Source organism: Leuconostoc pseudomesenteroides KCTC 3652 (assembly GCF_014634745.1).
GTDB classification, from domain to species: domain Bacteria; phylum Bacillota; class Bacilli; order Lactobacillales; family Lactobacillaceae; genus Leuconostoc; species Leuconostoc pseudomesenteroides.
This window is the reverse complement of the sequence record NZ_BMBP01000009.1, coordinates 1-93,726: the sequence shown is the minus strand read 5'-3', so window position 1 is coordinate 93,726 and position 93,726 is coordinate 1. Positions and strand designations below refer to the sequence as shown.

General features: G+C 40.0%; 108 protein-coding genes, 3 tRNA genes, 1 other RNA gene and 1 other annotated feature. Of the genes, 9 read left to right on the top strand and 103 right to left on the bottom strand.

Annotation, left to right across the window (positions count from 1 at the left end; translation table 11 throughout):
* The 31 genes from IEU65_RS08770 to xylA form a co-directional block, all read right to left on the bottom strand.
* A partial coding sequence (locus IEU65_RS08770) for an NAD-dependent epimerase/dehydratase family protein (protein ID WP_188352245.1) occupies nucleotides 1–520 on the bottom strand: 520 nt, incomplete at its 3' end.
* Between the two features lie 68 nt (nucleotides 521–588).
* Complete coding sequence (locus tag IEU65_RS08765) at nucleotides 589–1,320, bottom strand: acyl-[acyl-carrier-protein] thioesterase (protein ID WP_010292710.1); 732 nt, start codon at nucleotides 1,318–1,320, stop codon at nucleotides 589–591.
* 1 nt (nucleotide 1,321) lies between these two features.
* Nucleotides 1,322–2,191 (bottom strand): 16S rRNA (cytidine(1402)-2'-O)-methyltransferase, encoded by an 870-nt coding sequence (gene rsmI / locus IEU65_RS08760; protein WP_010292712.1) that lies wholly within the window; start codon nucleotides 2,189–2,191, stop codon nucleotides 1,322–1,324.
* 1 nt (nucleotide 2,192) lies between these two features.
* Nucleotides 2,193–3,095, bottom strand: a complete 903-nt coding sequence (locus IEU65_RS08755; protein WP_010292714.1) for a DNA polymerase III delta subunit-related protein — start codon at nucleotides 3,093–3,095, stop codon at nucleotides 2,193–2,195.
* Nucleotides 3,095–3,424, bottom strand: a complete 330-nt coding sequence (gene darA / locus IEU65_RS08750; protein ID WP_004912736.1) for a cyclic di-AMP receptor DarA — start codon at nucleotides 3,422–3,424, stop codon at nucleotides 3,095–3,097. The genes IEU65_RS08755 and darA overlap by 1 nt, the downstream gene beginning before the upstream one ends.
* Nucleotides 3,421–4,062 (bottom strand): dTMP kinase, encoded by a 642-nt coding sequence (gene tmk / locus IEU65_RS08745; RefSeq protein ID WP_010292717.1) that lies wholly within the window; start codon nucleotides 4,060–4,062, stop codon nucleotides 3,421–3,423. Before tmk ends, darA begins: the two co-directional genes overlap by 4 nt.
* Before the next feature lie 38 nt (nucleotides 4,063–4,100).
* Nucleotides 4,101–4,361, bottom strand: a complete 261-nt coding sequence (locus IEU65_RS08740) for a YaaL family protein (protein WP_004912743.1) — start codon at nucleotides 4,359–4,361, stop codon at nucleotides 4,101–4,103.
* On the bottom strand, nucleotides 4,358–4,963 hold the full coding sequence (recR, locus tag IEU65_RS08735) for a recombination mediator RecR (RefSeq protein ID WP_010292719.1): 606 nt from the start codon (nucleotides 4,961–4,963) through the stop codon (nucleotides 4,358–4,360). Before recR ends, IEU65_RS08740 begins: the two co-directional genes overlap by 4 nt.
* Before the next feature lie 53 nt (nucleotides 4,964–5,016).
* A complete protein-coding gene (dnaX, locus tag IEU65_RS08730) occupies nucleotides 5,017–6,825 on the bottom strand; it encodes a DNA polymerase III subunit gamma/tau (RefSeq protein ID WP_010292722.1) in 1,809 nt (602 codons plus the stop codon).
* Nucleotides 6,826–6,933: 108 nt separating this feature from the next.
* An RNA gene (gene ffs / locus IEU65_RS08725) (signal recognition particle sRNA small type) lies at nucleotides 6,934–7,032 on the bottom strand.
* Between the two features lie 18 nt (nucleotides 7,033–7,050).
* Nucleotides 7,051–7,569 (bottom strand): HD domain-containing protein, encoded by a 519-nt coding sequence (locus IEU65_RS08720; RefSeq protein WP_010292724.1) that lies wholly within the window; start codon nucleotides 7,567–7,569, stop codon nucleotides 7,051–7,053.
* Nucleotides 7,570–7,683: 114 nt separating this feature from the next.
* Nucleotides 7,684–8,175 (bottom strand): tRNA adenosine(34) deaminase TadA, encoded by a 492-nt coding sequence (gene tadA / locus IEU65_RS08715; RefSeq protein ID WP_010292727.1) that lies wholly within the window; start codon nucleotides 8,173–8,175, stop codon nucleotides 7,684–7,686.
* Nucleotides 8,153–8,785, bottom strand: a complete 633-nt coding sequence (locus IEU65_RS08710) for a class I SAM-dependent methyltransferase (RefSeq protein WP_010292728.1) — start codon at nucleotides 8,783–8,785, stop codon at nucleotides 8,153–8,155. The genes tadA and IEU65_RS08710 overlap by 23 nt, the downstream gene beginning before the upstream one ends.
* An 81-nt stretch (nucleotides 8,786–8,866) precedes the next feature.
* Complete coding sequence (rplL, locus tag IEU65_RS08705; protein ID WP_114667228.1) at nucleotides 8,867–9,232, bottom strand: 50S ribosomal protein L7/L12; 366 nt, start codon at nucleotides 9,230–9,232, stop codon at nucleotides 8,867–8,869.
* A 49-nt stretch (nucleotides 9,233–9,281) separates the two neighbouring features.
* Complete coding sequence (rplJ, locus tag IEU65_RS08700; RefSeq protein WP_147651055.1) at nucleotides 9,282–9,848, bottom strand: 50S ribosomal protein L10; 567 nt, start codon at nucleotides 9,846–9,848, stop codon at nucleotides 9,282–9,284.
* A gap of 27 nt (nucleotides 9,849–9,875) precedes the next feature.
* Nucleotides 9,876–9,992, bottom strand: a sequence feature (ribosomal protein L10 leader region).
* A gap of 37 nt (nucleotides 9,993–10,029) precedes the next feature.
* Nucleotides 10,030–10,722, bottom strand: coding sequence for a 50S ribosomal protein L1 (rplA, locus tag IEU65_RS08695; RefSeq protein WP_147651056.1), 693 nt, complete (start codon nucleotides 10,720–10,722; stop codon nucleotides 10,030–10,032).
* A complete protein-coding gene (rplK, locus tag IEU65_RS08690) occupies nucleotides 10,722–11,186 on the bottom strand; it encodes a 50S ribosomal protein L11 (protein ID WP_010279702.1) in 465 nt (154 codons plus the stop codon). The genes rplA and rplK overlap by 1 nt, the downstream gene beginning before the upstream one ends.
* Nucleotides 11,187–11,296: 110 nt before the next feature.
* Nucleotides 11,297–11,875, bottom strand: a complete 579-nt coding sequence (nusG, locus tag IEU65_RS08685) for a transcription termination/antitermination protein NusG (RefSeq protein ID WP_010279704.1) — start codon at nucleotides 11,873–11,875, stop codon at nucleotides 11,297–11,299.
* 74 nt (nucleotides 11,876–11,949) lie between these two features.
* Nucleotides 11,950–12,126, bottom strand: coding sequence for a preprotein translocase subunit SecE (gene secE / locus IEU65_RS08680; protein WP_004912775.1), 177 nt, complete (start codon nucleotides 12,124–12,126; stop codon nucleotides 11,950–11,952).
* 11 nt (nucleotides 12,127–12,137) lie between these two features.
* Nucleotides 12,138–12,287 (bottom strand): 50S ribosomal protein L33, encoded by a 150-nt coding sequence (rpmG, locus tag IEU65_RS08675; protein WP_010279708.1) that lies wholly within the window; start codon nucleotides 12,285–12,287, stop codon nucleotides 12,138–12,140.
* Nucleotides 12,288–12,324: 37 nt separating this feature from the next.
* A complete protein-coding gene (locus IEU65_RS08670) occupies nucleotides 12,325–12,912 on the bottom strand; it encodes a TetR/AcrR family transcriptional regulator (protein WP_031941036.1) in 588 nt (195 codons plus the stop codon).
* A 92-nt stretch (nucleotides 12,913–13,004) separates the two neighbouring features.
* Nucleotides 13,005–13,871 (bottom strand): helix-turn-helix domain-containing protein, encoded by an 867-nt coding sequence (locus IEU65_RS08665; RefSeq protein ID WP_010279715.1) that lies wholly within the window; start codon nucleotides 13,869–13,871, stop codon nucleotides 13,005–13,007.
* Nucleotides 13,871–15,004: a D-alanine--D-alanine ligase family protein gene (locus IEU65_RS08660; protein ID WP_147651057.1), complete on the bottom strand. Its 1,134-nt coding sequence runs from the start codon at nucleotides 15,002–15,004 to the stop codon at nucleotides 13,871–13,873. The genes IEU65_RS08665 and IEU65_RS08660 overlap by 1 nt, the downstream gene beginning before the upstream one ends.
* A gap of 80 nt (nucleotides 15,005–15,084) precedes the next feature.
* A complete protein-coding gene (locus tag IEU65_RS08655; RefSeq protein ID WP_010279723.1) occupies nucleotides 15,085–16,089 on the bottom strand; it encodes a DUF2785 domain-containing protein in 1,005 nt (334 codons plus the stop codon).
* Entirely contained in the window at nucleotides 16,089–17,303 is a 1,215-nt protein-coding gene (locus IEU65_RS08650; protein ID WP_010279725.1) for an FtsW/RodA/SpoVE family cell cycle protein, read from the bottom strand. Before IEU65_RS08650 ends, IEU65_RS08655 begins: the two co-directional genes overlap by 1 nt.
* A 142-nt stretch (nucleotides 17,304–17,445) precedes the next feature.
* Entirely contained in the window at nucleotides 17,446–17,655 is a 210-nt protein-coding gene (locus tag IEU65_RS08645; RefSeq protein WP_139967847.1) for a DUF2969 family protein, read from the bottom strand.
* The gene (locus tag IEU65_RS08640) at nucleotides 17,655–18,647 is read right to left on the bottom strand and encodes a rod shape-determining protein (protein WP_010279731.1); all 993 of its coding nucleotides are present in this window, start codon (nucleotides 18,645–18,647) and stop codon (nucleotides 17,655–17,657) included. The genes IEU65_RS08645 and IEU65_RS08640 overlap by 1 nt, the downstream gene beginning before the upstream one ends.
* 109 nt (nucleotides 18,648–18,756) lie before the next feature.
* Complete coding sequence (locus IEU65_RS08635) at nucleotides 18,757–18,975, bottom strand: DUF1146 domain-containing protein (RefSeq protein ID WP_010279735.1); 219 nt, start codon at nucleotides 18,973–18,975, stop codon at nucleotides 18,757–18,759.
* Nucleotides 18,959–19,585, bottom strand: coding sequence for a VanZ family protein (locus IEU65_RS08630; protein ID WP_242455659.1), 627 nt, complete (start codon nucleotides 19,583–19,585; stop codon nucleotides 18,959–18,961). The genes IEU65_RS08635 and IEU65_RS08630 overlap by 17 nt, the downstream gene beginning before the upstream one ends.
* A 99-nt stretch (nucleotides 19,586–19,684) precedes the next feature.
* Entirely contained in the window at nucleotides 19,685–21,196 is a 1,512-nt protein-coding gene (gene xylB, locus IEU65_RS08625) for a xylulokinase (RefSeq protein ID WP_010279744.1), read from the bottom strand.
* A 102-nt stretch (nucleotides 21,197–21,298) separates the two neighbouring features.
* Nucleotides 21,299–22,645: a xylose isomerase gene (gene xylA / locus IEU65_RS08620; RefSeq protein WP_010279747.1), complete on the bottom strand. Its 1,347-nt coding sequence runs from the start codon at nucleotides 22,643–22,645 to the stop codon at nucleotides 21,299–21,301.
* A 255-nt stretch (nucleotides 22,646–22,900) separates the two neighbouring features.
* Here xylA and IEU65_RS08615 point away from each other — a divergent pair, with 255 nt between their 5' ends.
* The gene (locus IEU65_RS08615; RefSeq protein WP_010279751.1) at nucleotides 22,901–23,896 is read left to right on the top strand and encodes a ketopantoate reductase family protein; all 996 of its coding nucleotides are present in this window, start codon (nucleotides 22,901–22,903) and stop codon (nucleotides 23,894–23,896) included.
* Nucleotides 23,897–23,974: 78 nt separating this feature from the next.
* On the opposite strand, the gene IEU65_RS08610 is transcribed toward IEU65_RS08615, so the two are convergent.
* On the bottom strand, nucleotides 23,975–25,513 hold the full coding sequence (locus tag IEU65_RS08610) for a bifunctional metallophosphatase/5'-nucleotidase (protein WP_010279755.1): 1,539 nt from the start codon (nucleotides 25,511–25,513) through the stop codon (nucleotides 23,975–23,977).
* A 55-nt stretch (nucleotides 25,514–25,568) separates the two neighbouring features.
* Here IEU65_RS08610 and IEU65_RS08605 point away from each other — a divergent pair, with 55 nt between their 5' ends.
* On the top strand, nucleotides 25,569–26,234 hold the full coding sequence (locus IEU65_RS08605; protein ID WP_010279758.1) for a phosphatase PAP2 family protein: 666 nt from the start codon (nucleotides 25,569–25,571) through the stop codon (nucleotides 26,232–26,234).
* A gap of 31 nt (nucleotides 26,235–26,265) precedes the next feature.
* Here IEU65_RS08605 and nrdF read toward each other — a convergent pair whose 3' ends face one another.
* The 4 genes from nrdF to nrdH form a co-directional block, all read right to left on the bottom strand.
* On the bottom strand, nucleotides 26,266–27,240 hold the full coding sequence (nrdF, locus tag IEU65_RS08600; RefSeq protein WP_010279337.1) for a class 1b ribonucleoside-diphosphate reductase subunit beta: 975 nt from the start codon (nucleotides 27,238–27,240) through the stop codon (nucleotides 26,266–26,268).
* Entirely contained in the window at nucleotides 27,240–27,683 is a 444-nt protein-coding gene (locus tag IEU65_RS08595; RefSeq protein WP_010279338.1) for a class Ib ribonucleoside-diphosphate reductase assembly flavoprotein NrdI, read from the bottom strand. The genes nrdF and IEU65_RS08595 overlap by 1 nt, the downstream gene beginning before the upstream one ends.
* A gap of 58 nt (nucleotides 27,684–27,741) precedes the next feature.
* Nucleotides 27,742–29,913 carry a class 1b ribonucleoside-diphosphate reductase subunit alpha gene (gene nrdE, locus IEU65_RS08590; protein WP_010279340.1) on the bottom strand — a complete coding sequence of 724 codons (2,172 nt, stop codon included), beginning with the start codon at nucleotides 29,911–29,913 and terminating at the stop codon, nucleotides 27,742–27,744.
* Nucleotides 29,914–30,023: 110 nt separating this feature from the next.
* Nucleotides 30,024–30,254 carry a glutaredoxin-like protein NrdH gene (gene nrdH, locus IEU65_RS08585; protein WP_010279343.1) on the bottom strand — a complete coding sequence of 77 codons (231 nt, stop codon included), beginning with the start codon at nucleotides 30,252–30,254 and terminating at the stop codon, nucleotides 30,024–30,026.
* A 464-nt stretch (nucleotides 30,255–30,718) separates the two neighbouring features.
* Between nrdH and IEU65_RS08580 the strand changes: the two genes are divergently transcribed.
* Together IEU65_RS08580 and IEU65_RS08575 are read left to right on the top strand one after the other, a co-directional pair.
* Nucleotides 30,719–32,119: a hemolysin family protein gene (locus tag IEU65_RS08580; protein WP_010279346.1), complete on the top strand. Its 1,401-nt coding sequence runs from the start codon at nucleotides 30,719–30,721 to the stop codon at nucleotides 32,117–32,119.
* Between the two features lie 120 nt (nucleotides 32,120–32,239).
* Entirely contained in the window at nucleotides 32,240–32,908 is a 669-nt protein-coding gene (locus tag IEU65_RS08575) for a histidine phosphatase family protein (protein WP_010279348.1), read from the top strand.
* A 55-nt stretch (nucleotides 32,909–32,963) separates the two neighbouring features.
* Here the strand turns inward: IEU65_RS08575 and IEU65_RS08570 are convergent, their stop codons facing one another.
* The 5 genes from IEU65_RS08570 to IEU65_RS08550 form a co-directional block, all read right to left on the bottom strand.
* Entirely contained in the window at nucleotides 32,964–34,505 is a 1,542-nt protein-coding gene (locus IEU65_RS08570) for an ABC transporter permease (RefSeq protein ID WP_010279351.1), read from the bottom strand.
* 96 nt (nucleotides 34,506–34,601) lie between these two features.
* Nucleotides 34,602–35,555, bottom strand: coding sequence for an aldo/keto reductase (locus tag IEU65_RS08565; protein WP_010279354.1), 954 nt, complete (start codon nucleotides 35,553–35,555; stop codon nucleotides 34,602–34,604).
* A gap of 120 nt (nucleotides 35,556–35,675) precedes the next feature.
* Nucleotides 35,676–36,221, bottom strand: coding sequence for a ribosome hibernation-promoting factor, HPF/YfiA family (gene hpf / locus IEU65_RS08560; protein WP_004912837.1), 546 nt, complete (start codon nucleotides 36,219–36,221; stop codon nucleotides 35,676–35,678).
* A gap of 136 nt (nucleotides 36,222–36,357) precedes the next feature.
* A complete protein-coding gene (locus IEU65_RS08555) occupies nucleotides 36,358–36,864 on the bottom strand; it encodes a ComF family protein (protein ID WP_010279357.1) in 507 nt (168 codons plus the stop codon).
* A 172-nt stretch (nucleotides 36,865–37,036) separates the two neighbouring features.
* Nucleotides 37,037–38,311 (bottom strand): ATP-dependent helicase ComFA, encoded by a 1,275-nt coding sequence (locus IEU65_RS08550; RefSeq protein WP_187241125.1) that lies wholly within the window; start codon nucleotides 38,309–38,311, stop codon nucleotides 37,037–37,039.
* Between the two features lie 17 nt (nucleotides 38,312–38,328).
* On the opposite strand from IEU65_RS08550, the gene IEU65_RS08545 reads away from it, so the two are divergent.
* Entirely contained in the window at nucleotides 38,329–38,964 is a 636-nt protein-coding gene (locus tag IEU65_RS08545) for a YigZ family protein (protein ID WP_010279364.1), read from the top strand.
* Between the two features lie 159 nt (nucleotides 38,965–39,123).
* On the opposite strand, the gene IEU65_RS08540 is transcribed toward IEU65_RS08545, so the two are convergent.
* The 7 genes from IEU65_RS08540 to IEU65_RS08510 all read right to left on the bottom strand — a co-directional run bounded on the left by IEU65_RS08540 (nucleotide 39,124) and on the right by IEU65_RS08510 (nucleotide 47,063).
* On the bottom strand, nucleotides 39,124–40,095 hold the full coding sequence (locus IEU65_RS08540; protein WP_010278909.1) for a Ppx/GppA family phosphatase: 972 nt from the start codon (nucleotides 40,093–40,095) through the stop codon (nucleotides 39,124–39,126).
* Nucleotides 40,092–42,224: an RNA degradosome polyphosphate kinase gene (locus IEU65_RS08535; protein WP_010278912.1), complete on the bottom strand. Its 2,133-nt coding sequence runs from the start codon at nucleotides 42,222–42,224 to the stop codon at nucleotides 40,092–40,094. Before IEU65_RS08535 ends, IEU65_RS08540 begins: the two co-directional genes overlap by 4 nt.
* A gap of 9 nt (nucleotides 42,225–42,233) precedes the next feature.
* Complete coding sequence (locus IEU65_RS08530) at nucleotides 42,234–43,712, bottom strand: Ppx/GppA phosphatase family protein (RefSeq protein WP_010278917.1); 1,479 nt, start codon at nucleotides 43,710–43,712, stop codon at nucleotides 42,234–42,236.
* Between the two features lie 89 nt (nucleotides 43,713–43,801).
* Entirely contained in the window at nucleotides 43,802–44,416 is a 615-nt protein-coding gene (locus IEU65_RS08525; protein ID WP_010278921.1) for a DNA-3-methyladenine glycosylase I, read from the bottom strand.
* Between the two features lie 72 nt (nucleotides 44,417–44,488).
* The gene (gene eno, locus IEU65_RS08520; protein WP_036067776.1) at nucleotides 44,489–45,814 is read right to left on the bottom strand and encodes a phosphopyruvate hydratase; all 1,326 of its coding nucleotides are present in this window, start codon (nucleotides 45,812–45,814) and stop codon (nucleotides 44,489–44,491) included.
* A 107-nt stretch (nucleotides 45,815–45,921) separates the two neighbouring features.
* Nucleotides 45,922–46,731, bottom strand: a complete 810-nt coding sequence (tpiA, locus tag IEU65_RS08515) for a triose-phosphate isomerase (protein WP_010280115.1) — start codon at nucleotides 46,729–46,731, stop codon at nucleotides 45,922–45,924.
* A complete protein-coding gene (locus IEU65_RS08510; RefSeq protein ID WP_010280114.1) occupies nucleotides 46,728–47,063 on the bottom strand; it encodes a bZIP transcription factor in 336 nt (111 codons plus the stop codon). Before IEU65_RS08510 ends, tpiA begins: the two co-directional genes overlap by 4 nt.
* A 112-nt stretch (nucleotides 47,064–47,175) precedes the next feature.
* Here IEU65_RS08510 and IEU65_RS08505 point away from each other — a divergent pair.
* Nucleotides 47,176–47,261: transfer RNA gene (locus tag IEU65_RS08505), tRNA-Leu, on the top strand.
* Nucleotides 47,262–47,423: 162 nt separating this feature from the next.
* Here the strand turns inward: IEU65_RS08505 and IEU65_RS08500 are convergent.
* The 12 genes from IEU65_RS08500 to IEU65_RS08445 form a co-directional block, all read right to left on the bottom strand.
* Nucleotides 47,424–47,506 (bottom strand) — tRNA-Tyr (locus IEU65_RS08500).
* A 55-nt stretch (nucleotides 47,507–47,561) separates the two neighbouring features.
* Entirely contained in the window at nucleotides 47,562–48,650 is a 1,089-nt protein-coding gene (locus IEU65_RS08495; RefSeq protein ID WP_010280112.1) for a DUF871 domain-containing protein, read from the bottom strand.
* A gap of 134 nt (nucleotides 48,651–48,784) precedes the next feature.
* A complete protein-coding gene (locus IEU65_RS08490; RefSeq protein WP_228934794.1) occupies nucleotides 48,785–49,408 on the bottom strand; it encodes a hypothetical protein in 624 nt (207 codons plus the stop codon).
* Between the two features lie 622 nt (nucleotides 49,409–50,030).
* Nucleotides 50,031–50,426, bottom strand: a complete 396-nt coding sequence (rpsI, locus tag IEU65_RS08485; protein WP_004912888.1) for a 30S ribosomal protein S9 — start codon at nucleotides 50,424–50,426, stop codon at nucleotides 50,031–50,033.
* An 18-nt stretch (nucleotides 50,427–50,444) separates the two neighbouring features.
* The gene (gene rplM, locus IEU65_RS08480) at nucleotides 50,445–50,888 is read right to left on the bottom strand and encodes a 50S ribosomal protein L13 (protein ID WP_004912891.1); all 444 of its coding nucleotides are present in this window, start codon (nucleotides 50,886–50,888) and stop codon (nucleotides 50,445–50,447) included.
* A gap of 137 nt (nucleotides 50,889–51,025) precedes the next feature.
* Complete coding sequence (locus tag IEU65_RS08475) at nucleotides 51,026–51,436, bottom strand: pyridoxamine 5'-phosphate oxidase family protein (RefSeq protein ID WP_010293112.1); 411 nt, start codon at nucleotides 51,434–51,436, stop codon at nucleotides 51,026–51,028.
* Entirely contained in the window at nucleotides 51,433–51,939 is a 507-nt protein-coding gene (locus IEU65_RS08470) for a DUF8821 family protein (RefSeq protein ID WP_010293115.1), read from the bottom strand. The genes IEU65_RS08475 and IEU65_RS08470 overlap by 4 nt, the downstream gene beginning before the upstream one ends.
* A 15-nt stretch (nucleotides 51,940–51,954) precedes the next feature.
* Entirely contained in the window at nucleotides 51,955–52,725 is a 771-nt protein-coding gene (gene truA, locus IEU65_RS08465) for a tRNA pseudouridine(38-40) synthase TruA (protein ID WP_010293117.1), read from the bottom strand.
* A 24-nt stretch (nucleotides 52,726–52,749) separates the two neighbouring features.
* Complete coding sequence (locus tag IEU65_RS08460) at nucleotides 52,750–53,865, bottom strand: GNAT family N-acetyltransferase (RefSeq protein WP_010293121.1); 1,116 nt, start codon at nucleotides 53,863–53,865, stop codon at nucleotides 52,750–52,752.
* Nucleotide 53,866: 1 nt separating this feature from the next.
* On the bottom strand, nucleotides 53,867–54,670 hold the full coding sequence (locus tag IEU65_RS08455) for an energy-coupling factor transporter transmembrane component T family protein (RefSeq protein WP_010293123.1): 804 nt from the start codon (nucleotides 54,668–54,670) through the stop codon (nucleotides 53,867–53,869).
* The gene (locus IEU65_RS08450) at nucleotides 54,663–55,520 is read right to left on the bottom strand and encodes an energy-coupling factor transporter ATPase (protein ID WP_010293125.1); all 858 of its coding nucleotides are present in this window, start codon (nucleotides 55,518–55,520) and stop codon (nucleotides 54,663–54,665) included. Before IEU65_RS08450 ends, IEU65_RS08455 begins: the two co-directional genes overlap by 8 nt.
* Nucleotides 55,496–56,314 (bottom strand): energy-coupling factor transporter ATPase, encoded by an 819-nt coding sequence (locus IEU65_RS08445; protein WP_010293126.1) that lies wholly within the window; start codon nucleotides 56,312–56,314, stop codon nucleotides 55,496–55,498. Before IEU65_RS08445 ends, IEU65_RS08450 begins: the two co-directional genes overlap by 25 nt.
* A 174-nt stretch (nucleotides 56,315–56,488) precedes the next feature.
* On the opposite strand from IEU65_RS08445, the gene IEU65_RS08440 reads away from it, so the two are divergent.
* Together IEU65_RS08440 and IEU65_RS08435 are read left to right on the top strand one after the other, a co-directional pair.
* Nucleotides 56,489–58,159: an NAD(P)/FAD-dependent oxidoreductase gene (locus IEU65_RS08440; protein WP_010293128.1), complete on the top strand. Its 1,671-nt coding sequence runs from the start codon at nucleotides 56,489–56,491 to the stop codon at nucleotides 58,157–58,159.
* Nucleotides 58,160–58,226: 67 nt separating this feature from the next.
* Nucleotides 58,227–59,225: a polyprenyl synthetase family protein gene (locus IEU65_RS08435; RefSeq protein WP_010293134.1), complete on the top strand. Its 999-nt coding sequence runs from the start codon at nucleotides 58,227–58,229 to the stop codon at nucleotides 59,223–59,225.
* Between the two features lie 56 nt (nucleotides 59,226–59,281).
* On the opposite strand, the gene rplQ is transcribed toward IEU65_RS08435, so the two are convergent.
* The 38 genes from rplQ to rpsL all read right to left on the bottom strand — a co-directional run bounded on the left by rplQ (nucleotide 59,282) and on the right by rpsL (nucleotide 84,673).
* Complete coding sequence (gene rplQ / locus IEU65_RS08430; RefSeq protein WP_004899394.1) at nucleotides 59,282–59,665, bottom strand: 50S ribosomal protein L17; 384 nt, start codon at nucleotides 59,663–59,665, stop codon at nucleotides 59,282–59,284.
* Nucleotides 59,666–59,702: 37 nt separating this feature from the next.
* On the bottom strand, nucleotides 59,703–60,647 hold the full coding sequence (locus IEU65_RS08425) for a DNA-directed RNA polymerase subunit alpha (protein ID WP_004911224.1): 945 nt from the start codon (nucleotides 60,645–60,647) through the stop codon (nucleotides 59,703–59,705).
* 47 nt (nucleotides 60,648–60,694) lie between these two features.
* A complete protein-coding gene (gene rpsK, locus IEU65_RS08420) occupies nucleotides 60,695–61,081 on the bottom strand; it encodes a 30S ribosomal protein S11 (protein WP_004899402.1) in 387 nt (128 codons plus the stop codon).
* A 127-nt stretch (nucleotides 61,082–61,208) separates the two neighbouring features.
* Nucleotides 61,209–61,580 carry a 30S ribosomal protein S13 gene (gene rpsM, locus IEU65_RS08415; protein WP_002816010.1) on the bottom strand — a complete coding sequence of 124 codons (372 nt, stop codon included), beginning with the start codon at nucleotides 61,578–61,580 and terminating at the stop codon, nucleotides 61,209–61,211.
* Nucleotides 61,581–61,653: 73 nt separating this feature from the next.
* A complete protein-coding gene (gene rpmJ, locus IEU65_RS08410; protein WP_002816013.1) occupies nucleotides 61,654–61,773 on the bottom strand; it encodes a 50S ribosomal protein L36 in 120 nt (39 codons plus the stop codon).
* Nucleotides 61,774–61,818: 45 nt separating this feature from the next.
* A complete protein-coding gene (infA, locus tag IEU65_RS08405; protein ID WP_002816015.1) occupies nucleotides 61,819–62,034 on the bottom strand; it encodes a translation initiation factor IF-1 in 216 nt (71 codons plus the stop codon).
* Between the two features lie 103 nt (nucleotides 62,035–62,137).
* Nucleotides 62,138–62,704: an adenylate kinase gene (locus IEU65_RS08400; protein ID WP_010296127.1), complete on the bottom strand. Its 567-nt coding sequence runs from the start codon at nucleotides 62,702–62,704 to the stop codon at nucleotides 62,138–62,140.
* Nucleotides 62,697–64,031, bottom strand: coding sequence for a preprotein translocase subunit SecY (gene secY / locus IEU65_RS08395; RefSeq protein WP_147651110.1), 1,335 nt, complete (start codon nucleotides 64,029–64,031; stop codon nucleotides 62,697–62,699). Before secY ends, IEU65_RS08400 begins: the two co-directional genes overlap by 8 nt.
* A complete protein-coding gene (gene rplO, locus IEU65_RS08390; protein WP_004911235.1) occupies nucleotides 64,031–64,465 on the bottom strand; it encodes a 50S ribosomal protein L15 in 435 nt (144 codons plus the stop codon). Before rplO ends, secY begins: the two co-directional genes overlap by 1 nt.
* Nucleotides 64,466–64,494: 29 nt before the next feature.
* A complete protein-coding gene (gene rpmD, locus IEU65_RS08385; protein ID WP_004911238.1) occupies nucleotides 64,495–64,677 on the bottom strand; it encodes a 50S ribosomal protein L30 in 183 nt (60 codons plus the stop codon).
* Between the two features lie 11 nt (nucleotides 64,678–64,688).
* Nucleotides 64,689–65,195: a 30S ribosomal protein S5 gene (rpsE, locus tag IEU65_RS08380; protein ID WP_004911239.1), complete on the bottom strand. Its 507-nt coding sequence runs from the start codon at nucleotides 65,193–65,195 to the stop codon at nucleotides 64,689–64,691.
* Between the two features lie 19 nt (nucleotides 65,196–65,214).
* Nucleotides 65,215–65,568: a 50S ribosomal protein L18 gene (gene rplR, locus IEU65_RS08375; protein ID WP_004911242.1), complete on the bottom strand. Its 354-nt coding sequence runs from the start codon at nucleotides 65,566–65,568 to the stop codon at nucleotides 65,215–65,217.
* A 79-nt stretch (nucleotides 65,569–65,647) separates the two neighbouring features.
* On the bottom strand, nucleotides 65,648–66,184 hold the full coding sequence (rplF, locus tag IEU65_RS08370) for a 50S ribosomal protein L6 (RefSeq protein WP_004911247.1): 537 nt from the start codon (nucleotides 66,182–66,184) through the stop codon (nucleotides 65,648–65,650).
* Between the two features lie 24 nt (nucleotides 66,185–66,208).
* Nucleotides 66,209–66,607: a 30S ribosomal protein S8 gene (rpsH, locus tag IEU65_RS08365; RefSeq protein WP_010280531.1), complete on the bottom strand. Its 399-nt coding sequence runs from the start codon at nucleotides 66,605–66,607 to the stop codon at nucleotides 66,209–66,211.
* 133 nt (nucleotides 66,608–66,740) lie between these two features.
* On the bottom strand, nucleotides 66,741–67,283 hold the full coding sequence (gene rplE / locus IEU65_RS08360; RefSeq protein WP_004911253.1) for a 50S ribosomal protein L5: 543 nt from the start codon (nucleotides 67,281–67,283) through the stop codon (nucleotides 66,741–66,743).
* 23 nt (nucleotides 67,284–67,306) lie between these two features.
* The gene (gene rplX / locus IEU65_RS08355; RefSeq protein WP_002816025.1) at nucleotides 67,307–67,615 is read right to left on the bottom strand and encodes a 50S ribosomal protein L24; all 309 of its coding nucleotides are present in this window, start codon (nucleotides 67,613–67,615) and stop codon (nucleotides 67,307–67,309) included.
* Between the two features lie 23 nt (nucleotides 67,616–67,638).
* Entirely contained in the window at nucleotides 67,639–68,007 is a 369-nt protein-coding gene (gene rplN / locus IEU65_RS08350) for a 50S ribosomal protein L14 (protein WP_004911257.1), read from the bottom strand.
* Between the two features lie 48 nt (nucleotides 68,008–68,055).
* Nucleotides 68,056–68,322: a 30S ribosomal protein S17 gene (rpsQ, locus tag IEU65_RS08345; RefSeq protein WP_004911259.1), complete on the bottom strand. Its 267-nt coding sequence runs from the start codon at nucleotides 68,320–68,322 to the stop codon at nucleotides 68,056–68,058.
* 22 nt (nucleotides 68,323–68,344) lie between these two features.
* Nucleotides 68,345–68,551, bottom strand: coding sequence for a 50S ribosomal protein L29 (gene rpmC, locus IEU65_RS08340; RefSeq protein WP_002816028.1), 207 nt, complete (start codon nucleotides 68,549–68,551; stop codon nucleotides 68,345–68,347).
* Nucleotides 68,551–68,964, bottom strand: coding sequence for a 50S ribosomal protein L16 (gene rplP, locus IEU65_RS08335; RefSeq protein ID WP_002816029.1), 414 nt, complete (start codon nucleotides 68,962–68,964; stop codon nucleotides 68,551–68,553). The genes rpmC and rplP overlap by 1 nt, the downstream gene beginning before the upstream one ends.
* Nucleotides 68,965–68,978: 14 nt before the next feature.
* Nucleotides 68,979–69,650, bottom strand: coding sequence for a 30S ribosomal protein S3 (rpsC, locus tag IEU65_RS08330; RefSeq protein ID WP_004911266.1), 672 nt, complete (start codon nucleotides 69,648–69,650; stop codon nucleotides 68,979–68,981).
* On the bottom strand, nucleotides 69,650–70,006 hold the full coding sequence (gene rplV, locus IEU65_RS08325) for a 50S ribosomal protein L22 (RefSeq protein WP_004911267.1): 357 nt from the start codon (nucleotides 70,004–70,006) through the stop codon (nucleotides 69,650–69,652). Before rplV ends, rpsC begins: the two co-directional genes overlap by 1 nt.
* Nucleotides 70,007–70,020: 14 nt before the next feature.
* Nucleotides 70,021–70,299: a 30S ribosomal protein S19 gene (gene rpsS / locus IEU65_RS08320; protein WP_002816034.1), complete on the bottom strand. Its 279-nt coding sequence runs from the start codon at nucleotides 70,297–70,299 to the stop codon at nucleotides 70,021–70,023.
* Between the two features lie 17 nt (nucleotides 70,300–70,316).
* A complete protein-coding gene (gene rplB, locus IEU65_RS08315; protein WP_010296466.1) occupies nucleotides 70,317–71,150 on the bottom strand; it encodes a 50S ribosomal protein L2 in 834 nt (277 codons plus the stop codon).
* Between the two features lie 22 nt (nucleotides 71,151–71,172).
* Nucleotides 71,173–71,460, bottom strand: a complete 288-nt coding sequence (rplW, locus tag IEU65_RS08310) for a 50S ribosomal protein L23 (RefSeq protein WP_010296468.1) — start codon at nucleotides 71,458–71,460, stop codon at nucleotides 71,173–71,175.
* On the bottom strand, nucleotides 71,460–72,083 hold the full coding sequence (gene rplD, locus IEU65_RS08305) for a 50S ribosomal protein L4 (protein ID WP_010296470.1): 624 nt from the start codon (nucleotides 72,081–72,083) through the stop codon (nucleotides 71,460–71,462). Before rplD ends, rplW begins: the two co-directional genes overlap by 1 nt.
* Before the next feature lie 32 nt (nucleotides 72,084–72,115).
* Nucleotides 72,116–72,802 (bottom strand): 50S ribosomal protein L3, encoded by a 687-nt coding sequence (gene rplC, locus IEU65_RS08300; RefSeq protein ID WP_010296472.1) that lies wholly within the window; start codon nucleotides 72,800–72,802, stop codon nucleotides 72,116–72,118.
* 75 nt (nucleotides 72,803–72,877) lie between these two features.
* The gene (gene rpsJ, locus IEU65_RS08295) at nucleotides 72,878–73,186 is read right to left on the bottom strand and encodes a 30S ribosomal protein S10 (protein WP_002816040.1); all 309 of its coding nucleotides are present in this window, start codon (nucleotides 73,184–73,186) and stop codon (nucleotides 72,878–72,880) included.
* 244 nt (nucleotides 73,187–73,430) lie between these two features.
* Entirely contained in the window at nucleotides 73,431–74,516 is a 1,086-nt protein-coding gene (locus tag IEU65_RS08290) for an acyltransferase family protein (RefSeq protein ID WP_010292941.1), read from the bottom strand.
* Nucleotides 74,517–74,520: 4 nt separating this feature from the next.
* The gene (locus IEU65_RS08285) at nucleotides 74,521–76,290 is read right to left on the bottom strand and encodes a putative glycosyltransferase family protein (protein WP_010292939.1); all 1,770 of its coding nucleotides are present in this window, start codon (nucleotides 76,288–76,290) and stop codon (nucleotides 74,521–74,523) included.
* 28 nt (nucleotides 76,291–76,318) lie between these two features.
* Entirely contained in the window at nucleotides 76,319–77,398 is a 1,080-nt protein-coding gene (locus IEU65_RS08280) for an ABC transporter substrate-binding protein (RefSeq protein WP_010292937.1), read from the bottom strand.
* Nucleotide 77,399: 1 nt separating this feature from the next.
* The gene (locus tag IEU65_RS08275) at nucleotides 77,400–78,227 is read right to left on the bottom strand and encodes an ABC transporter permease (protein ID WP_010292935.1); all 828 of its coding nucleotides are present in this window, start codon (nucleotides 78,225–78,227) and stop codon (nucleotides 77,400–77,402) included.
* 9 nt (nucleotides 78,228–78,236) lie between these two features.
* Nucleotides 78,237–79,058 carry an ABC transporter permease gene (locus IEU65_RS08270; RefSeq protein WP_031941314.1) on the bottom strand — a complete coding sequence of 274 codons (822 nt, stop codon included), beginning with the start codon at nucleotides 79,056–79,058 and terminating at the stop codon, nucleotides 78,237–78,239.
* Nucleotides 79,045–80,148 carry an ABC transporter ATP-binding protein gene (locus tag IEU65_RS08265; protein WP_010292931.1) on the bottom strand — a complete coding sequence of 368 codons (1,104 nt, stop codon included), beginning with the start codon at nucleotides 80,146–80,148 and terminating at the stop codon, nucleotides 79,045–79,047. Before IEU65_RS08265 ends, IEU65_RS08270 begins: the two co-directional genes overlap by 14 nt.
* 93 nt (nucleotides 80,149–80,241) lie before the next feature.
* Entirely contained in the window at nucleotides 80,242–81,429 is a 1,188-nt protein-coding gene (locus tag IEU65_RS08260; protein WP_010292929.1) for a CynX/NimT family MFS transporter, read from the bottom strand.
* A gap of 80 nt (nucleotides 81,430–81,509) precedes the next feature.
* Complete coding sequence (gene fusA, locus IEU65_RS08255) at nucleotides 81,510–83,621, bottom strand: elongation factor G (protein ID WP_139968045.1); 2,112 nt, start codon at nucleotides 83,619–83,621, stop codon at nucleotides 81,510–81,512.
* 152 nt (nucleotides 83,622–83,773) lie between these two features.
* On the bottom strand, nucleotides 83,774–84,244 hold the full coding sequence (gene rpsG, locus IEU65_RS08250) for a 30S ribosomal protein S7 (RefSeq protein WP_004899475.1): 471 nt from the start codon (nucleotides 84,242–84,244) through the stop codon (nucleotides 83,774–83,776).
* A 15-nt stretch (nucleotides 84,245–84,259) separates the two neighbouring features.
* Nucleotides 84,260–84,673: a 30S ribosomal protein S12 gene (rpsL, locus tag IEU65_RS08245; protein ID WP_004911305.1), complete on the bottom strand. Its 414-nt coding sequence runs from the start codon at nucleotides 84,671–84,673 to the stop codon at nucleotides 84,260–84,262.
* Nucleotides 84,674–84,916: 243 nt separating this feature from the next.
* Here rpsL and IEU65_RS08240 point away from each other — a divergent pair, with 243 nt between their 5' ends.
* Nucleotides 84,917–85,567 (top strand): prepilin peptidase, encoded by a 651-nt coding sequence (locus IEU65_RS08240; RefSeq protein ID WP_010275974.1) that lies wholly within the window; start codon nucleotides 84,917–84,919, stop codon nucleotides 85,565–85,567.
* A 34-nt stretch (nucleotides 85,568–85,601) separates the two neighbouring features.
* Here the strand turns inward: IEU65_RS08240 and IEU65_RS08235 are convergent, their stop codons facing one another.
* From IEU65_RS08235 to IEU65_RS08215, 5 genes are all read right to left on the bottom strand, one after another.
* Complete coding sequence (locus IEU65_RS08235) at nucleotides 85,602–88,082, bottom strand: ATP-dependent Clp protease ATP-binding subunit (protein ID WP_010275971.1); 2,481 nt, start codon at nucleotides 88,080–88,082, stop codon at nucleotides 85,602–85,604.
* A gap of 148 nt (nucleotides 88,083–88,230) precedes the next feature.
* On the bottom strand, nucleotides 88,231–89,349 hold the full coding sequence (gene prfB, locus IEU65_RS08230; RefSeq protein WP_010275969.1) for a peptide chain release factor 2: 1,119 nt from the start codon (nucleotides 89,347–89,349) through the stop codon (nucleotides 88,231–88,233).
* Between the two features lie 50 nt (nucleotides 89,350–89,399).
* Nucleotides 89,400–91,814, bottom strand: a complete 2,415-nt coding sequence (gene secA, locus IEU65_RS08225; protein WP_010275967.1) for a preprotein translocase subunit SecA — start codon at nucleotides 91,812–91,814, stop codon at nucleotides 89,400–89,402.
* 128 nt (nucleotides 91,815–91,942) lie between these two features.
* Nucleotides 91,943–93,250 (bottom strand): serine--tRNA ligase, encoded by a 1,308-nt coding sequence (serS, locus tag IEU65_RS08220; protein WP_010275963.1) that lies wholly within the window; start codon nucleotides 93,248–93,250, stop codon nucleotides 91,943–91,945.
* Nucleotides 93,251–93,578: 328 nt separating this feature from the next.
* A tRNA-Ile gene (locus tag IEU65_RS08215) sits at nucleotides 93,579–93,652 on the bottom strand.
* Between the last annotated feature and the right edge of the window lie 74 nt (nucleotides 93,653–93,726).

The following is a 93,726-nucleotide window of genomic DNA, read 5'->3' as shown; positions in this document are numbered from 1 at the left end:
CACCAGCCACATTGAAATAGCGCAACGCGACCCATTTAACCCCGTCAGCTTGATCGGACCAGTTCATGATTTTTTCCATCATCAACTTTGATTCGCCATAAGGGTTAATCGGGTTTTGCGGATCGGTTTCCTTAATCGGAATATGCACTGGATTGCCATAAGTTGCGGCGGTTGATGAAAAGACGATTTGCTTGACGTCATGTGCTTTCATCACTTCCAACAACGTAATCATGCCACTAGTATTGTTGTCAAAATATTTCAGCGGGTTTGCTACTGACTCTGGCACAATTGAAAAGGCTGCAAAATGAACCACTTGTTCAATGTTTTCTTTATCAAACACTGCCGACAATGCTGCCTTATCACGAATGTCCACCTGATAAAATGTCGCTGCTGGATTAACTGCTGCGCGGTGTCCAGTGAACAAGGCGTCCACAACCACTACGTCGCGTCCTGCTTCAACCAACCGTTTCACCATGTGTGAGCCAATATATCCTGCACCACCAAGTACTAATACTGCCATAATTATAAACGTATCTACCTTATGTGGTAGATACATCCCCTTTCTTGAGTATCTTATCTTAAATTATACTACAACTCACGCCATTTAAATTCTGCTTCGGCACTAACCGTATCTCCCATCATAATACGGTGACGTGTTTCGCCATCACCTAAAACGACTTGTGATAAAATCGTATGTCCCAAACGAATTTCATTTTCAAATTTCAAGTTAATATGCGTCACTTCATGCGTCATCAAATATTCTGGTGACAAGACATCCTGCATCCATTCAAAGTACTTTGAATTATTAACATGTTGATTGGCATCAATATCCAAATAACGTACATGATAATCATTTTCAATGACGGTATCATCACCCGTTATTTTAATTGGATTGGGAATACGAGGGACTTGTTTAACGCGTTCTGCGTCGTATTTATCAACAATTTCTTGTGGCAAACGTGCCATACGACGATTTTTAATATCAAGCATCGTCCAAATTGATGACACTTTAATAATTTCATCACCTGATTCATCAAAAAATATAAAAGGTCGTCGTACAAAAAATGGATTGTATTCAGCGGCATAGGTTTGAATACGCATTAATTCACCCACCTTAGGTCGCCTTTTAATCGTAACTTCATACTGCAAAATGACCCAACCTAGTCCCATTGCCAAATGATAATCTTGACCAACCCCAAGTTCGTCACTTTGATTTTTAGATGCCAAAACCGCTAAATTCAAAATCATTGGTAGTGACAACTTTTGTGTCGTGTCTGCCTCATAATATTCAACACGACGTTCTATTTCATATTTTTTCATTTTAATTTATCCCATGATAATCTGCATAAACGGCTTGACGATCTAGTTCGCGCTCTTTAGCAACTTGTTTAATAGCTGCATTTGGTCGAAGTCCTTTTTCAATCAGTGCGTCAACAGCTTCTCTGACTGATAATGTGGTTTCTGACGTTTCTGCAACAACAGCCCCATCAAAGCCATCTATCATGACAACGAATTCACCGCGAATCTCATTTTCTTGCGCCCAAGCCACTAATTCAGAAACTGTTCCCCGTAAAAATTCTTCATAACGCTTTGTTAATTCACGCGCTAAAACCAATTTTCGATCTGATCCCATTATTTTTTGAATATTGACAAGCGTTTGCTTTAAACGATGGGGGGCTTCATAAAAAATGATCGTGTCTTTCATTGTGGATAACTGCTGTAATTCAGCTAATTGTTCACTGTTTTTACGTTTCAAAAAACCGTAAAAATAAAAAGGTTGTGGTACTAGACCACTGGCAATTAAAGCAGTTACCCCAGCAGTGGCACCCGGAATTGGCACGACTGGAATCGATGATGCGACAGCAGCAGCCACTAATTCCTTACCAGGATCTGAAATTGATGGCATACCAGCATCGCTAACCTGCGCTACATTCATGCCATTTTGCAAATCAGCCACTATATTGGGAATTTTAGCTTGCCAATTATGTTCATGAAAACTGGTCTGCGGTGTTTCAATACCAAAATGGTTCAACAACTGCTGTGTATGTCGTGTATCTTCGGCCGCAATCAAATCAACATCCCGCAACGTATCCAGTGCTCGCACCGAAATATCACCCAAATTGCCAATTGGCGTTGGCACGAGATAAAGTGTGCCATAAACTTGTGACCCAAAACTTTTTTGTTGTTGCATACTATTCTCCCAACGCAATCGTAACCTCTAAAGCCATTTTTTCAAGACGTGCTTGCAAGGATATATTGATTTTTCGTAACTTATCATCAGCAAATATAGCTTCTGCTGCGTGCACTAACTGTCTGACATGATAATGCTTAGCCAGTGTTTTATAAAAACCTATTAGACTGGGAAACCTCAAGTTCTCGTCAGCAGTGGCGGAATATACCACCATATCTCTTGCTAATTCTCGCAACCACTTCATAAACATTTTTTGTTGTAAATCAGTTGTGATTTGACTAATCAACGTGGTTTGAACATACGCAAAAGCTTCAATTTTACGTTGCATCATCAACTCAAACCACTTAAATAACAACATTTGTGTGTTTTTCTGCCAACTATCATCGATGTCGTTTGTATCAACTAAAGATATTTCAGGATTCAAATGAACAATTTGGGCCCGAGACTGAATTGTTGGCAATACATCTTGCAAATTGTTCGTCAGTAGTAAAATAAGTTGTGGTCCGGCGGGCTCCTCAATAAACTTGAGCAGCGAGTTGGCGGCACTAGCCGTCATCGTTTCCACAGCATCTAAAATAAACACTTTTTTCGGACTTTCCAGCGTGGTAGTCACGAATTCAGGTGTCAAGTCGCGCACTTGTGCTACTTTTAAAGTAGCTCCTTCTTCTTTAGGCGCCACCAAATGAACATCGGGATGTTCATTTTCGTTAATGCGTAATGCATTACGATCAGTGGCACCAACGACTTGCCAAGCCAAATAACGCGAAAAGGCCAGTCTCGTCGACTGGCTTGATCCAACAAATAAGTATAAATGGCTTAATTGACCATTGCTCAGCAACTCATTAAAATGAGTAGCTTGTGTTGGGTAAGTTTGCTGTGCAGTTGTGGCAAAATCAGGCAACATTAAAACTGATAGAAGGATTCAATCTCTTGCGTAAATACTGTTGCGCCACCAACTTCCACTTCAATTGGATAGGCGCCTACATGATCTCCACCAGCATCTAAACTAATTGGTGGTACCATGAATTGCTTACGTTTTTGTGATACATCTTTGATAATATCAAGAACCTCTTGTACCCGATCAGCCTCAATGGCAATCATAAACGTTGTATTACCTGATCGTAAGAAGCCACCAGAAGTTGAAAGGCGTGTAGCTCGAACATTGGCTTTAACAAAAGCGTTACTCAATTTTGTTGTATCTTTGTCTTGTACAATTGCAGTTATAAGTTTCATGATTTGTCCTCCAGAACTTGGTTAATAAGTTCACGCGTATCGTGCACCACTTTATCTAATGGTTGTGTTGCATCGACTATTTTAATTCTATCAGAAAATTCACTTTGAAGTTTTAAATAAGTTTGGCGAACCTTTTGATGAAAGGCTAAACTTTCTTTATCTAAACGATCAATTTTTCCTTTACGGTTAGCTGTTACACGTGCCAAACCTAGTTCTGAGGGGACGTCTAGATAGATTGTTAAATCAGGCAACAAACCATCAATCGCAAATTGATTAATCTGCCAAATTTTTTCAACACCCAAGTCTCGCCCGCCACCCTGATAAGCTAATGAACTGTCAACATAACGATCAGAAATTACCACTTTTCCAGCCGCCAAAGCCGGTTGGATAATCTCGACCAAGTGTTGTCGACGTGCAGCGGCATAAAGTAAAGCTTCTGTACGCTTCTCTAGACCATTGTCATCTTCCGGCTGTAAAATTGCTCTAATGGCCTCAGAAATTGGATTACCACCAGGTTCACGTGTTGTGACAAGCTTGTCTCCTAGTTTTGGTTGCAATTCTGCAATGAGAATATTCAGTACCGTGGTCTTACCAGCCCCTTCAGGACCTTCAAATGAAATAAATAGTGGTTTTGACATTGGTGTTCCTTTTTAATACTATCTTAGTGATTATTTTTTCAAATTCGATCAGATTTGAGTACATGCGTCTGCATATGACCAACCGTCTTACGACGTCGTGCCTCACGATACAAGTAATTAAACTTAGCACGTGCCAAAGCGGTTTGAGCCTGAATCAAACGAAAATTGACCTGTCCATCCAACAATGCTTCTTCAGAATTTTTAGCCGTATCCCAATCAATTTTAGCCTTATCGATTTGAAAGACCAACGCTTGATCATATTCAGCACGTAAACGTCGCTTCTTTTTACCAAATATCATAGTTTTGTCCGTCCTTGAACTGCTTTTATTAGGGTCAATTCATCTGCATAATCAATATCAGAACCCACTGCCAAGCCGTGTGCCAACCGCGTTACTGTCAATCCAGCAGGCTTCAATAAACGAGCCAAATACATGGCCGTTGCCTCACCTTCAGCGTTTGCGTTAGTGCCGACAATCACTTCTTTTATTTCTTCATGTTCAGATAAGCGTCTAATTAAGCTTGGTAAATTAATATCTTCTGGTCCAGTACCAGCACTTGGCGAAATGACACCATTTAGCACATGATACAAGCCATGATAGTCACGGGTATTTTCCATAGCCATCACATCACGAGAATTTTCAACAACAAAGACAGTTGATTGGTCGCGCGATTCATCACGACAAATAACACAAGGGTTAATGTCTTTTTCTGTAATGTTACCACACACTGAACAAAAAGTGAGATCATTTTTGGCTGAAAGTAAGGATTTGGAAAAATCAGTTACATCCGCCTCACTCATACCCAGTGTATAAAATGCCAATCGTGTCGCAGTTTTGACACCCACGCCAGGTAACTTGGCATAACTATCAATTAATTTTGCAATAGGTTCTGGATACTGCATATACTCATAACGTTAAGCGTCAGAAACGTTTAACGTGTTCCTTCCTAAATTAATTAGTCCACAATGTTCACAAGGTCTTCACCAAACAGTGACTGGGCTTGCTTGACAATTTCTGGCGTATCGTTTACGACTGCTACTGTATCGTCTTGTTCAACAGGTATCTTTTCAACGTTTGCTTTGACAACTGGTATATCACTCAATTTTACAGTAATTTTTTCACCACCACGCAAACGCGACACATACGCTGCGCGATCAATTTTCCACTCGTCTTTAGAAATCAAAACCAGCGAAAATGGCAAGTTGCTTTCGGATAACTGCTGCACTAACTGTGCTTGTAGTTCGGCATCTTGCAAAGCTTCAGCCAGTAGGGCAGGATAATCAAATGCTAATACAATCGCCTCATCACTTGCTGCCACTGGCTTCGCAATCGTCAAAAACGCCTGCTTGGCTACATCAAATTGTTGCTGTAGTTCTGGCCAAAGTTGCGTAGCACTAGTGAGCGTCTCGCGACGCGCCACACTCAAAACAGCAAATACTGCTTCTTGTCCTGTACGAGCACTTAACTTTTTATTACTGGCGACCGGCTGTGAAACTGGTTCAGGATCGACATTAGCTATTTTTTCCTGTGTCAGGGCTGATTGTTGTGTGTCACTTTGTGTATCGTTATTTGTTGATTTTACAGGTGATGACGAAGGCTTCGTGATTGGAGATGACATATCGTCAACGGTCATTGACGGAGAAACAGATGGCTCTGCTTCTGACGAATGTTTAGGCGTTGCCAAGGACTGCGAATGATTGATTTTAGAAGATGTTGGCGTTGATTCTGACCCAGCTAGGCTAAGTTTAACTGTTAAGAGTTCGAGGTAGACATCACTTTGCATTGTCTGCAATAACTCTTTTTGCGTCTCATCAAGTGCAAGCATCATAATTTGAATTCGCTGTTGCCCTATTTTTTGATTTAACTGCTTTAGTAGCTCAACTGAAGCTGTGGTCTTAATCAAGTTGGGCGCTATTGGCGACAGCATTACGTCCCGTAAGAGACCTATCATATCAGCTACAAAACGCTGTGCGTCTTTGCCGTCAAGTAATATCATATGCAACGTCTGCAAGGCATTTCTAGTATCGCCCTCACTAACCTGTTGTAAAAACGATAACAATGCTTCTGTTGTGGTTGATCCTGTAACTTGTAAGGCATTCTCAACGGTGACTTTATCACTACCATACGCAATCACTTGATCCAAAATAGACAAAGCATCACGCATACCACCTTCAGCGGCATTTGCAATCACGCGTAACGCATCTTGATCATATTCTACAGACTGCTTATCAAGTATCGCTGCCATACGCGTTTGAATTGTTGTATCATCAATCCTCTTAAAATCAAACCGCTGTGTTCTCGACAAAATCGTTGCAGGAATTTTTTGTGGTTCTGTTGTCGCAAGAATAAATTTAACATTAGCGGGTGGTTCTTCAAGTGTCTTGAGTAGGGCATTAAATGCACCAGTTGACAACATATGCACTTCATCAATAATATAAATTTTGTATTGTGCCTCAATTGGCGCGTAATTAGCACTATCGCGAATATTGCGAATTTCGTCAACACCATTGTTAGAGGCAGCATCAATTTCAATAATATCTGGAATTTGAGTTTCGTCGGTATCTGGCGAAATACCATTTACTTCACGAGCAAAAATTTTAGCAGCTGATGTTTTACCAGTTCCTCTTGGACCACTAAATAAATAGGCATGCCCTGTTTGATGAGCTTCAATTGCGTTTTTAAGCGTTTGCGTAATTACTTCTTGGCCTACCATATCGTCAAATGTACGTGGTCGATAAACACGATATAGTGCCTGATATGCCATGATAATACCTCCATTATGAACTGCCAAAAGTCATCTGCAATTTAATCAAGTCATGCTAAATCTTATTATCACAGACCCAGATTTACAAAAAAAGACCGCTACGCGGCCGCCATCTTATGTACACAAGCACAACCTCGAACAACCTTAGGGCTGCTACATTCCTGTCCTGACCCGGTTCGGGAGCCGACGCTTGCCTGCCTATCTATTATATCTAAAAAAACAACTTTACGCAAACACTCTTGCCATTTTACGCGCAATATTTTCCTGCCACTTGAAATAAGTCAGGTAGGCTTTGGGGATTGCATATTCATCAACAGCTGCAAAGTCATCCACTAGTGATACAATCCAGCTTTCACGATATTTGGGTAGTGCAATTGTTGCGCCAAACATGTGCTTCACAATGATATCTTCTTCTTTAGGGCTAATTGTGGTAATTTTACGCGCATTTTTTAGAGCAATGCGGGGATGAACATACGCATGAGAACCTTCTGCAAATTTAGTCACACGCCAGTCATAATAAAACATATCGTGTAACAAACCAGCTCTGGCAGTAGCGACTTCATCCGCACCAATCTTTTTGGCGATTAAATATGAGTGATATGATACTGAAATTGAATGTTGTAAGCGATTTGAGAAGTGGTGTTGTGGATAAAGCGCTAATTTCTGGACTTCATCGTGTGCCAATAAATCATCAACAATATTCAAATATTCTGTATCTTGTCGCCATGCATTAGGATTTTGCATTCATTTGCCTCTTTATTATTTACTAAAAACAATTATAATCTATTTTCATAAAAAAAGCTGACATTTGACTTTGCAAATTCTTTACAAAGATATTGTGATGCTATAATCAACTGACTATTTTTGTTTTCTTTTGGCACGAATCTTAGCAAAAAAATGTTGCAGCAATAGGCTGGATTCTTTGGCACGAACATCAGATTGCACGAAAGCGCGGTGATTCAAGCGCTGATCTTCCAATAAATGATAGAGCGATTGTGTTGCACCGCCTTTTGCATCTTGCGCACCATAATAAACCGCTGGCACACGTGCATTGATTATTGCACCAGCACACATAATACAGGGCTCTAGCGTAACAAATAATGCAGTGTCTTCAAGACGCCATGATTTCAAAGCTTGGTTAGCACGTTCAATAGCAATCAGTTCCGCATGAGCAGTGGCTAATTGATCTCTTTCACGGTGATTGTGTGCACGAGCAATAATTTGATTTTCAAATACAATTACCGCACCAATTGGCACTTCACCTTCACTGCCTGCTAATTTTGCCTCATTCAAGGCTTCTTGCATGAAATAATCAATTTGTTGTTCACTAAATGTCGGAACTTTCGCCATAAGTGCTCTCCAAGATATAGTACCCTTTATTTTTATGAATTACCGACGCATTACCAAATGCCAACAGCATATTTTTTTGAGCTGACGGAGCGCCTTGTTTCTTTTGTAAAACAGCAATTAATTTGCCACCCGGCTGTAAATATTTAATTGCCTCTTGCAACATCGCCGTCACTACCTGTTTACCTGCTCGAATCGGCGGATTCACTAAAATAGCAGCATATTGCTGATCGATATTCTGATAAACATCAGATTGGAATATTCTAGTTAAATTTTCGACACCATTTTTTTGCGCATTTTGTTTTGCAAGTGCCAATGCTCGTTCATTAACGTCAACCATGTCAACTTTTCGATTGTAAGCTTTGGCAATACTAATGCCAACCGGTCCATATCCTGTGCCCAGGTCAAGTATTTTACCAGTCGGAATAGTCGTTTTTGACAATGCATCCAGCATCGTCCGAGTTCCAAAATCAACAGTAGATTTTGAAAAAACGCCTGAATCAGTTGTGAAATGTAATTGATGATCTAATAACTCAAAATCAAATTGTTGAAAGTGATGATCCGCATTAGGATTGGTAGTAAAATACTGTTCTCCTGATGTTTTGTCTGTCATGTTGCAATGCCTCCATGAAATTGTTTCAATATGTACAAAAAAAGAAGTACCGAAGCACTTCTTTTAATATGATGAAGAAGATTACTTCAATGTTACTGAAGCGCCTGTTTCTTCCAAGGCTGCCTTCAATGCGTTGGCGTCGTCTTCGTTCAAACCTTCTTTAACGATTGAAGGTGCGTTATCAACTAAGTCTTTAGCTTCTTTCAAGCCCAAACCAGTTGCTTCACGAACTGCCTTGATAACCTTAACTTTAGCAGTACCTGCTGAAGTCAATTCAACATCAAAGTCTGACTTTGCAGCAGCGGCACCGTCACCTGCACCAGCAGCGGCTACTGGAGCTGCAGCTGAAACGTTAAATTCTTCTTCGATAGCTGAAACCAAGTCAGCCAAGTCCAAGATCGTTGCATCTTTCAATGATGCGATAATCGCGTCTTTATCAAAAGCCATGATCAAAATCCTCCGAGATTTATATTTATTTTATAATGGTTGTTTTAAATTATTCAGCATCTGTAGCTGCTTCTTCGGCAGCTGGTGCTTCTTCAGGTGTTGCTTCAGTAGTAGCGCCACCTTCCTCTTCCAATTTGTCAGACACAGCCTTAACAGCATATGCGAATGAACGAATTGAGAATTGGAATTCTGCCATCAACTGACCCAACAAACCTTCACGTGAAGGCAATGAAGCGTACTTGTTAATGTCATCAAGACTAGCAATGTTACCATCAACAACACCACCCTTGATTTGCAATGCTTCGTTCGCATCCGCAAACTTCTTCAAGATACGTGCTGGTGCAACAGCATCATCGTTAGAAAAGGCAACAGCTGAAGGACCGGCAAAAATGTCGTTCAATTCAGCGTAACCAGCTTTTTCAGCTGCACGAGTCAAGATCTTGTTCTTGATTACTTCAAGGACAACCCCTTCTTCACGCAATTGATGACGCAAGTCTGTGGATTGCGCAACTGTCAATCCACGGGCATCAACAACAACTGCTGAAGCGGCATCCTTAAATTGATCAGCAATTTCTTCAACTTTTTGTGCTTTAACTGCAATAGCTTTTTCACTCATGATTATGATTCTCCTTCCTTTAAATTTATTTTGCAAAAGAAATCCCGTGCGCTCAAAGACACACGGGAAAAGGTTTTAAACTTCCTCGGCAGGCTATTAAGATGCAAGCATCACCTGAGTCTTAGGCAAAATGGATTCAATTACTTAATAAATTCTACCAAACGAAGTTGATATTGTCAAATTACAATGAATTAACATCCAACGATACAGCTGGACCAAATGTTGACGAAATTGAAACGTGTTGTACATAAGTACCCTTAACAGCTGCAGGACGAGCCTTCAAAACTGTTTGAGAGATTGACTTAATGTTCTCAGCCAATTTGTCAGCATCAAATGACACACGACCAACTGGAACTGCAACGTTTCCGTCACGATCTGTACGGTATGTTACTTGTCCACCCTTGGCATCTGAAACAGCCTTAGTAACGTCCATTGTAACTGTGCCAGTCTTAGGGTTTGGCATCAATCCCTTAGGTCCCAAAGCACGACCAACACGACCAACTTGAGCCATCATATCTGGTGTTGCAATCGCAACATCAAAGTCTAACCAGCCGCCTTGGATACGTTGTACCAAATCAGCAGCACCAACAACGTCAGCGCCAGCTGCTTCAGCTTCTTTTGCCTTGTCCCCTTGTGCAAAGACAACAACAGTCTTATCTTTACCAGTTCCGTTTGGCAACACAACAGCACCACGCAATTGTTGGTCTGCTTGACGTGTGTCAACGTTCAACTTAAAAACAACTTCAACAGAAGCGTCGAACTTAGCAAAATCAATTTCTTTTACCAATGAAACAGCATCGTTCAAAGCATAAGCTTTTTCAGCTTCTACCTTTGCTGCTGCTGCAACATAATTTTTACCATGCTTTTGAGCCATTATTCTGCGTCCTCCTTGATTGCTGTACCTTCAACAGTCAAGTCAACACCGTCAACAGTAACACCCATTGAACGTGCTGTACCTTCGATCATACGCATAGCGTTTGTGATGTCGTTGGCGTTCAAATCAGCCATCTTGTTTTCCGCAATGGCACGAATTTGATCAAGTGTCACGTTTCCTGCCTTTTTGGTGTTAGGTTCACCTGAACCCTTACCAACAATCTTACGCAATTGATCAGCTGCAGGTGGTGTCTTTGTGACGAATTCGAATGAACGGTCATCAAATACAGAGATTTCAACTGGAATAATTGATCCAGCTTGTTCTGCAGTACGCGCATTAAATTCCTTAGTGAATTGCGCAATGTTAATACCAGCTTGTCCCAATGCAGGACCAACTGGTGGTGCCGGCGTTGCTTTAGCGGCGGCAATTTGTAGCTTAACTACGTTTACAACTTTTTTAGCCACGATATTTTCCTCCTCGTGTTGTGGTGAAACACAGCTTTAGTGCTGCTCCCACGTATGCCGATGGCATACTAATATATGTTACCAAATATCAAAACGTTTTGCAAGATAATTTAACGTTCATCTAAAACTGTATCAACGTCAGCAAAATCAAGTTCAGTTGGTGTTTCGCGTCCAAACACTTCAACTGTAGCTTCCAGTGTTTGCTTTTCTTGGTCAACTGAAGTGACAACGCCCTCCATTCCTGAAAACGGTCCAGCAATAATTTTAACCGTTTGACCAACTGTCACATCTAGATCAACCTTTTCACGGGTAACCATACCCATTCGTTTCATCAATAAATCAACTTCTTCAGGCATGAGTGAATTTGGTTTTGAACCAGCACCGTGAGAACCCAAGAAGCCAGTTACGCCAGGTGTGTTACGCACAACGTACCAAGCTTCATCCGTCATGTTGTCGTCTTGTGGTGTTGCCATCTCGACTAAGACATAGCCCGGAAAGTCGTTTTCAACAGTTTGCTTGGCTTCACCATCTTGAATCGTTGTCACTTCTTGTTCCGGCACTAATACACGAAAAATTTGTTGTGACATACCCATTGTTTGTGTACGTGATTCCAAGTTTGCTTTGACTTTGTGCTCATAACCAGAATAAGTATGCACAACAAACCATGATTTTTCAATATCTTCTGACATTTTTTACCTCTTTCCAAAATAAAAAGAACCCCCAAAGAGCTCCTGTTGTTAAAGCAATTATAACAAAAAAAAACTTACTTTGCTAGTAAGACATTAAACCCTTGTTGCAAAAGCCAATCAACGCCACCTAGAAAAAGTGCAAAAATAATTGATACCGTGATCACTGTAACTGTTTCTTTTGATGTCTGCTCACCTGTAAGCCAAGTGACCTTTTTCATTTCTGCTGCAACATTTTTAAAGTAGTTAATCATTAGGAAATTCCTTATTTCGTTTGTTGATGCAATGTATGTTTGCCACAGTGCTGGCAAAACTTATTGACAGAAAGACGCTCGGTGCGATCTTTCGATAATGTTACCGTGTAATTGCGCGAACCACAAACAGTACACGCCAACGATACTTTTTGACTAGCCATGCGTTAGCCTCCATATTCTCTATGTATCATACCATTGTTAATTATTTTTTGCTACCCCATACAGGATCAAATCCATCAGCTGCGCAATTCGTTCATGTTTAGTTTGTTTAGCACCTAAGGCGTGAAAATCACCAAACAGCGGTGCCAAACTCGTGATATAAAAAGAACTTGCAGTTCGTGCGTCAATGTTTGAACGCAAACTCATTGTCGCAAAAAATTGGGCGATCGGTGCAACATAATCTTGCCCAAAAACCATCCCCAGAACGCGTTGATGTTTGTCCGATAATGATGTGAAGCTACTATGGATCAGCGTAAAAACATCACGCGGATGACGTGTCAAAATAGCATCCGTCAAATCAATGAGTTGATCTATTGGTTCCGTATATGTCCTCGCCAAAATTTTTTTCATATCGCGATTGACCTGATCGCCAACCGTTTTAACCACTTCGACAAATAGCGTTTCTTTATCACCAAAATGATGATAAAGAGCAGGTTGACTAATATTTAGGACTTTTGCAATATCTCGCGTTGTTGTTTGGTTATAACCTCTGGCCAAAAAAAGGGTTGTCGCTGCATCGATAATTTGTTGGCGCCGGTTTTCACTATCTGGTATAGACTCTGCCACTGTGTTACCCCACTTTGTATTCTTCAATCTAGTTTACACCTGAAACCGACAAAAAAACATTTCCAAATTGTGGAAATGTTTTTAATTATTGATCAAAACACCACAGTATCAAGTCTAGCTAAACGTGCCTCTGTATTAGAACGCCCTGACAGGTAAGCAGCGATACGCGCATAGTGCATATAACGTTTAGCTGCTTCTGCATCACCACGTTTTTCTTCAATGTTTGCTAATTGTTCGCTCAATTCAGGTACCCAGAACAAATCGACACGCTGGCGCAAAGCATTTAACGCACCCGACAAGATACTTGCAGCTTCGTCATAATCTTGTTGTGCTACCAAGAATTCAGCATAATATTTGCGTCCTTGCAAAACACCGTGGAATTCCAAGTCAGAAGAAGTCAGCAAATCAGGCTCTTGTTCGTAAGCCAAAGCAAACTTTTCACGTGCTGTCGCGACATCTCCTTGCAAATAATAGGATGAGCCCATTTGGTGGTACGCGTAAAATAAGAAGAAATTACTTAAGACAGGTGTCTTCTTATCGGTTGCGCGCTCAGTATTGTAAATAACTTGCGCGTAGTTCTGTTTATTATGAAATTCGTCAGCAGCTTTTAGAATGTAGTAAGCTTGCAGTGTAGGAGGATTCTGGCTCAAAGCTTTTTCAAAATCCTTGAATTCATTCAAAGCATCCGTGTTCATGTTTAAAACAACTTGACTCAATAATTCCTTAGCTTTATTCGTCAAGAAATCACCGGACACGAACTGTGACATATCTAAATTTAAACGGTCTAGTATTGCCAACAATACATCTGCATTGGGCACGCGATTTTGATTTTCGACCAATGAAATTGTCGCTTGAGTGGTGATACCTTCAGCTAGCTCAACTTGTGATAAATGCATCTTTTTGCGAGCAGCGCGGATTGCTTTACCGTCAAAATTTTCGTTTTTACCGTTTCTTGCCATTAATTAAACTTCCCTATTTTTTCTTCACCCAGCGCTAAGAATGAATAGCTTAATGATTCATTGCGCTCAAATTCTTCAAAACCGTACTCAATTAACATATCAGCTAACTTTGCATTATTGATGTCTGAATAGTCCCATAAACGCTTAAATAAAGACATATTAGTGAATCCAGGCAACGTGTTTGGTTCACCTAAATAAGGTACATTATTTTCATCCAACAAGAAATCCATTCGTGCTTCACCGCGCAGATTTAACACTTTAAACGCATCCAAAGCCATTTGCTTTACTTCTTGTGTCACACTGTCGGGTAACTTAGCCGGAATTTCAAATTGAACCGCTGAGTTATCAACGAACTTGTTACTATAATCGTACCAGCCGTCACCTACACCTTGTTCTGGAACCGTATGTGCACCAATTTCAGACACCAATAAATCATCGTTTCCAATAACGCCAACTTCTAATTCTCTTGGTCCTTTAACCGCCTGCTCAATCAACACTTTATAATCGTATTGAAATGAATCGGCCAATGCTGTCTGCAATTCTTCAGCACTTTTAACACGTGAAATACCTACAGAAGAACCCTGATTTGCAGCTTTAACGAAGACAATATCTCCTAATTCAGCTACTACTTGTTCCCATGAAAGATTTTGTGCAGTTTTTGGATCAACTACCATATACTTCGTGTTACGAATGCCATTAACTGTCAACAACTCTTTGGTCAACACTTTATCAAAACTAACCGCATGACCGCGCAATGGTGCACCAACATAAGGTTTATTGAGCATTCGGAAAAGACCTTGTAAGGTCCCATCTTCACCTAAATTACCGTGAACGACTGGGAAGAAGATATCAAAATCACCAGCTGCACGTAGCGCAGAAATGCGTGCCAAGGGGTCAGCTGCATCAATTTTTGCCATAAACGCATCAACAATTGGTTGTTCATTTTCCAGTGCCAAAATGCGTTCCGAACTAGCTGGATCTAAAAAGAAACCGTTTTGTGCAATAGCGAAAACCGTGATGTCATATTTATTTGTGGCCATAATTGCATCATAAAAATTCTGAGCCGATCGTTTCGACACATCATGTTCTGATGAGTTGCCACCAAAAATAAGCGCTACGTGTTTTTTATTCATTTTTCTATCCCCGTTTTTTTATTATATCAAATATAAGTAATATTATGCAAGCATTTACATATTGAAAGTCAGCAATGTCACTAACTCAAGTAATTTTTGGTCTCGTTAACATAATCAGTAATTGCTTTGGGCACATCACTTGGGTTAAGTAAGATAATCTCGTGAAAAAACTGTGATCGATTATAAAATTGTTGCCAACGTGCTTGCGTTTTTGGTGGTGTTTGCGTCACCAAATCTTTACGCCAATTTTTAAGCGTTAACAACATATAGTCGCTGTATAGGGCATGTTGTTTTGCCAATTTTGACAAAACTTCCACCAATCGGCCTGTTTCACCAAATGTCAGCGGGTCCGACAGTTCCCTAAAGCCAGCAAGCATCGCACTCATCAAAAATAATTTGTCTGCTCTTATAAGTTGTGGCATCAAAAATATTTCAGCAGCAGCATTACCAACGTGAGTAAAGGCATGCGCCCAGCCATTTTGACCAATGAAACCACGACCATCCCGCTCTAAAGCAGCATATAAGGCAACCTGGTCAATTAGATCGTCTAATTGACCATCTGACAAAAATGGCTTTTTTGCCCGATTCGCGTATAACAGTAATGACAAAATCATAACGCTAAATGAACGTCGATAAATGCCATCATTGTGTGGTTCCAATATATGACTGAATAATTGCTCATCCGATGACAAGTACTCAGTTAACCACCGAAGCTGTTCTGGCGCTAGTAAATCATTTTGCACCATGTCACTTAAAAAGAAGAAAGCGCCTGTGTCTCTGTACTGTGGCTGCGGATTAGCCAGCTGCTCAGTAATGACATGTAAGTCAGTATCACTGATATGAAAATCAACATGCTGCACATCTGGATCTGCTTCAGCTATAAGATCCAGTTGATGTGTATATTCTTGTATCCTTTGTAAAGCGTACTCACCATCTACTGGTAGTATGACTTCAGTCGACGGTTTAGGGGGCATTTCGCGTAAAGCTTCTGCCATTAAATCACCCAAGGACTGAAAAATATTACCATCCCGGACTTTTTGACGTAACGCAACAAATTCTTGCTTTAATTTTTCGAATTCTGTCATTAGATTGAAAACCCTGTTGATTCAGTAAAAGTTGTATTTTTCTTTTGATAGCTGATAGAAAGTACCAGACCAACACCTATTAAATTACCAATAAGTGATGAGCCACCTTGAGAAATAAAAGGCAATGGAATTCCTGTTAACGGCAATAGCCCAATGCTCATACCAATATTTTCAAAAACATGGAATAACACCAACATCACAACGCCTGTTGCTATATAAGCGTAAAAAGCACTTTGCGCGCGGAAAGTAGCACGAACTAGTAAGTAAATAAGGCCAAAATACAAAGCAATCAAGAACGCACCGCCAATGAATCCAAAGCTTTCACCAATGACTGAAAAAATCATATCGGACTCTCGTACGGGTACGTAAACTTTTAGCGCACCCCACCCATTACCTGTTAATTGTCCTGACCCAATGGCTTTTAAACTTTGATAGGTTTGGTAACCATCACCTGAAGTGTCAGTCGCTGGATGCAACCATGTATCGATACGTGCAAATTGATAACTTTGAAACCCTAACACAGATAAAATTTCTCGTCCTGCAGTTGAAATAACAAGCGTTAACAAAGTAGTTCCCAAAACAACACCAGCAATGATGACAGGCGCCAAAATTCGCCAAGTAACACCAGAAACCAACGTAACACCACCAAATATTGCAATGAAAACAAGTAATGTTCCTAAATCATTTTGTAGGGCGATCAATGCAGCTAAAGGCAAAAATACCAACGCCATTTTCCCTAGTAAAATCCAATCACTCTGCACCGCGTGCGTTGGATAATCACGATTATGCTGTGCCACTACCCTTGCTAGCATTAAAATAAATGCTGGTTTAACAACTTCAGAAGGTTGAAATGAGATCGGCCCAAACACAAACCACGACTTTGCTCCTGTCGCAAGAGCCATCGATCGGTTATAGAATATCAAAACAGCCACCAGCAAAAATACGCCTAATCCATAGGCAATAGGGGCTAATCGCCACAGCTGTGATTCATCAAATCGTAGCAAAAAAACAATAATCAAGCCGCCAATAAACCAAAACCCACCCTGCACAATTACTGCACGAAGCGCTGTTCCAGCGGTTGAACCTTGCATATGCGTAGCTGCTTCAAACAAGGCACTCAAACCAATAATCATAAATAATAGCAAGGCTAAAATAATACCCCAGTCTAATTCTGATCCAGATGTTCGTTTTGAAATTTGTCGTCTTTGCTGCATGATATCTCCAAAATGCTAATCACTTCTTGTTTAACGCTACTTTGTGCTTAACCCCAAGAAGGATGGTATAAGTTATTACACAATTAATATTTCAATCGATTTATGTACAAAAAACGCCGCGAAAAATCACGACGTGCTTTATTTATTGATACAAATTAAAGCTTGCCAGAATCGCTTGTAAAGCCTCATCTTCATCTTTTGCCTGATTAATCACGGCTTGTTTACCGAAATACCCAGCAAACCCGCGTGTCGTTTTCTCAATGTATCCGATTTCTTTACTATCGACTAACACTTGCGTCCGTCCGTCTGTTGCGACAAGATCGACCCCAAAGCTTTGATTTTTTTTACTCATTATAGACCTCGATGTCCTGCCTTCATGTGCTCAAGAAGTGCGCCAGCACCTTTAGCCACGTTATCAAGTGGTGAATCTGACACAACAACTGGCACTTCAAGTGCATCAGATAGCAGTTGATCCATACCATGTAGCAAAGCACCACCACCCGTCAACATAATACCGCGATCAATAATATCAGCTGCTAATTCTGGTGGTAACTTGGCCAATACGGAGTGAGCCGCACGAACAATTTGTTGCAGCGTATCATGCAGTGATTCTTCAACTTCATTTGAGTTAATTGTGATTGTTTTTGGCATGCCTTCAAAATTATCACGACCACGCACTTCCATAGTCAATGGCTCATCAACTTGTAATGCAGATCCGATTTGGATTTTAATGGTTTCGGCTGTGCGTTCACCAACAATCAAGTTGTGACGACGTTTTAAGAAATTGACAATATCAAAATTCATCTTGTCACCGGCCACTCGGATTGATTCAGAGACAACGATATCGCCCAATGACAATACGGCAATATCAGATGTTCCACCACCCATATCAATCACCATTGAACCAATTGGCTTAAAAATATCCAGTCCAGCACCAACTGCCGCGACCTTTGGTTCATACTCCAAATAAACTTTGGCACCACCAGCTTTTTCAGCAGCTTGAATGATGGCCTTACGTTCAATTTCCGTAATGTTAGTTGGCGCACAAATCATGATATTAGGTTTTGACATGAACCCTTTAACATTTAGTTTGTCGACGAAGTAGGTCAACATTGCTTCTGTAACGTCAAAATCAGAAATCACACCATCTTTCAAAGGGCGTACTGCGCGAATATTCCCTGGTGTACGACCCACCATGCGATAAGCTTCTGATCCAACAGCCAATACACGATCAGTTTTGTCATCAACTGCGACAACTGACGGTTCGTTTAAGACGATCCCCTTGCCTTCGACGTAAATCAGAACATTGGCTGTTCCTAAATCAATTCCAATATCTTTTGCCATTTTATTTCTCCAAGATTTTTAGCTTTCGTACTATATTTTTCGTCGTACATAATCCAGTAAATTATACCATAATACCACTTTTTTTGCGGTGGATTCTCTCGTTAATCGGTCATTTCAGAACTGCATCCGGAATTTGCAAGACCCATTGCGTAATTGAAATAAAGAAGCTTGAGAGTAAATAGCCACCAATAATTGCTAGCATGACCTTCAAAAAAGTTGCCTGAACCGGTGTATAAGGCATGAATTTAGCAAAATTAATTGGTCTAATTGCCCAAAAAAAGAAATATATCATGATTAGGGTTAAGCTCAGGTCAAAAATCGGACTCATCTTGTTTCTCCTTAAAATGTTTACCTTGACTAAAAAGCTGTTTTTCAATTCTAATGTATCGCACAACAAATTTATATAAAATATAACCAATCACCCCACCAGTAGTGTTTGTGACCAAATCATTGGCATCAAATAGACGGTTAGAAAGATAAAAAAAAGTACTGATACCTTGAATTGTTTCGATGATTAAGGACGTTAAAAAAATCTTAGGTATAATTTTGAAAATACCACGCCATTTAGGTAAAACTAATGGTGCCAACAATCCAAATGGGATAAATAATGAGATATTGGCTAACATTTGATACCAACTAAAAGCCACGCCCTCAGGGTGAAAGACTGAAAGCCGCCAAAACTCATATTGTCCTAAACCCCCGTATCCTTTAATGACATCAATATATGTGCCAAAAGAGGGCCAGCGATAAAAGGTCAAGGTTAAAAAAGCAACTAAGACGGCGTAACCCGCCAATGCTAGTCGTCCCAAGATATTTTGCCAAGCCAACGCGCCTTCACCTTTGGATTTCAGGAGATAGCGTAGTAGTAAAATAACACTTAAAAACGCTACCACAAGACTAGCATTAACATTTTGCGCTGTGTATTGTTGATTGTTCAAATAAACAGTGTGCATAACTTAATATTATACCATTTGTCGTCCAGCATGACCTTATTTCCAAAATAAAAAGAACCGTTTCAGCAACGATTCTTTCCTTTCTTATTCGGCATTTTCACGACGATAATTCATCAAATCATGCGAAATTTCTGCCGTTGCAGCATAAGCTTTTTTGTAAGCAGCGTGCACCTTTTGATACTTCACAACATTGTCAGCGATTGGTTCATACGTAGCACCAAATGAAATAAAACTTTTAGCAGCATCTTGAACTGTATCAAACCATCCAAGACCAGTCGCTGCAAGCATTGCCGCACCCAATCCAGGTCCTTGCTCATTACGCAATGTTGTAACCTTTTTACTAAAAATATCGGCTTGAATTTGTAACCATAATGGTGATTTAGCGCCACCGCCAATAGCAACCACCGTGTCAAAATCAGCGCCCTCGCGATCATAAATATCAAAGATATCGCGGAATGAGAAAATAATACCTTCCAAAACTGAACGCACAAAATCATATTTCTGATGAGTGCCATCAACACCTAAGAATGCGCCACGAACATCTCCATCTGGATGCGGTGTCCGTTCACCCACAAGATAAGGTGTGAAAATTAAACCGTTAGCGCCAACAGTCGATTGTTCAGCAGAAGCAACAAAATCACTAAAATCTTCATCTTTTGCAAACGTATTTTTAAACCAAGATAATGAATAGCCCGCCGCCAAAGTAACACCCATGGAATAAAATTTATTTGGAATAGCATGATTAAAGAAGTGCAAATCGCCCTTATAATCAACATTTGCATTGTCTTCATACTTCAACACAACACCTGATGTCCCAATTGACGACATCACCATATTTGGCTCTAAAATGCCAGCCCCCACAGCACCCGCAGCGTTATCAGCTGCGCCACCAAAGACTTTGGTGTGCGTATCTAGACCCGAGAAAGTCGCGTATGATTCAGTAATGTTCCCCGCATAACCAATCGATTCAATCACTTCTGGGAAGAATGAAGCCGGTAACTCAAAAACTTCTTGAATTGTTTTTGACCACGTCTTCTTCGCAACGTCAAAAGCTACTGTGCCAGCCGCGTCTGAATACTCCATTTGTAGTTTACCGGTCATGCGATAACGCACATAGTCCTTGGGCAAAACAAAAGTCGTGGCTTGCTTAAAGATTTCTGGTTCATTTTCTTTTACCCAGAGGATTTTTGGTAAGGTAAACCCTTCTAAGGCACGATTGCGTGTAATATCAATAAATTCTTGACCAAGTGTTTCATTGATTTCAGTCACCTGTGCTGTCGTACGCGTATCATTCCAAAGAATCGCTGGACGTAATACTTGATTATTAGCATCTAACAAAACTAAGCCATGCATTTGTCCAGAAAAAGAAATACCATCGATTTCAGAGGGCTTAATGCCATCTTTTAAAATTAAATTAACAATGGCAACCGTTGTCCCATTGACCCAATCTTCCGGATTTTGTTCGGCATACCCAGGTTTTGGATATGAAAGTGGATAATCAAAACTTTGTTGCGCAACGATGTTACCCGTACGATCAACGGCTGATACTTTAACCGCCGACGTGCCAAGATCAACACCTAAAACAACTGATGTCATAGTTAGTACCTCATTCTTCTTTTGTTGTGATAAAAAGGATCGGAACACAACGTCCCGACCCTTGTCCGTGCAAATCTTTTGGTGGAACACGGAAAACTTAAATTATGCACCCAATACTGAGAAAATGTAATTATTCAAAGTTTGCTTAATTTGTTCTTGACGACCAGATTTCAAAGTAACATTGATATCAGCATCTGTCTTGTTTTCAGCATATTCAGCCAAATCCTTCAATGTCAACTTGCCGGCTTCAAAGTCTGCACCAATACCTTCGTCAAATGAAGCATAACGCTCTTTCAAAACATTTTCAATCACTTGATCTTCAATCAACTTAGCTGCTACTTTCAAGCCAGCAGCGTAGATGTCCATACCAGCAATGTGAGCATAGAACAAATCATCCATTTCAAAGCTTTGGCGACGTGGCTTTGAATCAAAGTTCAAACCGCCAGTTGGCAAGCCACCGTTCTTCAAGAATTCGTACATAACCAATGTTGCTTCATAGATGTCGTTAGGGAATTCATCAATATCCCAACCAATCAACTTATCGCCCATATTAGCATCAAGTGATCCCAACAAACCAGCTTCACGTGCAAAACGTACTTCATGTTCGTATGTGTGACCAGCCAAATAAGTGTGGTTACCTTCTAAGTTCAACTTGAATGTGTCTTCCAAACCATAAGTCTTTAAGAAAGCAATTGTTGTTTGGGCATCAAAGTCATATTGATGTTGTGTTGGTTCTTTTGGCTTTGGTTCGATCAAGAATTGCCCTGTGTAGCCAATTTCATTAGCATAGTCTTTAGCTAACTTGAAGAACGCTGCGATATGATCTAATTCACGCTTTGTATCAGTGTTTAACAAGAAATCGTAACCTTCACGGCCGCCCCAGAATACATAACTTTCTGAACCCAAACGCTTAGCAATATCTAATGAATGCTTGATTTGTCCAGCAGCGTATGCAAATACTTCAGCAAATGGTGATGTTGCGCCACCAGCCAAGAAACGCTTGTTAGTGAACAATGACGCTGTGTTCCAAAGTAATTTCTTGCCAGTTTCTTGCATTTTTTGCTCAATCTTGTCGATTACTTTGTCAAGATTTGCATTTGTTTCTGCCAAAGTGTTGCCTTCAGGTGCCAAATCACGATCGTGGAATGCAAAGTATTCAACGCCTGTCTTTTCCAAAAATTCAAACATGTAATCAACTTTAGCCAAAGCCAAAGCCATTGAGCCTTCTTCGCCTTCTTTATCCCAAGGGCGTGTTGCTGTACCTTCACCGAATGGGTCAACCAAACGTTGGTCCATTGTATGCCAGTAAGCAACTGAGAACTTGAGCCATTCGCTCATCTTCTTACCTGCTACAACTTCGTCTGCGTTGTAGTAATGGAAGCCATCTCCAGCTTGCAAAGATTTGTTACCTACGAATTCTACTTTAGGAAAAGAGAATAATTCAGCCATGTTGTTTGTTCCTCCTAGATGATTAAACATCTGTCTTTTAATTGTTTTTTAGTTGGTTGGTTTATACAACCAACTTACATGAATAATTATATATCCTTTCCAAATTCCTTGCAAGCCCTTTCTTATAAATCAAAGAAATATTCGATATATTTAGCCGTTTATAATATTTGTTCTAAACATTTCTGTATTGATATTGACAGTATATTAGAAAAAGATTAGTATTAAACTATCATTTATTGGAGGACGTTAAATATTATGAAATATACAGTTGTAGGTGCGGGTGCAATGGGGCTACGATATGGTATTTTACTACAAGAAAATGCCGGTGTTTCAGTTGACTATGTTGAGCCAACACAAGCAAGCCTAGATAAAATTCGCCAACAGGGTAACAAAGTTTGGAAATCACGTGATCACAAAGATCGTCACGAAATTAAAATTAACATTTTTTCACCTGAAGAATATCAGGGTTCCCCAGATGTTTGGATTTTCTTTATGAAGCAAATGCAATTGCAAGATACACTTGACCGTCTTGCGCCAAAGTTTAAGCCAGGTCAAACAGCACTTGGTGCAATGAATGGTATGGGCCATATCGAAAAACTACAACATTATTTTGATGATGAACACATTATTGGTGGTACGGCTATGATTGCCACTGTCTTGAATGATTACGGCGACGTCGATTTCATGGGTGCTGAAAGTGCCGGCTCATCAGTCTATGCCAATTTGACAGAAAAGCCATCTGAAGTAATGGATCAAGTGCAAAAAGATTTTCAAGCAGCACATTTGAACCCGTCTTACACTGAAAATTTCATGGGAACTCTTTTGACAAAAGTCTTCTTTAACGCAGTGGAGAACTCAATTGCTACAATGTTCCAATCACGCATGGGTCAGTTAATGGCCTATGACGGTTTCTTAGAAGGTATTGCTCGACCATTGGTTAACGAGGCTTACGATGCTGCCGAAGCGGCTGGCATCCAACTCATCGAATCGCGTGACGACATGGTCAAACAAGTTGATTACGTTTCAAATGTCGCTAACCCCTTACATTTTCCATCTATGTATCAAGACTTTGTTAAGGGTCGCCCGACAGAAGTCGACTATATCAACGGCTGGATTGCAGATTTGGCTGACAAAAATGGTACACAAGCGCCTAATCATCATCTGGTCACAAACTTTGTTCATCTTGCGGAAGCTATGCGTAAGTTCACCCCACCAGTCAATAAATTATCACCAGATTATACTGGTGCATAATTGAAAAATATTTTTTTGTAAAAATCCCCAGCAATAACTTCAGTCATTGCTGGGGATTTCATGCTAATGAATTGTAGGTTAGGATTTAAAGAGTTTGAAATTATGCGCATCCGTCAAAGTCACAGTACCATGTTGCATAAAATAATCCGCAATGATATCAGCCACTTCTTCGGTGTCTTCAAAAATAATTTTATCTGGTGAAAACATACTAAAATCGCCGCCACCAATCGCTCGATAAGTTGTCATCCCAACTTTTAATTCATCCTCATCAGCAACACGATGACCATGGTATTGCAAATCAACTAATCTCGAACCAATTGGTTGGCTAATATCAAACGCATAAACTATGCCATACCATATATCATAATTATAATGTTGCGGCTTGGGATATTGATAGTTTGGACTAATGATTACTTTGTCATTCAACACGCTAAAATAACTGGCATATTTTTCTAAGGCTAATTTAAAATCGGATCCCGTTATTTTGAGTATAGCCAACGTTTCAGCGTATGGATAATTAATAGCCACTTCACGTCGCGTTACCTGAGTGTCAAACCCATGTATGGCATCATTGAAGATAGCATTGGCTACAATATCTACCCCTAAACGTTCAGACGCAATGCGATTAATTAATTGAATATATGGATGATTATCTCGTCTTGCCGCAAAAGGATCAGCAAATTTCGCTGATTGGGTAAGATGCCCCAATGGCTTATCTAAATATTGTTCCGTCGCCTGTTGTGCAGTATCAACTGCCGACATCACTTTTTGTTGGGGTACACTTGTTGCTGTCTGAATTAATGATGCATCACTTATTTGATTCTGTAAATCAAGATGGATACACCCCACATCTGAACCGCGATACCCAGGCTGCGTAAAAGGTACGCCATTTACTTTTCCAGCAAGACGACGATGCTGATGACCAGTAATTAAGGCGTCAATGCCAGGCACATCACGCATCAAGGCATAGCCCTGATTTTCACCCCGATCTGTTTCTGTTAGTTCACCGGACAATGGATCACGTTCTAAACCGCCATGATAGGAAACAATTACAACATCAGCCAGTTCTCGGAGTTTTGGTACCCATTTTTTTGCAACGGCAACAGGATCATTAAATAAAATACCGGCAATGTTTGATTGTTGTTCCCAATGTGGAATATATGCCGTTGTCAAACCCAAAATAGCAATTTTAACTCCCTTCCGATGCACAATTTTATAAGGTTTCCCCATGAAAGGAACGCCATTTGCTTTTAATAGGTTAGCATTTATGACGTCTTTGTCGCTTTCAGTCGCCTTTAAATAGTCAACACCAAAATTAAACTCATGATTTCCTAATACTCTGGCATCGAATCCTACCGAATCATAAATTTCTTGATACACAGGTATAAATTGCTGTGCCTTTTGAGCAATGAAGTTCGTCAAAGGAGACCCTTGAATAAAATCACCATTTTCAATCGCAATCACAATTTCATCGTCAGCTTCTTGGAGGCGTGCATTAGAAACGACTTGTGCTGCACGCGAAAAACCAAATGGCTGATGCATATCATCACGCTGCTTGAAATCAGTGGGTGTGACAAATCCGTGGGTATCACTTGTTGATAGTATTGTAATTCGCATGTGATTTCCTTTATACTAGAAGAATATAGAAAAAGATATTTTGGAGATTAGTTGCATGATTATTTCCGTTAAAAACAAACAAATACGGCGCGCGATTCTATTCGTTGTATTAGCAATTTTATTAACGATTTTTGTTAAAATTAATTTTATCATACCGATTGGTATAGATGATGGTATTCGATACTTTATGTCAGCAACGCAAACAGGATTAAATGACATCGTTATGTCGATTTTTTCATTTCTCGGGTCTCCGGTTGTTGATTTAATTTATATTTTTATTTTAGCTGGTGTACTACTTGTGGCTGGCCTTCGAATTCCAGCTATATGGTCTGTGCTGACCATTGTTCTTGGTGAACTTTTAGCTTTCATCGTATGCCAATTAGTAGAACGGAATCGACCAATCGGACATCTACTGAGTGATACGGGTTATTCCTTTCCAAGCCTACACATATTTGGAATTTTTACAGCTATCTTCATTTTATTGCTACTTGTTATACCCAATATAACTTCTCCAAGGAGCCAATTGATTAGTGGATGGGCTATCACTCTCGTAGGACTCATGTCATTATTGTCACGTTTATACTTTAGCGCGAACTATTTAAGTGACACAGTTGCCAGTGTACTATTTGCCTACGCGTGGGTGATTCTAGCCGCTTCTTTGTATTCTCCACTAGCCAAGCGACTCACCAAGATATCAATATTCGAACATGAAGAAATATAAAAAAATCGCTTGCGCGATTTTTTTTTGGGTCTTATAGCCACTTCTTATAATCATCATCATCCAAAGCTTCAACTTCACCAAGTAGATAGCCATTTCCAACACCAGAAAAGAAATCATGGTTAGCTGTTGAGGTTGAAAGTCCGTTCATAACAACGGGATTCACATCATCTGCGCCGTCAGGAAACATTGGTTCTTGACCCAAATTCATTAACGCTTTGTTTGCATTATAACGCAAGAATGTCAAAACTTGTTCTGTCCAACCAATTTCATCGTACAATTCGTGTGTGTACTTTTCTTCATTTTCGTACAATTCATAAAGTAAATTGTACATCCATGTTTGTAGTTCTGTTTGTTCTTCTTCAGATAATTGATTAAATCCAATCTGGAATTTATACCCAATATAAGTGCCATGCACTGACTCATCGCGAATGATTAATTTAATAATTTCAGCGACATTCAACATTTTATTATGTCCCAAGAAGTATAATGGTGTATAAAATCCTGAATAGAATAAGAATGTTTCTAGAAATACAGAAGCAATTTTCTTCTGCAAGGCTGTGCCTGTTTGGTAAATATCGTTAATCCGGTGTGCTTTAAATTGCAAAAATTCGTCGGTATCAGCCCAATCAAAAATTTTCTCAATTTCAGCTTTTTCATTTAGCGTTTCAAAAATGGAAGAGTATGACTTCGCATGAACAGATTCCATAAATTGAATATTGTTTAACACCGCCTCTTCCTTCTGGTTGATAGCATCTAACTTAAGTTGTGCCATACCATCTTGTGACTGAAGCGTATCTAGCGTTGTTAAGCCACCAAACACTAAATTCATCGTTTCACGCTCTTGATCAGACATATTACCACGCCAATGCTTCAAGTCATTGGAAATCGGAATACGTGTATCTAACCAAAATTGTTGGGTTAACTTTTCCCACGTTGCTTTATCCAACTCGTCTTCGATGTTGTTCCAGTTAATTGCTGTGTATGATCCGTTATTAATATGTGCCATTATTGTTCTCCAATATTACGTTTTATTTTATTATATATTATTTCAGCATCAAACACACTACCACGTAACTCGTAAGCAGCAATCATCGGCACATTAAATTTTTTCGCATAACGAATAGCTGTTAAATTGAACTGAACATTGAAATTGCGATTACCTGATCCCACAACGCCTTTTAAATGACGTGCATTATTGCCAAAATCAATATATTCGCCCAACGCGTTAGTAAAAATCTCAGTTACTTCCGGTCCTGTACCGGTTCCACCAGTTAAATACGTTGGTACGAGTGCAAAAAAGGGTTCTGTTTCATTAGCATACTCTGTTTCATCACCAATTAAGCGAGCGTTCAGAGTATCTCCTTGTTCGATAGCAACTTTTTTAAGCTTTTCAACAAATGATTTCGTATTACCTTCTGTTGAGGCATATAATAAATTAATGTGTGTCATTCAACTCTCATCCAGAATTTTTTATCGTTATTGTTTGCTGCGCAACATCTTTTAATTGTTAAATTGAGCAACTTTCGCACTCACTCACACCAGATTCCTGATTATCATCAGTAAATGTTCGAACATAATAAATTGACTTCAAGCCTTTATTAAACGCATAATGACGTAAAATAGTCAAATCACGCGTTGTCATTTTATCTGTACGACCCTTTTTCCATTCATACAAATCATCTGACAATGTTGACCGCATAAAGAATGTTAACGCCATACCTTGATCAATATGCTCTTGCGCAGCCGCGTAAACGTCAATTACTTTTCTCATATCAGTATCATAGGCTGAGATATAATAAGGCATTGTTTCATTGCTCAATCCTGGTGCAGGATAATACACTTTCCCGATCATACCCTCTTGTCGCTCTTCAATACGATTAACAATTGGCAACAAAGAAGCTGTTGTATCATTAACATAGGAAATAGAACCAGTTGGTGCGATCGCATGACGATAAGCATGGTACATGCCATACTTCATCACATTGTCTCGTAATTCAGCCCAATCATGCTTAGTGGGTAAGTGATGCTCTGAAAATGCTTCTTGAACCTTCGCTGTTTTTGGTGTCCAATCTTTTTCTAGGTATGTGTTGAAATAATCACCACTTGCATACGTTGATTGATCAAATTCAAAGAATTGTTCATGACGTTCTTTGGCAATTTTCATAGATGACTTGATTGAGTAATAATTAAGCGTCATAAAGAATGTAGATGTAAAGTCCAATGCCTCTTCGTCACCATAGTACATTTTATTTTGTGCGAAGTAGGCAGCCAAGCCCATGGCACCCAATCCAATCGCATGCTTCTCACGATTACCTAACGCAACAGAAGGCACAACATCTAGGTTTGATGAATCAGAGACAAAAGTCAGTGCACGCACCATTGTGTCAACAGATTCCTCAAAATTATCAGTCTGCATCATGTTAACAATATTGATTGAACCCAAGTTACAACTGATGTCTGATCCAAGCTTTGTATATTGCTGCTCATTGTTCAAATCTGATGGCGTTTGGACCTGCAAGATTTCTGAACACAAATTTGAAGACACTATCTTCCCTTTAACTGGATTGGTTTTATTTGCAGTATCAAGATTAATAATATAAGGGTAACCTGATTCTTGCTGCAGCTTAGAGATTTCTTCTTCTAGCATACGAGGGTCAATGCGGTATTTACGAATCGCTTCATTAGCGACCATATTATCGTATTCACCTGTAATATCAACATAGTTGAATGGCACACCATAGACTTTTTCAATGTCTTCTGGGCTAAAAAGATACATCGGTTGATTTTCTTTAACTAGTTCATAAAACTTATCTGGGACAGTTAAGCCAAGTGACAAGGTCTTAACACGAATTTTTTCATCCGCATTTTCTTTTTTAGTTGACAAAAATGCCAAAATATCGGGATGAAAGACTGATAAATAAACAACCCCGGCGCCTTGTCGTGCACCAACCTGTGATGAAAAAGTAAAGGAATCTTCAAGTAATTTCATGATTGGTACAACGCCGCCCGCAGCATTTGCAATGCCCATTACTGGTGCACCAGCTTCGCGAACGTTAGAAACATTAATGCCAACGCCACCACCCATTTTTGATAATTGTAGTGCAGAGTTTATTGTTCGGCCAATTGAGTTCATATCGTCTGATGTTTGTATCACAAAACATGACACCAATTCACCACGACGCGCACGTCCTGCATTTAAAAAGGAAGGTGTTGCCGGTTGATATCGTTGGTGAATCATTTCATCAGCCAATCGTAATGCTAAAGCTTCATTGCCATCCGCGTAGTACAATGCATTCATAGCGACACGATCAACATAGGTTTCCACATAGTGTTCCCCATCGTTAGTTTTCAAGGCATATTGATTATAGAATTTAAAGGCAGCCATAAATGACTTGAAGTTAAAATGCACACTGTCAAGGTAGGCATATAGTTCTTCAATAAAAGGCATTCGATATTTTTCAATAAAACTACGCTCCAAAAAATCATTGTCAAAAAGCCACTCAAATCTTTGTGACAACGAGTCAAATTTAAGTACATTTGGCCACACATTCTCAGTTAAAAATGCATCAAGCGCCTCCTGATCCTTTTCAATTTGAATTTGGTTGTTCTTTGGGATGTTGATTTGATTGTTTAAATCAAAGTAAGTAACTTTATCAATATCTAATGTCTTCAATGGCATAACGCTATCCTCTTTTTTTGTTTCATATTTTTACTGCTTATTTTACAAAATAATCTAATAAAAAAGCATCATTGCGGCTGCGTCGCAAGATGCTCGGAATACGGCTTGAATTAAGCAGATATTTTTTTGAGCACATCTGGACGGAAGCCAGAAAATGATGGCATACCCTCAATAGCAACAACTGGCGTTTGTCGATAACCATTAGCTTTCAATTCATCAACATATTGTGTCTCTTCTTCAATGTTAACTTCTTTAAAAGCAATACCCTGCGCCTCTAAAAACTTTTTCGTCATTTTGCATTGCACACAGTTATATTTTGTATAAATTGTTACTTTTTCCATGACACGTACCTCACATTTATATCCATTATTTTGTTTAGTTTTAGTTAGAACTGTTGATTAATAGTTTACCGCAATTCGATAATTCTACAAGGACCAAAACTGTCTTCACAAACATTTGTTCGATAAAATCAAGTCATAGCTCAATTCACAAGCTAAACAAATTAATAAAATTCACAAGCGCCCACCACGAACATTGAAAGCGTTGATATATAAGGGTTTTTCTGAATCGCAGCACTCTGAAATAATTTAATAAAAACGATAGATGCGTTATGCATTAAGGCGTTGTGTTTGTGAAATTTTATTTTTAAAGAAATCATTAAGCTGATTTTTGTTCGCCTTTATCCACCCCAATTGCAGCTTCAAACTTAATCATTCGTTAAATTTTAAGAAGCGATAAAAATCACCGTATGACGACTTTTTTTGGTATAATAACTCTTAGTATATAAGAAAAGAGGTTTACGAATTTGGATTCTGGTCCGTCTTTGATCATCAACTTTTTTGTTATTTTGGTGGTCTTGTTGTTAGCTATTCTGTTTACTTTAACGGAATATTCATTGGTTAAGGTGCGACTAAGCGCTTTAAAGGTTTTACAGGAAGATCGTGACAAGCCTTCCCGTAACATCAGTAACGCCATTCACATGGTGACACACCTGACTGAATATCTCTCGACAGCGCAAGTCGGGATCACATTAACAAGTTTGATTTTAGGTTGGATTGGTGAAGAAACTGTCGCTGACATCATTCTCAAATCAGGTATTATTCCTGCTGAATATGCCCACGCAGTTGCCTCAGTCGCAGCTATGATTATCTTCACTATTGTCCATGCTGTGTTTACAGACCTTGTACCTAAAAATATTGCGATTGAATCGCCTGTAAAAGTCTTACTATTTATTGTTCGACCAGTTCGCTTCTTTCATATCACGTTATTCCCCCTAATATGGGTATTAGATCATTTATCAAACGGTATTACACATTTATTAGGATTTAAAACTGACGGCGAAGAAGACATATATTCTCAAACCGAAATTTTATCACTGTCTAAAAACGCAGCAGCAGCTGGTGAATTAGATGAAGAAGATTTAACCTTCATGCAGCGTGCTTTTGAAATGAACGATAAAGTTGCTGTTGATATCATGATTGATCGTACATCAATGACTGTCATTGATGTTAAAGCTTCTATCGCAGAAGGTGTTAATTTATACTTGCAAGAACGTTATTCACGTTTTCCGGTTGTTGCGGACAATGATAAAGATAAAGTGTTAGGCTATGTCTTTAACTATGATCTAGTTCGCCAAGCACGTATTAAGTCATCTGACCCTGTTTCAAAGATTATGCGTGACATCCCCGCCGTACCCGAAAATATGGACTTACACGACGTCATGGATGAAATGATTATCAAACGTTCCCCTATTGCCATTGTTGTTGATGAATACGGTGGTACTTCTGGTTTAATTACTGATAAGGATATTTATGAAGAACTATTTGGTACAGTTCGTGACGAAATAGATGATGTATCAGATGATTATATTGAAAAACTTGGTGATCATCGTTTCAAAGTTTCTGGTAAGATGACCCTTTATGACTTTGAGCGCTACTTTGATAAAAATATCAAAGAACTGGAAAATGATGATGCAGTAACATTAACTGGTTATGTGTTAAATCACGATCCCGAATTCCGCGCTGGTGATACCATGACTGTTGCCAACTTCCAGCTAACAGCACTTGATTATGATAATGCTTATATATCTGAATTCATTGTAAAAGAACTACCCACACCCAAAGAGGATGTTAATAGTAATGGTATTTTTGATGATGAGGAACTTGAGTCTGAGTCACAATCTGAAAGTGAATTATCTAACCATTAATTAATCAAAAACGAGTGTAACTTACTCGTTTTTTTGATTGGTTTGTAATCTTTACTTTATCACTAATTTAATTGTTCGTGATTATGGTAAAATAGAATTATTATATTGAGGAGGAACAGTATGTCAGTCCATATCTACATGGTGCGCCATGGCGAGACTTATTTTAACTTTTTACACCGTTTTCAAGGATGGTCTGATGCCCCTCTGACTGAAAAGGGCATTCAAGATGGCTATCATGCCGGTACACGATTAGCCAATGTTCATTTTGATGGTGCTTACTCATCAGATTTAACACGAGCCATTCATACCGCACGCTACATTTTAGCTAACAATACGAAGTCTGATTTTTCAGATCCAACGCAACTTCCTGATTTCCGAGAAGAAAATTTTGGTGCTTTTGAAGGTGTTAGCGGTGAGATTGTGCTCACGACGTTAGGTGCCTATAAAAAAGACCAATTTAGTAATTTTTCAGATGTTATCACGCGTTATAGCATGGCTGATGCGATGAACGTCATGGCTGAAGCCGATCCTTTCAATCTAGCTGAAAATCATGAAGCGTTTCTAAAACGTGTTAAGCATGGTTTTAATGACTTGCTGAATCATCACCATGATGGTGACAATATTCTCCTCGTCTCACATGGCACAACTATTCGTGCTATTGCCGAATATTTTGGCAGACGTGACTTGTCAGCTATTAGTGTTACGAATGGCGCAGTCATGCAACTGGACCTATCAACCGATGAACAGGCTGATATTATTAACTTTAACGACGATACAACCGTGTTTTAATTGAAGAAATCAACTCAAAAAGACGATACATCAGCAATGCCATGTATCGTCTTTTTTATACGTTTAATGCTTGTTTCAAATTTTCACGTTGTTTTACACGGTAATATGTCACAAGTAAGATAGTCAGTGCCAAAAGCCATATAATCAAAATCATGACATTTGGCTCAATATCATTACCGCCAAAAACAAGTGAATTGACTGCATTTTTCAAAGCTGACAATGGCCAAAATGGTCTTATAAATGCAAAGATTGAATCCTGTAAAATAATTGGATCATTAGGCACAACAAAGACAGTTTGGATAGCTAATAGTACAGTTGACAACCACCAGCCAGCTTGGCCTAACCACTGCTTCAGGTACCAAACTAAACTCATCATGCTCCATTGACTCAATAATGTGATGCCAGTCAAATACCAAAAGTTGCCGATGTTCACATGCCAAAGGAAAGCGCTGCCTACCATCAAAATGCTACCCAAAATGCTTAGCAAACCACCAATTTGAAAGTTTTCCCACCATTGTTCTAATGCCAAAGCGTCTGTTTTGGTTGGCTTAACTGGCAATAGTAGTCCAAATAGTACTGACATCATAGAAACACCAACGACTAACAATGACGCCATTAAAACTTGTCCCTGCGTTCTTATTGGCTTGATGTCATTCGTTTTTAACATGAGCATTTGCGTCAACGCCGTATTTTTGTCTGGCTGATTGCTCAATAACGATTTCAGTTGGCTTGAAATTTCTTGCTGTCCACCGTTGATATTTTTGGCACTCGATTGAATAACGCCTGACTGATCGCTCAATGCTTTGGTACTGCTTAAATTGGTGGCAATACTGCCTATACCACCAGCAATCGTCGTTTGCATTTTGTATGAAATATTATTAATTTCTACTGCCAAGGACTGAATTTTCGTTTTATCACCCCCATTAACAGCATCATTTAATTGCGCGGAATAGGTAGACAAATCCGTGATCAAATCAGCCGCATTAGACTGTAAATCATTTGCGGCATCAGCATCAATGCTATTGCCTACCGCTTGCAAATTAGTTTGTAAGTCTTTTGTTTGCTTTGCTAGATTTTGACTTTGTGAACTTAGCTTCGATAACGTGGAATCACTTGTATTGCCCAAAGACAACTTATTATTCGCTATCGCAACTATTCCGTTGAGTTGATCTTCAATGTATTGCGTCGCATATTGACTATTTCCTGTTGCAACAGTAACATTGACCATAGCTGATTTGCCACTCTTTTTATAATCTGCTAATTGCGTCGTTAATGAAGTAGGAATTTCAATCATCGCGCTAATACGCCCTTGCTTTAGCGCCAGCTTTGCTGCCCTAGTTGATTGATAAGTACTTGTTTTGAAATGCTTACTTTCCTTTAACTGTTGTTGCAATGTGTCGCCAAATCGCTGGTTTTTACCATTCAAGGACGCTGCCTTATCTTGGTTTATTACCGCTACGACTAGACGGTCTGTTTTCTGATTACTGTGACTAGTTGCCCCCAAATAGCCGACAATCAGTAAGACAGGCAAAACCACTGCTACTAGCCACTTTCCCAATATACGTTTATTTCCTAACACCGCTTGCCAACCCAACATAAAAAGCCTCTTCATCTTAAACTCTGCTACTAATAGCATACGAGATTGAAGTGGCCTTGTGGATAACTTTATAAAGTTTTATCATTTTTAAAGAAATTATGGCAAAGTATTCCCTGCCGCCATATAGACGTCATACCATTCCTGATTAGTCAACTGAAAATCAAGCTTCGTCATATCAATAATACGGCTTGGCGTCATGGAACCAATTATAACTTGCATATTGGCCGGATGATGCAAAATCCAGGCAACAGCAATAGCGCTTTTTGATACGTCATATTTGCTAGCCAACTTTTTTAACGTTTGATTAAGTTCTGGAAACTTTTCATTATCAATGAAAACACCTTCAAAAAATCCAAATTGGAATGGTGACCAAGCTTGAATGGTCAGATTGTGTAACCTCGTGTAAGATAGAATACCGCCATCATGATCAACACTGGCTGCGTCATTCATATTAACGTGCAATTCAGAATCAATCATATTAGTGTGCATTATGCCAAATTGCAATTGGTCAATTTGCAGCTTTTCCTCTCCTAAAGCATTCTGAATCAGCGCAATTTGGTAAGGATTCATGTTAGAAACACCAAAATGGTGTACTTTCCCAGCGGTTTTCAAGTCGGTGAAAGCACGTGCTAACTCATTAATGTCAACCAATGTATCTGGCCGATGCAGCAAAAATGTATCAAGATAATCAGTTTGTAAACGTTCTAACTCAATATCAACGCTAGCAATCAGATGATCATAACTAAAATCAAAGCGCGGTCCTCTTTCACCATCTCCGTTGATTTGACCGTTGGGTAAAATAATACCAGCTTTTGACTGTATAAAAATTTCATCACGCTTGACACCCGCATCTTTCAATGCTTGACCAAAAACAATAGATGATTGACCACTACCATAAATATCAGCCGTATCAAAAAAGTTAATTCCGGATGCCAATGCCGTTTCAACAATTTTTTGGGCTTCTTCTGATGTTTTATCGGCAATTCTCATGACGCCCAAGGCAACTGCACTTGACGTCAGATTTGTACTACCAATTTGAATTGTTTTCATGTGATATACCTTTCATATAACAATTAATTTAAAACCAGCTACATTGAAAGTAATATAGCACAGCTGGTTAAAGCTGAACTATATGAAATCACTTTCAGTGATAGCTGGCGATTTGTGTCCTTATTCAGCTGTTTCAAGCAAACCATACTTACCATCTGTTCGCTTGTAGATAACTGAGTCTGTGTTAGATTCAGCATCTTTAAAGATAAAGAAATCATGTTCTAGCAAATCCATTTGCAGCGCTGCCTCTTCAGGTGACATTGGCTTTAAATCAACCTGCTTTGTACGTACAATTTGTAATGCCGAATCATCAACGTCCGTCTCAGGAATTTCGTCATGTGAATCAATACCCTTAAAGCCTGTTTCACGTGACTTACGGTTAATTTTTGTCTTATACTTACGAATTTGGCGTTCAATCTTTTCAGATACATTATCTACTGCTGCATACATATCAGCATTTGTATCTTCAGCTCGCAACACTACGTATGGTAATACGATTGTGACTTCTACTTTACCAGAGTTATCCGAACGATACGTGCGTAAATTGACATTTGCTTTTGCACTTTCTTCAATATAACGATTCAGTTTCGTTAAACGCTTCTCAACATAGTCACGGATTGCGTCTGTTACTTCGATGTTTTCACCACGTACATTATAATCTAACATAATAAATTCCTCCATACACGCTTTATTATGATAACAATCTAAGTATCATCAAATTCAGCGTGGTTTTTATCTTGTTGCTAACTACATTATATCACAACTGTAAGCGTTTTCTGTAAAATTCACCATTTTTTCATTTTTAGCGGGCCAATGAAATACTTTTGACAGTTTTTGCGCCCGCCTGATAAAGCAAATTAGCTGCGTGGTACATTGTATTGCCGGTTGTGTAGACGTCATCCACTAATAAAATACGCTGACCCACTACTAATTGGCTTGATACACTGAGAGCAAAAGGCTGTTGACGGTTCATACGCTCGCGTCGTCCAAATTGTGATTGATGATCTTTTTTGCTTGCAGTAACAGAAAGTATATCGGATAAAGTTTGCCCATTCAGCATACCACTAACTTGATTAAACCCACGCGTTTGCATAGTATAGTGACTGACTGGAATTGGGACAACAATATCCTTATCAATACTATCAATCAGTCGGATTAAGTCGTGATTAAATAAATCTTTTAATAAAAAATCACCATTAAACTTATATTGCTGCATATAAGTTTTCATAACATCATTATATTGGTAAATTGCCCGATGTTCCAATAACGGATAGCCTTTATTTTGCCAGCGAATACAATCAAAACACATTTCTGGTGTCGCTTGTAATCTGCCACAGTTTGGACAAAATATATCATTAATAAGTACCAATTGGTTACAACAATCCTCGCACAGATTATTTGAATCGGTAGACATTATTCCCAACAACGATAAAAATGATTGATCCTCTGTCAAAGGCAAACCACATAGTTGACACAACTTTCTAGATTGATTCACGCAATTTCTCCCCCAAATGATTGAGTTGTATAATTTGACGTTGGGCAGCTTTGACTTTTAATGTCACATGCTCAACGTAGGCCAGTACAAGCCCAGTGGGACAATCAGATTTTCTACCAACGCGTCCAGCAATTTGGACCAAAGCATTTTCGGTAAACATTTCATCATCAGCGCCCAAAATGATGACATCAATGCCAGGAAAAGTCACACCACGTTCAAGTATTGTTGTCGTGACAAGATATTGTAAATTTTCATTGCGCATACTTTGTACCTTTTCTTGTCGATGTTTATCATTGGCATGCACAAAATCACCATGCATTCTTGGAAACCACCGCCTGATAGTTTCTTGTACAGGTTTTAAATCTGACACTTTAGGCACAAAAACCAAAAATCGTTTATTCGTCTCCACTAAGTAACTAAGCTGTTTTCGAAACTTTCTTGGTAGTTTTTTACGCCAATTACTGAGTCGCGCTAATTGAATTTCTGGTAACAAATGTTGATGAAATCGCAGTGGCAAATACGAGACTGGTAACCCTTTTTTAATCCGCTTTTTTAGTTCTCTAGTTGGTGTTGCGGTCAGATAAATCATCGTATGACGAACTTTAACGGCATTTTTCACAGCATGCGTTAGCATCTCATTACCAGCAAATGGAAAACTATCAACTTCATCAATAATTAGGACATCAAAGGCTTGTCTAAATCTTAAGAGTTGGTGTGTGGTTGCCAATACAAGTTGAGTATACCGATAACAATCAGTCTGTTCCCCATATAACGTCACCATGTCCGTTTGAGCAAATGCAGCACGTAATCGCGGTGATAATTCAACAATAACATCAACGCGCGGTGCAACAATGCCGATGCGCAGTTTTTGCTGCAAAGCGCGATAAATAAGCGGAAATAACATTTCTGTTTTGCCCGCACCCGTCACAGCCCACACTAAATGTTCTCGTTGCAGTGCTAAAGTGGTCAGTAAGTCTTCACTAACTTTTTGCTGTTGACTGGTTAAAGTCCCCGTCCAACTTAGTACCACTTTCCCATTAAATTGATTGGGTTCAGGCAAAGAGATTAGATTATCTAATGAACTAACACGACCAAGCGTCAGACAGGCGCGACAATAAAACGCATCATTTGGTAATGGCGATACTAATTTTTGGTTACAACGTTGGCAAACACCTCCCTGAAATGCTGTCCTCGTGTTTCCTAAACTATTATCTATTTTTGGACAGACTAACTGCCTTCCGTAGAGATTTTCTATTTCCATACTGTATAATACGATGTATGGAACATTACTTCACAATTTCCCAAAAAACATATACTTGGGATCAAGTTATTAAAAAATCTCGCTTTATCTTGAATGTTGCGCGAATTAATTCTGAAGAAGAAGCACGCTTATTTATTGCACAAATCAACAAGCAACATTACAAAGCCAACCATAACGTTTTTGCCTATATGCTAGGTGATCAAGATCAAATACAACGTTTTAGTGACAATGGTGAACCTAATGGTACGGCCGGTGTACCAATGTTAGAGGTCCTCCAGAAAAATAAAATTCACGACGTTGTGGCCATTGTGACGCGTTATTTTGGCGGTGTCAAGCTAGGGGCTGGGGGCTTAATTCGTGCTTATGCTAGCACAACAGCAGACGGGTTGAAAGCAGCTGGCTTTGTCGAACGACTAGCGTTGCATCAAGTGACTATTACAATTGCCTACAAGCACGTTGATAGCCTAATTTACTGGTTAACACAAAATGACTATCAAATTATGAGCACAAATTACGATGAAAACGTTCATTTAATCGTCCCTGTGTCTGAAGAAGGGCTGCGTAGCTTTCAAAATACACTGACGAATCAATTTGCCGGTAACATTGTCTTTGATATTGGTGACATAACTTTCTTTGAAATTCCGGTCAAATAGGCTATAATTAAATAGTTATGATCCGCTAGTGTAATGGATCGCACGCAAGATTCCGGTTCTTGAAATCCGGGTTCGACTCCCGGGTGGATCATTATAAATGCTATGATATAACTTTGTAGCAAAAAAGCTGATACTGTTGATACAGTATCAGCTTTTTTATTAATCAATTGTCATAGCTGCCGGCTCTGGCGCTATGACATCATGTCCAGTTTCACGTTTGATTGTTTCAAATAAAATTCCTTCACGTAGACCAGACTGAGAGAAAATGACTTGCTGACCACTCAATAGAATCAGTAATTCCATCAAGGGTAGTAACCCACCAATAATAATGTCCCCACGTTCTTTAGCTAAACCAGCCATTTTTTTGCGTTCATCTAGATCTTTGCTTAAAATCATCTGATAAATTGCAGTAGCATCTTGCGTGCTCAAATGGTAGCCATGAACTGGTAAATCAACAATCTTCTTTTGTCGACGCGAAATCTTTGCTAATGTTCTATTGCTGCCCCCTAGCGCAACCAAAGGTAAATTTGCTGCCTCATTGAGCCATGAGACATCACCAAACATTCGCCGTAAGGCGACAGTGGCTTCAAATAATGAAGCAGCGCTCACGATATCTTTTTCTAGGTAACCTTCACTAATTGTGACAGCGCCAATGGGCAAACTCACTTCATGTAACGCTTCCTTGTTTCTGACTAGCACTAATTCAGCCGAAGCACCACCAGTGTCTAGTATCAACGCATCATTGATGTTAAGCGTATTGACAATACCAACGTAATCAAAATGCGCTTCCTGTTCACCAGTTAATACTTCCAACGGCCACACCATTGTGTTTTTAAATGCTACTAGAAATTCATCTTGATTAGCCGCCTGACGCACTGCAGCCGTCGCTACTGCCCTAACATTGATGTCGGCCTCAGGATAAACTGATAACGCTTTTTTAAAATGTTTTAACGCGTCTAGTGTTCGTGCAATAGCTTCGGGCTGCAAAATTTTATCCTCGCCCATGCCTTCGGACAAGCGTACCATTTCTTGATAACGCTCCAAAACCTCATAGTGACCATCCTGATGGTACTTACTAATCGTCATACGGACTGAGTTAGATCCTAGATCTATCACCGCTAGTATTGTCATACTTCCTCCCCTGTAAATGGATTATTAATTGGTTCAAAATCTCGGCGCCGATGTAACGCCTCTTCACGTTGTTGTAATTCAATTTGTTCTGCCAATGAAGCCGCAATAAAAAATTCTTGGGAGTTGCTGGCTGACAAACCGCGTCGATCTATTTTTTCAAACACACCATCGTCTTGTAAAACACGCGTTTTAACGTTGTCTTCCCACATGGTTTTGAAAATTGATAAGACACGTTGCCGAAGGGTAAGGTTCTTAATAGGAAACAACAATTCTACTCGGCGGTCCAAATTTCTAGTCATCAAATCCGCTGATGATAGGTAAACTTCTGGATCGCCATCATTTTCAAAACTATAAATACGACTATGCTCCAAAAAACGACCAACAATCGAATGTACTTCAATTTTATCACTAATTTTTGGAATCCCGACACGCAACATCACAATGCCGCGGACAATTAATTCAACTGGTACACCAGCTTCACTGGCTTCATATAAATGTCGAATCATGTGTTCATCTGAAAGTGAGTTAAATTTCATTTTAATACCTGCTGGTTTGCCAGCTTTTGCATTGGCCATTTCAGCGTGAATTTTGTCGTAAATAAACTCACGAATACCTTCCGGCGACATGTGCAATTGGTGGAAATACACGGGATCTGAATAGCCAGTCAAAATGTTGAAAATAGAAGCCACATCTGCCCCCAACTCACCATCACTGGTAAACAAGCCAAGATCTGTATAAAAATTAGCTGTCACATCATTATAATTACCGGTTCCTAGATGGACATACCGTCGAATGGTATCATCTTCCCGACGAACCACCAAGGCAACTTTGGCATGAACTTTTAAGCCTCGTAATCCATAGACAACATGAACACCTTTTTGCTCTAATTCCCTCGCCCAGTGAACATTATTTTCTTCATCAAAGCGGGCTTTAATTTCAACTAGTACCGTCACTTGTTTTCCTTGTTGCGCTGCGTCTGCCAATGCTTTGATGATTGGTGAATTACCTGAAACACGATAGAGCGTCATTTTAATTGCCAAAACATTTTCATCGCGAGCAGCCGTTTGAATAAACTGCACCACTGGTTTGAAAGTGTCATAAGGATGGTGCAATAGATAATCACGTTGTTTGATACTGGCAAACATTTTTTCGGGTACCAAATCAGGATTTTCATAGCCTTTAAAATGTGAAAACTCTAGCGTGGGGGCATCAATTAATTTAAGCCAAGCATCTAAAAACGTTAAATCGATTGCGCCATTCACATCATACACACGTTCATCCGGTACTTCTAATGCTTTAATTAGCTTATTCATCAACGTTTTGCTGGTATTGGCACTAACAATGACGCGAATAACGCGGCCACGCTCACGTTCTTGCAATTTACTTTGTACTTCCTGCAAAATGTTTGGCGTATCTTCATCATCAGCGACGTCTAGTTCCATATCACGCAAAATATGGAAGACTGTTGACTCTTTAATCGTATAGCCTTGAAATAGTGCGTCAAGAAACTGCTGGACGACTTCTTCGATCAAAATGACTTGATTAGACTCTGGCAATGCAATCACACGTCCTGATGTTGTTGGGACCTGCAAGACAGCTATATGCTTTTCTGATTTTTCATCGTCTTTTTTTAAGCGAACACCAATGTTTAACGTATCATTTGCCAAAAATGGAAACGGGCGCGTGCTGTCAATTGCCATTGGCGTTAAAACCGGTAACAATTCCTCATCAAAAAAACGCTTTAAAAAGCTTAACTGTTCGGCACTTAAATCATCTGCATGCTTTAACTCATAACCATTTCGTTTGAGTGCTGGTAAAATACTGCGATTTAATACTTGGTACTGGTTTTTAATTTGTTCTCCAGCTGCCTCAGAAATAATGTCTAGCTGCTCTTTGGGCAATAGTCCAGCTGCATCAGGTTTGTCATGGCCAACAAAAAATTGCTGCTGTAGACTCGCTACACGCACCATGAACCACTCATCCATATTTTTTTGCGTGATAGCTAAAAACTTGGCTCGTTCTAATAATGGATTTTGAGTATCTCTTGCTTCCTCTAAAACACGGTCATTGAACGCTAACCAACTTACTTCTCGATTGACATAGTATTTTGGTAATTTTAATTCACTCATAATCGTTACTTAGCCTCTCTTCCCTTGTCGTTTCAACACAATCGGCATGCCAAACACTGCCTCAAAAAATCTTGCTTTTTTAGTGAAAACATAAATTTCTAATTGCAAATCTAACGGTGTGTGTCCTGTCACAACAATTTTTTCTGCTTGCACAGACACCGTTAATTTGGTAATTTTTTGCAAGCGGCTATCATCCAACGCATCTGCTAATCTTAGCAGCGCGGCCATCTTAGCAATTCGGATACGTTGCCTTGGGGAAAATTCATTGGTGGCACGTAAAGCATTGTCCGGTGTTTCAGCGCTATGGTAGCGTGCTATGGCTGCAATCATGCGTTGTTCCGACGTCGACAAGCCATGAAAGTCAATTCCCTCCAATATTTCTTCCGAATACTGGTAATGTCGCTGTGAATTAATAAAACTACCAACATCATGTGTCAAGGCGGCAACCCCTAGCAAAAGACGATCGCGCGGGTCCAAACGATGAATCTTTTTCAGCCGATCAAATAATCGCCATGCGTACTGTAAAACAATTTCACGATGCTTATCCTCAACCATGTAACGATCAGCAATCCCACGTGCCGCCGTAATAATATCTTGTTGCGCCGTTGTGTCTTTAACAACTAACCCATCCAATACGGTTAAATTACTAATATGCAACTTTTTGGCAGAGACAGCAGACATCACATTGAGCACTAAAACAGCTTCCATGTAAATCATCCAAATATCTTTATTATCAATCGTATACTCTTCCGAAATTGCTTGATTATTCATACGCGTAAAATTTGTCACCAGATTCTCAACATCTTTTTTTGTAATGGTCACTGATGATTGGTGCACCAGAAACACATTGTTTAAAACATCGGCGCCTAACAAAACAACACTGTCGGCTTGATGAAAAGGTGGTAACATATGCCAAAAATCAGCAAGTTTACTATTAATAAATTCAGGTACAAGATCTGAAATTTGTGTGATTTCCGCTGTCATTTTGCGAATTGATTGGGTTAATCTAACTGGTCCAATAGCAGAATGTTGTGAAAATTTAAACTGTTCATCTTCAAAATATGACAAATCTATTCTTGTAGAACTAACACCTAAAACAAAAGCATTTCCGCCACTTAAAACCTTTTGTTCATGCATCCGTAATGCTAATTGCCGGTAGTAATTTTCTTGGTTAGCATTTAACCAACGCAATGTTAATCCTGTCACATTTTCTACCTGATCAACAAAGTACACAGCATTAGGCATTTTTGACAAATTTTCACTACCAAATAGACGAACAGTCGTCACATCGTAATCCCGCAATAACTGCTGAAAACGTTGTAATTGGGATAAAGCACGCTGCATGACCTCGGTTGAAAAGTGCCTCAGCTCTAAATCATTTTCACTGTATTCTCGTTTAACAGTTTCAATTTTATGACCACTGCCATCAACAATTTGTAATTCTGCAACACCTGAGTTGAGTAAAATAATACCTTGTAATTTCGCCATTAAAAGTGTCCTCTCTGGCTAGTTTAACATATTTTTGTAAAGATATTGTTTACAATTATCATTAAAATACCATAATAATATTCTGACACTCATTCTGGATTAAAAGCACATGCCGCCTCATGGTCGTTAATAACACCCATCGCTTGCAAATAAGAATATATCGTCACCGGACCGGCAAATTTAAACCCCTGTTTTTTCATATCCTTAGCCACCCTTTGAGATAATTCATTCTGCGCGACAATCTCTGATAGTCGCGTAATATGATGATTAATGGTTTGATTATCAGTGAAGTGCCACATATATTCAGATAAGCTACCAAAAGTAGCCTGTAAATGCTGAATAATCCGAGCATTGTTAATTGTAGCCGCAATTTTTAAACCATTACGAATGATATTTTCATCTTGCTTTAAACGCAAAACATCCGCTTCCGTCATACTTGCGACGCGGTCAACGTCAAAATGAAAAAAAGCTTCGTTCAATCCAGAGCGCTTTTTTAATGATATTTCCCAACTTAACCCAGCCTGAAATATTTCCAAAGTGAGCAATTCAAATAACTTAACATCATTATCCCGTAATGGTTGTCCCCACTCAGTATCATGATATTTTGTCATCATGTCAGTGGCTGAATAGTGGCTAACCCACTCACATCGTTTAATCGTATTGTTAGTCGAAGCGGGTTTTAAAAGATTATCTGTTGGTACCATGATTATTTTACCCTTTTGATTTTTTAGATACTAAAAAATCATCTCTTAACGAGATGATTTAGTAAAGTTAAATTACTTGTTTTCAATTGCTTCGCGAGCATCAGCTGACAAGTTGTAGAATGAGTGGATACCCTTATACTTTGCAGTTGTGTCCAACAATTCTTCAATACGGATCAATTGGTTGTACTTTGCAATACGGTCAGTACGTGACAATGAACCAGTCTTGATTTGACCAGCGTTAGTAGCAACAACCAAATCAGAAATTGTTGTATCTTCTGTTTCACCTGAGCGGTGTGAAACAATAGCTGTGTAGCCAGCTTCTTTAGCCATTTCAATAGCTTCCAAAGTTTCTGTCAAAGTACCAATTTGGTTAACCTTGATCAAAATTGAGTTAGCGGCACCCATCTTGATACCCTTAGCCAAGTATTGTGTGTTAGTAACGAAGAAGTCATCACCAACCAATTGAACTTTTTTGCCCAATTCAGCAGTAATTGTAGCCCAGTCTTCCCATTCATTTTCATCAATAGGATCTTCGATTGAGATGATTGGGTAACGATCTGCCAAATCTTCAAGATACTTGATAAATTCAGGTGTTGTGAATTCTTCACCTGTTGACCAACGCAACTTGTATGTCTTTGATTCTGCATCATACAATTCTGATGAGGCAACATCGACAGCAATCGCAATATCTTTTCCTGGCTTGTAACCAGCAGCTTCAATCGCACGAATCAAGTACTTCAAAGGTTCTTCGTTATCAGCAAAGTCAGGGGCAAATCCACCTTCATCACCAACTGAAGTTGCCTTACCGTCAGCTTCCAACAATTTCTTCAAAGCGTGGAAAGTTTCTGAACCATAGCGAATTGCTTCTTTAACTGTTGGGGCACCAACAGGCATAATCATGAATTCTTGGAAGTCAACTTTGTTAGCTGAGTGAGCGCCACCGTTGATAACGTTCATCATTGGTGTTGGCAAAACGTATGAGTTCATACCACCAATGTATGAGAACAAAGGCACACCTAATTCATCAGCAGCAGCACGAGCAGCAGCAATTGAAACGGCCAAAATAGCGTTGGCCCCCAACTTACCCTTGTTTTCTGTACCGTCCAATTCGATCATAGCTTGGTCGATAGCGCGTTGATCAGTAACATCAAACTTACCAACCAATGCCTTTGCGATAACATCGTTAACATTGGCAACAGCCTTTGTTGTACCCTTACCTGAGAAACGTGACTTGTCGCCATCACGCAATTCAACAGCTTCGTGTTCACCTGTTGAAGCACCAGAAGGCACCATACCACGACCAAAGCCACCTAATTCTGTGATAACTTCAGCTTCAAGTGTAGGGTTTCCACGTGAGTCAAGGACTTCGCGTGCGATAATATCAGTGATTAAAGACATGTGTCTATTCTCCTTTGGTTTTCGGTTTTATACCATGTTTATTATATCACACAGCAACGATAATTTGCCAAAAATTGATAGTGGGATCACGACCAAATAATTGTTGATTAAACCTCTTCTGTATTAAAATCAGGAATAGTCGGGTTGTGGGCAATCGCTACCAATTCCAAAAACTTCTGTGGATCCAACGCTGCGGTACCGACCAGCACCCCATCAATATCTTCTTGGAGCATAATTTCTCGGGCATTTGCGGGTGTAACAGAGCCACCATATAAAATTCTAACTTGTTCCGCAATGACTGGTGAATAAAGTTTGGCTAACGTTTGTCTGATCAAATGAGCAGCTTTTTGTGCTTGGTCTGCACTTGCTGCTTCTCCCGAGCCAATCGCCCAAGTTGGTTCGTAAGCCAATGTGACATTACGAATTTGATCAACTGAAACACCCGCCAATGCAGCCGCAACTTGTGCCACAGATGGTTCAGCATCCATAAATTGGGCATACGTACTCATATCTTCATCAACATCAATAATAGGACGTAAGCCGTTACGTAAGGCAGCAGTTACTTTTAGGTTAACCGTTGAATCGGTTTCATTGAAAAACTTGCGTCGTTCAAAATGGCCAATCAATACATATTTAGCACCAATATCCTTGAGTGCCTTAGGGGAAGTTTCTCCCGTATAGGCGCCACTATCTTCCCAGTGAACATTTTCTGCTACCACATGAATAGGCGACTTTTCTGTGGCACGTACCATGTCTGCCAAGAATAAATCTTGAGCAGCAATACCAGTTTCGACAACTTTTTGGTCAGGTACTTTGTCGTTAACCTCATTCAAAAACGCCATCACATCTGCCTGCAACTTATTAATTTTCCAGTTAGCAACCACGAATGGCACACGTGCCGCTTTATGTTGACTCATTTTTCGTCTCCTTTGAGCATCATGAAAATAAATGCTGCTTCAATTAACAGTAACCAAATAATATCGCGTGATGATTCACCAACGACTGACAGTAGAATATAACTCAAAAACAAAGCGGCTAGTCCGCCACCTGTCTTAACCAACGTCCGATAATATTTGCTTGTTGTTAGCAATTCGGAAAGACGCGTATTTTCGGCTTTAAGTTCAGTGACATCAAGCTTCAGTGCTTCTATTTGGTCTAGTAAATCATCGTTTTCATTTTGTAAAATTTCAGTTTGCGCCTTAATTTCAGGATTATCTTCTTCGGCTTTCTTGCGATTAAAAAATTTCATGTCATTTCTCCATTACCTCCATTTTATCAAACTTCGAGGTGTCGCGTCAGTAGAATTCTATTGACGTGTCAGCATTAAATGGGTATAATTATAGAGTTGCCAATTATAATATGCAGCTGTGGCGGAATTGGCAGACGCGCAGGATTAAGGATCCTGTGCCCGTTTTAGGGCGTGCGGGTTCGACTCCCGCCAGCTGCACTACGAACGTTCACATTAGTGAGCGTTTTTTTGTGGGCACTATAATTAATCAAAGAAAAAAAGCCCCTATGGTAAGAGGCTTTTTAGATTGCCCCTGCTGGATTCGAACCAGGCGAAGGGGCAATAGTTAATTTATTTTGCCGTTAACTATTAAATCGGCAATGGGAGCGGTAGGATTCGAACCTACGAACCCGAAGGAACGGAGTTACAGTCCGTCGCGTTTAGCCAGACTTCGCTACACTCCCATATCTCAAACAACTCTACTATCATATCAAATATCGTTGTTCTTGACAACCCCTTTTAGCCACGTATCAAATCAAAATTGCCCCATGGTTGAATTAGTGGTAATAAATTCAAGTCATCTTCATGAATGTGTCCAACTATGTTGATGCGACCATCATTAGGTAAATCGCGCAACGCAATTTGCAACTCGCCTTTATATTGACCAAATTCATTATTGTCAATTAATAGGTCACCACGTTTAATCGCGTCGGTGTGTTTAGCTGGAAAATCTTCGTCTTTATAGATAACACGTGTCATGGAAGACCGCAAAACATAGTCAGATTTGTCGCCACGATACATTTGTTCTTGATTAAAGAGCACCGCTTGCTCTGCTTGACTCAAGTCACTTTCTGTCACAACGCGTAATTGTGGACGTCCAAGCTTGAAGGCATCACTAGCCGCTTTTAAATCGAGCTCAGAAGCAAACGCATTACCTATGATAACATCATCGATTAAACCGCCCAGCCGTAGTTCTTGAATCTGTGTTGCGATTGGTAAGCTACGATGATCTTCAAGTGACACGAGACCATCCGATACTGGCCAAGGACCAAAAGTGCCACTAGGCGCATTTACGAATGCGGCTGTCCGTAAGTGATGATTACGATATTGTGTTGACGTGTTCGCAAAATAGTCACGTCCCAATCCCGTAAATCGCTGTGGGTAAAAATTATGTGACCCAATCAAGTTATCACGATTTGGCACATAATCAACGATTTGATCAATATAGTGTGTTCCTCGAGACATATTGACCTCGATTTTGAGACCATAGGGATTTTGCGTCATTGCCGCTTCTTCTTGCCCTGTAAAACCCAAATCAAGCCGTATGCCCCAAGCGCCCAAGTCAGCAAAGAATTTCAAATTGTTGTAATCAACACCCAATTGGTCAAAAAGGGCTGGATTGATGTCAAGGATTGTTTTCATCCCCAAGTCATTACCAACAGCAATTATTTTTTTAAAATCAGCAATAACTGCCTCAGCATCACCTTTTATTTCTAATAACGATGTAAAAATTCTTGTAAAACCAAACTGTGCAGCTTGCTTTAGATAAGCTGCATTATCTTCAAAACTTGCTTGTGATGGATAAATTGATAGTCCTAATTCTGGCATTTATTCGCTCCTTTTCCATTAATACTATTATAACGTAACCGCTTACATTTTGTTGTTTTTTATTAGGAGAAAACAACAAGCGTCTAATACAAGGATTAGACGCTTTGGAATCACCAGAGAGATTATCTGTGATCTTAAACAACTGTTGAATCAGCATTTTGAGTTACTGGCTTATTTTGATTGACAGTGCCTTTACGCAAAACCAACATATAAATGATCGTACCTGTCAGAATAACGATCCATAGTAAAGGTATAAAGACTGTATTAAAATTGATATTTGAAGCAGCTATAATGCTTAAAATCATAGCTGCGTCTCCCCATACATATAGTTCAAGGTTTTCTGAAAATGGTGCTTTTTTAATTTTCTTAATAGTTGGAATAATTGCTAAAGCTTCAATAATTGCCAAATCAATAAGTAACCAACTTAAAGGAATTACGTTTAAAAGAGATAGTGCCGTTGGTACTACTATGAAGAAAGCCATAGTGCTAAGAAACTTAGCTGAGATAGGCTGTTGCTTGATAAACTTGATGCCCTTTAAACCAAAGAAAAAACAAAATACTGTTGTCACAACTGTTGACGTTGCAGCCCAACCTCCATGGCTACTCAAAATAATGATTGCCTCAATAAATGAAATAGTAGCCCAGATAAAGCAGGTTGGTGAACTAGGCTGAAACGTTCCTTTTTTCAGAGCAATTAGTGCAGGAACATTTCTATAAATGATTGCCCCCATTGCGATGACACCTAGAATTGAATGCACAATATGTAAATTCCTTTCAAATATAAGTAATAAATAGCGACTTTCCGAAAATTATTATATCACCTCAATTTGCCGATTAAACGGAATTCACAATTTGTTCGATTACTATTCACAAAGCCCAATGCATTTTTCATCACATAAGTACATGACCGAAAGACAAATTTTTGTGTTATTCGTATAAAACTTTGAGCTGCATAATAATGCGTTTCAATATTCCTTAATTTATTCCTGATAAGATTACATTACTAACCCACATTGTAAGCCTTCTAAAATATGTGTATTTATGTCATGATTTATAGAGGCGTACATATCAAGCAGCACTATACCAACCCTACAATATTTCGTTACTTGTTAATAGCTTCGCTTCCCACATATTTCAACATCATCCTAAATCAATCAACTGTTTCAATGAGTTCCTTATAAACTTCCGTTAGTTTAACTGGCACATATCTTACCAACGGCGCTATTTAATTTAGCAAATTATATCCAATCCAAAATCATAAACTATTACATTTATTAAAAATGCAGTAAAAAAGTGCTGAACGAATTTCGCTCAACACTTTTAATCACGCTATAAATCAAAAACGCTTATATATTAAGAGTCTATATAACCAATAAAATATTAACGCTTTGAGAACTGTGATGCCTTACGGGCTTTCTTCAAACCTGGCTTCTTACGTTCCTTCATACGTGAGTCACGAGTCAACAAACCTGCTGCCTTCAATGCTGCACGGAAATCAGGATCTACTGTCAACAAAGCACGGGCGATACCGTGACGAGTTGCACCAGCTTGACCAGAATAACCACCACCAACAACGTTAACTAATACATCGTAGTTACCCAATGTTTCAGTTGCGTTGAATGGTTGCAAAACAACTTCACGCAAGTTAGCGAAAGGAATGTATTCTTCGATTGCCTTGCCGTTCATTGTAATTTGGCCATTACCTGGAACCAAACGTACACGAGCAACTGAATTCTTACGACGACCTGTGCCGGCATATTGTACTGCTGTAGCCATAATTCAGATTCTCCTTTCTTAAACCAACTTGTTGATGTCAAGTGCTTCAGGCTGTTGTGCTGCATGATCATGTTCTGATCCTGCATACACGTGCAAGTTCAAGCCTTGCTTACGACCCAAAGTGTTCTTTGGCAACATACCCTTAATTGATAATTCAAGCAACTTTTCAGGGTTGAATTCACGGTAGTTACCTGCTGTGCGAGCTTTCAAGCCACCTGGGTGGTTTGAGTGGTGGTAATAAATCTTATCAGTAGCTTTCTTACCAGTCAACTTAACTTCGCTTGCATTGATGATGATGACATTGTCACCCATGTCAACGTTTGGTGTAAACGTTGGCTTGTTCTTACCACGCAAAATTGAAGCTACTACTGTTGACAAACGTCCCAAAACGACGTCTTTGGCATCAATAATATACCACTTCTTTTCGATTTCACCTGGTTTTGCTAAAAATGTTGTACGCATGTTTGCGCTCCTTTGATTAGTTGTTTACAGGCTCGGCCGTTCCTTGCCAAGCAATTACAATAAGTTTCCGGGGCTTATCGTGAGGTAAACAATACCGTCTACAATCTTACCTAAAAAACCGTGCAATGTCAATGGTTTTAATCAAAATTAACTATTTCCGTCCCAGCATATGAAGCAAGACGAGCTGAGTGAATTTCTAATACTAAAATCACTTCATTTTCAACATCTGGATGTGCGTGAAGATAGGGCTTATTGTTTGCAAAAAGGTCTTTAATGTCAGCCCATTTTTTATCCGATCGACGCATTGTGGCGTGATTAGATTCAATTCTGGCACCATTTTGGTTTAGTGGCGTTATGATTGAAACGTTCTCATTAGCCGCCAAGTCAATCATCTTCTCAGTATTTGGCTTCGAATTAAAATACCAAATATTTGGTTGATCAGGATCAGGCGCAAACCCCATAATACGTACACTTGGTTGATTTTGTTTGCTAGTGGCAACAAATGCTAATCCTCGTGATGCTTGAATATACTCCTCAAAAAGTGTCATAAATTTTTTCCTCCAAATAATAGTTCATCCCAATTTTGTTTCACAACAAAATAAGTACCTCGAACATCTCCAGCTAATTTAGACCGTTGATGCGCAAATTTAAATTTACCAACTAAAGCATCTGGTATTTCCGCCCCTTCGACCAGAACAATTCCCACTGCTCGCTTAGGATTTTTGCCATCTTGACCGTGCTTTTCATACAGTAAATTTAGCACCATACCATTTTGATAATAAAATTCGGGCCAGAAAACATCCGCATCCTCATACAGTGCCACTGCGATAATGGGTGAATCAAATATTAATTGCCGCTCCTCTAGTAATATTTGATTGAAATGCGAGATTTCCCTTTTCTTTTCATCAGGAGAAAATGAGACATAGTGTGAGTGATATTTTCGCGAAAAATACTTCGCCTTGCCGGCACGAAAGCCTGCTAGTGAAGCTGATAATGATGAATCCGTTAGCCCACTGTCACTGACGATTTTAAAATCAACCACATCACTCATTTTTCATTTACCTCTTTAGTCATTATAAGAAATTTCGTCTAAATATAAACCACTGGCAGGTGCTGTAAAACGTGCTTGCTCCCGATCTTTAACCGCAATTAATCTTTGAATATCATGAACAGGCCGTCGTCCAGTGCCAATTTCTAGCAAAACGCCAACCATAATTCGAATCTGATTATATAAGAAAGCATTACCCTCAAAAACCAAAACCAGTTCATGTTCTTCAGCTTTCTCAGTTAATTCAACGCGTGTAATTCGGCGCACGGTGGTAGCCGTTTCGTTACCAGAAGCGGCAAAACTAGCAAAATCATGTTCACCTATGAAATCAGGCAACGCTGATTTCATGCGATCGACATCTAAATGCCAATGAAAATGTCCAGTATAATGCCGTTTGAACGGATCTGTATAGTCTAACGTTGAAATTCGATAAATATAACGCTTGGCATGCGTATTAAATCGCGCGTGAAAATCATCAGACACGCGTGTCACAGATTTAACCAGAACATCGCGAGGCAACAAGGTATTCAACCCCTTGCGAAAGTTATCCGATGCAATATCATAAGGAAAATCAAAATGCACGACTTGTCCAAATGCGTGTACGCCCGTGTCTGTTCGTGATGCGCCAACCACTTTAATGGGTGGTTGAGGCTTTTTAGCCATTTGGTTAACCACTTTGTTAAGTTCACCTTGGACGGTACGAGCTGACTCAACGCCGTTTTTTGTTTGAAGTTGAAACCCAAAAAAATCTGTACCATCGTAGGCAACAATTGCTTTATAACGTGGCATACTGTATTTTTACCTCTATCTGCTTTAAAAATAATCTGCTAAAACAGGTCGTTGACTGAAATCAATGACCTGATCTAATCTGCGGGCTGATTGTATATCACCACGCAATTCACCGGTTTGTAACAATATTTCTGCGCAACGCGCATGCAACAAAACTTTTGTCCATGCTTGAACCGTACCACTCAATTGGGCGGTTGCGGTTGATCTCTCACCATTGATTTGCCAATGACCGGCGTTTTGTTCAAAATCATCAGTAACATCAATGACCATTTCGACTGGTAAGGCAAGTATCCTTAGCAAAGCAGCTATATTGACAATGCGTACCATCATACCTGCCTGTTGTTGTATCTTTACTGCCATTGGTTCTGCAGATAAATCACGCCAATCACGAGTTTGCCCGTCCGTTAGTTGAAATTGCTTGAATGTGCCTGCTCGACTACTAATAAAACGCCACAATGCCAGTTCAGCATCATGAGTAAGCGTAACTAATTCCTGTATGATTAGCTTCTCACCTTCAAAACGATACATCACGTAACCATTTTCAGTCGTAGCGATTTTTAAATCAGAGAGGCGCACTGTGTAGCGAAACCGCCACCACCAATCATCTCGCGCTAAAGCACCAAATTGAAAATCTGGGTGCTGTCCGATAATTTTTTTCATTGTAGGTAACGCTTCATCAAACGATGCTCGCTTGACTGGTGTTGTTTTGGCACCTATTGGAACCGTATGATCGTCCCAAGTATACTGTTTTTGATCAAATAGCCACTCATAGCCAAATTGACGATAGAATCGATACGAAAACGGCGCCAAGTAAGACAGTATAGCGCCATCTTCATAAGCATCAGACTGAATTTGTGCCATAATGCGACGGATGGCGCCATTACCGCGAACTTCAGGATATGACGCAACATTGCCAATGCCAACCATTTTAACAGTTGCGGTATTAAGCTTAACATGCAACGGTAACGCGAACACTTGACTAGTGATAGTGTCATCATTAATATCACCATAAACCGTCGCGTTCTTAACAAGCTCACGACGATACATTGTCTTAGTCCCCACTGGATAGCCAAAAGCATCGGCATCCAGAGCAAGAATTTGCTCAAAGTTCGAAGGCGTGATAGCAACTGTTTTAATCATATTAAACCCCACTTATTTTGATACCGATAAAAATTAAAACGAAAATTAGTGTACCGATAAATGCTACGACATCCTGTCTGCCATACAACAAAATACGATACTTTGTTCGTGATGCTGCATCCTTGAAACCACGAATTTCCATCGCGTTGGCAAGATCAAGAGCACGCTGTAAGGCCCCAACAAATAAGGGAATCAAGAGCGGTACAATAGCACGAGCTCGTTTGATGGGTCCACCAGTCGAAAAACTCATGCCTCGTGATTTCTGCGCATTCATAATTTTTTGTGTTTCATCCATTAAAAGTGGCACAAAACGTAATGCAATTGACAACATCAACGCCAACTCCGCAACTGGCACATGAATTTTATTAAGTGGGGCCAATAATGACTCTAATGCGTTGGCAATGCTAGTTGGTGGTGTACTTAATGTCATAATAGTTGACATCAAAATAATCAATGTAAACCGAATCATAACGTAAATAGCATTTAAAATACCTGGCCATGTCACTTGAAGTGGTCCAACATGCAACACAACAGGTGTTCCTGGCGTTAAAAATAACTGCAAAACGACAGTAAATAAGATGAGCCAAAAAATCGGTTTTAATCCATCCCAATAAAGTTTAAAAGGCTGTTGTGTCAATCTTATTGCCAAAACCACAAAAACAGCTGACAGTGCATAGGTGCCCCATGATGAGGCAAATAGCATCACAAAAATGAACACAAAAGTTACAATCATTTTCGTTCGTGGATCTAATCGGTGTACCCAAGAAGATCCCGGCACAAAACGACCAATCATAATATTATTCATGCTCGTATTCCTCATTTATCATGGTTGCCAATTCAGCTAAGGTTAATGGTCGCCGACTGAGTGACACACCATTAGCACGTAATTGCTCGGCAAATTGTCCTGCACGTGGTAAGTCCAAATTCACACTTTTAAACCAGTCAATGTCGCGATTGAATACATCAGCCGGGGTTCCTTGTGCCGCAACATGACCGTCCTGCATGACAATCACTTGGTCAGCAACTGATACAACATGATCCATTTGATGCGAAATAAAAACAACTAGTTTTCCCGCTTCTTTTAAATTGCTCACCAATGCCAGCAGTTCTGCCTGTCCCTTAGGATCCAAACCAGCGGCTGGCTCGTCCATAACCACAATATCTGGATTACTAGCCAAAGCACCAGCCATTGCAACACGGCGCATTTGACCACCCGATAATTCAAAGGGTGACTTTTGCCACAAATTTTCGGCTACATTTACCATTTTTAAAGCTGATTGTGCGGACTGTTTAGCCTCATCAGTTTTATAGCCAAAGTTCAATGGTCCATACATCACATCTTCCAAAACTGTGTTTGCAAATAATTGGTTTTCGGGAAATTGAAACACCATCCCAACTTTTGCCCGCAACTTCGTTAATTGCTTTTCTTTAGTGGTATTTGTCACAATTAAATCATCCACAATGACTTGACCCGTTGTCGGTTTTAACAAACCGTTTAAATGCTGAATCAACGTGGATTTGCCGGAACCAGTTTGCCCAATAATAGCAGTTACTTGGTGGTCCGCAATCGTAATATTGATGTCGTGCAAAATAGGATTGGCCAGAGTTGTGCCGGCACCATAACTAAAATTTACTTGTTCGAAGGTGATAGCCAATGTATTAATTCTCTCTCATCCAAATATTTTTCTGGTTTAACGGTCAACCGCGCTGTTAGTTCACCGGCAAACGGTAGCTCTAAGCCATTATCATGCATGGTTTGTGATTTTGAAAAAACAACATCTGGGCTGCCATCTAAAATAAGCCGTCCATCATTAATAACGACGATACGGTCTGCCAACGCAGCCTCGTCCATATCATGCGTAATTGTAATCAATGTCAATTCTGCACCAAATTGCGCCTTTAGGTTCTGAAGTGTGGTCATGATGGTCGCCCGTCCTTCTGGGTCCAACATGGCAGTGGCCTCATCCAGAATAATAATCTTTGGTCCCAAAGCTAAAACGCTGGCTAAGGCCACACGTTGCTTCTGCCCACCTGATAAAGTATGTGGTTCACGCTCTTTGAAATTTTCCATGCCCACAGTGTGAAGTGCTTCATCAATTCTTTGTGGCATTTCATCACTGGGCAACTCAATATTTTCCAAACCAAATGCCACATCATCAGCAACTGTTGCGCCAACAAATTGATTATCTGGATTTTGAAATACCATCCCAATCTGGGCGCGAATATCATTGACACTATCAACGGTTAGACGTTCACCAAAAACATCGATATCCCCACCGTTGGCAACGATTAAGCCAACAATTAATTTTGCCAAGGTTGATTTACCGGAACCGTTATGGCCGACAAGAGCCACCCATTCACCGGCTTCAACCGATAAATTGAAACCATCAAAGAGATCCTGATCATCATATTGATATGTTAAATTGTTAATTGTGATTGCTTTAGTCATTATCCTATATTTTACCACATTTTTCTGTCAAAAATAGTTTATGCCATATCCAATATTTATACAATGTAATTCACAAAGAAATTATCTCATAAACCTAGTAAATTAAGCTAAACTAGTCTATACTAAAAAGAGTAAAATACTAATAAATTAGAAATTTCACAAAGGGAGTATTTCATGACAGAAAAAAATATTGTCATCGTTGGTGCCGGATTTGGTGGCGTTTTTGCTGCAAAAACACTATCTAAGAAGTTGAAAGGTCACAAGGATTACAACATTATCCTCATTGATAAACATTCATATTTTACTTATATGACTGAATTGCATGAGGTGGCATCACAACGTGTTAAACCAAAGCACGTACAAGAAGACTTAGAACATCTTTTCTATCAAAATAAGAATGTTAAGTTGCTCACAGCTGAAGTTAATGGTATTGATAAAAACGCCAAAACCGTTTCAACAACTGAAGGTGATATTCCTTATGAGAAGTTAGTATTAGCTGTTGGCGGTCAATCCAATGATTTTGGTACTCCTGGTGTCAAGGAACATGGTTTTGAATTATGGTCAATGGAAGAATCATTGGCAATTCGTTCGCACATTGAACACACAATTGGTCAAGGCGCTGCCGAACTTGATCCCTCTAAGCGTGAAAAAATGCTAACCATCGCCGTTGTCGGGTCCGGTTTCACTGGTGCTGAATTAATGGGTGAATTTATTGAACAACGCAGAGTATTGGCGCAAACTTATAAATTATCCGAAAGTGAAATTAAGTTAGTCTTACTTGAAGCTTCACCATCAATTTTGAACATGCTTAAGGATCGTAAATTAGCGGATAAAGCCTTTAAATATATGGAAAACAACGGTGTCGACATTCGCTTAGGTGCGCGTGTCACTGGTGTGACTGAAGATGGTGTCGTATTTGCTGATGACTCGACGTTGCCAACAAAATCATTGATTTGGACGGCCGGTGTTAAAGCAAAATCATTCATCTCTGATTGGGGATTCAAGTATGGTCGCGGTGGTCGTATCGAAGCAGACGACTACATGCATGCAACCAAAGATGATGATACACCCGAAAAAGATATCTACGTTGCCGGTGATACATTATCATACGTAGATGACAAAACTGGGCCAGTACCACAAACTGTCGAAGGTGCTGAAAGTGCTGCACGTGCTGCTGCCATCAACATTCTTGCAGACTTAGGCTTTGGTAAATCAAAGACTTTTGCTGAAGCTGTTAAATATCATGGCTTTGCTGTTTCGATTGGTTCCCACTACACGGTTGCAAGTCTAATGGGATTGAACTTCTCAGGATTTTTTGCAAGTATCGCCAAGCACGGCATCAACTTATTCTTTTACTCACAAATTCGTTCTGCTTATTCTATTTTCCACTATTTGATGGATGAATTTTTCAGAACAGAGGATGGTCGTAATCCTTTCAAAGGCAGCATATCAAGATTAGGCAATGTACTTTGGTCAACACCGCTTCGCCTCTTCCTTGGATTCTTCTGGATTTTAGCAGCATTGGGCAATATTGGTAGCCTCAATGAGTTGTTCTGGCAACACGGATTTGCTAGCTTCTTAGAAATTATTACAGGTGCCGGCCTTTTCCTTGGTTTGTTCACTTGGCCATTAGGTCTTTTATCAATTATCCTCACAATCGTTGCTTGGTCAACAAACGGATTCGACATGACACACTGGTTTATTATTTTGAGTAGTTTAGCTGTTATGAACGGTTCAGGTCGTGGATTTGGGCTTGATTTCTACGTTGTCCCATTCTTACAAAAGACTCTCGGTGGTCTTTGGTACGGAAAAGCCAAATCAACATATAATGAACTTGAAAAATAAGTTATAATAATAAAGTGCGAGAATGTGCGTTCTCGCACTTTGTACATATTAATGAAAAGAGATTTCCATGGCCACGCCATCCCTTCCAACTATATGGGATTCTTTCCCAGAACTAAACGAACCATTACAAGCGGTATTAACCAAAATGTCAAACAGTTGGCGAATTGGTTTTTCAGAAATTGACAATGCAATTCGTTCACAATTAAACGCTGGTAAACTTGTCCGACCCGCTTTGACACTCTTATTTTCTGAATTAACTGCGCAACCTTACAACAAAAAAGCTATTGCCCTCGGTGCAAGCGTCGAATTGTTACATCTAGCAACGTTAATTCATGATGATATCATTGATGAATCCAAACTGCGACGTGGCTTTGAAAGTATTCAATCGCAATTTGGTAAAGATACCGCAGTCTACGCAGGGGATTATTTGTTGACGGGTATGTTCTCTCTTCTGAGTGAAGCCGATGATACTGGCGCAGACAAACTTGCTTTAAGCGCGCTGCAAGATATTTTATTTGGCGAGCTCAGCCAAAAACAAAATCGCTATCAAACTAATATCACTTTCCAAAGCTATATTTCACAAATCAGCGGTAAAACCGCTGCATTATTTAAGTTAAGCGTTATGTTTGGTATCAGTAGCGACAGTGTAGATGATCCCAATCTCAAACAAATTGTTCCTCAAATCGGTGAAACACTAGGTATTGTCTTTCAATTATTAGATGATTATCTTGATTTTGAAGTCTTATCAAAGAATTTGGCACTAGGCAAACCAATTGGTCAAGATATTAAGAATGGTATTTATACCGCGCCAATTCTATTTGCTCTAGAAGACAGTACAATCCACAATGAGTTGATTAGTCTTCTTCAACTTCGCGATGACATTTCTGATACTGAACTTAAACGTGTTCATACCCTCGTAGATAGTAGTGCAGCAATGAGTCGCCTTAACTCCTTGCTAGTTAAATACAATGAGGAACTAAATCTATTAATTGATCAGTTACCACAACAAAATATTAAAACTCAAATCGAACAATTAAGCGACATCTTGTTGAATCGTCAATATTAATGGTTACAAAAAACACTCAAAGCATTAAATGCTTTGAGTGTTTTTATTACAATTGATTAATCAACGAGCTCCAAGATGACCAATTGAGCGGCGTCGCCACGACGTTGGACAGTCTTGAGAATTCGTGTATAACCACCATTACGTTCGGCAAAGCGAGGGGCAACATCATCAAAAAGCTTTTGCAAAGCTGATTGAACCTTGACATTGTCACCATCTTCGATAACATCCGCAACTTCATTGCGGACAAAGGCAGCAGCTTGACGACGAGCAGCCAAGTCACCACGCTTACCTAATGTAATCATCTTATCAGTCGTTTTACGCACTTCTTTTGCGCGGGCTTCTGTTGTCGTAATACGACCATTGATCAAAAGATCAGTAGTCAAATCACGTAACATAGCCTTACGTTGTGAAGACGTACGACCCAATTTACGATATGGCATTGGTGAATCCTCCTTTATAGTAGTTTAAAAACATGTGTTAATCTTCCTTGCGGAATCCCAAGTTCATTTCTGTGAGCTTTTCCTGGATTTCGTCAAGTGATTTCCGACCGAGATTACGCACTTTCATCATGTCAGCTTCAGTGCGATCTGTCAACTCCACGATGGTGTTGATACCGGCCCGTTTGAGACAATTATAAGAACGAACAGACAAATCCAAATCTTCAATTGGTGCAGAATCAGATGCACTAACTGCAACTGGCTCTGCCTCAACCATAACGCTGGCTTCTGCAGCTACTGGTGAGATGTCCATAAACAAGTTCAAATGCTCTGCTAAAATTTTAGCACCTAAGCTGAGCGCATCACTTGGTTTGATGGAACCATTTGTCCAAATATCAAATGTGAGTTTATCATAATCGTCACGTGCACCAACACGTGTGTTCTCAACTTGATAGTTAACACGTTCAATTGGTGTATAAATCGAATCAACCGCCAAAACACCGATAGGCATTTCATCGCGTAATTTTTTGTTTTCATCTGCTGACGTATAACCGCGGCCTTTAACTGCCGTGACTGTCATATGCAGTGACTTACCTGCTGCCACAGTAGCGATATGCAAATCAGGATTGAGCACTTCAACGTCTGCGCCACCCTGCAAATCTGCAGCTGTCACATCAGCTGGACCTTGAACATCAATTTCAAGAGAGCGCTCATCATCAGAATCGATCGCCAACACAACTTTCTTAAGATTTAAGATAATTTGTGTGACATCTTCAACTACGCCGTCCACAGTTGAAAACTCGTGAACCACGCCGTCAATTTGTACCGTGTTAACGGCTGCGCCTGGAAGCGAAGATAGTAAGATACGACGTAAAGAGTTACCTAATGTCGTACCATATCCCCGTTCAAGAGGCTCTATGACAAACTTGCCATAGCGGGCATCCTCTTCGATGTTATGAATATTTGGCTTTTCAAATTCAATCATCTGTAAATTCTTACCCCTTCTTTCACAGCAAGAGCAATGAAATTCAATTAAACACGACGACGCTTTGGTGGGCGTGATCCGTTGTGGGGAACTGGTGTAACATCTTTAATAGATGTCACTTCCAAGCCCGCTGCTGCCAAAGCACGGATTGCTGATTCACGACCAGAACCTGGGCCTTTAACAGTTACTGCAACTGTGCGCATGTTCATTTCCATGGCACCTTTTGCTGCAGCTTCTGCTGCCATTTGTGCAGCGAACGGTGTCGACTTACGACTTCCTTTGAAGCCAAGTGCACCTGCTGATGACCAAGCAACTGCGTTACCTTGAACATCTGTAATCATGACGATGGTGTTGTTGAATGTTGAATGGATGTGAGCCACACCAGCTTCAATATTCTTCTTCACACGACGCTTACGCGTTGTACGACCTGCCATTTGTTTGCCTCCTTTTCAATACTTTATATATAATTTCTCGGGTTAACAGATTGTTAACCAACATTACGCAACTATGGTTGCGATAATCATGTGCCGTATCGATGAGGATACAACCAGAAAAAGTATATTACTTTTTCTTACCAGCAATTGCTTTAGCTGGGCCTTTACGTGTACGAGCGTTGTTTTTCGTGTTTTGTCCACGAACTGGCAAGCCCTTACGATGACGAATGCCACGGTACGAAGCGATTTCTTGCAACGATTTGATATCAAGTGATACCTTACGGCGCAAGTCACCTTCAAGTTGCAAATTCAACTTGTCAACTGTTGCACGGATAGCGTCTTCTTGGTCTGATGTCAAATCGCGAACGCGAACGTCTTCAGACACACCAGCTTCAGCTAGAACCTTTTGTGCAGTAGTATTACCGATTCCGTAGATGTATGTTAAGCCAATGACAATTCGCTTGTCACGTGGCAAATCAATACCTGCAATACGAGCCATAACAATTTACCTCCTTTAGTATTTTGAAAACGACAATTATGTCCTTATTCAATCAATAATTAATGCGCGATAATTACTTACCAGCGCGTTGCTTGTGCTTTGGGTTAGCAGAGCAGATGATCATTGTTCGACCATTGCGCTTGATAACACGACAAGCATCACACATCTTTTTAACTGATGGGCGTACTTTCATAATCTATTCCTCCTATTCGGTTAACTGATTATTCCAAATCTTTCCTTATCGGAAACGATAAGTAATACGACCCTTAGTTAAGTCGTATGGTGACATTTCAACAGTGACGCGATCACCTGGCAATATTCTGATAAAGTTCTTACGAATTTTTCCAGAAACATGTGCCAAAATCACAGCACCATTTTCGAGTTCTACTTGGAACATCGCATTTGGTAAAGTTTCTTTCACCTTACCTTCAATTTCAATGACATCATTGGCCACGCACTCAACCTCCTGTGCTTATCATGTTCTACATTGTTGATAAGTGCCTAACCTATCAAATTATACCAGAAATAATGGTATTTCTCAATGACATTTCAGATAATTAATCTAAGTTATCTAAAACTTCCTTAACATCACGATACACGTCAGCAAGTTGGCGACCTCCATCGATGGTGTGCAACACACCAGCACGTTGGTAATAATCTACCAAAGGCAAGTTGGCCGCTTTATTAACGGCTAAGCGGTTATCAATTACCTCAGGCGTATCATCTGCACGTCCACGTCCCAAAAGACGTTGACGCAATAATGAGTCAGAAACTTCAAAGTATAGTGTTGCTGAAACTGCCTGATTATTATCAGACAGGTAGCTATCCAAAAATTCAGCTTGTGCTTCATTACGAGGATAACCGTCAAGCATAAATCCAGCTTCTTCAACATCACTTTGACTCAAACGGTCAGCAACCATAGCATTCGTAATTTCATCGGGAACTAAGTCACCAGCATCCATGAATTCACGAGCTTTTTGACCTAATTCTGTGTTATTGGCCAAATTAGTACGGAAAATATCTCCAGTACTAATATGAACCACAGGATAGTCCTTCACGATGAAGTCTGCCTGTGTACCTTTCCCGGCACCAGGTAATCCCAATAAAATCAAATTCTTAGCCATTGATTGCCTCCCGAGCTGCTAATTGATCTTTTGTAATAAATCCAACATAATTCTTTTTCTGCATTAAACCATCGATTTGACGAATCAAATCCAGTGCAACACCTATTGAAATCAATAGACTAGTGCCACCCAAACCGATTTTCTCGTTTAATCCCCACACGTCAGATGCAATCAATGGTACTAATGCGACAACACCCAAGAAAATTGAACCAACAAAGCTCAAGTTTAATAGAAGTTTTGAAACAAAAGCTTTCGTTTGATCACCAGGTCGAACACCAACAATGTAAGCCCCTTGTTTCTGTAGATTTTCAGCTAACTTTTCAGGGTTAACTTGAACAAACGCGTAAAAATATGTGAAAACGACAATTAACACAGTGTAAAGTATTGCTCCGGGTAAAGTCGTCATGCTAAATATTTGTTGCATAACTTGATACCATTGAGCAGAAGAATATTTATCTTGAAAGGCCAACAACACTGTTTGCGGCGTGCTAATAAATGATGAGGCAAAGATGACAGGAATCACACCTGAAACATTGACTTTCAAAGGTAAATACGCTTCGCTACCATACGAAGTAGCCGAACGTGTGTACTGCATTTGTAAACGGCGTGTGCCTTCATATGACCATGTTGTAAACGCAACAACCAAAACCATTGCTACTAACAACACAATCATAAACACCCAACCATTTAATACTTCACCATTACCAGCTTGTAAAATATTTTCTTTGAAAATTTCATACAAACCTTCTGGCGCTTGCGCGATAATACCTGCAAAAATAATCATAGAAACACCGTTTCCAAGACCTTTTTCAGTAATCATCTCACCCAGCCACATCGCAAAAAACGTTCCAATCGTCATGACCGAACCGATCACAATAAAAGACATCACGTTATTTGTTTGGCTAACTAATCCATAGGAAGACAGTGAATTAAATCCTGCCGTAATACCCACAGATTGAACAAAAGCAAGCACAAGTGTCAACCAACGTGTGGCGTTGTTCAACTTTCGCCGACCAACTTCACCTTGCTTACTCCATTCAACAAAGCGAGGCACGATATCTAATTGCAAAAGTTGCACAACAATTTGTGCCGTCACGTATGGTGAAACACCCATAGCAAACAATGAGTAATTCATCAAGCCACCACCAGAAAAGATGTTCAAAATGTTCATCAATCCTGAGTTAGCCATATCAGACATAGCAGCAGGATTAACACCTGGCACAGTGATGTGTGTTCCAATTCTGTATATAAACAAAATCAAAAATGTCCATCCCAGCTTTTTGCGTATGTCTTTTTCACGTACTGCATTAAATAACGTGCTAAGCATTAAAGTACCTCAGTTGACCCACCGGCTTGTTCAATAGCAGCAACAGCTGCTGCTGAAAACTTATGTGCCTTCACAGTCAACTTCTTTTCAAGTTGACCTACAGCCAAAATTTTAATACCTGACTTTTGATTCTTAACAATACCGTTTTCAATCAAAAGTGCTGGTGTAATTTCAGTGCCATCATCAAAGCTGTTCAACTTATCCAAGTTAACAACTGCAAATTCCTTACGTGAAATGTTAGTAAATCCACGTTTTGGAATACGACGGTACAAAGGCATTTGACCACCTTCAAAACCCAAACGCACTTTTCCACGAGCCTTTTGACCCTTTTGACCACGTCCGGATGTTTTACCGTTTCCAGATGATGTACCACGACCAACACGGTTACGTACGTGACGTGAGCCAGCAGCTGGTTGTAATTCGTTCAAATTCATCTTTCGGTACCTCCTATTTTAATGTGTAATTACTTAACTTCTTCAACGTTAACTAAGTGAGCAATATGGAAAATTGCACCACGTGTAGCTTCGTTGTCAGGCTTCACCACTGAACTAGATACGCGACCAAGTCCAAGAGACTTAACAATCGCGCGTTGCTTAGGTAAGCGATGAACCGCACTCTTAATCAAAGTGATTTTCAAATCTGCCATTTTATCGCTCCTTATTCAGCTAAGTGTTCCAAAGAAACACCACGCAACTTAGCAACTTCTTCGGCATCTTTCAAGCTTGTTAGCGCATCGAAAGTTGCACGAATAACGTTAACTGGTGTTGATGAACCAAGTGACTTAGCAGTCACATCAGCAATACCTGCAAGTTCCATAACAGAACGTGCAGCACCACCGGCAGCAACACCAGATCCTTCTTCGGCTGGCTTGACCAAAATCTTACCGCCGCCCCATTCGCCAAGGACTTCATGAGGAATAGTTGTAGCAACTGTTGGCACAGTGATCAACTTACGCTTAGCATCTTCAATAGCCTTGCGGATAGCTTCAGGAACTTCTTGTGCTTTACCAGTACCAAAACCAACGTGTCCTTGCTTGTCACCAACGACAACCAACGCTGCAAAACGCAAGCGACGACCACCCTTAACAACCTTTGTGACACGGTTAATAGCAACCACGTTCTCTTCTAATTCACCAAGTGACTTAGGATTAACGAATTCAACCATTTTAATATTCCTCCTTTCCTTAGAACTTCAAACCGTTTTCACGGGCTGATTCTGCTAGTGCTTGAACACGTCCATGATAAACGTAACCACCACGATCAAAGACAACTTCTTCAACCTTTGCGGCTTTACCACGTGCGGCGATCAATTCACCAACTTTAACTGCTTGTTCAGTCTTTGATCCCGTTACTTCGGCATCATGACTTGAGGCACTTGCTAGCGTTACACCCGCTACGTCATCAATTAATTGAGCGTAGATGTTTGCATTAGAACGGAAAACGTTCAAACGTGGGCGAGCAGCAGTACCAGAGATTTTTCCACGTACACGCTTGTGGCGCTTTACGCGAAGCTTATTCTTATCTGGTTTTGAAATCATAGCTGTGCTTTCCTTTTCTTATGGCTTATGCCATTTTAAAATATTTTTTAACAGAACTTGTACTACTAGCAGTAAATACTTACTTACCAGTCTTACCTTCCTTACGACGAACAACTTCACCTTCGTAACGAATACCTTTACCTTTATAAGGTTCTGGTGAACGAACGGCACGAATTTCAGCTGCTAAATCGCCGACTTTTTGCTTTGAAATACCTGAAATTTTAATTGTCAAAGCATCTGGTACTTCAACAGTTAACGCTTCACGATCTTCAAAGACAACTGGGTGAGAATAACCAACACTCAAAGTCAACTTTGAACCTGACTTTGCAGCACGGTAACCAACACCAACAAGTTTCAATGTCTTTGTGAATCCTTCAGATACACCTTCGACCATGTTTGCAACGTTGGCACGTGTAGTACCATGCAAAGCTTTGGTCTTGTTGTCGTCACTTTCACGTGTGAAAGAAACTTCAGTCCCTTCAACATTCATTGTGATTGCTGAAACGATTTCACGTGACAATTCACCCTTTGGTCCTTTAACTGTAACAACTGCACCTTCTTGAGATACAGTTACATCAGCAGGCAATGTGATTGTTTTGTTTCCAATACGGCTCATGGTAAGTCTCCTTTCTTAGATATATTACCAAACGTAGGCGAGTACTTCGCCGCCAACTTGCTTTGAACGAGCTTCTTTGTCAGTGATCACACCGGCAGAAGTTGAGATAATAGCAATTCCCAAACCATTCAAAACCTTTGGCAATTCTTCAGCCTTAGCATACTTACGCAAACCTGGCTTTGAGATACGCTTAATACCAGTAATCACACGATTACGGTCTTCTCCGTACTTGAGAAATACACGGATAACACCTTGCTTGTTGTCATCAATATATTCCACATCGCGGATGAAACCTTCTGATTTCAAGATTTCAGCGATACTCTTTTTAATTTTTGATGCTGGAATTTCAACAACTTCGTGATGTGCCAAGTTGGCATTACGAATGCGTGTCAATAAATCAGCAATTGGATCAGTCATAGACATCTATCGATATCCTCCTTTAAATTTTGAACGTAATCATGCAAAATGACACGCTCTTAACTATTATAGACTATTTTAGTCGATAACAGTTAAAAACGCGTCACTCATTTAGAGTAACAACATTTTTATTCACTAATTACTTAGTAAATGGCATTCCCAATTGTGTTAACAACTCACGACCTTCTTCGTCGTTTTGAGCAGTTGTAACAATAACAATGTCCAAACCGCGAACACGGTTAACTTTGTCAAAATCAATTTCTGGGAAAATCAATTGTTCACGAATACCCAAAGTGTAGTTACCACGGCCATCAAAAGCCTTTGATGATACACCACGGAAATCACGAACACGAGGCAATGAAATGTTGATCAACTTGTCTAAGAAGTCATACATACGTTCACCACGTAGTGTTACCTTAGTTCCGATTGACATACCTTCACGCAAACGGAAACCAGCGATTGACTTCTTTGCCTTTGTGATAACTGGTTGTTGTCCAGCAATCAACTTCAATTCTTCAACCGCTTCATCCAAGTTCTTTGAGTTTGAAACTGCATCACCAACACCCATGTTCAAGACAATTTTATCAATCTTTGGGGCTTGCATTGATGATTTGAAGTTAAACTTTTCGATCAAAGCAGGTTGAACTTCATTAACATATTTTTCTTTTAAAGCGTTAGCCATGAAAATGATTTCACCTTTCGATATTAGCCTAGTACGTTACCAGACTTTTTAGATACGCGAACTTTCTTGCCATCTTCCACTTTGAACCCAACACGTGTTGGTTCATTAGTTGAAGGGTCAAGCAATTGCACGTTAGAAACATGGATAGGTGCTTCGATATCGATAACACCACCTTGTGGATATTCGTTAGAAGGCTTTTGATGCTTCTTAACGATGTTCACGCCTTCGACAACGACGCGATCTTTTCCAGCAACAGTCTTAGTGATTGTGCCTTCTTTTCCCTTGTCTTTGCCGGCAATGACGCGAACCTTATCACCTGTTTTTACAAACATGATTTGGCTCCTCCTTGTCAGTATTAGAGCACTTCTGGTGCCAATGAAACAATACGCATGTAGTCGTTGTCACGTAATTCACGTGCAACTGGACCAAAAATACGCGTACCAACTGGTGATTTGTCGTCCTTCACGATAACAGCGGCATTTTCATCAAAATTAATGTATGAGCCATCTGCACGACGAACGTCAGATACAGTACGAACGATAACAGCCTTAACGACGTCACCCTTCTTTACGTTACCACCAGGGATAGCTTGCTTAACTGTTGCAACGATCATGTCGCCAACACCTGCAAACTTACGGCCTGAACCACCGAGCACTTTAATCGTCAAGATTTCACGTGCGCCAGAGTTATCAGCCACTTTTAAACGACTCTCTTGTTGAATCATGGTTCTTCCTCCTTGTTAGCAATTAATTACGACGTTTTGGGTCGAACATTAAAGAATAACAGCCTCTTCAACGATCTTAACCAAACGGAAGTGCTTAGTTGCAGACAAAGGACGTGTTTCCATGATTTGAACAATATCGCCTTGCTTGGCACTATTGTTTTCATCATGGGCCTTGAACTTCTTTGTGTACTTGACACGCTTACCATAGACGGCGTGTGTTAAATAAGTATCAACAGCGACAGTAATTGTCTTGTCCATCTTATCTGAAACAACGCGTCCTTGGTAAACCTTACGAGTATTACGTTCTTCACTCATTTTTCAGCTTCTTCCTTTCGTCTTATTTGTTGGCGTTTGCCAATTCTTGTGCACGAATAACTGTCTTAACTCGTGCAATGTCCTTACGAACTTGTGCGATACGCGCCGTGTTTTCCAATTGACCAGTAGCCAATTGGAAACGAAGGTTGAACAATTCTTCCTTGAATTCGGCTTCGCGCTTTTGCAAATCCGCAAGTGACAATTCTTTCAATTCACTTGCTTTAGCCATTATTCAGCCTCCCGAGCAATAATCTTCGTACGTACAGGCAACTTATGTTGTGCCAAACGCAATGCTTCACGTGCAGTTGCTTCAGGAACACCTGCCACTTCAAACATTACTTTGCCACGCTTAACAGGTTCAACCCATCCTTCGGGAGCACCCTTACCGTTACCCATTCGAACACCAACACCTTTTGATGTATATGACTTGTGAGGGAAGATTTTAATCCAAACCTTACCACCACGCTTCATATAACGTGTCATTGCAATACGAGCAGCTTCAATTTGACGGTTAGTGATCCAGCTTGATGTTGTTGCTTGCAAGCCAAAGTCACCAAATGTCACCGTCTTGCCACCTTTAGCTTCGCCACGCATGTGACCACGGTGTACACGACGGAATTTAACACGCTTTGGTACTAACATGTTTGCTTCCCTCCTTACTTACTGTTTTTCTTTTGTGGTAAAACATCACCACGGTAAATCCAAGTCTTGATACCCAAGTTACCATAAGCAGTCATTGCTTCATCCCATGAGTAGTCAATGTCTGCACGTAAAGTATGCAAAGGAACAGTTCCTTCAGTATATTGTTCAATACGGGCAATATCTGCACCGTTCAAACGACCTGAAACCATAACTTTGATACCCTTGGCACCGGCACGAGTAGCACGTTGAATGGCACCGCGCATTGCGCGACGGAAAGCCACACGGCGTTCCAAATCACCAGCAATTTGTTGTCCAACCAAATGTGCACTCAAGTCAGGCTTCTTGATTTCAACGATATTAATGAAAACACGCTTTGAACGACCCTTTTCATCTTTATCTGTCAATTTTGCCAATTGAGTACGAAGTTTTTCAACTTCTGACCCACCCTTACCAATTACCATTCCAGGCTTGGCAGTGTGGATTGAAACGTCAACACGTGACTTAGTGCTGCGTTCAATTTCAATGCGATCAACTGAGGCATCAGCTAAATTCTTTTCGATGTACTTACGAATACGCAAGTCTTCGTGAAGTTGGTTAGCATAATCAGCCTTGTCAGCAAACCACTTTGCGTCCCAGTCGCGAATAACGCCAACACGGAACCCAGTAGGGTTAATCTTTTGACCCATTACTTTGCCTCCTTCTCAGCAACCACAATTGTAATGTGGCTTGTACGCTTGTTGATAGGTGAAGCAGAACCTTTGGCACGTGGACGGAAACGCTTTAGCGTTGGTCCTTCGTTCGCGAAGGCTTCCTTCACAATAAGATCTTCTCTGTCTAGTGAGAAGTTGTTTTCAGCATTAGCAACTGCTGAGTTCAAAACCTTGTAAATATCTTCAGTAGAAGTATTAGGTAGGAACTTCAAAATTGCGTATGCTTCGTTAACGCTCTTACGGCGAATAGTGTCAAGAACTAAGCGTGCCTTACGTGGGGCAACGCGAACGATCTTAGCAGTCGCGCGAGCTGATGTAACTTGTTCAGCCATTTTTCACTTCCTCCTTATTTACCAGTCTTTTTATCGTCGTTCTTGTGTCCCTTGAACGTACGAGTTGGTACGAATTCACCTAACTTGTGACCGACCATATCTTCTTGCACATATACTGGAACGTGCTTGCGACCATCATAAACGGCAATTGTAAAGCCGATGAAGCTTGGGAAGATTGTTGAACGACGTGACCAAGTTTTGATCACTGATTTCTTTTCAGAATCAACTTGCGCTTCAATCTTCTTAAGCAAGTGTGGGTCCGCAAATGGTCCCTTTTTTAAACTACGAGCCATTAGTTGTCTCCTTTCCCTTACTTACTCTTACGACCGCGAACGATGAACTTTGTTGAAGCCTTCTTCTTATCGCGAGTCTTCTTACCGGCAGTCTTCTTACCCCATGGTGACATAGGACTTGGACGACCAACTGGTGCTTTACCTTCACCACCACCGTGTGGGTGATCGTTAGGGTTCATAACTGATCCACGAACATGTGGACGCTTTCCACGCCAACGGTTACGACCAGCTTTACCCCAGTTAATCAATGAATGCTCTGCGTTACCAACTTCACCAATTGTGGCGCGGTTAGTAGCCAAGACCAAACGTACTTCACCTGAAGTTAATCGAACAATGATGTACTTGCCATCACGTCCCAGAATTTGTGCTGATGTACCTGCTGAACGAGCCAATTGACCACCCTTACCAGGCTTTAATTCGATATTATGAATCAAAGTACCTTCAGGAATAGCACTCAATGGCAAGGCATTGCCGGGCTTAATGTCGGCATCAGGACCAGATTGAACTTTATCGCCAACCTTCAATCCCTTTGGCGCCAAGATATATGACTTAATACCATCTTCATATACCAACAAAGCAATGTTAGCTGTGCGATTTGGATCGTATTCGATAGCCTTAACAGTAGCTGTCTTGTCATCTTTAATACGCTTGAAGTCTACGATACGGTAGGCTTGCTTGTGTCCACCAGCATGGTGGCGAACTGTCATACGGCCTGATGCATTACGTGCACCAGTCTTTGACTTTTTAGCCAACAAACTCTTCTCGGGCGTTGTCTTAGTGATTTCAGCAAAATCTGAAGTCGTCATATTACGACGTCCGTTAGAGGTTGGCTTATATTTCTTGATAGCCAATGTCTTATCCTCCTATTTAGAATTAACCTTCGTTAAAGATTTGAATATCTTTTGAATCTTTTGACAACGTGACAGTTGCCTTCTTCAACTTACGTGTGTAACCAACATAACGACCTTGGCGCTTGAGCTTACCACGAACGTTTGCTGTGTTGAGACCTGAAACTTTAACATTAAAGATTTCTTCGATAGCTTTCTTGATTTCAGGCTTTTTCGCGCGAGTATCTACTTCGAAGACATAACGCTTACGTTCTGTTTGCGCCATTGAAGCTTCGGTGATGATAGGGCGACGGATAATATCGCGTGCATCCATTAGGCAAGACCTCCTTGGATTTCTTCGATTGATGATTGAACAATCACCAGCTTATCTGCATTAACAACGTCAAGTACGTTGATACCCTTTGTTGTCATAACTTGAACATTAGCCAAGTTACGTGCTGACAAGATTGCGTTTTCATTGTCTTCATCAACAACTACTAATGTCTTTGTGTCAGCTGACAAGTTAGCCAAAACTTTTTTAAAGTCTTGTGTCTTTGGTGCTTCAAATGACAAAGCATCAACAACGACCAACTTGTTATCAGCAACTTTTTGCGAAAAAACTGACTTCAAAGCCAATTGATAAGCTTTACGGTTGATACGATAAGCGTATGAACGAGGTGTAGGACCAAAAACAATACCACCGCCACGGAACTGAGGCTCACGGATTGAACCAGCACGTGCACGACCAGTACCCTTTTGCTTCCAAGGCTTACGACCACCACCAGAAACAGCAGAGCGGTTCTTGACAGCATGTGTACCTTGACGCAATGATGCACGTTGCATCAATACTGCATCTGTAATAACGGCGTTGTTAGGTTCGATGGCGAAAACTGCGTCATTCAATTCGATTTCAGCAGCTTGACTACCATCTTGCTTTAATACAGCAACTTTAGTCATGATTGATTGTTCTCCTTTCTATATAGTTTGGATTAAGCTTCTTCTGAATCAGCGGCAGGTGCAGATACACCAGCCATTTTGATTTCAGGATGCTTTGCATTAACTTTAACAGTTGATTTGATTGTCAAAAGTGACTTGTTAGCGCCGGGAACATTTCCCTTCAATAGCAAGAGGTTATTTTCAACATCAACATGTACAATGGCAACATTTTGCATTGTGCGCTTGTTGTTACCCATACGACCTGGCAAGAGCTTACCCTTGAAGACGCGGTTAATAATCGCACCCATTGAACCAGGACGACGGTGATAACGTGAGCCGTGGGCCATAGGTCCACGAGACTGACCAAGACGCTTAATTGAGCCTTGGAAGCCATGTCCTTTTGTGATGCCCGTTACGTCGACGTATTCCCCTGCTTGGAATGTATCCACTTTGATTTCATCCCCTGCGTTAAATTCGCCTTCCGCGTCGCGGACTTCACGAACGTAGCGCTTAGGGGTCGTGTTTGCTTTTGAAGCGTGACCTTGTTCAGGTTTGTTTGACAAAACTGCACGTTTGTCTTGGTAACCGAGTTGAATAGCACTATAACCGTCTGTTTCTGCATTTTTTACTTGCAAAACGACGTTTGGTGTTGCTTCAACTACGGTAACTGCGATCAATTCGCCAGATTCTGTGAAAACCTGAGTCATACCGACTTTGCGGCCTAAGATACCTTTAGTCATGACTAATCTCCTTAATTATTTTGCTTGACTTATTTTTTGTCTCTAAGTTGAGACGCGAAGTTATATCCGTTAAGATTACAACTTGATTTCGATCGCAACACCTGATGGCAATTCAAGTTTACGCAATGCGTCAACTGTCTTGTCAGTAGGGTTCACAATGTCGATCAAACGCTTGTGCGTGCGCATTTCAAATTGTTCACGGCTATCCTTGTGCTTATGTGGTGAACGTAGAATTGTATACAATGTACGTTCAGTTGGCAATGGGATAGGACCAGCAATTTCTGCGCCCGTACGCTTAGCCGTTTCAACAATTTTTTCTGCTGATTGGTCTAAGATGCGGTGTTCGTATGCCTTCAAACGGATACGGATCTTCTTTTGTGCCATTATTTCGTGCCTCCTCGTTGATTTTGTAAATCAGCTAACTTCGATTAAAAACCGACAACACTGCTTGTGTTTTGCGCGCCCATGGCAACGCGGCCGCGCGTGTCGCAACCTTAATCATCATCGCTAAACATTGATACACCAGGCTTTCGGTAGGTTTATATGTCTACTGTTCCAAAAGCGTACTTAAATATAATAACAGAAAAACCCCTGCATTGCAAGGGTTTTGTACGATATTTCTTAATTATCAATAAAACAGTTTTCGTAATCCATTCATAACTTTATTTCCCAGTAATTCAACTTTGAATAACCTGAATGCCTGTTGTCGTAAGGTATCAAATACAAATACTAATCCGTATGTCAAAATTGCAAAAACGGGATATAAAATGCTGTTTAAGTAAAGTAGATGAGTTGTTTCATTCATTGGTAGATGATGCACAAAATTAAACAATTCATGAACGATATAGACCGCAAATGCCACACTAGCTGTTTTGTTTATCGCCTTACTATAAAAGGGTTTAAAGTTCATCATCACCACAAATAATAATACTGCGCTCACAAGAGGCATTGGACCGTAAGTGAAATCTACCCAAAATATCATTAGACAGTAAGTAAACGCTAAAGATATCATTAACCATAGCAAAGGATGTTTGATTGAAGTGCCAAACTTTTTAATATATATGCCAATTAAAAATGGACTAATAATATAGCCTAAGGCATTTCCCTGTCCCACATTGAAGTTAGTATTCGTGTACATCGCCAAGCTACTAAAAATAGTCACAGCTACAATAAGATAACTCAATTTTTGTTTTGATATTTTTGAAGTAACCGCTGTAATAAACGGCGCTAATACCATCAACATGACGAAGGCTTGAAAAAACCATAAAGTACCTAATGAGAACGGAAATATATCAGTCAAAATCTGTCGGATCAAACCTCTATTTGTCATAGAACCAAAAAAATTTGCAGGATTAATAATTTCAAAAATAGCTGTCAAAGCACCGTAAAACCACACCTCCGTCCACAACATCCACACCTTTTTGAACGACTTAGAAACTGTCATAATTTTCCCCGCAGAGAAATAGCCAGTAATTAAAACAAACAACGCCACCCCTATTTTTCCATACGGTCTGTAAAAATACACACCAATGATATTTAAAAGTTGTTCTAATGAGTTTGGAACTAATATAGGAGTTGATACAAAATTAATGTGGTACTTAATAATAGTCGGATCAATATATTGTGTTGAAGCAAAACTCAGATGATGCATCACAATCAAAATCATGGCTACTATACGTGCCAGTTCAATACGACTATCTCTCACTTTCACCACCAAACTATCTCCCGTCAAAATATGATCTGCCCATACCTAATCGATTTCGCCAATTTTTATATAACAAAAAATAAAATATTATGCCTACCAATGTTGTCAAGCTCAATAATATTGATATTTTATGCGCAAACGTTTTTTGATAGTGTAACCTGATCGTTGAACTACCATGTGGCTTGATAGATATTTTTCCCTTCACTACACTTATTTTCAATGGATGTCCAGCATCATTTGTAACTTTCCATCCCAAGTAATTTGTCATAGGTAGTGTTATTTCATGGGCCTGTCGGGGTATTTTATTAACCTGAAACTCATATCCTTCGTGAATTAACTTTAATTGACTCACTTTGCCATTAACCAACACTTGCGTGGCGTCCCTTTTATCTCCCCACATGCCAATTTGATAATTACCTGAAAATACAACACGATTTTTCGATAAATAATCCTTACTACCAATAGGTAACTGATAATAATTGTTAATTTGGTGGACAAAATTATTGTTCGTCACGGTATTGGGATATTTGGCTGACTTGGTACCATAATCACCTGTTTTATTATTCTGATAATAATAATTCATCTGCATAGCCCAAGCGCTGGAAATTGCTAAAAATACGCCTATTATCAAAATCCACCGAGATGTTAATTTTTGAATATAGCCCTCACGGACCAATATATCAATGCCCGCCACAACAAACAATGTACTGAACGTCATAACAATCGGATAAAATCGTCCCATCACTTGAAAGACATGTAACGGTGTTTTATACAAAATTTGTGTTGGTGCGTATGCAATAAGTAGAACGCTGGCAACCAACGCTATGCTAAGATGACGCATTTTGACAGAATAATTACGCGTGACTAGCAATGCACTACTAATCATGATAACCAAAACAAATACAAATGTTCCTACTGGTATTGCTGTCCAATTCAAAGTAGCCTCATTTTTTAAAGAAGCAGTGATTGATCCCCATACATCTAGTGGCTGCCACTGGCTATTGGGCCCAGCAATATGAACTGCTAAAGACTGCTGAATAAATGGCACAATATAAAATGCCGATAGCAGAAAAGTTGTTATCGCAGCTTTAATAAGCGCCAGAATAGTTGATTTAAGTATTAGCCTTTGTAATAGTGCAGTGATAAACATGACGCCCAACACCAAAAACAGTAACACGACAGACAACGCATGGTTGGTGAGCGTAATGGCACTCAGTAAACTGGCTATAAGCCATTTGTTCTGATGCTCAAACAAAATGAGATAAAATGCCCCAATAACCGCCGGAAACATTAAAATGCCAATTAATTCACCTGGTAAACCGCGGACAACTAATTCACCAAATGTGGCCGGAGCAAGAACATAAATAGTTGCAAATAGAAATGCTTTAAAACGTTTATCGTTACCCTTAAAGAAATGTGTACCAATATAATAATTGATTCCCATTGCTCCAGAAAGCAACAATACATAACCGATTAAAACTGCTGTCACTGCTTTTTGTACAACTAAATAAATCAAAGCCACGACATAAATAAACGAATATCCATAAAAAAGATTAACACCATAACCATTTTCACCAAACGTATAAGCCGAAATATCCGGAACCCATTTTCCGTTAAGAAATCCTTGGTAAATTTCGTACATTCTCGACAAATGAAAGGGGACGTCCCAGGAATTGATTACCATTGTTTGCTTGTAAAATTGAGGTAATATGGCAACAAACGCCAGCAGGACAAAAGATGCACCAATCTGCCACCCTTTAATTTTATTAACGCTATACTTCATTACTTTGATCTCCCAGCATGTTTTTTGATCATCTCTGTGTCATTTTAAATTCCAAAAAGGCATCATTATATTTTTCTGTCCATTTTTGCCCTAAGTCTGAATATACTTGCAAGTGACTCACAGTTTTGGCGTCTGGATAAAACTGTTTGTCCTCACGAATACTCTTAGGTAATAGTGCTAATGCCTTTTTGTTTGGCGTTGCATAACCGATATATTCTGCATTTTGGGCCGCATTTTTTGGCTCACTAATGAAATTTAAGAAAGCGTAGGCAGCCGCTGTATGTTTAGCAGTTTTGGGCATAACAATATTATCAAACCAAAGATTTGATCCCTCACTCGGCACGACATAATGCAAGTGTTTATTATTCGCCATTGCTTCAGACGCCTCACCTGAGTATGTTACAGCAATTGATGCTTCGTCTTGTGCCATGTACATTTTGATTTCGTCAGCAATAATTGCTTTAACATTTGGCATCAAGGTTGTTAGTTTGCCTTGAGCCGCCGCCAAATCAGCTGTTGACTTATCATTGACAGACTTTCCTTGTGTAATCAATGTAAAACCTAATACATCACGTGCCGAGTCAATTAACATGACTTGGTTTTTAAACTTTGACGACCATAAATCATCCCAATGTTGGACATCACTGGCCTTTAGGTACTTATCATTGTAGATAATACCTAAAGTTCCCCAAAAGTAAGGTACAGAATATTTGTTGTGTCTATCAAAAGATTGGTTAAGGAAGCGACTGTCGTAATTTTTTAACCCAGTCAACTTCTGATGATCTAGTGGCAACAATAAATTTGCAGCCTTCATTTTTTCAATCATATATTCCGACGGCACAGCTAAATCATAGGATGTCCCGCCTTGCTTAACCTTCGTAAACATGGCTTCATTGGAATCAAAAGTTTCGTAACTGACTTTGTAACCTGTCTCTTTAGTAAACTTTTTAAGTAAGGCGGGATCAATATAGTCTCCCCAGTTATACAAATTCAAAACTTTAGACCCACCTTCACCACTGCCGGTTTTGGCAGCCAAATAGCGCTGGGCAGTAAACAAAACAGCGACAACGGCTAGAATAGCAACAACGCTAGTTAATAACTTTTTCATGTTATAAACCCTCCGTAGCCGGTGTTACCAATCGCGTACCGCGCTTTTTATTTTTAGATGAGCGCGTTGAAATAACGTAATATAGTAAGACCAGCACGAGCGATACAACAAACATCATTGCCGACAAGGCATTAATTTCCAAGCTAACCCCTTGACGGGCCCGAGAGTATATTTCAACAGATAACGTCGAAAATCCATTACCAGTTACGAAAAATGTCACCGCAAAATCATCCAAAGAATACGTAAATGCCATAAAAAATCCAGCCAAAATACCTGGCGATATAACGGGTAAAATCACGCGCGACAACATTTGCCAGTTATTAGCGCCTAAATCTTTAGCAGCAGCAACTAAAGATTGATTCATTTCTTGGAGTCTCGGCAAAACCATCAACACAACAATCGGAATACTAAAGGCAATATGTGACAGGAGCACTGACGCAAATCCTAATGAAAAACCGACAACTGTAAACAATATCAAAAACGAAGCGCCAATAATAACATCGGGTGATACCAACAAAATATTGTTTAGCGATAAGAAAATATTTTTAATCAACTGATTGCGCTGATCATAAATATACAGCGCACCAGCCGTTCCCAAAATGCTAGCCAAAAGCGAGGACAATAATGCAATTAAAAAAGTATTAACCACAATCTCAATAATGCGCGTATCTGCGAACAGCTCAGCGTAATGCTTCAACGAAAAGCCATCCCATCCTTGCATCACATCACCTGCATTAAATGAATAAATAATCAAGAAAAAAATAGGTAAGTACAGCAAAATGAAAACAAACCACAAATATAAATTTGACCATTTAAAAGCTTTTTTCATTTATATTACTCACTTTCTCGTGTTCTTTTTGACACGATCACGCGTCAAAATCATCGTCACAACCATCGCTACAATTAAAATCACACCAATTGTCGATCCTAGTTGCCAGTTTTGGGTTACTAAAAAATGTTCCTCAATTGCTGTACCTAACGTAATCACACGATTACCGCCTATCAAACGTGTAATCATAAACAATGACAAACTTGGAATGAAAACAGCTTGAATGCCCGCCTTCACCCCCGGCATTGATAATGGCAAAATGACTCGTCGTAACGTTTGCCATTTATTAGCACCCAAATCACGACTAGCTTGCTCCAGTTTTGGATCAATTTCTGCCAACGAATTAAAAATCGGCAAAATCATAAACGGAATTTCAATGTAGGCAGCAACTAACAAAAAACTCCAATCAGAGAACAACAGTTGCTGTGGTGCAATGCCAAAAAAGCTCATAAAATTATTAACCGTACCGGTTTTTGACAATAGGCCAATAAACGCATAAGTCTTTAACAACAAATTAATCCACGTTGGCAGGATCACTAATAACAACCAAAATTGTTTTTGCTTGAGTTGATTGAGTAGGTAAGCCATCGGGTAGCTAATCACCAATGTAATTAGTGTAATCAGGAAAGCAAACCAAACTGAGTTAAACGTCATGCGGAGGTATGTACCACTACCAAAATAAACAGCATAGTTATGTAACGTTAACCCACCATTGGCGTTAGTTAGCGATTGAAATAACAATAAAACGAGTGGCGCAATAACAAATAACAATAACCACGCGCCATAAGGCACGAGATAAAATAACTGACGCTGTTGTTTACTCTTCATCATCATCCTCGTAACTTTCCAAACGCGCGTCAAAATCATCTTCAGACTCATTAAATCGCATGATGTGAATGTCTTCCGGATCAAATGTCAAACCAACTCGTTCTCCCACTTGGGCCGAGTTCGTTGCTTGAACTTGCCACTCGTTACCGTCATCATCAATTGCTGTAATTTCATAATAATCACCACGAAATGATTGATCATCAATTGTCACAATTAACTTACCATTTTCGATTGTGGTTAAATCTAAGTCTTCAGGGCGCAAGACAACTTCAACACGTTCATTGGGTCGCATTCCAGCATCAACATTTTCAAAATCTTTGCCCACAAAATGAACAACATAATCCGTTTTCATGATGCCATCTACAATGTTACTCTCACCAATAAAATCCGCAACAAAATGGTTAATTGGTTCATCATATATATCCTCTGGTGTCCCATTTTGCTGTATGACCCCGTCATTCATCACAAAAATCCAATCAGACATAGCTAGTGCTTCTTCTTGATCATGCGTCACAAAAACAAAGGTAATACCAAGTCTTTGCTGAATTTCACGGAGCTCATACTGCATGTCTTTGCGCAACTTGTAATCCAATGCAGACAATGGTTCATCGAGTAACAAAACTTTTGGATCATTAGCCAAAGCGCGCGCAATCGCCACACGCTGCCGTTGCCCACCTGACAGCTCACTAATATCACGATCAGCATATTGGTCAAGTTTAACCAACTTCAACATGTCATGAACCTGCCGTTCAATATCGTTCTTTGACATTTTTTTTATGGACGGACCAAAAGCCACGTTTTCAAAAACATTCATATTCGGAAATAATGCATAATCTTGGAAAACAGTGTTAACAGTTCGTTTTTCCACTGGCACATCATTGATACGCTTGTTTTCAAATAAAATATCACCTGAAGTTGCCGCCAATTGACCAGAAATCAAGTTTAAAATTGTTGTTTTACCAGATCCTGAGGGTCCCAACAAGGTATAAAATTTACCTTGTTCTAAAGACAAGTCGATGCCCTTCAAAATCTCTGTGTCACCATAAGCTAAGCTTACAGACTTAAATTCAATAATTGGTGTTTGCTCTGCCAAATTCTCAACCTCAACTCTTTTCGATAATTTCAATTTTACACTAATTTTGAAGACATAAAAAGAAAATCATATTTGACCATTTAGCTTCAGTGGCTATGCGTCAATGATCTTTTCACGATTTTCAACAACAACAATAGCAATTGTCATTAAGATGAACAAAATAACAATAACGATAATTTGCGGTGTCCAAGAATGCCACCAACCATATGCATAACCAAACATAGCTGGACCAACTGCCGCAATCAAATAGCCACCGCTTTGCGACATACCGGACAATTGTGCCGTTTGTCCCGGTGTGCTGGTTTTAAGCGTGAATGTGGTCATCAAATATGGAAACAACACCGAAGTACCGACACCAATAAATAAATTGACCAGTAACCAGTAGGTAAAAGTGCCTTGTGGATTCAGCAACAGGAGGTAGCCAATTGTACCTAAAATTGAAAAGCCAGCAACTAGCCACTGCCTTTGGCGTTTGTTCAATCGAACAACAATTGACGGTACTGTTAGTGCAAATGGTAGACCAATTAATGAGTTAAGACCAGAAAATAAACCAGCAGTTGCCGGCGTTAATCCAGTCTGAATCGCCATAGTTGGCCCCCACGCCATCAAAACATAGAACATTGCAGATTGCATACCACCAAAAAACAACAATAACCAAGCATTGCGATTTTTCCAAACGTTGAATCGGACTGTTTTCTTGTGATCACTCGCCATTTGAGTGACTTGTCTATTTGCCGCAAACCGTTCATTAGGTAACCAAACCAGCAAAGCACCAACGAGCAAGATTGTCAACAATCCCACAAAAACCTGCCAACTAGTTAATGCCGTTATTGGCGCTGCCAAACTAGCGCCAACTGCCGTTGCTAACATCATGCTAAATGTAAAGACAGACGTCATTGGACCGACTTTCATCGGAAAATACGTTCGAATAACACTAGGCAGTAACACATTCATGTGGGCAACACCAATACCAATCAGCATTGTCCCAATGTAGAGGAAAGTTGTATTAATAACTCTAATGCCAGACCCAACAATTAACAGCATCAACATCAATGCAAATGCCCTTTCTAGCCCAATCTTTTGAGCCACTTTAGGTGCTGTTGAAGAAAACAAGGCAAACGCTATCAGCGGAATAGTTGTTAGCATGCCCAATTGTCCAACAGGCACACCCTCTGATTTGGAAATACTACTCAAAATTGGCGGCATAGCTGTGAATGGTAATCGCAAAATCATGCCAACAACAACAATTCCTGGAATTAAAAACTTACTATGATTTTTCATTTCAATTTCCCTAATAATAACAAAACAGCGCCACTCTGTTGAGTGACGCCGTTTATACTGAACCATCAGTCAGTCAAAGATTAATTTTCTTGACCGTGGGTCTTGATAATTTCTTCTTGAATGTTCTTAGGAACAGCTTCGTAGTGATCGAAAACCATTTGGAATGTACCACGACCTTGCGTTGCTGAACGCAAAGTAGTTGCATAACCAAACATTTCTGACAAAGGCACCTTAGCCTTAACTGCCAAAACTGGACCACGTGACTCTTGACCTTCAATCATACCACGGCGTGCTGAGACGTGTCCCATAACATCACCCAGGTTGTCTTCAGGTGCAACAATATCAACGGCCATAATTGGTTCCAAAATAACCGCGCCGGCTGTCTTAGCAGCTTCGCGCAAAGCCAATGAAGCAGCAATCTTAAAGGCAGCTTCACTTGAATCGACATCGTGATATGAACCATCATACAACTTAGCTTTCAAATCAACTAATGGGAATCCAGCCAAAGGACCAGCATTCAATGCGTCCTTCAAACCAGCTTCAACTGATGGAATATATTCACGAGGCACAACACCACCAACGATGGCATCTTCGAATTCAAATCCAGCACCTTCTTCGTTTGGTGAGAATTCAATCCAAACATCACCATACTGACCTTTACCACCAGATTGACGCTTGAAGTAACCACGTGCTTGTACTGTCTTAGTAAAGGCTTCACGATAAGCAACTTGTGGCGCACCAACAGTGGCTTCAACATTGAATTCACGACGCATACGATCAACCATGATATCCAATTGCAATTCACCCATACCAGCAATCAATGTTTGACCAGTTTCAGGGTTAGTTGTGGCACGGAATGAAGGATCTTCTTCAGCCAATTTTTGAATGGCATTTGACAATTTGTCTTGATCAGCCTTTGTCTTTGGTTCGATAGCCAATTCGATAACTGGTTCTGGGAACTCCATTGATTCCAGAATCAATTGATGATCAACAGCTGTCAAAGAATCACCAGTTGTCGTGTTCTTCAAACCAATAGCCGCAGCAATATCACCAGAGAATACTTCTTCAATTTCAGTACGTGAAGTAGCGTGCATTTGTAGCAAACGACCAACACGTTCACGTGTATCAGAGGAGGTATTTTGTACGTATGAACCTGATTGCAATGTACCAGTATAGACACGCATAAATGTCAAACGACCAACGAATGGATCTGTCATGATCTTGAACGCCAAAGCAGCGAAAGGCTTTGAATCATCAGCGATCAAATCAACTTCTTCATCTGTCTTTGGATCTTTAGCGATATATGGCTTAACATCCAAAGGTCCTGGCAAATAGTCAACAACGGCATCCAACATCATCTGAACACCCTTATCTTTATAAGCTGAACCCGCAAGAATTGGGTAGAATTGAAGTGCTAGTGTAGCACGACGAATGGCTGCCTTCAATTCTTCAATAGAAATATCTTCACCTTCAAGATACTTTTCCATCAAATCATCATCGACATCAGCAACAGCTTCAATCAATGTATTACGCTTTTCTTCCGCCAAGTCTTTCAAATCAGCTGGAATATCACGTGGTTCCCACTTTTCACCAAGTTCATCAACTGGGTAATAAGCTTCTTGTGTAATCAAGTCAATAACGGCTTCGAAGTCATCCTCAGCACCGATTGGCCATTGGATTGCTTCAGCATTAACTTGCAAACGTTCGTGCATTGAGTCAACTGACATTTGGAAATCAGCGCCCATTTTGTCCATCTTGTTAACAAAGACGATACGTGGCACATCATAAGTTGTGGCCTGACGCCACACTGTCTCTGTTTGTGGTTCAACACCAGCTGCACCATCAAGTACGGCTACGGCACCATCAAGAACACGCAAAGCACGTTCAACTTCGATTGTGAAGTCCACGTGTCCAGGTGTATCAATGATGTTAACGCGATAAGGTGTCTTTTCAAATTGATCAAAGAAACCGTGCCAAACAGCTGTTGTAGCAGCTGATTGGATTGTGATTCCACGTTCCTTTTCTTGTTCCATGAAATCCATTTGTGAAGCACCATCATGTGTTTCACCAATTTTGTGAATTTTACCTGTATAGTACAAGATACGTTCAGTAGTCGTTGTCTTACCCGCATCAATGTGGGCCATGATTCCGATGTTACGTGTACGCTCTAGTGGGTATTCACGTTTTGCCATTGTGAGTTATCTCCTGGTTTAGTTATATATGCAACAAAAAGCGACACATAATTGTGTTCGCTTTTTGATGGTGCTTGTTTTGACAAACACCATCTATGACAATTGTACACTATTTGACGCGCAAGAATAATTAAATTCTTGTCATCAACAGATTACCAACGATAGTGTGCAAACGCACGGTTGGCTTCAGCCATTTTGTGCGTATCTTCGCGCTTCTTAACAGATGCACCAGTGTCATTGGCAGCATCCATAATTTCTTTGGCTAAACGCTCATCCATTGTGTGCTCGTTACGCAAACGTGAGTAGTTAACCAACCAACGAAGTCCCAAAGTCGTACGACGATCTGGACGAACTTCGATTGGCACTTGGTAGTTAGAACCACCAACACGGCGAGCTTTAACTTCCAATACTGGCATAATGTTTTCCATAGCTTGTTCGAAAACTTCCAATGGTTCATTGCCAGTTGCTTCCTTGATACGATCAAAAGCATCATACAAGATTGTTGAAGCTGTACCACGCTTACCATCAAGCATCAACTTGTTGATCAAACGTGAAACGAGTTTTGAATTGTAAATTGGGTCAGGCAAAACTTCCTGACGCTTAGTATAACCTTTACGTGGCATTAGTCAGTCTCCTTCTTACTTCTTTGGTGCCTTTGTACCATACTTTGAACGTGATGTCATACGACCATCAACACCCGCAGTATCCAAAGCACCACGGATAATGTGGTAACGTACACCAGGCAAATCCTTAACACGACCACCACGAATCAAAACAACTGAGTGTTCTTGCAAGTTATGACCGATACCTGGAATATATGCTGTTACTTCATACAAGTTTGAAAGACGCACACGGGCGTACTTACGCAAAGCTGAGTTAGGCTTCTTTGGTGTCATTGTACCAACACGTGTTGCGACACCACGCTTTTGTGGGGCAGCATTGTTAGTTGCTTTTTTCTTCATTGAATTGTAGCCAAAGTTCAAAGCAGGTGATTTTGACTTAGAAACCTTTGACTTACGTGGCTTACGAACCAATTGGTTAATTGTAGGCATGCTACAGTCTCCTTAAATTTTTCATTGATTTCACAGTTCCAGGTGTTTCATTTCTGTTTTCAAACAAAAATGCTCACCGGAAATCTGCTGACAGTTACCTTTACAGCGCCGTTCAGCACAGTGTGACGATGTCACAGAACAGATTACTTAAAAGCACGTTCAATATAATACCAGATTGAGCGATAAAGTCAAGTAGGTATTTACATTTTGTGAATAACTATTTGTTTTTTCGTACTATTCCACATGGAAAATATATTGATATTGATTTTTAATAGCATCATTGTTTCGTCAGTTATGTGTGTCAATGATCGCATCCAACATAATATTTCATTACTACATCCCAGATCGTTTTGCCTGATGTGTCATCATTTATTAAAGTGGTACGATCTCGTACCGTTTTTTTCGGCAGTTTTCACGTTTGCAAAATATCGCTATTGTCACAAACGTTTTGGTTGGCGCTATCCTGCATTAGAATTGACGTGCACACTGTTTGGCACCATTCTTTGGTATGCCTCGATCCTCCAATGGCTAATCGCAGTAGTACTACTGTTTTTATCCCTTGAAGACTGCGCGTCGCAGGCCATCCATAGCTACTTGATTATTCCGCTGTTATTGTACGCAATCCACCAACACCATGATCAATCGCACATTTTTCTAGCATTATTAATTGGACTGATCGCTTGCTATTTGGTTTATATACGGCACGCGTTAGGTCCCGGAGACATTCCAGTTTTATTGACACTCATTTTTTCAACCACCATGTTAACCTTTGTACTAGGCTTATTAATGGCTTGTTGTTTAGCCGCCCTCTTTTTAGCATTGTCATCACAAAAACGTTTACCATTTGTGCCTTTCCTAACCGTTGGTTGGCTACTTATTGGTGTCTTGATATAAAAAACACTTGAATTATCTTCAAGTGTTTAAACTATTAAGTTGCTGGCGATGTCGTTTTAAGTGGTTTCGTTGTAATTTTAATACTGCCATTCTTTGCGCCGATTGTAACGGCATCTTCAGTGGTAATATTACCTCGTAATAATTCTTCACTAAGTGCATCTTCAACACTTGTCTGAAGTGCACGGCGAATTGGACGGGCACCATATTCAGGATCAAAACCAGCACTGGCAACAACGTCAATGGCGGCGGGTGTCATTTTAATTGTAATCCCTTGTTCAGCAACACGTTGTAGCACTGAACGACTCATCAATTTTACAATTTCATGTAATTCTTGTTTAGTCAAGCTCTCGAAGACAATTGCTTCATCCAAGCGGTTGATAAATTCTGGCCTGAAAGTCTCTTTCAATGTTTCTCTAATTTTAGCTGCAACAGCTTCATGATCATTTTTCAAATCAACAGCACCAAAACCAACTGATTTTTCATCACGAAGACGTGTGGCACCTAAATTAGAAGTCATAATAATGATTGTATTACGAAAATCAACTTTTCGACCTTTAGAATCAGTCAAATAACCGTCATCAAAGACTTGCAACATCAAATTAAAGATGTCTTGATGGGCTTTTTCAGCCTCATCAAGCAAAACGACTGAATAAGGATGATTGCGTACTTTTTCAGTCAATTGTCCACCTTCATCATAACCAACATACCCAGGTGCAGAGCCGATTAATCGACTAGCTGACCAGCGTTCTTGATATTCGGACATATCGATACGAATGAGATTATCTTCGCTACCAAAAATAGCTTCGGCCAGCGCTTTAGCCAACTCCGTTTTACCCACACCAGTTGGGCCTAAGAACATGAAGGTTCCAATGGGGCGTGTCGGATCTTTCAATCCAGAACGCGCACGTCGAATAGCACGTGCAACTGCTGACACTGCAGCCTGTTGACCAACAACTCGTCGTCCTAGAACTTTTTCTAAATTAACTAGCCGCTGCTGATCATTTTTTTCTAACTGGGTTAACGGCACACCTGTTTGTTGAGAAATGACTTCCGCGATGTCTTGCGTTGTCACATGCAAATCATATTGCGCGCGCTCACCATTAACCATTGCTGCTTGTATTTTTGCCTCTTTTTTCGCTAGTTTTTTCTTGAGCTTCATTTCTTCGGTACGCAGTTGCGCTGCTTCTTCAAAGTTTAAAGCTTCAATAGCAGCATCTTTGTCAGCCTGAACTTGTTTAAGACGAGTGACTACTTTGTCATTAGCACCATTATTTTCTGTTGCCTCAATGCGAACTTTTGCGCCCGCTTCATCAATTAAATCAATTGCTTTATCAGGCAAAAAGCGATCACTAATGTACCGCGATGATAGCTTAACAGCGGCATTTATCGCGTCATCATCAATTTGCACTTGGTGATGCTCTTCAAATTTAGGTCGGATCCCATTCAATATAGCAATTGCATCTTCTTGCGTTGGTTCATCAACCGTCACTGAAGCAAAGCGCCGTTCTAATGCCGCGTCAGATTCGATATACTTTTGATACTCATCAAAGGTAGTTGCGCCTAATGTCTGTAATTCACCGCGCGCTAAAGCTGGTTTCAAAATATTTGACGCATCAATAGCACCTTCAGCACCACCAGCACCAATTAAAGTATGCAACTCATCAATGAATAAGATAACTTCGCCATCTTGATAGATTTCTTCGATTATTTTTTTTAAACGATCTTCAAACTCGCCACGATATTTGGTCCCAGCAACTAATGACCCCATGTCAAGCGCCATTAAACGCTTATGTGACAAATTTTCTGGTACTTCACCTGTGACAATTTTCTGAGCCAATCCTTCTGCAATTGCTGTCTTTCCAACACCTGGTTCACCAATCAAAACAGGATTATTCTTTGTACGTCGAGATAAAATTTGGACAACGCGGCGAACTTCTTTAGACCGCCCAATAACTGGATCCATTTTTTCATCACGCGCCATTTGTGTCAAATCACGCGCCAGACCATCTAACGTGGGTGTCCCAGCTGCTGCTTGCTGCTTCTCACGTTGTTTCATTTGTTTGCGAATATCTGTGACACCCAATTTTCGCAAGATCCCGCGACGTAAATCTTGCAAATTAGCATCTAAAGCCAACAAAATTCGTGAGGACAAGATACTTTCATCTTGCAGCAGCGCTAATAGAATATGTTCAGTTCCTACTTTGGGTTGTGCCAAAGCACGAGATTCTTCACCAGCTTGTCGTAAAATATCAGCTGCTTTTGGTGAATATGGTAAATAAACACCCTTTTCATAGCGGCTTGACATACCATAGCCAGTAAAGTGCTCAATTTCTTCACGGATATCATCATCTGTGACATTAAACTGTGTCAAAATTTTGCTGGCAATGCCCTCTTGTTCGATGGCTAAAGCTAGCAACAGATGTTCTGTGCCAACTGCTTGATGCTTAAAATATTTTGCCTGTTCTTGTGCCAAAGCCAGAACGTTTTGAGCACTCGGTGTATAGTTATTATCCATATATGCCTCCTTAAAATTCGGCTGTGTTTGTATAATATTGACTTATATTATAACCCAATTAGATGTTATTAGGAAATCATTTGTTTGTATCAGCGACATTTAATTACAATTCAAAATTCAAAAAGCCGAAACGACTGTTTCGACTTCATTAATTTGGGTTTTTTAGCGATAATTGCCACTGCAAATAGGCGTTGATGAAGGGATCCAAATCACCATCTAGAACCGCTTGCGGCTGATTAGTTTCATAGTTAGTCCGATGATCTTTAACCATTTGATAGGGGTGCAAAACGTAAGAACGTATTTGTGATCCCCAGCCATTTTCCATTTTTTCGCCAGTAAGCGCTGCTCGCTCGGCTTCTTTTTTCTCAAGCTCTAATTGATAAAGTTTACTTTTTAATAATCGCATGGCATAATCGCGGTTACCATATTGTGTCCGTTCAACTGTTGATGAAACAACAATACCCGTTGGTTCGTGTGTCAATCGCACACCCGTTGAAACCTTGTTGACGTTTTGGCCACCAGCACCACCCGAACGGAACACATCCATTTTGACATCGTCATCACGCACTTCCACTTCAATTGAGTCGTCCAATTCTGGCATGACATCAACCGATACGAAGCTCGTATGACGTCGCCCAGCACTATCAAAAGGTGAAATTCTAACAAAACGATGGACACCTTTTTCACTGCGTAAAAAACCGTATGCATTGTGTCCTGTCACTTTTATCGTAGCGCTATCAATACCAGCTTCGTCACCCGCATGGTAATCAAGCGTTTCCACTTGAAAATTATGTTGTTGCGCCCAACGAGTATACATACGATACAAATTAGCACCCCAGTCAGTTGATTCTGTTCCGCCAGATCCTGGATGAATTTCCAAAACGGCGTTATTAGCATCATAAGGTTCTGTCAATAATTGTTCCAAGTTGTAAGCATCAATATCTTGCTGTGCCTTTTCAATACCTTCAGAAAGTTCATTTTCTAAGTCTGTATCTTCAGGATCTTCAGCTAACATTTCCGTCAAAACTTCCAAATCCTCAACTTGACTAGTCAAATTCAAGAAGGAATCACGCCGATTTTTCAAAACATTATTTTCTTCAATGACTTTTTGCGCTTTATCATTGTCATCCCAAAAACCAGGCTCAGTCATACGATTTTCGTAGTCTGCAATTTCTTCCGTTAATGCCTCCAAGTCAAGACTATTACGGAAGCGCGTGATATTTTCTTGCATATCAGCAATCGCATGTTTGGCATCAATAATTTCCATAGTATTTCCTTTCAAAATAAAAACGAACAAAGTTCGCTTTTATTTGTCTATTAAGCACGTAAATTCTGGCGAATTTCAGCTTTCATGAAGGTACGCGTGGCATCATATTCGACGTCAGCGATCATTTTATTGAAATTAGCGTAAGCTTCATTTTGGTACTCAATCAAAGGATTTAATTGACCGTAGCCTCGTAAACCAACACCCTGACGCAGACGGTCCAATGAATCGATATGATCAGTCCAATGTTGATCGACCGCTCTCAAAATAACTACTTTTTCAAATTCTAACATTTGGGCGGGATCATAAAGTTGGGCTTGCTTTTCTTTATAATTATCTTTGGCTAGTCGCAGTAATTTCGCTTTGATATCGTCACGAGACAAGCCTTTCAACTGTTCAACCGTGAATGCATCTTCATGTCCTAAAGCATTACCAACAAAAGCAACGATTTGAGCCAACTCCCAAGTCTTGTCATCTTTAGATTTTGTTTGTGCATCAACAACTCGATTAATCGTTCGCTCGACCATAGGCATCAAAACCCATTCAAGCGACTTGGTTTCATCTATCACGATGTCTCGTTCGTGATAGACTAATTCACGTTGCTCACGCACAACATCATCATATTGTAATACGTTTTTACGTGTGTCATAGTTGTTTCCTTCAACACGCTTTTGAGCTGATTCAACAGATCGTGTAATCATACGATTTTTGATTACTGTGTCTTCTTCATCCAAATTAAGTCGTTGCATAAGCAAACGCACACGATCAGCACCGAATCGAACCATCAAGTCATCTTCCAATGATAAGAAAAACTGTGAGAAACCGCGGTCTCCTTGTCGACCAGCACGCCCACGTAACTGGTTATCAATTCGACGTGACTCATGGCGTTCAGTTGCAATAACTGCTAAACCACCTAGTTCTTCGACCCCAGGGCCCAATTTGATGTCAGTACCACGACCAGCCATGTTAGTCGCCACAGTTACAGCACCACGCTGACCAGCATTAGCAATGATTTCGGCTTCTTTGGCATTGTTTTTAGCGTTCAAAACATTATGTGGCACATTTTGCGCCATCAAAATTTTAGAAAGCAATTCTGATGCTTCAACTGAACCTGTACCAATTAAGATGGGTTGACCCTTTTCATGAAGTTCAACAATAAGCTTTACAACAGCATTATACTTGGCACGAACTGATGGATAAAGCAGATCTGGGTAATCCACACGTTGGATTGGGCGATTAGTCGGAATCGTAATCACTTCCATGTTGTAAATTTCACGTAATTCTTCTTCTTCAGTCTTAGCCGTTCCTGTCATACCTGACAATTTTTTATACATACGGAACAAATTCTGATACGTAATTTGTGCCATTGATTTGTTTTCTTCTTGAATTTCAACGCCTTCTTTGGCTTCGATTGCTTGATGCAAACCATCTGACAATCGTGTTCCCTCAGAGATACGACCAGTTGATTGGTCAATCAGCTTCACTTCACCATCCTGCACAACATAGTCTTTGTCGTTGATGTAGTTGAAATTAGCTCGCAAAGCTTGATCAATATGATGAGTCAAAGCAGTATCATTTGCATCATACAAATTATCCAAGTTGAAGAAAACTTCACCCTTGTGGATACCTTCATTGGTCAACATTGTTGCTTTAGCTTCTTCATCTACCTTGTAGTCTTCATCACGTTGCAAAGTTTTCACAAAACGATCTGCTCGAGCATACATTTGTGAAATACCTGATCCTGGGCCAGAAATAATCAAAGGTGTTCGCGCCGTATCGATCAAAATTGAATCAGCTTCATCAATCAAAGCAAAGTTCAAACCACGTTGCATCACGCGCTCTTCCGCTCGACGAACCATGTTATCACGCAAATAATCAAATCCAATGTTAAAGTTCGTTGAATAGGTAATATCGGCATCATAGGCGGCACGTTTTTCTTCAGCAGGCGCGTCACCAACGTTGACACCAACTGAAAGACCAAGCCAATTATAGAGTTGCCCCATCTGCTCCGCATCACGTGCTGACAAATAATCGTTAACAGTGACAACGTGAACCCCACGCCCTGGTAACGCATTCAAATAAACAGCCATTGTTGCTGTCAAGGTTTTACCTTCACCAGTGCGCATTTCGGCCAAGTTACCATCATGTAATACAGCCGATCCCATAATTTGTACTCGGAAAGGATAAAGACCCAAAACACGTTTGGCCCCTTCTCTAGCAACAGCAAATGCTTCAGGTAAAATTTCGTCAAGAACCTTTGCTAAGGCTTTGTTTTGTTTTTCCTTATTCTTGATACCATCTGTAGCTTTGTTGATGGTTTCCTTAAATTCACCTGTTTTAGCTTGTAAGGCCTCATCAGACATTTTTGACATTTGATCAGCATAACTTTCAACCTGATCAGCAATATTGTTTAATTTTTTGAGTTGTTTTTTTGAATTATCAACTAATTTACGTATTGGATTATTCATGTTATTTAGCGTGTCTTCAAGAAATTGACACGTTTCTCCTCTAAAACCTAAATTTGTGTGGTCTAGCGCACAATAGTCTACGTTCCATTATAACAAAAAAAGAGCCCAAAAAATAGACTCTTTTATGCTTAATAATGAGATTTTGCTTCGAGTTTTTCTTGACCACCCATGTAAGGACGCAAAACATCTGGAATCGTGACAGATCCGTCTTGATTCTGGTAGTTTTCTAAAATGGCTGCTACTGTTCTACCCACTGCAAGGCCTGAACCATTCAAAGTATGAACTAGCTGTAACTTGTTATTTTCATCACGGTATGTGATATGCATACGGCGTGCTTGAAAATCTTCTGTGTTTGAAACTGAAGAAATTTCACGGTACACATTTTGTTGTGGCATCCAAACTTCAACATCATAGGTTTTAGCGGCGGAGAAGCCCATGTCGCCAGTTGAAAGTAGAATAACGTGGTAAGGTAACGCTAATTTTTGCAAAATATTTTCCGCATTAGCTGTCATTGCTTCCAACTCGTCATATGACTGTTCAGGCTTAGTAAACTTAACCATCTCAACCTTGTTGAATTGGTGTAAACGAATTAATCCACGCGTATCCTTTCCAGCAGACCCAGCTTCTTTTCTAAATGAAGGTGACAACGCCGTAAATTTAATTGGCAAATCTTCTGCTGGCAGCGTTTCGCCGGAATAATAATTTGTTAAAGGTACTTCTGCTGTTGGAATATATGTTTGATCTAGGCCAGCTACCCGGTAAGCATCATCTTGAAACTTTGGATACTGACCGGTTCCAAACATCGCTGAATCATTGACTACAATTGGCGTAATCATTTCAGTGTAGCCTTCCTTACGATGTTCGTCTAGCATAAAATTATAGACAGCACGTTCTAAACGAGCGCCATCACCAACATAGTACAAGAAACGTGCACCTGAAACCTTTGCGCCACGTTCAAAATCAAGAATGCCAAGCGCTTCTCCAATATCGTAGTGAGCTTTCACCCAATCTGTTTTCACCAAGGCTTCAGGACGATTATCATAATGTGCAGGCGCCCACTTACGTTGTTCAACGTTGGCAGACTCATCTGGACCAACAGGCACTTCACTAGCCGCCAAATTAGGCAAGTGAGCAGCAATCTCATTTACTTGCTCATCTAATTCTGCTTGTTTGGCGTCTAACGCCTTTATATCGCTACCAACTTGTTGCATTTGAGCAATCGCGTCACTAGCATCTTCTTTTTGACGTTTTGCATAAGCAATTTTGTCAGAAACTTCATTTCGTTGCGCCTTCAAATTTTCAACACGTTGAATGGTATCGCGTCGTGCCTGATCTAATGTTAACAATTGATCAAGTGTTTCTGCTTCAACACCTCTATCACGCAATCTCTGCTTTGCTTCTTCACTATTTTTTCTCAAATAACGCATATCTAACATAATATTTCCTCATTCTTCCAAATAAAAAGCGTTCTCGTCTTGTTGTTAAACAAGGGACGAAAAACGCGATTCCGTGGTACCACCCAATTTCTATAACCTAAATTATAGCACTTCATTACCTTTAACGAGGGTACCGGGCAGCATTACCTGCCAAGCTAAGATTAATGGAGTTTCACGCTGTTATTTCTCATCAACCAATAACTTTCTTTGATGCGCTACTTATAATAATCACTAAGAACATTCTATCCTATTACAAATTAAAACACAAGGCAAAACAAAAGGAGGAAGCAAGTGTTACGTTACCATAACACTTGCTTCCCCTTTAACATGGGCCATCCAGGACTCGAACCTGGGACCTCTGCGTTATCAACACAGCGCTCTAACCAACTGAGCTAATGGCCCATATTTTGATGCTCTAACATCAAGCGAATGACGGGAATCGAACCCGCATAGCCAGCTTGGAAGGCTGGAATTCT

Excerpts from the sequence above, each read along its gene's own strand:
- IEU65_RS08765 (WP_010292710.1), bottom strand. The coding sequence starts at position 1,320 with ATGAAAAAATATGAAATAGAACGTCGTGTTGAATATTATGAGGCAGAC.
- rsmI (WP_010292712.1), bottom strand. The coding sequence starts at position 2,191 with ATGCAACAACAAAAAAGTTTTGGGTCACAAGTTTATGGCACACTTTAT.
- IEU65_RS08755 (WP_010292714.1), bottom strand. The coding sequence starts at position 3,095 with ATGTTGCCTGATTTTGCCACAACTGCACAGCAAACTTACCCAACACAA.
- darA (WP_004912736.1), bottom strand. The coding sequence starts at position 3,424 with ATGAAACTTATAACTGCAATTGTACAAGACAAAGATACAACAAAATTG.
- tmk (WP_010292717.1), bottom strand. The coding sequence starts at position 4,062 with ATGTCAAAACCACTATTTATTTCATTTGAAGGTCCTGAAGGGGCTGGT.
- IEU65_RS08740 (WP_004912743.1), bottom strand. The coding sequence starts at position 4,361 with ATGATATTTGGTAAAAAGAAGCGACGTTTACGTGCTGAATATGATCAA.
- recR (WP_010292719.1), bottom strand. The coding sequence starts at position 4,963 with ATGCAGTATCCAGAACCTATTGCAAAATTAATTGATAGTTATGCCAAG.
- dnaX (WP_010292722.1), bottom strand. The coding sequence starts at position 6,825 with ATGGCATATCAGGCACTATATCGTGTTTATCGACCACGTACATTTGAC.
- IEU65_RS08720 (WP_010292724.1), bottom strand. The coding sequence starts at position 7,569 with ATGCAAAATCCTAATGCATGGCGACAAGATACAGAATATTTGAATATT.
- tadA (WP_010292727.1), bottom strand. The coding sequence starts at position 8,175 with ATGGCGAAAGTTCCGACATTTAGTGAACAACAAATTGATTATTTCATG.
- IEU65_RS08710 (WP_010292728.1), bottom strand. The coding sequence starts at position 8,785 with ATGACAGACAAAACATCAGGAGAACAGTATTTTACTACCAATCCTAAT.
- rplL (WP_114667228.1), bottom strand. The coding sequence starts at position 9,232 with ATGGCTTTTGATAAAGACGCGATTATCGCATCATTGAAAGATGCAACG.
- rplJ (WP_147651055.1), bottom strand. The coding sequence starts at position 9,848 with ATGAGTGAAAAAGCTATTGCAGTTAAAGCACAAAAAGTTGAAGAAATT.
- rplA (WP_147651056.1), bottom strand. The coding sequence starts at position 10,722 with ATGGCTCAAAAGCATGGTAAAAATTATGTTGCAGCAGCAGCAAAGGTA.
- nusG (WP_010279704.1), bottom strand. The coding sequence starts at position 11,875 with ATGTCAGAAGATATTGAAAAATCATGGTTTGTTGTGCATACTTATTCT.
- secE (WP_004912775.1), bottom strand. The coding sequence starts at position 12,126 with ATGATTAACTACTTTAAAAATGTTGCAGCAGAAATGAAAAAGGTCACT.
- rpmG (WP_010279708.1), bottom strand. The coding sequence starts at position 12,287 with ATGGCTAGTCAAAAAGTATCGTTGGCGTGTACTGTTTGTGGTTCGCGC.
- IEU65_RS08665 (WP_010279715.1), bottom strand. The coding sequence starts at position 13,871 with ATGGCAAGAAACGGTAAAAACGAAAATTTTGACGGTAAAGCAATCCGC.
- IEU65_RS08660 (WP_147651057.1), bottom strand. The coding sequence starts at position 15,004 with ATGAATAAAAAACACGTAGCGCTTATTTTTGGTGGCAACTCATCAGAA.
- IEU65_RS08655 (WP_010279723.1), bottom strand. The coding sequence starts at position 16,089 with ATGACAGAATTCGAAAAATTAAAGCAAGAATTTGTTGCGTTACGTCAA.
- IEU65_RS08650 (WP_010279725.1), bottom strand. The coding sequence starts at position 17,303 with ATGCAGCAAAGACGACAAATTTCAAAACGAACATCTGGATCAGAATTA.
- IEU65_RS08645 (WP_139967847.1), bottom strand. The coding sequence starts at position 17,655 with ATGAGTAAAAAAAATCAAAGCTTTGGGGTCGATCTTGTCGCAACAGAC.
- IEU65_RS08640 (WP_010279731.1), bottom strand. The coding sequence starts at position 18,647 with ATGGCAAAAGATATTGGAATTGATTTAGGAACAGCCAATGTTCTGATT.
- IEU65_RS08635 (WP_010279735.1), bottom strand. The coding sequence starts at position 18,975 with ATGAGTCCGATTTTTGACCTGAGCTTAACCCTAATCATGATATATTTC.
- xylB (WP_010279744.1), bottom strand. The coding sequence starts at position 21,196 with ATGACATCAGTTGTTTTAGGTGTTGATCTTGGCACGTCGGCGGTTAAA.
- xylA (WP_010279747.1), bottom strand. The coding sequence starts at position 22,645 with ATGGCTGAATTATTCTCTTTTCCTAAAGTAGAATTCGTAGGTAACAAA.
- IEU65_RS08615 (WP_010279751.1), top strand. The coding sequence starts at position 22,901 with ATGAAATATACAGTTGTAGGTGCGGGTGCAATGGGGCTACGATATGGT.
- IEU65_RS08610 (WP_010279755.1), bottom strand. The coding sequence starts at position 25,513 with ATGCGAATTACAATACTATCAACAAGTGATACCCACGGATTTGTCACA.
- IEU65_RS08605 (WP_010279758.1), top strand. The coding sequence starts at position 25,569 with ATGATTATTTCCGTTAAAAACAAACAAATACGGCGCGCGATTCTATTC.
- nrdF (WP_010279337.1), bottom strand. The coding sequence starts at position 27,240 with ATGGCACATATTAATAACGGATCATACACAGCAATTAACTGGAACAAC.
- IEU65_RS08595 (WP_010279338.1), bottom strand. The coding sequence starts at position 27,683 with ATGACACACATTAATTTATTATATGCCTCAACAGAAGGTAATACGAAA.
- nrdE (WP_010279340.1), bottom strand. The coding sequence starts at position 29,913 with ATGCCATTGAAGACATTAGATATTGATAAAGTTACTTACTTTGATTTA.
- nrdH (WP_010279343.1), bottom strand. The coding sequence starts at position 30,254 with ATGGAAAAAGTAACAATTTATACAAAATATAACTGTGTGCAATGCAAA.
- IEU65_RS08575 (WP_010279348.1), top strand. The coding sequence starts at position 32,240 with ATGTCAGTCCATATCTACATGGTGCGCCATGGCGAGACTTATTTTAAC.
- IEU65_RS08570 (WP_010279351.1), bottom strand. The coding sequence starts at position 34,505 with ATGTTGGGTTGGCAAGCGGTGTTAGGAAATAAACGTATATTGGGAAAG.
- IEU65_RS08565 (WP_010279354.1), bottom strand. The coding sequence starts at position 35,555 with ATGAAAACAATTCAAATTGGTAGTACAAATCTGACGTCAAGTGCAGTT.
- hpf (WP_004912837.1), bottom strand. The coding sequence starts at position 36,221 with ATGTTAGATTATAATGTACGTGGTGAAAACATCGAAGTAACAGACGCA.
- IEU65_RS08555 (WP_010279357.1), bottom strand. The coding sequence starts at position 36,864 with ATGTGTTTTGATTGTATTCGCTGGCAAAATAAAGGCTATCCGTTATTG.
- IEU65_RS08550 (WP_187241125.1), bottom strand. The coding sequence starts at position 38,311 with ATGGAAATAGAAAATCTCTACGGAAGGCAGTTAGTCTGTCCAAAAATA.
- IEU65_RS08545 (WP_010279364.1), top strand. The coding sequence starts at position 38,329 with ATGGAACATTACTTCACAATTTCCCAAAAAACATATACTTGGGATCAA.
- IEU65_RS08540 (WP_010278909.1), bottom strand. The coding sequence starts at position 40,095 with ATGACAATACTAGCGGTGATAGATCTAGGATCTAACTCAGTCCGTATG.
- IEU65_RS08535 (WP_010278912.1), bottom strand. The coding sequence starts at position 42,224 with ATGAGTGAATTAAAATTACCAAAATACTATGTCAATCGAGAAGTAAGT.
- IEU65_RS08530 (WP_010278917.1), bottom strand. The coding sequence starts at position 43,712 with ATGGCGAAATTACAAGGTATTATTTTACTCAACTCAGGTGTTGCAGAA.
- IEU65_RS08525 (WP_010278921.1), bottom strand. The coding sequence starts at position 44,416 with ATGGTACCAACAGATAATCTTTTAAAACCCGCTTCGACTAACAATACG.
- eno (WP_036067776.1), bottom strand. The coding sequence starts at position 45,814 with ATGTCTTTAATCACTGATATTATCGCACGCGAAGTCCTTGACTCACGT.
- tpiA (WP_010280115.1), bottom strand. The coding sequence starts at position 46,731 with ATGAGTCAACATAAAGCGGCACGTGTGCCATTCGTGGTTGCTAACTGG.
- IEU65_RS08510 (WP_010280114.1), bottom strand. The coding sequence starts at position 47,063 with ATGAAATTTTTTAATCGCAAGAAAGCCGAAGAAGATAATCCTGAAATT.
- IEU65_RS08495 (WP_010280112.1), bottom strand. The coding sequence starts at position 48,650 with ATGCCAGAATTAGGACTATCAATTTATCCATCACAAGCAAGTTTTGAA.
- rpsI (WP_004912888.1), bottom strand. The coding sequence starts at position 50,426 with ATGGCTACAGCAGTACAATATGCCGGCACAGGTCGTCGTAAGAATTCA.
- rplM (WP_004912891.1), bottom strand. The coding sequence starts at position 50,888 with ATGCGTACAACATTTTTAGCAAAACCAGGTGAAATCGAAAAGAAGTGG.
- IEU65_RS08475 (WP_010293112.1), bottom strand. The coding sequence starts at position 51,436 with ATGACACTTTTTGAGGAGTATATTCAAGCATCACGAGGATTAGCATTT.
- IEU65_RS08470 (WP_010293115.1), bottom strand. The coding sequence starts at position 51,939 with ATGAGTGATGTGGTTGATTTTAAAATCGTCAGTGACAGTGGGCTAACG.
- truA (WP_010293117.1), bottom strand. The coding sequence starts at position 52,725 with ATGCCACGTTATAAAGCAATTGTTGCCTACGATGGTACAGATTTTTTT.
- IEU65_RS08460 (WP_010293121.1), bottom strand. The coding sequence starts at position 53,865 with ATGATTAAAACAGTTGCTATCACGCCTTCGAACTTTGAGCAAATTCTT.
- IEU65_RS08455 (WP_010293123.1), bottom strand. The coding sequence starts at position 54,670 with ATGAATAATATTATGATTGGTCGTTTTGTGCCGGGATCTTCTTGGGTA.
- IEU65_RS08445 (WP_010293126.1), bottom strand. The coding sequence starts at position 56,314 with ATGACTAAAGCAATCACAATTAACAATTTAACATATCAATATGATGAT.
- IEU65_RS08440 (WP_010293128.1), top strand. The coding sequence starts at position 56,489 with ATGACAGAAAAAAATATTGTCATCGTTGGTGCCGGATTTGGTGGCGTT.
- IEU65_RS08435 (WP_010293134.1), top strand. The coding sequence starts at position 58,227 with ATGGCCACGCCATCCCTTCCAACTATATGGGATTCTTTCCCAGAACTA.
- rplQ (WP_004899394.1), bottom strand. The coding sequence starts at position 59,665 with ATGCCATATCGTAAATTGGGTCGTACGTCTTCACAACGTAAGGCTATG.
- IEU65_RS08425 (WP_004911224.1), bottom strand. The coding sequence starts at position 60,647 with ATGATTGAATTTGAAAAGCCAAATATTCATAACATCGAAGAGGATGCC.
- rpsK (WP_004899402.1), bottom strand. The coding sequence starts at position 61,081 with ATGGCAGGTCGTACAACGCGTAAGCGTCGTGTGAAGAAGAATATTGAA.
- rpsM (WP_002816010.1), bottom strand. The coding sequence starts at position 61,580 with ATGGCTCGTATTGCAGGTATTGATTTGCCACGTGACAAGCGAATTGTC.
- rpmJ (WP_002816013.1), bottom strand. The coding sequence starts at position 61,773 with ATGAAAGTACGCCCATCAGTTAAAAAGATGTGTGATGCTTGTCGTGTT.
- IEU65_RS08400 (WP_010296127.1), bottom strand. The coding sequence starts at position 62,704 with ATGGCTAAGAATTTGATTTTATTGGGATTACCTGGTGCCGGGAAAGGT.
- secY (WP_147651110.1), bottom strand. The coding sequence starts at position 64,031 with ATGCTTAGCACGTTATTTAATGCAGTACGTGAAAAAGACATACGCAAA.
- rplO (WP_004911235.1), bottom strand. The coding sequence starts at position 64,465 with ATGAATTTGAACGAATTACAACCAGCTGCTGGCTCACGTCACGTACGT.
- rpmD (WP_004911238.1), bottom strand. The coding sequence starts at position 64,677 with ATGGCAGATTTGAAAATCACTTTGATTAAGAGTGCGGTTCATCGCTTA.
- rpsE (WP_004911239.1), bottom strand. The coding sequence starts at position 65,195 with ATGGTTGAATTCGTTAATCCTAAGTCACTTGGTGAATTAGAAGAGAAC.
- rplR (WP_004911242.1), bottom strand. The coding sequence starts at position 65,568 with ATGATTTCAAAACCAGATAAGAATAAGCTTCGCGTAAAGCGCCACAAG.
- rplF (WP_004911247.1), bottom strand. The coding sequence starts at position 66,184 with ATGAGCCGTATTGGAAACAAAACAATCACATTGCCTGCTGATGTAACT.
- rpsH (WP_010280531.1), bottom strand. The coding sequence starts at position 66,607 with ATGTCTATGACTGATCCAATTGCTGATTTATTGACACGCATTCGTAAT.
- rplE (WP_004911253.1), bottom strand. The coding sequence starts at position 67,283 with ATGGCTAACGCTTTAAAAGAAAAATATGTTAATGAAGTTCAACCTGCT.
- rplX (WP_002816025.1), bottom strand. The coding sequence starts at position 67,615 with ATGTTTGTAAAAACAGGTGATAAGGTTCGCGTCATTGCCGGCAAAGAC.
- rplN (WP_004911257.1), bottom strand. The coding sequence starts at position 68,007 with ATGATTCAACAAGAGAGTCGTTTAAAAGTGGCTGATAACTCTGGCGCA.
- rpsQ (WP_004911259.1), bottom strand. The coding sequence starts at position 68,322 with ATGAGTGAAGAACGTAATACTCGTAAGGTTTACCAAGGACGCGTTGTT.
- rpmC (WP_002816028.1), bottom strand. The coding sequence starts at position 68,551 with ATGGCTAAAGCAAGTGAATTGAAAGAATTGTCACTTGCGGATTTGCAA.
- rplP (WP_002816029.1), bottom strand. The coding sequence starts at position 68,964 with ATGTTAGTACCAAAGCGTGTTAAATTCCGTCGTGTACACCGTGGTCAC.
- rpsC (WP_004911266.1), bottom strand. The coding sequence starts at position 69,650 with ATGGGTCAAAAGATTAACCCTACTGGGTTCCGTGTTGGCGTTATTCGC.
- rplV (WP_004911267.1), bottom strand. The coding sequence starts at position 70,006 with ATGGCTGAACAAGTTACATCAGCTCGCGCGACTGCTAAGATCGTTCGC.
- rpsS (WP_002816034.1), bottom strand. The coding sequence starts at position 70,299 with ATGGCTCGTAGTTTAAAAAAGGGACCATTTGCGGACCCACACTTGCTT.
- rplW (WP_010296468.1), bottom strand. The coding sequence starts at position 71,460 with ATGGATGCACGCGATATTATCCGTCGCCCTATCATCACCGAAGCTTCA.
- rplD (WP_010296470.1), bottom strand. The coding sequence starts at position 72,083 with ATGACTAAAGTTGCTGTATTAAAGCAAGATGGTAGTCAAGCTGCTGAA.
- rplC (WP_010296472.1), bottom strand. The coding sequence starts at position 72,802 with ATGACTAAAGGTATCTTAGGCCGCAAAGTCGGTATGACTCAGGTTTTC.
- rpsJ (WP_002816040.1), bottom strand. The coding sequence starts at position 73,186 with ATGGCACAAAAGAAGATCCGTATCCGTTTGAAGGCATACGAACACCGC.
- IEU65_RS08285 (WP_010292939.1), bottom strand. The coding sequence starts at position 76,290 with ATGAAGTATAGCGTTAATAAAATTAAAGGGTGGCAGATTGGTGCATCT.
- IEU65_RS08280 (WP_010292937.1), bottom strand. The coding sequence starts at position 77,398 with ATGAAAAAGTTATTAACTAGCGTTGTTGCTATTCTAGCCGTTGTCGCT.
- IEU65_RS08275 (WP_010292935.1), bottom strand. The coding sequence starts at position 78,227 with ATGAAAAAAGCTTTTAAATGGTCAAATTTATATTTGTGGTTTGTTTTC.
- IEU65_RS08270 (WP_031941314.1), bottom strand. The coding sequence starts at position 79,058 with ATGATGAAGAGTAAACAACAGCGTCAGTTATTTTATCTCGTGCCTTAT.
- IEU65_RS08260 (WP_010292929.1), bottom strand. The coding sequence starts at position 81,429 with ATGAAAAATCATAGTAAGTTTTTAATTCCAGGAATTGTTGTTGTTGGC.
- fusA (WP_139968045.1), bottom strand. The coding sequence starts at position 83,621 with ATGGCAAAACGTGAATACCCACTAGAGCGTACACGTAACATCGGAATC.
- rpsG (WP_004899475.1), bottom strand. The coding sequence starts at position 84,244 with ATGCCACGTAAAGGTTATACTAAGCGTCAGGAAGTTTTGCCTGACCCA.
- rpsL (WP_004911305.1), bottom strand. The coding sequence starts at position 84,673 with ATGCCTACAATTAACCAATTGGTTCGTAAGCCACGTAAGTCAAAGGTT.
- IEU65_RS08240 (WP_010275974.1), top strand. The coding sequence starts at position 84,917 with ATGGAAAATATATTGATATTGATTTTTAATAGCATCATTGTTTCGTCA.
- IEU65_RS08235 (WP_010275971.1), bottom strand. The coding sequence starts at position 88,082 with ATGGATAATAACTATACACCGAGTGCTCAAAACGTTCTGGCTTTGGCA.
- prfB (WP_010275969.1), bottom strand. The coding sequence starts at position 89,349 with ATGGAAATTATTGATGCCAAACATGCGATTGCTGATATGCAAGAAAAT.
- secA (WP_010275967.1), bottom strand. The coding sequence starts at position 91,814 with ATGAATAATCCAATACGTAAATTAGTTGATAATTCAAAAAAACAACTC.
- serS (WP_010275963.1), bottom strand. The coding sequence starts at position 93,250 with ATGTTAGATATGCGTTATTTGAGAAAAAATAGTGAAGAAGCAAAGCAG.